This window comes from Novosphingobium sp. CECT 9465 (assembly GCF_920987055.1).
In the GTDB taxonomy this organism is placed as follows: domain Bacteria; phylum Pseudomonadota; class Alphaproteobacteria; order Sphingomonadales; family Sphingomonadaceae; genus Novosphingobium.
On sequence record NZ_CAKLBX010000001.1, the window covers coordinates 1 to 113,610 of the forward strand.

A 113,610-nucleotide genomic window follows, 5' to 3' on the forward strand; every position below is an offset into this window, starting at 1 on the left:
GATGCGATCGGTAGCGCCCCTGCCGTACTCCCCAGACACCAGCCTGACCCTGCTTCGCCCGCTGCTCACCTGGCGCAGGTCCGATCTGGCGCGAATCGTCGAACAAGCCGGGATTTGTGCGGCAGACGATCCCTCGAACCACGATCATGCTTATGAACGCGTCCGCATCCGCGCGGTCATGACGTCAACGAATTCCCTTGATGCCAAAGCCTTTACCACCAGTGCCAGCTACCTTGCCGATGCCGACGCGGCGCTGGAATGGGCTACCGATGTCATTTGGAAAGACGTTGCGCAGGGCAAAAAGGGTTTCACGTGGAACGCTTCTCCTGATCTTCCGTACACCCTGGCTCTGCGCGTTCTGGAGCGCATTCTCGCGGCATTTGGTGTGGCCTTTCCGCGTGGCCCGGAACTCGCCCGCTGGCTTGAAATCCTGCGGGCCGGTGGCGTTTCCACTTTGGGCGGAATCAAGGGCGATGCCCGCGCCGGGCCATGGCGTTTCACACGCGCGCCGGAACGACGCACGGTCCTGCGGGACAGGTCGCCCAAAAACGGATGATGCGTTATATTGCGATTCACCGGGCCGAACCTACATTGGTCCGTGCAGCGCCACACAAGGCGCGAATTCGGAAAGACTTTCGATGAACGACGATCAGCCGCAGGGTAACCCATGGATCAAGAGTCTCCTCGTATGGGGCGGCATTTTCCTTGCGCTGTTGCTGGTGGTCTCGATGTTTGGGCCGCGCGCGGACCAGGCGGCCACGACGATTCCTTATTCGGCCTTCCGCAGCCAGGTCAGCGAAGGTCTCGTCAGGTCGGTGGAGATCGCGCCGGACCGGATCAGTGGTACGCTCAAGAACGGCGGCCAGTTTGCCACCGTTCCGGTGCCGGGCGATTCGGATCTGCCCAAGCTGCTGCAGGACAATGGCGTTCAGTATGCGGGCAAGGCGGCCGAGCAGCCCAACATGCTGATGTATATCCTCGTCAATTCGCTGCCGTTCCTGCTGATTTTGGGTGTTGCGTTCTTCGCGTTGCGCCAGGTGCAGAAGGGTGGCGGTTCCGGCGCGATGGGCTTCGGCAAATCCAAGGCCAAGCTGCTGACCGAGCGTTCGGGCAAGGTCACGTTCGATGACGTTGCCGGAATTGACGAGGCACGCGAAGAGCTGGAGGAAATCGTCGAGTTCCTGCGCGATCCCACGCGCTTTTCGAAGCTTGGCGGCCAGATTCCCAAGGGCGCGCTGCTGGTCGGCAGCCCCGGCACCGGCAAGACCCTGCTCGCCCGCGCGATCGCGGGTGAAGCGGGTGTGCCGTTCTTTACCATCTCCGGTTCGGACTTTGTGGAAATGTTCGTCGGCGTCGGTGCCAGCCGTGTGCGCGATATGTTCGAACAGGCCAAGAAGAATGCGCCGTGCATTGTGTTCATCGACGAAATCGACGCGGTCGGCCGTCACCGTGGCCATGGCCTTGGAAATTCGAACGACGAACGCGAACAGACGCTCAACCAGTTGCTGGTCGAGATGGACGGATTCGAGGCCAATGAAGGCATCATCATCATCGCGGCGACCAACCGCCCCGACGTGCTCGATCCTGCGCTGCTGCGTCCCGGCCGTTTCGACCGTCAGGTGGTGGTGCCGATCCCGGACATCGAAGGCCGCGAAAAGATCCTTTCGGTCCACATGAAGAAGGTGCCGCTGGCGCCAGACGTCAACCCCCGCACCATCGCGCGCGGTACGCCGGGCTTTTCGGGCGCGGATCTTGCCAACCTCGTCAACGAAGCCGCCCTGCTGGCCGCGCGCCGCAACAAGCGTCTTGTCGCGATGCAGGAGTTCGAGGACGCCAAGGACAAGGTGATGATGGGTGCGGAGCGCCGCTCGATGGTGATGACCGACGACGAAAAGAAGATGACCGCCTATCACGAGGCTGGCCACGCGATCGTCTCGGTCAACGAACCGGCGTCCGACCCCATCCACAAGGCCACGATCATCCCGCGCGGTCGCGCGCTGGGCATGGTGATGCGCCTGCCGGAACGCGACAGCTATTCCTATCACCGCGACAAGATGCACGCGAACCTTTCGGTTTCGATGGGCGGGCGCGTGGCCGAAGAATTGATCTTCGGGCATGACAAGGTTTCGTCGGGTGCTTCGTCGGATATCCAGTACGCCACCAGCCTTGCGCGCAACATGGTCACCAAATGGGGCATGTCGGAAAAACTCGGCCCGCTCCAGTACGAAGAATCGCAGGAAGGCTACCTCGGCTACGGCGGTTCGCAGCGCACGATGAATTCGGCGGACACGAACAAGCTGATCGACAGCGAAATCCGCAATCTTGTCGAAGGCGCACACACGCGCGCCACGCAGATCCTCAGGGACAGTGAAGACAAGCTGCACTTGCTGGCACAAGCGCTGCTCGAATATGAAACGCTGACCGGGGACGAGATCAAGACCCTGATCGAAAGCGGCAAGATCGACCGTCCGCAGAATCCCGGCGGCCCGGCTCGCCCGGTCGCTGCGCAGGGTTCGGCAGTGCCGCGCGCTGGCAGGAAGTTCGGCGGATCGGCCAGTCCGCAACCCGCCTGACCGTGAGCCAGTGATGAATGTGCGAGAGGGCGGGGGGGAACTCCCGCCTTCCTGCTTTCCGGCTATCGGCGCGGTGCGGGCGCGAGGCAGCCTGCGTCGATGTCCGCGAGCGTCCGGCAGCCGGTAAGTGCCATCGCCAGCTCGAATTCGGCCATCAGCACTCTCAGGGCGTGGGCCACGCCCAATGCACCGGCGGTTGCCAGCGCGTGAAGGATCGGCCGTCCGATCAACACGGCGTCGGCCCCCAGTGCCTGCGCGCGCAGAACATCGATGCCGCGCCGGACACCGCCGTCCATCAGCACGGGCACCTGCCTTGCCACGGCGTTGGCCACATCAGGCAGCAGATCGATTGCAGCGGGGATGCCGTCCAGCGCCCGCCCGCCGTGATTGGAAACGATGATACCGTCCGCGCCGAAATCGATGGCGCGGCGCGCATCTTCGGGATCGACGATGCCCTTGAGGATGATCGGCAACCGGGTGCGTTCGCGCAGCCAGGCAATCGCCGACCAGTCGGGAATGCTTTCCAGCAATGGCGTGCCGAACAACAGCGTCCCCGGCGCTCCGGCGGCGGGCAGGCGCATCCCGTCGAGGTTCACCGCCCGCACATGCGGTGGCAAGGCAAAGCCTGCGCGCGCCTCGGCATTGCGTACGCCGTTGACCGGGGCGTCCACGGTAATCACCAGCGCGCGGTATCCGGCAGCCTCCGCCCGCGCGACAAGGCCTTCGGTAAAATCGCGGTCCGGCTGGATATAGAGTTGAAACCACAACGGGCCAGCGGCAGCGCTGGCAACGTCTTCCAGCAGCAGGCTCGCCTGTGTGCTGACGACCATGCAGGTTCCGGTTGCCCCGGCGGCCATGACGGTGGCCAGTTCGGCATCGGGATGAGCCAGCGCGTGAAAGGCCGTTGGCGCAATGAGGATCGGCGCGACAAGATCGCATCCGAACAGGTTGAGCGCGGTCGAGGCCCCTTGCATCGAACGCAGTAGGCGCGGGCGCAACGGCAGCCTGGCAAAGGCGGCGATATTTTCGCGCATGGTCCATTCATCGCCCGCGCCGCTATCAAGATAAGCCCAACTGGCAGGCGCGATCCGTTCGCGCGCAAACCGCTCGTAATCGCCAAGCGCCGCGATTTCGGGCGGAATTTGCGTTAGCGGCGGCAACATGGGGGGGTCCTTCCCGGACGGACATTGTGTGACAATTTGCGACCAACTTCCAAGTGAACCAAGCCGCGGCGGCGCCTAGGGATGCGTCGAACGATAATGATTTGCAACATCGGATGGCAAGGGCCGCCGACTTTGCCTGCCATGAATGAGGGAACCATGAAAACTGCGTTGCGGATGATCGCGTTGTGTTCGTCGGTCAGTCTGCCGCTTTCGTCCGCATGGGCGCAGGATCAGGCTGCGCCAACCGGGCAGGCCGATGAGGAAGAGATTGTCGTCGCGGGGCAGCGCCCGCACGGCAGCGTGATGGGCGATGCAGAGCCGGAACTGGCCTTCAACGGCGGTGATATCCGTTCGCTGGGACTCGGTTCGATCAGCGAACTCCTGTCCGAATTGTCGAGCTATCTCATCAGTACGCGCGGCGGCGAGCCAGTGGTCCTGCTCGAAGGGCGGCGCATTTCAAGCTTTCGCGAGATTGCATCGATCCCGGCCGAGGCGATCCAGCGCGCTGAAATCCTCTCCGAAGAAGTGGCTTTGCGCTATGGCTATTCCGCCAGCCAGAAGGTTCTCAACGTCGTGCTGCGCCAGCGGTTTCGCGCTGTCACAGTAGAAGGGCGGGACCGGATCACGACGCAGGGCGACGCCTTTTTCCGGACAGCCGTCAGAAAGTGACCGACGAAACCGGGGCGACACCGTTCGCCTATCTGCCGGCCTATCGCGATCCGCTGGGCCGCACGGTGACCCTCAGCTTGCGCAATCAGTTCTTCTGATCGGCGTGTGCCTTGCCGTAGAGTCGTGTCAGACCCACGGCAAGACGGGTGGCGGGGGGGGGGGGGGCGTGACGGTCATGCGGCCAGGCCGAGCATGAGCACACTGCCTGCCGCAAACGCACCATATAGTACCGACGGGTATCGGGCGCGATGCAGGGTCAGAGCATCGCCTGAAGTGCGGGGCTGAGCCATTCGGTGCCGTCACGCGTTACCAGCCGCGCAACCAGCGCATGCTCTTGCGCCATGGCCTGCGCCTGTGCCGGTGGCATGACGCTGAGCGCTGTGGCCCAGGCGTCGGCTTCCATGCAGGTGCGATGTATTACGGTCACCGAGGTCGTCTCGTGGATGGCAGGGTGCCCGCTTGCCGGATCGAGCGTGTGCGCGCCGCGCAGGTAATCGCCCGATGTGGCGATCGCCAGCTGGTGGAGGGCCACGCGCAAGGGCAATAGCACCAAACCCTGCGGTGCCTCGATGTCCACCCACCACGGATCACCATCGGGGCGCATGCCCCGCCCGACGCATTCGCCCCCCACTTCTACCAGTGCATGGAAAATCCCGCGCCCGGCCAGAGTGTCAGCGACGGCGTCGGCGGCAAACCCCTTGGCAATGCCGGACAGGTCGAGCCACAGCCCGCCCGGCTGGCGCAGCGCGCGACCTTGCGGATCGAAGGCGAGCTTTCGCCAGCCTGAACGGTGCATTGCCTCGGCCAGTTGCGCAGCATCGGGCGGACGGTGTGTCTTGCGCGGACCCAGGCCCCAGGCATCGGTAAGGCGGCCTTGCGCCGGATCGAAAGCGCCGCCCGACATTGCCGCGATGCGCAAAGCACAGGTCATGACATATGCGAAATCAGGGGGCAGGATGATGAGGCTGCCCGCCGCAGCACGATTGAAGCGGCACAAGTGCGAGGCAGGGTCCCAGTGGCTCATCTGGGCCACGATCCGGTCAAGCCTGGTCTGGACAAGGGCGGTCAATGCTGCGCGATCAAGCCCGGTTGTGGTGGGGATGGCAGCGGCGACCTGCCAGGTCGTGCCCATCGCATCGCCTGATGCGGTGACCACCGGCACTTCGGGATCCAAGCCCCGCAGCGCTTCGGCACCGATAATGTCCGGCACCGCAATGCGCGGTGCCGGAGCGGTCTGCTTCACGGAGCGAGCACTTCGAGCGTCGCGGTGTAGGACAGGCGGCGCTTGGTGGCTTTCGGGTGCGAGGGCTTGTCGTCATTCATGCTGGCGTTGAGCCAGTAGAAGCCCGCCCCTGTCCAGTTGACCGTGAGCAATCCCTGCGCATCGGTCCTGAGCTTCTGTGTCTGATCGGCTTCGCGATAGCGGCGGCCGCCGGGAATCACTTCCACTTCAAGCCCCGCTGCGGGCTTGCCATCGACAAGGAAGCGGAACTGCCCAGGTTCGTTCGAGACAAGATCGGTAGGCAGCGTAACCGGCACGAATTCCAGACCCTTGCCTGCGGGCTTGAACAGCGTACCGCCCGGTTCGCCCGCGGTGACGAAGAATTCGTTGCGTCCCATGGTCTCGGTCAGGTCAAGGTCGGTGGCTCCTGCCGGGATTTCATCGACCGTGGCGACGATATGTGCCGGATCGATCCGGGGGCGTCCGCCGGGGCCGCCAGCAGGACCGGCAGGCGGTGCACCGGCGGCGGCAGGAGGCGCGCCCTGCGGTGTTCCCGCAGCAGGCGCAGGACCGCGACGGCGGCCGACCATCCAGCTTTCGCCATTGACCTTGAAGGTTCCTGAAATACCGCTGTTTTCCATGCCGATGCGCCAGGTGCCTGGCTTGTCGATCTTCACGTCGAACGTGGAGCGATAGCGGCCACGGGCAGGGTTCTCGACCTTGCCCATCGTGCCATCGGGTGCCCAGATCCTGATGCTTTCCACCGGCAAAGGCTGATGATTCGCCTCGAAAGGAGCGGTAGACGCGCCCATGTCCACGGTCACGCTCTGGACGGTGTCGGACAGTACGGTGGTAGAGGGGAGCAGCCAGGCATTGTGTGCGCTGGCTGGCGCGGCAAGGCCGACGGCGGCGGCAAGCAGAAGGGACTTGCGGATCATGGTTTGACCTTTCGGTTGAAACTCAGCGGGTCGGTTGAAAATCAGCGGGCGGAAACAACGATGGCGCCCAGTTCGGTCTTGCCGCCGGCCCTGGCCGTGCCGTTGGGCAGGGTGAGCGGGACAGAGACCAGTTCGCGCCCGCCATCTTCGCGCGCTGCTTCAACGAACAGGGTGTAGCTCCCCGGCGCGACATTGGCGGGGATGGCGATGCGGTGTGCGCCGGGTGCGCGGGTGGCGCCGCTTACGCCATTGGCGGGCAGCTTCAGGCTGCGACCGCCCTTGCGCCACCATGTGCGCAGGTCCGCGAGCCATTTCGTGCCCGGTTCGTTGCCGACCTTGTCGACATCGTACCACACTGCCAGCGTGCGCGCCTGTCCGCCGCCCGCAGGTTCGATCCACGCGGCAAGGTAGGGCACGTGGTATTCGGCCACGTTGATGCGCGGGATCGTTACCGTGATCGTCCCGGCAGAGGCTGGTGCAGCGATGACGCTCGCCACCAGAACAAGGCTTTTCTTCATTGCGGAGGTCCTCAGGGTCGGAATTTCAGAAGTGCATGAACGCAAGGATGATGATGAGCGGTACGGCGGTGCCAAGGCCCACCAGTGGCCACGTGGAGGGGCGGTGTCTGGCATGAAGCTGGAGCAGCAACATGCCGGTGAAGGTGAAAACGACGCAGGCCACGGCGAGCACGTCGATCAGCCAGAACCATGCGGTGCCGGTGTTGCGGCCCTTGTGCAGGTCATTGAAAAATGAAACCCACCCGCGATCCGTGCGCTCTGACGTGATCGTCCCGCTGGCACGGTCAATGCTGACCCAGGCATCGCTGCCGGGTCCGGGCACGGCGACATAGACTTCGGTATCGGACCACTCTGCCGGGACGTTGCCCGCATCGACACCGACCAGCGAACGGACTTGCGTTGCCACTTGCAGGGGCAAGGGCGCGTTGTCCGCAGCAGGTGCCCGCGCCAGCAGGCCCCGCAGCGAAGGCGGAAGCGTTGCGCTGCCCGCCACCACTTTCGGGTCTGCCCCGATCGTGGCGGCGTGGTTCAGCGTGATCCCCGTAATGGAAAACACGAACATGCCCGCCAGCGATATCGCCGCGCTGATCCAGTGCCAGGAATGGAGCTGCTTCAGCCAGAACTGCTTTGCCGTGGGTTGGCGGGATCTGGATCTGCTGCGCGCCGGCTGTGCCGCCACAGCATCCGTGCCGTCGCCCGTTGCCGGTGCACTTCCTTGAGCCGTTTCGCGGGGCAGAATGGTTTCGACGATCTTCAATTTATATCCCGGACCACTTTGCGCAACCGCTGACAATGTCCACGCTATCACCTTATTGCGATTGAAAATCAAGAGTGATTAGCCTTGTCTTGGCGGTGGCGCATAAAATCAATGTAGATCAGTGGCATCCGATTGCTTGCTCCCTCCTTGTGCAATTGAATGTGTTTCGCAAAAGACGACGCGACGATTGACATTGCGAGTGACTCGCAATAGCTGACCATCATTACCGCGTCGCAGCGCCTTTCTGCAAATGGGGGAATACATGACAGTTTCGCGATCCATCCCGTCACTCCTGGCCTTGAGCTGCGTTGGCGCGATGAGCTTCACCGGCCCGGCACAGGCGCAGGACGCTGAAGGAAACCAGCGCCTTGGCGGCATGACGGTTACCGATACGGCAATCGAAGAGGGCCAGATCAAGGTCGAAACGGCCGAATCGCCCAAGTACACGCGTCCGCTGCTGGACACGCCCCAGACGATCACGGTCATCAGCAATACGACGATGCGTCAGCAGAACCTGCTGACCCTGCGCGACGCGCTGGCAACCATTCCCGGCATCACATTCGGTGCGGGCGAAGGCGGTGGCGGCTATGGCGACAGCATCAACCTGCGCGGCCAGAGCGCCAATACTGATATCCAGATCGACGGTGTGCGCGACAGCGCGCAATACAACCGTTCGGATACGTTCAACCTCGAACAACTCGAAGTCGTCAACGGCTCGAACTCGGTCTATGCGGGGTCCGGCTCGATCAGCGGCTCGATCAATCTGATCACCAAGCGCCCCAAGGCCGAAACGCTTACCGTGGTCAACGCCGGCATCGGCACCGACGAGTATTATCGCGGAACCATCGACAGCAATGTGCGCCTGTCAGACACTGTTGCCGTGCGTCTCAATGCCATGGTTCATCGCAACGACGTGCCGGCGCGCGATGTTGAAAAGGCCGAACGCTGGGGCGTTGCACCATCCGTCACCTTCGGCATCGGCCAGCCTACCCGCTTCACCGTGCAATACACGCATCAGGAAGATGAAAACACGCCCGTTTACGGCGTACCATACTACGCGGTCTATGGCGGCTTGCTGCCCGGCGCGGATTACAGCGCCTATTACGGTTATCAGGATGTCGACCGGCAGGACCAGACGATCGACATCGTCACCGGCATCTTCGAACACGAATTCAACGACAGGGTATCGGTCCGCAATCTTACCCGCTGGCAGAAGATTCAGGCCGATACGATCGTGAACCCGCCGCAGGGTGCATACTGCCTTGCCGATGGAACGCTCGCCAATGCCACCGGCGCAGCCACGGCCTGCGCGTCGAGCCAGAGCCCAAACACCTACTATCCCTCCGGTCCGCGGGGCACCACGCGCCTGACCGATACGCAGATGATGTATAACCAGCTCGATCTGCGCGCGGTGTTCAATACCGGCGGGATCGAACACACCATGACGCTGGGCGCTGCCTATTCGCAGGAGGATTACTTCCTTTCGAGCGGCAACTCGCTTCGCAACCCAGGCGGTGTCACGCCGAATCCAACGCTCCCGGCGATGAGCATTTCCAACCCGGCGGCCCTCTACGGCGGCCCGGTGAACTTCATCGAGACAGCGCGCCAGACCGGCGATACCCGCAACATCGCGCTGTACCTGTTCGATGCGATCAAGCTGTCGGACATGTTCGAACTGAACGGAGGCATCCGCTGGGAAAACAACCGGGCCAGGTTCCGCGCCGATACCGTTTCTGGCACGGCCGGGGCCACGTTCGGCCAGGTCACCACGGGCGCAGACCAGATCAGTGACGACAACCTGTTCAGCTACCGCATCGGCGCGGTATTCAAGCCTGCCGCCAATGCCAGCCTCTATGCTGCCTATGGCAACAGCAAGACGCCCACGTCCAGCACCGTCCGCACCGGCTGCGGCCTTGCCTCGGCGCAGAACCTGAATCTCGATCCGTGCTCGGTCGCGCCGCAGGAAGCGGTGAATTATGAAATCGGCGGCAAGGTCGATCTTTCAGGCGGCCGCCTGCAGCTTACCGCTGCGCTGTTCCGCAACGAACGCACCAATTACCCGGTCGCCAGCAACGATCCGCTGATCGGCACACTCAACGTGCTCGATGGTCGCAGCCGCGTGGATGGCGTGGCGCTGGGGGCATCGGGCAAGATCACCGACAACTGGACGATCTTCGCCAACTACACCTACCTCGACAGCGAAGTGCTCCAGTCGGTTTCGGACTATTGCCTTGCCAACCCCGGCGCGACGTTTACGCCCACCGGCGGCACGGCCATCACTTGCGCCACGTCCGACGTGCAGGCTGGCAACCCGCTGACGCAGACGCCCAGGCATTCGGGCAGCCTGTTCACCACCTATCAGTTCCCGTTCGGCTTGCAGGTGGGTTATGGCCTGACGTATCAGGGCAGCTTCCTGCTGACCAATGCGACGAACGCCGCCATCTACAAATCGGACGACTGGCTGACGCACCGCGCCTATGTGGCCTGGAACTTTGACAACGGCCTGACGGCGCAGGTCAATGTCCAGAACCTCACCAACAAGAAGTATTTCACCGGCATCCGCAACAATGGCTGGGCCACGCCCGGCGAAGGTCGCTCGGCCGTGTTCAGCCTGAGCTACAGCTTTTGATGGGCGCGTGATTGTCAGACCAGGCTGATCGAGGGGGCCGCGCCGCGCATGTGGCGCGGCCTTCCTGTTTGAGGCTGGCTCGCCTGAGGAGGGCCTGAATATGTCGAACGATGCGGTGGAATTGATGCCGGTCAATTTCGTATAATGCGAATACGTTGCAAATAGCACTTGCTTTTGCCATCGATTCGCAGTTGGAGTGCGGCATGTTTCTGGAACACGAAACCTTCGTTGCGGCCCACTGCCATGACGGAATGCCGGAAGAACCGGCGCGTTCCGCCGTGATTGCGCGGGGGCGCGCCCCTTCCGGCGGTCGTTACGGCGAAGGAAAGACGACCGGGTTCGGCGGGCTGGCCCTGGCCATCGGCGTTCACCTGCTGCTGGTGCCGGTGCTGCTCAGTCTGGGTTATCAGGCAGCGGCAAAGCAGGAAGACACGTTCGTTGCCGTCAACCTGACGCCGCCTGCCGCGCCGCCGCCAGCTTCGCAGCCCGAAACACCCCGCCAGCAACAGCTCGAAACGAAAATACAGCCGCCGCCGATCCAGCTTGCCGTACAAGTGCCGCAACCGCTGGTTCTCGCCATTGCCGACGCAGAACCGCAGATCCAGACGGCCTCCATCACGGCCCCCCCTGCTCCTCCTGCCCCGCCTGCGCCGCCCGCTCCGCCATCGATGGTCAGTTCCGATTCGCTGGGCACACGCATGGTGGCAGGCAGCCCGCCGCGCTATCCGGTGGAAAGCCGCCGCAACAAGGAACAGGGCACGGTCGAACTCCTGCTGATTCTGGGTATCGACGGCGCAGTGGAAACTATCTCTGTCGCCCGCAGCAGCGGTTTTGCACGGCTCGATCACGCGGCGCTTTCCGCCGTGCGGCGCTGGCGCTGGCAGCCGACGACCCGCGACGGCGCGCCGGTCAAGGTCAAGGGAATGGTCGAGATTCCGTTCGTGCTCAAATCCGCCTGACCGCTTCGGATGCTGTTGCAAATCCCTGCTTTGATGGACTTGCAAGAGGTCCGCTCCTTGCGCGCCATCATCGATGCCGGTGACTGGACCGATGGCAATGCCACGTCCGGTCATCAGGCCAGGCTGGTGAAGCACAACCTGCAATTGCCCGAAGATTGCGAAGCCGCGCGTCGGGGCGCGCAGATCGTGCTGGGCTGCCTGTCGCGCAACCCGCTGTTCATTGCCGCTGCCTTGCCGCACCGGATATATCCGCCGATGTTCAACAGCTATTCCGGCGGCCAGACTTATGGCCTGCATGTCGACAACGCCGTGCGCGTCCGGGCGGGCACGGACTGGCGCGTCCGGTCAGACCTGTCGATGACCGTATTCCTCGAAAACCCCGAAGATTACGACGGTGGCGAACTGACCGTGGAGACCCGCTTCGGGGTGCAGACGGTCAAGCTGGCGGCAGGTGATGCGGTGCTTTATCCGTCATCCTCGCTGCACATGGTGCAGCCGGTAACGCGCGGACGCCGCGTGGCGAGCTTCTTCTGGATCCAGTCGATGGTGCGCGACGAAGGGGCGCGGAACAGCCTGCTTGATCTGGACCAGTCGATCCAGACGCTGGCGTCCAGGGTCGGGCAGGACGATCCTTCGATCGTCCGCCTGACCGGGGTTTACCACAACCTGCTGCGCCACTGGACGGAATGCTGATGCAGGGGGATTTCACCGAACATTAACCTTGAACGTGCAGTCCGGTGCGCAACAGGGTACAGGACGGGACGTGTTCACACCTCAAGACCAGATGATGGCCTTTGCCGGTCCAGGCGGCGCGCAGCGCTTCGGCCTGCGAACAGCACCCCTGCGCGCGCCTGTTGCACCCTCACGGCCAGGCCTGCGCCTTCCCGGTATTGCACCGCGCTGGGCCGGTATCGCGCTACATTGGAATGCCGTCCGCACCGGGATCGAGCGCTGGTTTGCCAAACGCGATCTGGTGCCCGATCTGGCCGAGGACATCGGCAGCGCGCGATGGTTTCGCGGCTTCGGCACGATGCTCGCGCTTGGCGCGGCCGCGGTTCTCCTGTGGCCCAGCTTCGCGCCACTCAGCGCTGCGCCGACGACCGTGCTCGACGACGCCGCGCGCGATGAATTGCGTGTCCAGGGATTGCGCCCGCTGGCTTTCGGCGCCGACAACGGCCGCCACATGATTGCGACCGCAGCGGTGATTCCGCTCGCTACCGCGCCGGAGCGACCAAGTATCGATCTTGCCGCCACGCTTGGCACGGGCGACAGTTTCCCGCGCATGCTGCAGCGGGCGGGGCTTGCCAGTGCAGACATCGTCCGCGTGCTCGATCTGGTTACCACACAGGTAAAACCCGGCGCGATTGCAGCCGGCACACGCTTCGCGATCCGGCTTGGTGCGCGCACGTCGCCCGCCCAGCCACGCCCGCTGGAGCAGCTTTCGTTCCGTCCCCGCTTCGATCTTGCGCTGGATATCCGTCGCAGTGGCGGCGGACTGACGCTGGCTTCCAATGCCATCGCCGTCGCTACAGCACCCATGCGCGTTCGCGGCATCGTGGGTGGCAGCCTCTATCGCTCGGCCCGCGCGGCTGGCGCGCCACCTTCCACCGTGCAGGACTATCTGCGCGCAATCGACCAGCACATGGCGTTCGAGGAGATCGCGCCGGGCGATGAATTCGATCTCGTCTATTCCAACCGCCGCGCCACCACGGGCGAACAGCAACCGGGCGACCTTGTTTATGCGGGCATCGTGCGCGCGGGCAAGCCTGTGCTGCAATTGCTGCGCTGGGGCAGCGACGGCGCATTCTATTCGCCGCAGGGCATGGCGCAGGGCGCGCAGGAGACCAGCGGAGCCTTCGGCGCGCCGGTCAACGGGCGGATCACATCGAACTATGGCGCGCGCCGCCATCCGATCCTTGGCTATATGCGGATGCATGCGGGCGTCGATTTCGGCGCAGGCTGGGGCGCACCGATCTATGCGACCACGGATGGGCGCGTGTCATTTGCCGGATGGCATGGCGGCCATGGCAATTACGTGCGGCTGGATCATGGCGGCGGCATCGGCACCGGATACGGGCACATGAGCCGGATTGCGGTCAGCCCCGGCATGGCGGTGCGGCGCGGGCAGGTGATCGGCTATGTCGGCTCGACCGGGCTTTCGACCGGCCCGCATCTGCATTACGAGATGTATCGCAATGGCCAGACGGTGAACCCGCTGTCGATTGGGGCGATCACCCGCCGCGCTGAAGTCGATCCCGTACAACTGGCAGCGTTCCGTTCGAAGCTTGCGCAGATTACGGCACTCAAGGCCAATACCGCGATCCGGTGATTGCGAGTGCGGTTTGCAGGCGCTAGGCCATCGGTCATGTCCAGCTTTCCCCATACCCGCCTGCGCCGCACCCGTTCCACGTCGTGGAGCCGGGCGATGCACCGCGAAGTGCTCGTTACGCCCGCAGACCTGATCTGGCCGCTGTTCGTCACCGAAGGGCAAGGCGTCGAAGACCCCATCGCCTCGTTGCCGGGCGTCTCGCGCTGGTCGGTCGATGGCATCGTCGCCCGCGCGAAAGAAGCGGTATCGCTTGGCATTCCTTGCCTGGCGCTGTTTCCCAATACCCAGGCCGACCGTCGCAGTACGGATGGAGCCGAAGCGCTCAATCCCGATAACCTGATGTGCCGCGCCATCCGCGCGATCAAGCAGGCCTGCGGCGATGACATCGGGGTGCTGACCGATGTTGCGCTCGATCCCTATACCAGCCACGGGCAGGATGGGCTGATCGACGAAGCGGGCTATGTGCTGAACGATGCCACGGTCGAAGTGCTGGTCGGCCAGAGCCTGAATCAGGCCGCCGCCGGGGCGGACATCATCGCCCCGTCCGACATGATGGACGGTCGCATTGCGGCGATCCGCGAGGCGCTGGAGGGTGAGGGCCACGTCAACGTCCAGATCATGGCCTATGCCGCCAAATATGCCTCGGCATTCTATGGCCCGTTCCGCGACGCAGTGGGATCACGCGGGTTGCTGAAAGGCGACAAGAAGACCTACCAGATGGACCCTGCCAACGCCGAAGAAGCGCTGCGCGAGGTCGAGATGGACCTGGCCGAGGGCGCTGACAGCGTGATGGTCAAGCCGGGCCTGCCATACCTCGATATCGCGATACGGGTGAAGCAGGCGTTCGGGGTGCCGGTATTCGCCTATCAGGTAAGCGGCGAATACGCGATGATCGAAGCAGCGGTGGCGGCGGGTGCGGCGGATCGCGATGCCATGGTGCTGGAAACGCTGGTGGCATTCAAGCGCGCGGGCTGTTCGGGTGTGCTCACATACCATGCCGCGCATGCCGCCCGCCTGCTGGGCGCGTGAGGACGAATCGCATGCATCCTGATGTTTCGATCATCACGTTGAACGGCAAGGCTCCGCGCATTCACGAATCCGCGTTCATCGCGCCGGGGTGCCGGATCATCGGCGATGTCGAGATCGGGCCGGACGTTTCCATCTGGTATAACTGCGTGATCCGGGCTGATGTGAACTTCATCCGTATCGGCGCGCGCAGCAATGTGCAGGATGGGTCGGTCATTCATTGCGACAGCGCCAATCCAAAGCATCCGGCGGGCTTTCCCACGATTCTGGGTGAGGACGTGCTGGTGGGCCATCTGGCGATGGTGCACGGCTGCGTGATCGAGGATCGCGGCTTCATCGGTCTTGGTGCCATCGTGATGAGCGGCGCCGTGATCGAGAGCGACGGCATGCTGGCGGCGGGTGCAATGCTGACCAGCGGAAAGCGCATCGGCGCGCGCCAGTTGTGGGGCGGGCGCCCTGCGGCCTACATGCGGGACCTGACCGATGCTGCACTGGAAGACATGCAGCAAGGTGTGCAGCATTACGTGCACAACGGGCGCGCGCACAAGGCGGCGGTTCTTGGCGCGCCCGAAGCCTGATCTTCCTGCCGTGGCAGAATTGCGCGCGCTGATCGATCGCGATGGGCGGCTGGCGGTGCGGGTAACGCCCGGCGCGCGCAGCGAGGGTGTCGATATCGTCGATGGACGTGTGCTGGTGAAAGTGCGGTCGAAGCCGGAAGATGGCAAGGCAAGCGCTGCCGTTCTTGGGCTTCTGGCACAGGCGCTCGGCGTCGCGCCATCGAAAGTGGAAATGTTGCGCGGCGCAACTTCGCGCGAAAAGCTGTTCAGGATTCCGCCGGGAGCCTGAAGGCGACCGCGATCATTGCTGCACAATATGCCGCTGCCAGCCACAGGCAGCCCATGGGCAGGCGGTCTTGCAGGAACGCGCCCATTATCGCACCGGCCAACAATCCACCCCATAATCCCGCCCATGATGTCCAGCCGCTGTTGGGCTGGCCTGCCAATGCGTTGGCAAGACCCTGTCCCAGCTTGACCAGTGCGCCGGTCATATAAGTCAGCCCGACGGTTACTTCACCGCCACGCTGGAAGGTGTTGTTGAGCGCGCCCATCGCCACGACCATGCCGCCGAGCATCAGGATCGGCAGGCCAAGCAAGCGTCCGGTTGCTGCGGCCAGCAGCATCAGCGCCACCAATGCCAGAACCGCGGGCTTGCGCCAAGGACCGGCCCCGCGCGAAAGCAGCGCGCCGCCCGTAACGCCGCAAAGAAACCCTGCGATGAGCACCGCGGGCATCATCGCTCGGACAGGGTCGGTGCCGAGCGAGACGCCGAGCCGTGTCGAATTGCCCGACATGAACGACACGAAATAGCCGTCCGCTGACAGGAACCCGACCGCATCGACGAATCCGGCGAGCGCCGCCAGCGCGATGGCAAAGCGGCGGCGCTGGCGGTCGTAGTGGATCATGCGAAAAGGATTACCCGATGCAGATCAGATACCAAACGCAATATCCGTTCGTATCCGGCCAAGCGCAGGGACCGCGAAGGCGCAGTATCAATCCCGCGCCATGCCCCTGGCCATTTGCACCAGCACATCGGACAGCGCCTTGGCGATTTCTGCATCGGCCGGGGCCACATCGGCAATCGCGCGTTGCATGGCATCGGCCCACTGGCGGGCGGTTTCGCGCGTGATCGGGAAGGGCTTGTGCATCGACATCATGCACTTGCCAGGATTTGCATCGAACCACTGGCGCGGGCCGCCTGCCCATCCGGCAAGGAAATTCGGCAGCGATTCGCGCATCGGCGAAAGATCCGGCGCGTGCATCGCCCGCAATGCCGCATACGACGCGTCCTGATCCATCAGATCATAGAAACGGTCCGTGATCTGGCGCAGGATGGCAATCCCGCCAATGCGTTCATATGGCGAGGCAGCAGGCGCTTCGGCAGTATCGGTAGTCAAGGCATTGCTCCGGCGGTGGGATCGGGAGCCTTGTGCCTAGACGCGAATCAGGCGAGATGATTTGACCCCGGTCAATCCCGCCCCGGCACCGCCTTTGCAGCCAGTGCGGTCGCAATTCCGCCGCACACTGCGCCGATGGCGATATTGGTTACGACAGCATCCCACTGCCTGTAGCGCGTCCATTCGCTGCCCGTGCGGATCGATGTCCATGCCAGTTTGCCCAGTAACGCCGCGGGCAAGGCGAGGATGAGGTTGCCCATTGTCGTTCTCTCCCTGCAATTTACCGCATAACCTTTGCCATCGGCCAGCGGTTCCCGTCAGGGCACGACAAGCGCTTTCAATGTTTCAAGCCGGTCTGCCTCGTGCGCGGGTTTGTCTGCGCGAATGCGGCTGATCCGGGGAAAGCGCATGGCTACGCCAGATTTGTGGCGCTTGCTGGCATGGACCGAATCGAACGCGACTTCGAGCACCAGCGACTTGTCCGTCTCGCGCACCGGGCCAAACCTGGCCACGGTGTTCTGCCGAACGTGCCGGTCGAGCCATTTCAGTTCTTCGTCAGTGAAGCCGAAATAGGCCTTGCCCACCGGCAGCAGTTCCGCACCCTCATCGGGATCGCCGTTCCAGCAGCCGAAGGTGAAATCCGAATAGAACGACGAGCGTTTGCCTGACCCGCGTTGTGCATACATCAACACGCAATCGATCAGCAGCGGATCGCGCTTCCACTTGTACCACAGTCCGGTCCGTCTGCCCGCCACATAAGGACTGTCGCGCCGCTTCAGCATCACGCCCTCAATGGCATCGTCGCGCGCGCGGGCACGGATTTCGGCAAGCTGCTCGAAATCCCGCGCCTCGATCACCTGGGAAAGGTCGAACCGCTCTGGATCAAGCTGCGGCACCAGAGCTTCCAGCCGGGTGCGGCGCTGCTCCCACGCCCATTCGCGCACATCCTCGGCGCCATCGATCAGCACGTCGTAGAGGCGGACGAACGCCGGAAAATCGCGGAGCATGGCCTTTGATACGGTCTTGCGTCCCAGCCGCTGCTGCAATGCGTTGAAACTGGCTGCCCCACCCTCCTCGCCACCTTGATGCATGCCGCGTACCAGCAGTTCGCCATCGAGCACACCGGGCGCGGTCATCGCGGCGGTCACTTCCGGGAAGGTGGCGGAAATGTCGTCGCCGCTGCGGGAATAGACCCGCGTTTCGCCCGCCACATGGACGATCTGCACACGGATGCCGTCCCACTTCCATTCCGCAGCATAGTCGGCAAGATCCACACTTGCCGCCTCCAGCGGGTGCGCCAGCATGAACGGTCGGAACAGCGGCAGAAGATCGGTGCGCGGCGGCGGCGCATCATTTGCTGCCCATGCGAACAGCGGCAGGTAGGGCGGCGATTGCCCGTGCCAGTACTCCTCCACATCCTCCACGCGGACGCCAAACGCCTGTGCGAACGCCACTTTGGCAAGGCGCGCGGAAATGCCGATACGCATCGCTCCTGTCGCCAGCTTGAGCAACGCGTAACGGCCGTTGACGTCGAGCCGGTCGAGCAATTCGCCGAGAATGCCCGGTGCGGTGGCGCGAGTGGTGGCGTGCAGGGTTTCGACCACCTCGGCCACCGTGGGGGCTGGAAGCGTTGCGCCCAGCGGTTCCGGCCAGAGCAGGCTGGCGGTTTCGGCTGTATCGCCCACGTAATCGCGGCTCAACGTCCACAGCACCGGATCGACGCGCGCGGCCATCAGTGCGCGGATGGTGCCGGCCTTGACGGCGGGGAAGTCCAGTCCATCGGTCAGCGCCGCCAGTGCCCAGCCCCGGTCCGGGTCAGGCGTATCGCGCAGATAGGTGGCCAGCAGCGCGAGCTTGGCGTTGCGTGAAGGCGTGAGCACGAGCGCATCGAGCAGGGCGGCAAAGCGCTTCATCAGGCGGGCACCCGAAGCGCGCAGCCTTCGACAGGGGGGGTAGGAACCAGGGACAAGGCCCGCTCATGCCGGGCCTGTCGATGCACCCGCGCTGTCGTGGCCAAAGCCTCAATCATCCTCATCTTCATATCCCACCAGCGCCAGCGCCCTGGCCTTGCGCTGCGTGAGTTCGCACCAGCGCAGCAGGGCCTCCTCGCGGCCATGCGTGATCCACGTTTCGGCGGGTTTCACTTGCGCTATCGTCGCGGTCAATTCGTCCCAGTCGGCATGATCGGAAATGATCAGCGGCAGTTCGACATTGCGCTGGCGGGCGCGCTGCCGCACCCGCATCCAGCCCGATGCCATGGCGGTGACGGGGTCGGGCAGGCGACGGCTCCAGCGGTCATTGAGTGCGGACGGCGGGCACACCACGATAGCGTTTTCCAGTGCGCCTTTCGGCACACCCGCCACCGCTTTCAGATCGCCAAGGTCGACGCCATGATCTTCGTACAACCGGCACATCCGCTCCATTGCGCCGTGCAGCCAGATCGTGTCGGAGTATCCTGCGGCGCGCAGTTCAGCGATCACCCGCTGCGCCTTGCCCAGCGCATAGGCCCCTACCAGAACGCAGCGTCCCGCATCGTTCTCGCGCGCAGCAAGCAGTTTGGCCATTTCTTCGGCAATCGGCGGATGCCTGAATACGGGAAGGCCAAATGTCGCCTCGGTCACGAATACATCGCAGGGCGTCACTTCGAACGGCGGGCAGGTGGGGTCCGCTCGGCGCTTGTAATCGCCGGTCACGATCACGCGCTCACCGGCGTGTTCGAGCAGGATCTGCGCGGAGCCGAGGACGTGGCCTGCGGGGACATAGGTGGCGCACACCCCGCCTTTCAGCGTAACCGTCTCGCCATAGGCCACGGGCTGCGCGCCCGATTCCTGTACACCATAGCGCAGCGCCATGATCGCCAGCGTTTCGGGCGTGGCGACGGTGAGGCCGTGTCCACCGCGCGCGTGATCGGCGTGGCCGTGAGTGACCAGCGCGGTGTCCACCGGGCTCGCCGGATCGATCCACGCGTCGGCAGGGACAACGTGAAGCCCGAAGGGTTCGGGTTTCAGCCAGGAGAAGGGCGGTGCCATCGTTCGGACAATGGCCGGATGCCCTGCGCGGTTCCAGTGCCCTTCATGCCGTGAAGTTGCGCGGCGCAACTTTGGTCGCCACAATAAATAGGCGGTTGTGTCGCTTGCAACCACGGGCGCAGCACACCCTCCCCGCTGCGACTAATTTCGCCTGACGGCTCAATAAGTCTCGCTCCCCTCCGTAAAGGGAGGGGCGGGGGGTGGGTTTACGACCGCTGTATTTGCAAACAACATAATCACCAAGAAAAAGGCCCACCCTTGGGGCAGGCCTTGATCTTTTGCGGCTTGGCGGAAGCTTATTCGGCTTCGTCGGTGTTCGGCTCTTCCGTTGCGGCGGAACCGGCCTTGCCCTTCCTGGCCTTTTTCTTGACCAGCTTGGGCGCGGCCGGGGTCAGTTCGAAGGAGAGGGCATCTTCCTTCAGGCTGACGTGGACTTCGCCGCCATTGGCCAGCTTGCCGAACAGCAGTTCCTCGGCCAGCGGCTTCTTCACCTTGTCCTGAATCAGCCGGGCCATCGGCCTTGCGCCATAGAGCTTGTCATAGCCCTTGCGCGCCAGCCATGCCCGCGCATCCGCATCGAACTGGATGTGGACGTTCTGATCGGCCAGTTGCAGTTCGAGCTGGAGCACGAACTTGTCGACCACGCGGCTGACCACTTCGGGCACCAGATAGGCAAACGGCACGATCGCATCGAGGCGGTTGCGGAATTCGGGGGTGAACATCTTCTTCACCGCTTCATCGCCCGCATCGGCCTTCGAAACATCGCCAAAGCCGATGCCCTGCCGCGCCATGTCCGATGCGCCCGCATTCGTGGTCATGATCAGCACCACGTTGCGGAAATCGACCGTCTTGCCGTGGTGGTCGGTCAGCCGCCCGTTGTCCATCACCTGCAGCAGGATGTTGAACAGGTCGGGGTGCGCCTTTTCGATTTCATCAAGCAACAGCACGCAATGCGGCTGCTGATCGATGGCATCGGTGAGGAGGCCGCCCTGATCGAACCCGACATAGCCCGGAGGCGCACCGATCAGTCGGCTGACCGAGTGGCGCTCCATATATTCGGACATGTCGAAGCGTTGCAGCGGGATGCCCATGATCTGGGCAAGGCTGCGCGCGACTTCGGTCTTGCCGACGCCGGTCGGACCGCTGAACAGGAACGAGCCGATGGGCTTGTCGGCATCGCGAAGCCCTGCACGGCTGAGCTTCATCGCGCTGGACAGCACCTCGATGGCCTTGTCCTGCCCGAACACGAGCCGCTTGAGATCGCGCTCAAGATGTTCGAGCACCTTCTTGTCGTCGCTCGACACCGATTTGGGCGGGATTCGCGCCATCGTGGCGATCACCTGTTCGATCTCGCGCGCGGTGATCGTCTTCTTGCGCTTGTTCGGCGGCACCAGCATCTGCATCGCGCCCACTTCGTCGATCACGTCGATCGCCTTGTCGGGCAGCTTGCGGTCATTGATGTAGCGCGCCGAAAGCTCGACCGCTGTCTTGATCGCATCGGGGGTGTACTTGACCTTGTGATGGTCCTCGAATGCGGTGCGCAGACCTTTGAGGATCTTGATCGTATCCTCGATCGTCGGTTCATTCACGTCGATCTTCTGGAACCGGCGCAGCAGGGCGCGGTCCTTTTCGAAGTGATTGCGGAATTCCTTGTACGTGGTCGAACCGATGCAGCGAATCGTCCCGCCCGAAAGCGCGGGCTTGAGCAGGTTCGATGCATCCATCGCGCCGCCGCTGGTGGCGCCGGCCCCGATCACGGTGTGAATCTCGTCGATGAACAGCACCGCGTGCGGCATCTTTTCGAGTTCCGAGACGACCTGCTTGAGGCGTTCTTCGAAGTCACCGCGATAGCGCGTTCCGGCCAGGAGGCTGCCCATGTCGAGCGAATAGATCACCGCTTCGGACAGCACTTCGGGCACTTCGCCTTCGACGATCTTGCGCGCAAGACCTTCGGCGATAGCGGTCTTGCCCACGCCCGGATCGCCCACGTAGAGCGGGTTGTTCTTCGAACGGCGGCACAGGATCTGGATCGTGCGATCCACTTCTGGACCACGGCCGATCAGCGGATCGACCTTGCCGCTCAGCGCTTTCTCGTTGAGATTTACGCAAAACTGGTCAAGCGCGGTTTCCTTCTTCTGGCCCTTGGCATCAGTCTTTTCTTCCTGCTGCTTGGGCGCCTCTTCCTCCGCGCCCTTGGCAGTCCGGCCATCGGCCTGGCGACCGCCCTTGCCGATGCCGTGACTGATGAAGCTGACCGCATCCAGCCGACTCATGTCCTGCTGCTGGAGGAAATAGACCGCGTAGGAATCGCGTTCGGAAAACAGCGCGACCAGTACGTTGGCCCCGGTCACGGTGTCCTTGCCCGATGACTGCACGTGCAGGATGGCGCGCTGGATTACCCGCTGGAACCCGGCAGTCGGCTGTGGATCGGCCTTTTCCTGCGTCTTGAGCGACTGGTATTCCTGATCGAGGTACTGGCGCACCACATCGCCGAGGTCCCCCAGATCAACGCCGCAAGCCTGCATGACTTGCGCCGCATCGGCATCGTCGATCAGCGCCAGCAGCAGATGCTCCAGCGTCGCGTACTCGTGGCTGCGCTCGGACGCGTTGGCGAGCGCGGTATGCAGCGTTTTTTCGAGGCTCTGTGCGAAACTGGGCATAGGTCTACTTTCTGGCTTGCGCCGGTGGGTTCCCTCTGCAGGCCGGCGAGAACCCGCAAAGAGAGAGTGCACGAGCGTGATTAACCGGGGCTAAACCACGCCTGGGTGCGATAACAGATGCCTGCAAGAAACCGGATTCTGGCCGGACAGGGGCAATGATTGCAATATGGGATGGCCGCCCGGCAAAAGGAAGGGCGGCGCGCGTCAACTTGTGGTGCCTGAAGGGGAAGGCGTTCGAAAGAGGGCGTCGGCAGCCACGCGGTGCGCGCTGGCCTTGTCGCGATGGGCCACGGTCCGGGCGATTTCCAGTTCGAGCAGGCGGATGCGCTCGTTCAGTTCCTGATGCGAAAACGGGTCGAGCACCTCGCTTGCCAGCTGGCTGGCCAGATCGCCTTTCGGGCGGGGGCGCTCGTCGAAGTCCATTGACCCGTCTTTCTCCTTCGCAGTGCACAATGTGCCTGTCCGTGGCTTGCTGTCAACGCCTTGCGTAGGCTAGCGATGCTGAATTGGTATTCGATGAAACATGAGGCTGCCGTGATGACCGCCATTCCCGCGACGATGACGGCCATGGGCTGGGACGTGCCGGGAGGTCCAGAAGTGCTGCGGCCGCAGAGCGTGGCGGTGCCGCAACCGGGACCGGGACAGGTTCTGGTGAAGGTCGCCTATGCCGGGGTCAATCGCCCCGATGTGATCCAGCGGCAGGGGTTCTATCCGCCGCCCGCCGATGCCTCGCCACTGCCAGGTCTGGAGATTGCCGGGCAGGTGGTGGCGATGGGCGAGGGCGTGATCGTGCCCTTCATCGGGCAGAGCGTCTGCGCGCTGGTGGCGGGCGGGGGCTACGCCGAATATTGCCTTGCCGAAGCCGCGCAATGTTTCGACGCGGGCGATATTCCTTTGGCGGAAGCCGCGGCGATTCCCGAAACGCTGTTCACCGTTTGGCACAACGTGTTCGAGCGCGGCATGGTCGCTGGCGGGGAGACGATTCTCGTCCATGGCGGCACCAGCGGCATCGGTTCGATGGCGATTCTCCTGGGCAAGCTGTTCGACGTGACCGTCATCGCCACGTGTGGCGGGGCCGAGAAATGCGCGCAGGCGCTGGAAATCGGCGCGGCCCATGCGATCGATTACAAGACTGCCGATTTCGTCGAGGAAGTGGCCCGGATCACGGAAGGCAAGGGCGTGGAGATGGTGCTCGACATGGTCGCGGGAGATTATGTTGCGCGCAATCTCAAATGTCTGGCCGACGATGGCCGCCATGTGACGATCGCGGTGCAGGGCGGTGTGCGCGCGGAAATCAACATGGCCGAAGTCATGCGTCGCCGCCTGACGCTGACCGGATCGACGCTGCGCCCGCGCTCGAAAGCGTTCAAGGCCGCACTGGCGGAGGAAATCCGCGAAACCGTGTGGCCGATCATCGCTGCGGGAGAACTGCGCCCGGTCATGGACCAGTGCTTCCCCCTTGCCGAAGCTGCTGCCGCACACACCCGGATGGAGCAGGGTGCCCACGTCGGCAAGATCGTGCTGAAAGTGGGCTGATACGAAAAAGGCCGCCCGGTGTGGGGCGGCCATTTTCATTAGTAAGCATAAGACCCGCGAATCAGCTGTCTGACAGCCCTTCGGCGCGGCGGGCGGCGAGCCATGCCGCAGCTTCGGCTTCCTGCGCGGCTTCCGAAGCAGCCTTGGTGTGGGCCTGACGTTCGGCGCGCAGTTCCTCGATCAGGGCGTCGCGGTCAGTGCCGAGACGGATCGCGGCTTCGCCGTTGTCTTCAAAGCCTGCCTTCTTCGCGGCCTTGGCCACCAGCGCATCGAGTTCGCGCTGCGAACACAGACCCAGCGTGACCGGGTCTTTCGGATTGATGTTGCTGATGTTCCAGTGGCTGCGATCGCGGATCGCGGCGATGGTGGTGCGGGTGGTGCCGATCAGCTTGCCGATCTGTGCGTCCGACACTTCGGGGTGATTGCGCAGGATCCACGCGATGCCATCGGGCTTGTCCTGCCGCTTCGATACGGGGGTATAGCGCGGGCCTTTGGTGCGGCTGACCGAGATCGGCGCACGCTGCATCTTCAGCTTGTATTCGGGGTTGGCCTGGCCCTTGTCGATTTCGGCCTGGTTGAGTTCGCCCGAATGGAGCGGATCGCGCCCGGTATACTTCTGCCCGGCGAGATCGTCGGCCATGGCCTGCACTTCAAGGATGTGCAGTCCGCAGAATTCCGAAATCTGCTCGAAAGTCAGCGCGGTATTGTCGACGAGCCACGACGCGGTCGCATGCGGCATCAGCGGATACGTGGGCTGGGTGCTCACGGCGGTCTCCCGGAAAGGGCACACGCAAAGGCGTGCCGAAAAGGCGGATACAATAAGGGCCGCCCCTTGCGGAGCGGCCTTGCTTGTAGCCGATGTAGGACAGGACCGCCGAATCAGCAAGTCTTGAGTTTGCGCCGACAGCGGCGTTTCAGCTCACCAGAGTCAGTGCGGCTTCCCCGCCTGCATGGACACGGTGTGCGAATTTGCCATCCACTTGCGCGCCTTGCTCGATAGTCAGCGCATCGTAAGTCACGTCGCCATGAATGCGGGCCGATTTCAGTATCACCAGTTCGCCCGCTTCGATGGAGCCATGGACAGTGCCCGAAAGGCGCGCGCTCTGCGCCTTGATCGCGCCGGTGATGGTGCTCTTCTCGCCCTGCACCAGCGCGGCGCAGGTGATGTCGCCTTCGACCGTCCCGTCGATGTGCAGGTCGGCAGTGGCGGTCAGATCGCCCTTGATCGAAACATCGATGCCCAGAATCGAGAACGTGGCGGCCATTGGATTACCCCCGGTGTGCTGGCGCTGATCCGGCGCGGGCTTCTTGTTGAACATTGCTGGCTGCCTCAAGGAAGGGGCGCGGGTTGACCGGACGGTCATTGATCCGCACCTCGAAATGAAGATGGGGGCCGGTAGAGCGGCCGGTACTGCCGATCTTGCCGATTTCCGCGCCTGCGTCGACCTTTTCGCCAACGCGGGCGCCTGTCCGCGACATGTGCGCGTAGCGCGTCATCAAGCCGTTGCCGTGGCTGACTTCGACGCAATTGCCATAGCCCTGCTTGACCCCGACGAAGCTGACCGTACCGGCGGCGGCTGCATAGATCGGTGCGCCCATCGGCCCGCGAAAATCAAGCCCTGCGTGAAAAGCCGGGCCGCCGCTGAACGGATCGGAGCGATAGCCGAAGCCGCTGGAGATATATTCGAGGCTGGCAGGCAGCGTGTTGGGAATGCGGGCAAGGCCTTTCTGCATCGCGGCCATGCGCTCAAGGCTGGCACCAAGGCGGGCGAAGCGCGGATCGATGGTTTCGTCGCGCCCGGTAAACAGGCGGATCAACGGACCGCCCTGCCCCTCGCGCGATGCGGCCCGCAGCATCGCGGGGTTGAGGCCGACCCGGCGAATCGCGGTTTCAGCGGCGGCAGAGCGGGCATCGGCATAGCGCGTCAGGCGTTCGATGAATGCCAGCTGCCGCGCTTCGATGCGGGCGAGCCGACGTGCTTCGGGCAATTCCATGGAGATTTTGCGCACGGTCTTTTCCGCTTCGGCGCTGCTGTCCGATACGGTGCCCTGCGGCAGGTCTTTCGGCAGTTCGCCGATGGTGCCTTCAATCGCTTTCTCAATGAAATCCTGTCGGCGGGCGAGGTCATCGGCCACGCCGTCCAGCCCGCCGCGATACTTGTTCAACCGGCTTTCGCTCGAAGCCACCGCCGCTTCGCGCTGCAACAGCGCGGCATGATCCTGCGCCGAGGAGAACTGCGCGACCAGTGTCGCGGTCATCAGTCCCAGCCACAGCAGCACGGCGGCAGCGAAGCCGCCGGCAAGCGACATCTGCAGGCGTGGCGATATGCGGATGAAGCGCACCTGCCCGTGCGAGCGCATGAAGAACTCACGCTCCGGGAACCAGCTTCGTATTCGCGCCGCCACTTCGGACAGCTTCATCGTAGGCAAGACTTGGCGACCCCGTCGACATTTTTGTTCACGATCCCGTTGGCGGGCGCGTTAGCGACGGGAACTGGACGTGGCGAATCGGATTGTGTCCAACCGGGCTGAACCGTGTGAGTCCCCCGATGAGTCGTTCCCGAAGGTGTGATTTGTCGCATTCGCCGGATCTGCGACGCTGTTGAGTCGCGCCGTATGACGCTGCCGGATGACAGGGCGTTCCTGCGATGATAGGGCGCTGCCCATGTCCACGCAGCTTCAATCGCCCGTCGAATCCGTGACCGATATGGTCGAAGGCCTTGCCCGCGCCGCCCGCGCCGCCCGCGCCGCGCAGCGCCAGCTTGCACAGCTGGATGCCCCGGCAAAGGAGCATGCGCTCAAGCTTGCCGCCGAAGCCCTGCGCGGTGCCGAGGCTGAAATCCTTGCCGCCAATGCGCTGGACATGGCCAATGGTGCCGCCAACGGGTTGACGCCCGCGCTGCTCGACCGGCTCAAGCTGACGCCCGAACGCCTTGCCGGTGTTGCCGATGCGGTGGCGCAGGTTGCCGCGCTCGCCGATCCCGTGGGGCAGGTCATCGACGAAGCCGTCCGGCCCAACGGCATGGTGTTGCAGCGCGTGCGCGTGCCGGTTGGCGTGATCGGCATCATCTATGAAAGCCGCCCGAACGTGACCGCCGATGCCGCCGCGCTCTGCGTTCGATCGGGAAATGCCACGATCCTGCGCGGCGGCACGGAAGCGGTCCATTCCAACCGTGCAATCCATGCTGCGCTGGTCAGGGGCCTGACTCAGGGCGGCGTACCTGCCGATGCGGTGCAGCTCATGCCCACGCAGGACCGTGCCGCCGTCGGCGCGATGCTGGCTGCGGCGGGCCTGATCGACATGATCGTGCCGCGCGGGGGCAAAAGCCTTGTCGCGCGGGTACAGGCCGATGCGCGCGTTCCGGTGCTGGCTCACCTTGACGGGATCAATCACACTTTCGTCCATGCCGCCGCCGATGCCGCGATGGCCAGGGCCATCGCGCTCAACGCCAAGATGCGCCGCACCGGCATTTGCGGGGCGATGGAAACGCTGCTCATCGATGCGACCTATCCCGATCCTCACGGTCTGGTGGAACCGCTGATCGATGCCGGTTGCGAATTGCGCGGCGATGCGCGCGCCTGCGCCATCGATCCGCGCATAATGGCCGCCACGGATGACGACTGGGATACCGAATACCTCGAAGCGATTCTTGCGGTCGCCGTGGTCGACGGACTGGACGAGGCGCTTGCCCATATTGCCGCCCACGCATCGGGCCATACCGACGCCATCGTGACAGACGATCAGGCCGTGGCGGACCGCTTCCTGGGCGAAGTCGATAGCGCCATCGTCATGCACAATGCCTCAAGCCAGTTCGCCGATGGCGGCGAGTTCGGCCTTGGCGCGGAAATCGGCATTGCCACCGGGCGGCTCCACGCGCGCGGGCCGGTGGCGCTGGAAGGGTTGACCACGTACAAGTGGCTGGTGCGGGGTTCCGGGCAGGTGCGTCCCTGACCCTTACCGGACTTCTGGGCGGCAGCTTCAATCCCGCGCACGGCGGCCATCGCCGTATTTCGCTGTTTGCGCTCGATGCGCTGACGCTGGACGAAGTGTGGTGGCTGGTATCGCCCGGCAATGTGCTGAAGCCCGCCCAGGGCATGGCTCCGCTGCCCGCACGGCTGGCTTCGGCGCAGGCGCAAACCCGCCGGGCACCGATCCGCGCGACAGCCATCGAACGCGAATTGGGCACCCTCTATACGGTCGATACCCTGCGCGCCCTGAAGCGGCGCTATCCCAAAAGGCACTTCGTATGGCTGATGGGGGCTGACAATCTTGCGCAGTTCCATCGCTGGAAAAACTGGCGGCAGATCGCAAGGGCGATGCCGATTGCAGTGATCGCGCGTCCGGGGTATGATGCACCTGCCTTGGCAAGCCCTGCCATGGCCTGGCTGCGCCGCTGGCGCCAGCGGCCCGGACAGTTCGTCTCCGGCGCAAAGCAGGCCGCCCCCGCGCTGACCATTCTTCGCTTCGATCCCGATACCCGGTCGGCCAGCGCGATTCGCGCCGCCGTTCCTGACTGGTCTGCCAGCTTTGGCACTGCCAGCCTGCGCGATCCGCTTACGCATCGCGCCGTGAATCGAGGCAAAACCTGACCGCGCATCCCCCGAAAACCGCCGCGCGCGCAAGGCGTCGCGTCGAAACCCATGTGCAATTGAATCGTTATTCCTTGACTCTTGAGCCACGGAGGCCATTTCGCGCACCATGACCAGCGTTCAACCTGTTTCGGCAAGCGCCGACAAAGCCAATAAAGTGTCTGCAATGGCCGATACCGCCCCACGCACTGCCGCCTTGCTGCACGATCTCGTGCTGGCGTCGCTCGATGATGACCAGGCGATGGATGTCGTCAGCCTCGCGCTCGAAGGCAAAAGCTCGATCGCCGATTACATGGTGATCGCATCGGGCCGCTCGACCCGGCAAGTGGCCTCGATGGCGCAGAAGCTGTCCGAACGGATCAAGCACGGCGGCTACGGCCACGTCCGCATCGAAGGCCTTCCCGCAGCCGACTGGGTGCTGGTCGACGCCGGCGACGTGGTGATTCACCTGTTCCGCCCGGAAGTGCGTACGTTCTACAATCTCGAACGCATGTGGAACTTCGGAGACGCGGGCGCGGCCTGATAGAATTGTTGCCGCGGGCGTTTTGCATGGATTTGTTTCGCGCAGAGACGCTGAGGAAGCGGAGAGCGCAGAGAATTTGCAGGACGTGTTTGCGTCCTTCCTTTTTCCCGGCGCCTCTGCGCGAAGCCCGTACTATCCCTTCGGGGATTCTCACGGCGCCAGACCCGCGCTAGACCCCGCTCATGCTCCTCCACATCATCGCTCGCGGCAAGATTGGCCGTTCGCCCGAAGCGGAACTGGTGGATCGCTATGCCCGGCGCATTGCGTGGGGCTGGAAGGTTACCGAACTGCCCGATCGCGGCGGCCAGATTCCACCGCCGTCGCAAACCCCGTCGCGGACCGTGGCGATGGACGAGCGCGGCAAACAGCTTACCTCAAGCGAATTTGCCGCCATCCTTGGCCGCTGGCGCGATGATGGGGTGCGCGAAACGCGGTTCCTGATCGGCGCGGCGGACGGGCATGATGAGCCATTGCGCGATTCGGCCGATCTGTTGATCGCGTTCGGCAAGGCCACATGGCCGCACATGCTGGCCCGCGCGATGCTTGCCGAACAGTTGTGGCGCGCCACCAGCATTCTTGCTGGCCATCCCTATCATCGCGAAGGATAGTGGCGGCATGACGTCACGATTTGCGTTTGTGGGAATGGTGTTGCTGCTCGCGGGCGTTGCGGGCTGGCAGGCCGCGGCGCAGCAGGGCAGTGCCCTTGCCGATGCGGGCGAGGCGGGCGAAGCGCTGCGTCACGCCGGGCAATCGCTGGCGCAGACCCGCGCTCGCGCTGAAAAGCTGGAACGCTCCGCCCGCAGCGCCACCGCCGAAGCCGATCGCACCGCGCGCGAGGCCGCAGCCGTGGCAGCGCGCATCCAGCAGTCCGAGGCCGAGATCGAACTGGCGCAAGCGCGCATCGCAATGATTGACCGCCAGCGTGAGGCCTTGCGCGGACGCATGGCAGAGCGACAGGAGCCGGTCGTGCGCCTCACCGCCGCGTTGCAGATGATGGCGCGCCGACCGCTGGCCTTCAGCCTCGTCCGGGCCGATAGCTTGCGCGATACGGTCTATCTGCGCGCGGTGATGGAAACGATGCTGCCCGAAGTGCAGCGTCGCACGGCTGGCCTTCGTGCCGAGATTCAGCGTGGCCGCAAGTTGCAGGAGGATGCGCGCCTTGCCGCCACACAGCGTCGCGCCAGCGAACAGGCGCTTATCCAGCGCAAGACCGAACTGGCAGCGCTGGAAAGCCGCCAGCGCCTTGCCAGTCGGGTCGCCCAAGGGGTCGCCAGCCGCGAGGCGGACCGGGCGATGGCGCTGGCCGAACAGACGCGTGACCTTTCGGCACTGATGGGTCAGCTGGAAAGCGATGGCGCGGTGCGGGCGCGGCTTGCGGCATTGCCCGGCCCGATCCTGCCGCCGAACCGTCCGGGCGATGTGCTGGTAGTTTCCGATGCGCCCGCCGCTGCCGGTTCGGCTGCCCCTTCCGGGATTGCGTGGATCATGCCGGTGGCGGGGCGACTCGTTTCGGGCTTTGGCGAACGCGGCGATGTCGGCCTGACTACCGGAATCGCGCTTGCCACCAACGGCGGCGCGCAGGTCGTTTCGCCTGCCGATGGACGCATCGCTTTTGCCGGGGCCTATCGCGGTTATGGCCGGATCGTCATCGTCGAACATGACGGCGGCTGGACCACGCTGGTCACCAATCTTGGCCGGATCGGCGCAATCGTGGGTGAAAAGGTGGTGCAGGGATCGCCGCTGGGCAGCGCCGGACCGGGGCGTCCGGTGCTGACGGTCGAACTGCGGCGTGATGGCGCGCCGGTCAATCCGCTGGAGCAAGTGCGCGGCTGACCTTGATAGTCCTGCCCCAAAACCTCATCTGGCGTTAATTCACCGCCGGTTATACAATCGTCACATGCATGTCTCTTCGCGAAAGGCCCCAAGGGCAATGAGCTTCGCTCCTCTTATGCGAGCAACTGCGCTCGTCACCGCTGTTGCGCTGATCCCGGTTGCCACGGCAGGCCTTGCCGCGGTCGATGCCCGCTCCGGCCCTGAATTCGGCAAGCTCATCGCGGTCTACGAACGGGTGAAGGCGAATTACGTCGAAACGGTGGACGACGACAAGCTGCTCAAGGGCGCGATCGACGGCATGCTCGCCACGCTCGATCCGCACAGTTCCTACCTCGATGCCCGTGATTTCGAGAACCTGCGCACCCAGACTGAAGGGTCATATGGCGGCCTTGGCCTGTCGGTCACGCTCGATGATGGCGCGGTCAAGGTCATCGCGCCGACCAAGGGCAGCCCGGCCGATCAGGCCGGGGTCAAGGCGGGCGATTTCATCACGCATCTTGATGGCAAGCTGATTTACGGTGGCTCGCTTGATGAAGCGGTTGACCAGATGCGCGGTGTGCCCGGCTCGCAGATCCGCCTCAGCGTGTTCCGTCCGGGCCGGGACGAACCGTTCGACGTGACGATCACGCGCCAGATCATCGAATTGAAGCCGGTGGAATGGGAACTCCAGGGCAATGTCGGCGTGATTTCGGTCTCCAGCTTCAGCGCCGATGTTGGTGCATCGGTGCAGAAGGCATGGAGCGATATCAGGGCAAAGACCGGCGGCAGGGTCACCGGCCTCGTGCTCGACTTGCGCAGCAATCCGGGCGGCTTGCTCGATGAAGCCGTGGCACTGTCGGACCTGTTCCTCGACAAGGGCACGATCGTTTCGCAGCGCGGCCGCTATGCCCGCGACAACGAGGTCTATCCTGCCGAAATCGTGACGCGCGGGGATATCGCCAAGGGTGTGCCGATGATCGTGCTGATCGATGAAGGCTCGGCCTCTGCTTCGGAAATCGTGGCGGGCGCGTTGCAGGATCAGCATCGCGCCGTGGTGATGGGCCAGCGCAGTTTCGGCAAGGGCAGCGTCCAGACGCTGATCCCGCTGACGCGCGATACCGCGATCAAGCTGACCACCGCGCGCTATTACACGCCTTCGGGCAAGTCCGTGCAGGAAGGCGGCATCGATCCCGATATCGTCGTACCGCAGATTTCCGATCCCGACCTGCGCAAGCGTCAAGCGCGGTCCTATCGCGAGAGCGACTTGCGCGGCCATCTGATCAACGAGATCAAGCTGGATGACAAGGATCTCGAAAAGGACAAGATCGACGATCCGCGCTTCAAGATGACGCCTGAGGAACTGAAGGCGAAAAACATCAAGGACTTTCAGCTTTATTACGCCATCCAGACGCTTGGCCGCACCGCGCCCCGCAGTGCACTTGTGGCCAAGCTGAAGCGGTAATAGGGCAGGGGGCATGACACCGCTCCAGTCCAGAAACGCTGCCTATGCACTTGCGCTGATCGTGCCTGCCGCACTGATGGGCGGGGCACTGATTTCGCAATACGGCTTCGGGCTGTTTCCGTGCCAGATGTGCTGGTGGCAGCGCTATCCGCACATCGCCGCCATCGTCTTCGCGTTGCTCGCCTTCACGATGAAGGGCAGAGGCGCAAGCGATATGGCGGTGATTCTCGCGGCGATCTGCGTCGGTGCGTCAGGCCTGATCGGCGGCTTTCATGCGGGCGTCGAATATGGCTGGTGGGAAGGCGTCACGTCCTGCGCCACGGTGGCGGGCGGCGGCAATCCGCTCGATGCCATCATGAATGCGCCGGTCATCCGCTGTGATGTTGCGCCCTGGACTTTGTTTGGTATCAGCCTTGCCGGTTTCAATTTCCTCATCTCGCTTGGCGGCGCGGTGCTGATTTTCGCATTGCTCGGCAAGGGCCGAAAGGGAGCCTGACCATGGTGAAGAACGCCTCGATGCTGCGCGTGGACCAAGCCGGGGAATTTGGCGCGACCCGCATTTACGCAGGCCAGCTGGCTGTCATGGGGGACCGCGCGCCGCATTCGGCGGAAATCGCCGCGATGGCCGCACAGGAAGCCGATCACCGCAAGCGCTTCGATGATCTGATCGCCCGGCGCGGCGTACGGCCCACCGCGTTGCAGCCGGTATGGTCCGCCGCAGGCTTCGCACTGGGTGCCGCCACCGCGCTGATCGGCCCGGAAGCCGCAATGGCCTGCACCGCCGCGATCGAGACCGAAATCGACAAGCACTATACCGAACAGCTTGAGGAACTGGGCGAGGACGACCCGGAACTTTCTGCCATGATCCGCGAATTTCGCGATGATGAACGCGATCATCGCGATGCCGCGCTGGCGGCGGGGGCGGAAAAGGCGCCGGCCTATCCCGTGCTGTTCCACGCCATCCGCCTTGGCTGCCGCGCCGCGATTGCGATCAGCAAGCGGATTTGATTCCCCGCAAGGACCTGCCTTCATCTACCATTCACAGCCGGGACGCCCTATATCGGGGCAAGGTTACCGGAGACCATAGATGAAGCGCCTGATCCCTGCCGTCCTTCTCGCTGCCAGCGCCCTTGCAGCCGGTGCCATGGCGGCCCCGGCTCACGCGCAGGACGCAGGGCTGGTCGATCCGGCGGGGGAGCGCGTCAACCAGATCATCGTCTATGGCGATGATCCCTGCCCCGCTTCCAGCGATGGCACGATCACGGTCTGCGCGCGCAAGGAAGAGGAAGAGCGCTTCCGCATTCCCAAGCCGCTGCGCGACAATCCCAACGCCGCAGTCAATCAGGCATGGAGCCAGCGGGTGCGCGCTTATGAAACCGTGGGCGCATCGGGGGTAAATTCGTGCTCGGCGGTCGGCTCTGGCGGGGCATCGGGCTGTCTCACCCGCCTGATCGACCGTGCCTATGCCGAAAAGAAGCAATCGTCCGACGTTCAGTTCGGCAAGCTGATCGAAGAAGAGCGCGCCCGCCGCCTTCAGACCATCGATGCTGATGCCGCCGCCGAACAGGGCCGCGTCGAACAGATCGAAAAGGAATACGAAGCGCGGTTGAAGCGCGAGCGCGATGGCATCGCAGCGCCGGTCGTTGCGCCTGCCGAGCCTCCCGCCCAACCCTGATCGCGCGAAGCGCTTGAAAGTTTCTCGCGCAGAGGCCGCAAAGGACGCGGAGAGATTAAACTAAAATCTCTGCGTCCTTTGCGGTCTCTGCGCGAACAATCCCTTCTTCCCTTACGGGTACGGGCTGAACCTCGCAGCCCGACGTCACCCCAGCGCGATGTCGGGGGCGTCTTCCTGCTTCATGCCGATGGTGTGATAGCCCGCATCCACATGATGCGTTTCGCCGGTCACGCCAGAGGCGAGGTCTGACAGCAGGTAAAGCCCCGCGCCGCCGACATCCTCGATCGTCACGTTGCGGCGCAGCGGGCTGTTGAGTTCGTTCCACTTCAGGATGTAGCGGAAATCGCCGATCCCGCTGGCGGCCAGTGTCTTGATCGGCCCGGCCGAAATCGCGTTGACGCGGATGCCCATCGGGCCGCAGTCGTTGGCGAGATACTTCACGCTGGCTTCCAGCGCGGCCTTGGCAACGCCCATCACGTTGTAATGCGGCACGACCTTTTCCGCGCCGTAATAAGTCAGCGTCACGATGGAGCCGCCGTTGGGCATCATTTCGGCGGCGCGCTTGGTCACGGCAACCAGGCTGTAGGCCGAAATGTTCATCGTCATCAGGAAGTTATCGAGCGTGGTATCGTAGAACTTTCCGCGCAGCTGGGACTTGTCGGAATAACCGATGGCGTGGACGATGAAATCGATCGTCGGCCAGCGGGTCTTCAGCGTTTCGAACGTGGCATCGAGCGCGTCCATGTCGGACACGTCGCATTCGATCAGGAAATCGCTGCCAAGGCTTTCGGCCAGCGGGCGCACACGCTTTGCCAGCGCCTCACCCTGATAGGAAAACGCCAGTTCAGCGCCCTGTTCGTGCAGTTTCTGGGCAATGCCCCATGCGAGTGACTTGTCATTGGCAAGGCCCATGATCAGGCCCCGCTTTCCGTGCATCAGTCCGGTCATGCGCTTTCGTTCTCGCTTCTCGTCGTCTTTGCAACCGCGCGGACGCGATCGTCGGCCTGCCCCAGCATGTCGCGCTCTTCCGGTGTTTCGGCCAGCGCGGCATTCAGTTCGGCTCCTACTACCATCCCTAAGCCGACCAGCCAGAAAAAGAAAAGAGCGATCATCATTCCGGCAAGGCTGCCGTAAGTCAGATCATACGACAAAAATGTGCGCAGCGCAGTCGGAAGTACCGTCGTGACGCCGATCCACCAGATTGTGACGAACAGAGCGCCGGGCCACTTCGGGTAGTGCCGCCCGCGGAACGCACCGGGGGTGAGCGATGCGAACAGCAGCCACAACGCGCCATAGAGCACGAAAGCAGGGGCGATCCGGCTGAGCGCCAGCATTCCCAGAAGATCGTTGAATTGCGGAAGGAACGCCTCGATCACCTCTTGCGCGGTCCCGATGATCACTTGCGCGATGATCGACAGCAGGATCAGGACGACCGATGCCAAAATGATTCCGGTGGATGCCAGCCGATAGCGCCAGAATGCATGTTCCCATTTGGTGCCATAGGCACGGCGCAGGATATCGCGCATCGTCTCGATCAGGCTTCCCACCGTCCACAAGCCAAAAATTCCGCCGACCCACAGCAGCCAGCCGCTGCGTGCATCGATCACGCTGCGTGCGACAGGCTCGATCACATTGGCCACGACCGGGGGTAGCGCGATCAGCACGGTGTTGATCGCAGCCGCGCGCTGGCTCGGCTCACCGATTGCCGAAAACAGGGCGGCGGCGGTTATGAAGAACGGGAACAGGGAAATGACGAACATGTAGGCAAGATTGCCCGCATGGATCGAACCATCATTCCACACACCCAGAAAGACGCGCTTGATCACTTCCCACGCGCGACTGCCGGGGCCAAGCCGCTCGCGCGCCTCGGCCATGCCGGCACGCCAGCGTAGCGCCTCACGGCGCCGCGCCTCTGGCGACAGGTCGGGTACTTCGACGAGCGGACGAGCACCCGGCGGCAGGTTGCCGGGCTGCATCTGTCAGACGCCGAATTTGTCGCGAAGGTTTCTCATGTCCTGCCAACCATCGAGACGGGCTTTAAGGTCCTGATCTTCTGCAGGAAGATCGATTTGCAGGGTTACCAGCTGATCGCCCCGCGTACCATCCTTGCGGGTGAAGCCACGGCCCTTCAGCCGCAGCGTCCGCCCGCTGGACGTACCGGGTGCCACGGTCAGCATCACCGGGCCATCCACGGTCGGCACTTTAACCTTTGCGCCATGCACCGCTTCGCCAAGATTGATCGGCAGATCCATGCGGATATTGTCGCCGTCGCGCTCATAGAACGGGTGCTTGCCGATCTCGATCGTGATGATGGCATCGCCGTTGCCGCCGGGGCCGGGTTCGCCCTTGCCGCCCAGCCGCATCTGCTGGCCGCTTTCGACGCCCGCGGGAATCTTGAGATCGATGGTCTTGCCATCGGACAGCGTGATGCGCTGATTGGCGCGCGTGGCTGCGTCGGTAAACGACACTTGCAGGCGATAACTGACATTGGCGCCTTTTGGCGGCGGCCCGCGACGTGCGCCACCACCGCCGAAACCGCTGCCGCCCATTCCACCACGACCGCCGAACAGACCTTCGAAGATGTCGCCGATGTCGACACCTTCGGCCGCGCCGCCAAAGCCGCCTTCAAAGCCGCCGTCGTGCCGAAAACCGCCCTGGTTGCCGCCGAAGCCACCACCAAACGGACCTGTCGGATTGCCGTCGGCATCGATCTCGCCCCGGTCGAACCGGGCGCGCTTGTCCTTGTCGGACAGCAGGTCATAGGCGCGGGTCACTTCCGAAAAGCGCTCGGTCGCCTTCGGGTTGTCCTTGTTCTTGTCCGGGTGCAGTTCCTTGGCCAGCTTGCGATAGGCAGACTTGATGTCCTTTTCGCTCGCGCTGCGGGGAACTCCGAGAAGTGAATACGGGTCAGCCATGCGCCCTAGCTAGGATCAAGCACGTCTGCCCGCAAGGTTGGCTTTCCTCCTTGGGCGTGTCGGAGTAGGCAGCGATCCATGCAATTGATCCCGGTCATGGCAATGCCCGCCAATTTGGCGATGCATCCCCGCGCGGGCGGGAACCTCAGGCCGGATTGTGAAACCTTGGAAAAAGCCCCGGCAACGCCTTTCTGGACACTGTAATCCGTGTAACCTTGTCAGGAAATTCTCGTGAATTCTGAACAGAATGCCGATGCCATCCCCCATGCCGATCCCTTTGCGATCTTCGAATCGTGGTACGAACAGGCCCGGCAAAGTGAACCCAATGATCCCAACGCGATGGCACTCGCCACGGCAACGCCCGACGGGCTGCCCTCTGTCAGGATGGTGCTGCTGAAAGGGCATGGCCCTGACGGCTTCGTTTTCTACACCAACTTTCACAGCCGCAAGGGCGGCGAACTGGCCGCCAACCCGCATGTCGCGCTGCTGTTCCACTGGAAATCGCTGCGCCGACAGATTCGCATCGAAGGCGCGATTGCGGAGGTCACCCCGGCAGAAGCCGACGCCTATTTCGCCAGCCGTCACCCCGAATCGCGGCTGGGTTCGGCCGCATCCGACCAGTCGCGCCCCCTGGCTGACCGGCAGATTTATCTCGACAGGGTGGAAGCGCTGCGGGCGGCCTATCCCGACGGCAACGTCGCGCGTCCGGCGCACTGGTCAGGCTATCGCGTGACGCCAGCCGCCATCGAATTCTGGCAGGACCGCGATCACCGCCTGCACGAACGCCGCCGCTTCATGGCAGACGGTGCGGGCGGCTGGACCAGCACCCTGCTTTACCCCTAAAGCGCAAGACCATGGACCAGACTCACGCCAGCCTGAACCGCAAGGCCGCGCTTGCCAGCATTGTCGTGGCGACGATGCTGGTGGGCATGAAGCTGTGGGCCGTCCTCTCGACCGGCTCGACCGCGATGCTCGGATCGCTGGCAGATACCACGCTTGATCTGATCGCCAGCCTCGCCACGCTGCTGGGCGTGTGGGTTGCCGCGCAGCCCGCCGATCACAACCACCGTTTCGGCCACGGCAAGGCCGAAGCACTGGCAGCGATGTTCCAGGTTGTGCTTATTTCGATCTCGGCGGTGGGTCTTGCATTCCGCGCGGTCGAACAGTTGCTGGGCGGCGGGCAGGTGGCCGAACCCGAATCGGGGGTGATCGTTTCGATCATCGCGCTGGCCGCCACCTTCGCGCTGCTGGCCTATCAGCGTCATGTGATTCGCCAGACGAACAGCCTGGCGATCAGCACCGACAATGTTCACTACAAGTCCGACCTGTTCCTCAATGTCGCGGTGATCGCGGCGCTGCTGCTCGACACGTATGCCGGCATTCGCGGGGCGGATGCGGTGTTCGCGTTCGGCATTGCGCTGTGGCTGGGCTGGGGTGCATGGGGTGCCTCGCAGGAAGCCATCGAACAGCTGATGGATCACGAATGGCCGATTGAGAAGCGCGAGCGGTTCCTGCAACTTGCGGCCCAGCACCCGGAGTTGAAAGGTCTGCACGATCTGCGCACCCGCACCAGCGGCAATCGTGATTTCGTGCAGTTTCACGTCTGGGTCGATGGACGGATGACGGTGACGCAGGCGCACCGCGTGATGGACGAGATCGAGGCCAAGCTGATGGCGGCGTTTCCCGGTGTCGAGATACTGATTCATCCCGACCCCGAAGGACTGGTGGATGAAGGCACGATGGGCGCGGAAAACCTGCTTGCGCCCGGAGCAGAGGGAGCCAGCCCGGCGATTGCAGCGCAGGGGGCGCCCAGACCGTGACCGATAGCAGAGTTCCCTATTTCCACGTCGATGCCTTCACCGCCACACCGCTCAAAGGCAATCAGGCGGCGGTGATGATGCTTGAAGCCTGGCCGGACGACGCGACGTTGCAGGCCATCGGCGCGGAAAACATGTTTGCCGAAACCGCGTTTCTGGTGGCGGACCCCACCGGCGCCACCGATTTCGAGCTGCGCTGGTTCACGCCCGCTGTCGAAGTGGCGATGTGCGGCCACGCCACGCTCGCGTCCGGCCATGTCGTGTTGACGCAGGACCCGATGCGCGGCTGCGTCACGTTCTCCACGCGCAAGGCCGGTGTCCTTGAAGTTGTGCGCGATGGCAGTCGTTATGTGCTGTCACTGCCTGTTGTGCCAACCGCGCCGGGATCGTTCGATGAAGCCGCCGCCATGCTCGGCGCGGCGGTTCCGGCCGAGGTCTGGCAAGGCGATGGCTATAACCTGTTCATCTATGCCACTGTGGATGAGGTTCTGGCGCTTGCCCCCGATTTCAAGGCATTGCTGGCTTATGGCGATGTGCAGTTCATCGCCACCGCCCCCGGCGCGGGCCATGCTTCAGGGGCCGATGTGGTCAGCCGCGTGTTCGTGCCCGGTGGCGGGATTGACGAGGATGCGGCGACTGGCTCCGCTCATGCTGCGCTGACACCATATTGGGCGCAGCGATTGGCATGCAACGCTTTCGCGGCGCATCAGGCCTCGGCGCGGGGCGCGGACTTTGCGTGTCGGCTCGAAGGAAATCGCGTGCTGCTTGGCGGGGCCTGCGTGACCGTGGTCGAGGGCCTGTTCCAGATGCCTTAGCGGTAAAGTGCGACGATATCGGCGAGGCGGTCGACCACCGGCCACGACTTGTCGTCCGGCGTCTTGCCAAGGCGGACCACGACAAGGCCCCGGCTTGGGCTGACCAGCACGTATTGGCCAAGGTGGCCGATGCAGGCATAGAGGTCTTTGGGACCACGATCGGGGAAAAGCGCCGCTTCGCCATCGGTCGGTTTGCGGTTGAGCCAGACTTGCGCGCCATACTGAGCCTCACGCGGGGAAGGCGTGACCATGAAATCGATCCACTGGCGCGGAATGATCTGCGCGCCGCCGACCGAACCCTTGGTGCGCAGGAAATCGCCGAAGCGCGCCCAGTCGCGTGCGGTGCCGTGGATCAGCGAACCACCGATCAGTGTCCCGGCGCGATCAAATTCGGGGAGCATGGATTTCATCCGTGCCGGTTCGAACAACCGTGTGCGCAAGTAGTCCGACACCGCACGGCGGCGGCTTTCGGGATCGGGTGCGGGCGAAAGCACGCGCGCGGCAAGGTCGGCGAGAATCACGCTGCTGGCGCTGGAATATTCGAACTTGCGGCCCGGCTCCGCTTCAAGGGGCTGGTTTTCGGCATAGCGCGCCATATCGTCGCGCCCGTCGCGGAAAAGCATGCGCACTTCGTCCGATTCGTAGACCGGGTCGATGGCTTCGGAGTGGCGCAGGCCAGAGCGCATCTGGAGGAGCTGGCGCAGGGTAATCTCGCCACGCGGATCGCCGGGGCGCTGCCATGCCGGAACTGGCGCGGTTTCATCGAGGCGCAGGCGACCATCGGATACCAGCATGCCGATCATGACGCCGGTTACGGTCTTGGCCATCGACCAGCTGACCATCCGGGTGTTTTCGTGGAAACCTTCACCATAGCGTTCGGCCACGATCCGGCCGTTCTTCATCACGATCAATGCGCGGGTTTCTGCCGCTTCTTCGGCGAACAGCGCATCCACCGCGCGGGCAAGGCTTTCGCGGTCGACGCCGGGGTCCTTGGCCACCGCCTTCATCGCTTCGGCCGAGACCGGAATGGGGGCGTCTACCTCGTTCGTCCCCGGCGAACATGATGCCAGGGCTGGCAGCACGGCAAGGGTCAGGATAAGGGAGAGCGTGTGGCGGGCCATCGGGTTCGTCCTTCCACCAGAACGCATGGCAATGGCAACCGGCAACCACAGTTCCCCCACAGCTCCGTCGCTCACCATTGCGCCCCGTCGCAATGGGCGGCTGCGCTGGGCATTGGCTGGCCTTGCGCTGATCCTGGTTCTGTTTGCGGTTTTCCTTTCTCCGTTGCGCAGTTACGCCACCACCGGCGCCAGCTATGGCGCGCGGGTGGCGTGTTCGTGCCGTTTCGTCGGCGGGCGAGACCTTGCCGACTGTACGCGCGATTTCGAACCGGGCATGGAACTGGTCAGCCTGAGCGAGGACGTGCAGGAGCGCAGCGTCACCGCGCGATTCGCCTTGGTAGTCAGCGAAACGGCAACCTATCGCGAAGGCTGGGGCTGTGTGCTGGAGCCGTGGAAGTGATGCGTCAGGCGTCTGCACGCATGGTTGCATCGATCCAGCCACCGCCCACAACGCGTTCACCGGCATAGATCACTGCCGCCTGTCCCGGCGCGACGCCGAATTCGGGCTGGTGGAAGCGGATGATGCACGAGGTGCCCTGGCCGAACGGACCTTCGAGCGTGATCGGCACCGGCTTTGCCATCGAGCGGACTTTCGCGGTCAATGATCCTTCCGGCAGCGGTCCGATACGATTCGTCTCGATGATCGTAGCGGCGTTCACCGCCAGCATCCGCCGCGGGCCTGCCAGTACGCGGCGATGGGCGGCATCAAGCGAGACGACATAGAGCGGTTCGGGCTGGCCGCCGATTTCAAGGCCACGGCGCTGGCCGACGGTGTAGTGGATGATGCCGCGATGCGTACCGAGCACCTCGCCGGTGGCGGCATGGACGATCTCGCCCGGCGCATCGCCTTCGGGGCGAACGGCGCGCACGACCTTGGCGTAATCGCCATCGGGCACGAAACAGATGTCCTGGCTATCGGGCTTGGCCGCCACGACAAGGCCCAGTTCCTGCGCGATATGGCGTGTCTCGCTCTTGGGTAGCCCGCCCAGCGGGAAGCGCAGGAAATCGAGTTGAGCCTCGGTCGTGCCATAAAGGAAATATGACTGATCGCGCGCCGGATCTGCGGCGCGGTGCAGTTCGGGACCGGCGGAACCTGCCACGCGCTGGACATAGTGGCCGGTGGCAAGGCAGTCCGCGCCAAGATCACGCGCCATGGCGAACAGGTCGGTAAACTTTGGTCCCATGTTGCAGCGGACGCAGGGGATAGGGGTCCGTCCGGCGAGGTAATCGTCGGCAAAGCGTTCGACCACTTCCTCGCGGAAGCTCGATTCGTGGTCGAACACATAATGCGCGATGCCGAGCCGGTCGGCGACGGCGCGGGCATCGCGGATATCGTCGCCTGCGCAACATGCACCTTTCCGCCCGGTTGCGGCACCGTAATCGTAAAGTTGCAGGGTAACGCCGATCACTTCGGCACCGCTGGCGGCGGCGATTCCGGCCACGACCGAACTGTCGACCCCGCCGGACATGGCCACAACAATGCGCCGCGTGCTGAGCGGGCGGGCAAGGTCGAACAGTGCGGACAAGTCTGGAAGGGCGGAAATGGCGGACATTTCCCGCCCATAGGCGCATTTTGCGCCAAGGGCAAAAGCGGACCGTCTGACGGCTTAACCTTCGGCAGGGAACATCAACAAAAGTTAAATGGGCCATTTACCGGACCTTAGCGGTCTGGCCCCTACAACGGTTGGCGATGGATATGAGTTTCACCCAGCCTGGCGTTTTCGCGCCGACCGAAGCCGGGGCAGGCCTGCGCCCGATGACGTGGCACGAACTTTGTGCGCGCATTGCCGCGGTGCAGGATTTGCGCCGCGTGATGGCCTCTGCCGGACAATCCGACGACGCAATATTCAGCGGCAGTTTTCATGGGCAGGCGGCGCGACTCATTGCGTCGGGATTTTCGGGCGCTCCGGCGCAACGTATGGAGAGTGAAGGCATTGTTAACCCAACCTCTTCAGCGAATGGCAAAGCGAAATTCGGCACAGTTGCCCAGACAGAAGGCCGCCCTGCGGCCGGGCCTTGCTGAAGTACGAGACTGACATGATCGAAAACCAGAAAATGCGTCCGGCACAAGTTATCGGTCCCCTTGGGGAGCCGTTGACGCTGGACAGCCTCCCCCCTCCCAGCACGACGCGCTGGGTGGTTCGCCGCAAGGCCGAAGTGGTCGCGGCGGTCAATGGCGGCCTGCTGACCATTGATGAGGTCTGCGAGCGCTACAATCTTACGCTTGAGGAATTTGCCTCATGGCAGCGCGCGGTCGACCGCTCAGGCATGCAGGGCCTGCGCGTGACCCGCATCCAGCATTACCGGGACTTGTACGAGCGTCAGCTCAAGTACTGAGTTTCGGCAACCGGTCCATCCACGGCGGCCGTCTTCCTTCGGGAAGGCGGCCGTTTCATTTGGTGCGTACGGTATTTCGGGCAGCCGACGCTGCGCCACGCCCCTTTTGCTTCAAACGCAGGGTCCGGGCCGAAGTATTGCGAGTGCATCTATGCTTGCGCCATGTTCGCCAGACGTTACAAAAAGTTACAGGTGCAATAAAGACACGCCCGCCATTTCGGCTTAGGTCCTTCGTCGAGACGGAATTGCCACTGGTCGTAAGCAGGTCTATTGCCACCGCATGTTCTGTCAGAAAGGCAGCGTCGCGGTGCTTGCGGCGAGTGCGTTATGAAGATAACACACCTACTCGATCATGAAGGGGCCAGCCCTCGAACCGGCAAGGGACGAAGGCAGTGAAAAACATGAATTACGAAACCACCATCGACGCAGACAGCGCCACCGAATTCGGCAAGCTGGCCGAACAGGACGGCAAGACGCCATCATCGCGCCGCAAATGGGTGATCGGCGCGGTCGTGGCCATCCTTGTGCTGGGCGCCTGGTGGGCAATGCATGGTTCCGATTCCGCTGCCGATGGACAGGACACGGCGGCGCAGGCGCAAGTGGTTTCCGTCGTGGTGCCAGGCCAGGCGACGATTGCGGGCACGATCAATGTCAGTGGCACGATTGCCGCGCGCCGGGAAATGCCGGTCGGCGTTGCGGGCGAAGGTGGCCAGGTAGCCCAGGTCCTCGTCGATGCCGGAGACTGGGTCCGTGCGGGCCAGGTTCTCGCGGTGATCGATCGTTCGGTGCAGAGCCAGCAGATCGCCAGCCAATCGGCCAACATCGCCGTGGCGGATGCCGACGCACGGCTGGCGCAGGCGAATCTCGATCGTGCGCTGCGACTGGTTGAAAAGGGCTTCATCTCCAAAGCCGATATCGATCGCCTGACGGCCACCCGCGACGCCGCAAATGCACGGGTCCGTGTTGCGCGCGCAAGCCTGGGCGAACTTGGCGCACGTGCGGCACGGTTGAATATCGTCGCGCCCGCAGCGGGGCTTGTGCTGACCCGCGCGGTCGAGCCGGGCCAGGTGGTCAGTTCGGGCAGCGGGGTACTGTTCTCCCTGGCACGTGACGGCCAGATGGAAATGCAGGCGCGCTTGTCAGAAGCCGATATCGGCCGTTTGTCGGTAGGGAATGTTGCCGAAGTGACCCCGGTGGGCACGACGCGCGTGCTGACCGGGGAAATCTGGCAACTTTCGCCGACTATCGATCCGCAGACGCGCCAGGGCATTGCCCGGATCGCGCTGGCCTATGACGCGGCGTTGCGGCCGGGCGGCTTTGCCAGCGCCAGCCTGCGTTCAGGCACGATCGTTGCGCCGCTTCTGCCGGAATCGGCCATCCTGAGCGACGAGAAGGGCGCCTACGTCTTTGTCGTGGCGTCCGATAACAAGGTGCGGCGGCGTGATGTGACCACGGGTGAAGTGAGCGCGCGCGGCATTTCGGTGATCAAGGGGCTTTCCGGCAATGAACGGGTCGTGTTGCGCGCGGGCGGTTTCCTTAACGCCGGTGATCTGATTCAGCCGGTGCTGACCAAGGCTGCTTCATCCCAGTCGGCCTCTGCGAAGTAGCCCGTAAATGAACTTCCAGAACATCTCGGCCTGGTGCATCCGCAACCCTGTCGTACCGATTGTGCTGTTTATCGGCCTGACCCTGGCCGGCCTTCTCTCATTTTCGCAGATGAAGGTTCAGGACAATCCCGATATAGAATTTCCTGTGGTGATCGTCTCGATCTCGCAGCCCGGCGCCGCGCCGACCGAGATCGAGAACCAGATCACGCAGCGGGTGGAATCCGCGGTGCGTTCGATCGCCGGGGTCGATACGCTGACGTCCACGGCGTCCGAGGGCAACAGCCAGACGCTGGTCCAGTTCAAGATCGGCCACGACATCAATTCGGCCGTCAACGAGGTCAAGAATCAGGTAGATCAGATTCGCAGCGATCTTCCCGAAGGCATTCTTGAGCCGCAGGTGTTCAAGGTCGAGACATCGTCGGAGCCGATTGCCTACTTCGCGGTTGCCGCCGATGACATGACGCTTGAACAGTTGTCATGGTATGTCGACGATACCGTCGCCAAGCGCCTGCTCGCTGTCGAAGGCATGGCTGAAGTCAGCCGGTCTGGTGGGGTCAATCGCGAAATCGCGGTGACGATCGATCCGGTTCGCATGAGTTCGCTGGGGGTGACGGCCAGCCAGATCAACGCGGCATTGCGGCAGGTCAACATCAACGCGGCTGGCGGACGCACCGAAATTGCCGGATCGCGCCAGTCGGTCCGCGTGCTGGGCAATGCAGGCTCCGCCTACGATCTTTCGCAGACCGAGATCGCCCTGTCGAACGGACGCACCGTGCGGCTTGCCGAAGTGGCGGACGTGCGTGACAGCTACAGCGAGATCACCTCCATCGCGAAGTTCAACGGCAGGCCCGTGGTGACTTTCTCGATTTCGCGCGCGCGCGGCGAATCGGACGTGTCGGTGTTCGACACCGCCGTCGAGGAAATGGCCGCGCTCGAAAAGGAGCAGGGCGGCAAGGTCGAGTTCGTCGAACTGTTCACTTCGGTCACGTATACCAAGGAGCAATATCGCTCTTCGATGAACGCGATGGTCGAAGGCGCGCTGCTGGCCGTTGTGGTCGTGTTCTTCTTCCTGCGCGACTGGCGCGCCACGATGGTCTCGGCCGTCGCTATCCCGCTGTCTTCGATTCCGACATTCTGGGTGCTGGACCTGATGGGGTTCACGCTCAACCAGATGTCCCTGCTGGCACTGGGGCTTGTCGCAGGCGTGCTGGTGGACGATGCGATCGTGGAAATCGAGAACATCGTGCGCCACATGCGCATGGGCAAATCGGCCTATCAGGCCGCAATCGATGCAGCCGACGAAATCGGGCTGGCCGTTGTGGCCACGACATTCTCGATCGTCGCCGTGTTCTTCCCGGTGGCGCTCATGCCCGGCGTTTCAGGGCAGTTCTTCAAGAATTTCGGCCTGACCGTGGTTATCGCCGTGCTGTTCTCGCTGCTGGTCGCGCGCATGATCACGCCGATGATCGCGGCCTATTTCCTCAAGGCGCATGGTGAAGCCGAACATGGCGGCGGCGTCTGGATGGACCGCTACATGAAGGTGCTTGGCTGGTCGCTGAACACGGCAAAGGCGCGGGCTTATCGGGCCGAACACCCCCCGCGCAGGTTCCGTGCGCGGTTGCGCGATCACCGTGTGTGGATGATGGGCATCGGCTTTGTTGCCCTTCTGCTCACGCTTGTTCTGGGTGCGACCATACCCAGCCAGTTTTTCCCCGATGGCGATAGCGACTCAAGCCGCGTGAGCGTCGAGATGGTGCCCGGCACCACGCTGGAGCAGACCGAGCGCAAGGTGAGCGAGATCGTTGCGCTGCTCAGCAAGGAGCAGGAAGTACGCTCGACGCTGGCTTCGGTGCGCGAGGCCAAGGCGAACATCTACCTGAACCTGCGCGAGGACCGCGAGCGGACCAGTCTCGACTTCGAGCGGGAGATGACTCCGCGTCTGCAGCAGATTGCCGATGTGCGCGCCAATTTCATGTCGAACGGGCCAAGCGGTCCGGGCGGCGGTTCAGGCCGTCCGATCAGCATCATGCTGGCCGGGTCCAATCCTGATCTTCTGCAGAAGACGGCGCAGACCCTGGTCGAGCAGATGGCCAAGCTTCCGCAGGTCGTTGCCCCCCGCGTGAGCGCGGATTTGCGCCGACCGGAAATCATCATCACCCCCCGGCTCGATCTGGCTGCCAATCTTGGGGTCACGACCCAGGCGTTGAGCCAGGTCATCCGCATCGCCACGCAAGGCGAGATCGACCAGAACAGCGCAAAGTTCTCGTTGTCGGATCGTCAGGTGCCGATCCGCGTGAAGTTGCCGGTGGAATCGCGGCGCGACTTGTCGACGCTGGAAAACCTGCCGGTAACGACGGCTTCGGGTGGGTCGGTTCCCCTGTCGCGCGTGGCCGAAATCACGTTCGGTTCCGGGCCGACGCAGATCCAGCGCTACAACCAGAGCCGCCGCGTATTCGTGGGCGCCGATCTGCCGCCGGGCGTGATCAAGGGCGACGCCATGGCCGAGATCATGAAATTGCCGATCATGAAGAACCTGCCGCAGGGCGTATCGAACACCGCGGCAGGCGAAGACAAGTTCCAGGCCGAAATGATGAACAGCTTCCTGGTGGCGCTGGGGGCGGGGATCCTGCTGGTGTTTTCGGTGCTGGTGCTGCTGTATCACCGCTTCATTTCGCCGCTGGTCAACATGGGGTCGCTGTTCCTGGCACCGCTGGGCGGCCTCATGGCAATCGGATTGCTGGGGCAATCGCTTTCTCTGCCGGTGTTCATCGGCATCCTGATGCTGTTCGGTATCGTTGCGAAGAACTCTATCCTGCTGATCGACTTTGCCCTTGAAGAAATGGCGGCGGGCAAGGCCAAGCTCGAAGCCATTACCGAAGCGGGGCACAAGCGTGCACAGCCGATCGTCATGACGACGGTGGCCATGGTCGCCGGCATGATTCCCACTGCGGTATCCATCGGGGGAGACGGTGGATGGCGCGCGCCGATGGGCGTCGTGGTGATCGGTGGGTTGACCCTTTCGACCCTGCTGACCCTGCTGATCGTGCCGGCGGGCTTCAGCCTGGCCGATGGTCTGGAGAAGCGTATCGGGCCATGGCTGGCCCGCCATGTCCTGGGGCAAGAGCCGGAGCCTGCGCCCGTTATCGCTGCGCGAAGGAACGAACCGCCGCACGAGGCATTTCCCGCGGAGTGAACGCTCCATCACCACCGTCTGGCGTGGCAAATGCCGCGGCTCCGCACCCATCGGACCGTACCGGCCTGAAACGTACGCTTTCGGGGCGTCTTGCCGCCAGACCGGTTGATCGTGCGCGCAGGATGCGGATCGTGGCTACGTGCCTGCTGGTGGCGATGGCCGCAATCTATATCGCCACCCGTCAGTTTGAAGACCTGCACCCCGCAGTGGGCTTCATTCGCGCTTTTGCCGAAGCGGCGATGGTGGGCGGACTGGCGGACTGGTTTGCGGTGACCGCGCTGTTCCGCCATCCTCTGGGCCTGCCCATCCCGCACACCGCGATCATCCCGGAAAACAAGGACCGCATTGCCGATACGATGGCATCGTTCCTGCAAAGCAATTTCCTCACCCCGCAGGTCGTCGCGCGGCGGATGGGCGCTGTGAATACGGCCGCGGCGATGGGCGGGTTCCTTGCCGATCCGCGTACCGGCGAAAGCCGTTTGCGCGATGGGGCGGCCGGGCTGATCGCAGACATTCTGGAATCACTCGATCCAGAGGAACTGGGAGGGATCGCCAAAGGGGCGTTCCGGCGTCAGCTGGAAAAAATCGATCTTGCCCCCCTGCTGGGCCAGTTGATCGGCGCGGCGATTGCCGATGGGCGCCACATGGCCGTGATCGAAAGCGTGATCCGCAAGGCTGCGGAAACGATCGAGGCGAACGAGCCACTGATCAAGGCGATGATTCATGAGCGCGCCAATACGATCCTGCGCTGGACCGGGCTGGATGAGAAACTGGCCAATGCCGTGCTGGACGGGATTTACAAGCTGCTGGCCGAGACGCTGGTCGTTACCGATCATCCGCTGCGCCGCAAGATTGAAGAAGGCCTTGAAGCGCTGGCGCACGATCTTGTTCACGATTCGGCGATGCGCGACAAGGTTGAGCACATGAAGCGCGAAGTGCTGGCCAACCCCGCGTTTGCGCGCTGGCTGGACGGTTTGTGGGAGCGTGGACGCGCGCGCCTGCTGCAACTGGTGCGTAACCCGCAAGGGGCGCTGGGCGGACAGTTCGGCGCAAGCCTTTCCGAACTGGGCCTTGCCTTGCAAAGCGATGTGGCCCTGCAACGCGTGGTCAACCGTTTTGCCCGGCGTACCATGGTGGGCGTATCGACCCGCTACGGTGCGCAGATCGTGCGGCTGGTTTCGGAAACGGTAAAGCGGTGGGATGCGCGGACAGTGACAGACCGGATCGAGGGGGCGGTGGGGCGCGACCTGCAATTCATCCGTATCAACGGAACCCTGGTCGGCGGGCTTGTGGGGCTTGCGCTGCATGCTCTGGACATGGCGTTTTGACCATGCGCCTGGAAACCGAACGGCTGGTGCTGAGTGTAGCCGGACGGGGCGACTACATTCTGATGCGCGATCTGATGGCCGATGCCGAAGTGCACCGTTATCTGGGACCGCGGGCTGATGATCCGACCACCGACATGTTCTCGCGCGCGCTCAGGGCTGCCGGATCGTGGCAGCTATACGGCTATGGCATTTTCATGGTCCGCGAAAAGTCCACAGGCGATTTTGTAGGGCAGGCAGGCATGTTTCAAACCATGCGCGGGTTCGGCAAGGGCCTGGACGATGTGCCTGAAGCCGCGTGGATCTTCGCGCGCCCATATTGGGGCAGGGGCTATGCGGTTGAGGCAATGACGGCCGCGATCGACTGGTTTGACGGCGAATTTGCAGGAATTGCAGAGGTGAGATCCCGCATTGCCTGCATGATCGAGCGCGACAATATCGCATCTGCAAGGCTGGCTGAACGGCTGGGTTTTGCCCGATATGATGAACATGCCCTGCCGGACGGGGCGATCGTCGATCTATTCGAACGCTTCAGGCCGGTTTCGGGTTCTCAGGCTTGATCTGATCGAGCAATGCAATTGCCTGTTGCTGAAGGTCATCAATTGCAAAGGGTTTGGTGAGGACGGCGATTCCGGGATCGAACGCATTGTTTTGCAGGGCGACACGGTCGGCATATCCCGTGACGAACAGGACCGGCAGTCCGGGAATGCGTCGTCTTGCTTCGTCGGCGACCTGACGCCCATTCAGTCCGCCGGGCAGGCCGACATCGGTGACCATCAGGTCTATCTCATGATGCTGGTCGAGCATGGCAATGGCGGACGGGCCATCATGTGCTTCTACGCAGTCAAAATCCAGCAGGCCGAAAGCGTCGACCATCATCATCCTGACTGACGGTTCGTCATCGACCACCAGGATTTTCACTCCTTTGCGCGCGTATTGCACCCGATCGACCCGTTCGAACGTGCCACTTTCGGCAGGAGCATCATGCCGGGGAAGATAGATTCGCACCCGTGTCCCGCTGCCGGGCTGTGAGCGGACCCGGACAATGCCGTTGCTTTGGCGGGCAAAGCCATAGACCATCGACAAGCCCAGGCCAGTCCCTCGCCCGATCGGCTTTGTGGTGAAGAACGGTTCGAACACGCGGTCGATATCCTGCGGAGAGATGCCGACGCCGGTATCGCTTACCGTGATGGCCACATAGTCGCCGGGCTGCAGGCTGCGTTCGTGTGCATCGCCTTCGCCCAAGGAAATGTTGAGCGCATCGATCGTGAGCAATCCGCCCTCGGGCATTGCGTCACGCGCATTGATACAGAGATTGAGGAGGGCACTTTCAAGCTGGTTGGCATCGACGAGGGTTGGCCACAAGCCATTATCGCAGCACGTTGTGACGGAAATTTCTGGGCCGACGGTGCGCTGCACCAGTTCAAGAAAATCGGCCAGGAGGGAATCGATGGCGGTTGGCCGTGGCGAGAGTGTCTGGCGCCGCGAGAAAGAAAGCAGGCGATGAGTCAGGGATGCGGCGCGGCGGGCGGCACCAAGCCCTGCGGCAACATAGCGCCCGACATCTGAGAAACGTCCCTGATCGATCCGTCGCGCGATCATTTCGAAGGATCCAGTGATGCCAGCCAGCAAATTGTTGAAATCGTGGGCAAGGCCCCCGGTCAACTGGCCAACGGCCTCCATCTTCTGGGCCTGTCGCAGTGCTGCTTCTGCCTGTTCGCGCTGCAAGAGCGCATCGGCGACGCGCTGTTCGAGCGTCTCATTGAGCTGATGCAGCGCCACTTCGGCGCGTACCTTGTCCGTCACATCCTTGAACAGTACGGCGACAAGACGCTTCTCGAACGAACCAAGCCTGAACGACGACACTTCAAGATGGCGTCCTGTGGCAACGAGTTCATTGCGAAAGCGGATCGGCTCGCCACTTTGCAGGACCTTGCCGTAAAAGGCGATCCAGTCATCCGCTTCGTCGGGCACCATATCGCGCAGGCGCTGGCCCACGACATGCGGTATCCCGGTATGCCGTTCGTAGGCGTCATTCGCGATGACATGCAGGTAATCGCTCAACGGCCCGTGCGGGCCATCGAGAAACTCGATGACGCAAAAGCCGTCGTCCATGTTTTCAAAAAGGAGACGGTAAATTTCGCTGTCGGCCAGTGCCGGGTGAAGCTTTGAAGGGGCTATGGGCGCGTCAGGACTCATGGGCAAGAGTCTTTGATGCGCAAGAGGTGTGCGCAAAGCAGGCAGGCAGAATCAGGGCAGCCTCGACTCATCTTACGTGAAAAGCGGTTTGCCGCAAAAGGTTCCCGGCAAAAATTCATCGCAAACTGACGAAGGAAGGGGCCGGAAGATTTCCCTTCCGACCCCTTTTCCTGTTCGTCGTACTTGGCGCGGAACTTAGAAGTCCATACCGCCCATGCCGCCCATTCCGCCACCCATCGGCGGCATTGCGGGCTTGTCTTCAGGACGTTCGCTGATGGCAGCTTCCGTCGTGATGAGCAGGCCGGAGACCGATGCTGCATCCTGAAGCGCAGTACGGACGACCTTGGTAGGATCGATCACGCCGGCAGCCTTCAGGTTTTCGTAAACGTCGGTCGAGGCGTTGAAGCCCTGGTTTTCGTCGTTTTCGCGCAGCAGGTTGCCAGCGACAACCGCACCGTCATGGCCGGCGTTCGTGGCGATCTGGCGCAGCGGGGCCTGGATCGCGCGACGCACGATGTCGATGCCCTTGGTCTGATCGTCGTTCGCGCCCTTGAGACCTTCGAGAGCCTTGGTTGCGTAAAGGAGGGCCGTACCGCCACCGGGGACGATGCCTTCTTCGACCGCAGCGCGGGTCGCGTGGAGAGCGTCGTCGACGCGGTCCTTGCGTTCCTTCACTTCGACTTCGGTAGCACCGCCGACCTTGATCACGGCAACGCCGCCAGCAAGCTTGGCAAGGCGTTCCTGAAGCTTTTCACGGTCGTAGTCCGAAGTGGTCACTTCGATCTGCGCACGGATCTGCTCGACGCGGCCCTTGATCTCGTCAGCCGAACCGGCACCATCGACGATCGTGGTGTTGTCCTTGTCGATCGTGACCTTCTTGGCCTGACCGAGCATGCCGAGAGTGACGGTTTCGAGCTTGATGCCGAGGTCTTCGGAAATCATCTCGCCCGCGGTCAGCGTAGCGATATCGCCCAGCATCGCCTTACGGCGATCGCCAAAGCCCGGTGCCTTGACGGCAGCGATCTTGAGGCCGCCACGCAGCTTGTTGACGACGAGGGTAGCCAGCGCTTCGCCTTCGATGTCTTCGGCGATGATCAGCAGCGGACGGCCCGACTGCACAACCGCTTCGAGGATCGGCAGCATCGCCTGGAGCGAGGACAGCTTCTTCTCATGAATCAGGATGTACGGGTTTTCCAGCTCGACCGTCATCTTTTCCGGGTTGGTGATGAAGTAGGGCGAGAGGTAACCGCGATCGAACTGCATGCCTTCGACGACATCGAGTTCGAATTCGAGGCCCTTGGCCTCTTCAACGGTGATGACGCCTTCCTTGCCGACCTTTTCCATCGCTTCGGCAATCTTGTTGCCGACTTCGGCATCGCCATTGGCCGAGATGATGCCGACCTGTGCGATTTCCGAAGAACCGGTAACCGGGGTCGAACGCGCCTTGAGGTTTTCGACGACCTTGAGGACGGCGATATCGATGCCGCGCTTCAGGTCCATCGGGTTCATGCCGGCGGCGACCGAGGTCATGCCTTCGCGAACGATGGCCTGCGCGAGAACGGTGGCGGTGGTGGTGCCGTCACCAGCTGCGTCGTTGGCCTTCGACGCCACTTCGCGCAGCATCTGGGCGCCCATGTTCTCGAACTTGTCCTTGAGTTCGATTTCCTTGGCGACGGTGACGCCGTCCTTGGTGATGCGGGGTGCGCCGAAGCTCTTGTCGATCACCACGTTGCGGCCCTTGGGACCGAGCGTGACCTTTACGGCGTCAGCGAGAATGTCGACGCCGCGCAGAATGCGTTCGCGGGCGTCACGGCCGAACTTTACGTCCTTGGCTGCCATGTTGATTTCCTTTGAAGATTTGAATGGGTCAGGCGGAAAGTCTGGATGATCAGCCGATCACGCCGAGGACATCCGATTCCTTCATGATCAGCAGGTCTTCGCCGCCAACCTTGACTTCGGTGCCGGACCACTTGCCGAACAGGACGCGGTCACCGACCTTGACGTCCATCGGGGTGATCGTGCCGTTTTCAGCACGGGCACCGGTGCCAACGGCAACGATTTCGCCTTCAGCGGGCTTTTCCTTAGCGCTGTCGGGAATGATGATCCCGCCAGCGGTCTTTTCCTCGGCTTCGACGCGGCGTACCAGCACGCGATCGTGCAACGGACGGAATGACATGGGTTGCTCCCTCTTCCATGTTAAAAATGGGGCTTGGCACTCTCAGGCCGAGAGTGCCAGCGGGCGGGATATGGGCGTGGTGCCATGGGCCGTCAATGGGGGTGCACGAGAATCTTTTCACGCCGATGAACAATTCGGCAAGGCGCACTTTTCAAGCGGGGAGCAGTCCCAGACCGGCCCTGCGGCTCCAGCGCCAGTGCAGCAGACCCGCGACGAAAACCAGTCCGACCAGCAGCCCGATCCATACGCCAAGCCCGCCGATGGAGGTGTTGAGGCCAAGCACGAGGGCAGTCCCGACGCCGGGCACCCAGTAGCCGAAGATGGCGATCAGCATCGGCACCCGCGTATCCTGCAGCCCGCGCAGCATGCTGGCACCCACGGCCTGTGCCCCGTCGAACAGCTGGAAAGCGGCGGCCACGACCATGTATTGCAGGGCGAGAGTGACCATGCGCGCATTTTCCGGCGCGGCAGGATCGATGTAGAGGTGCAGCAACTGGTAGGGGAACGCCAGCATGAACGCGGCCGATATCGCCATGAAGCCGATGCCGAGTTGGGTAGCCACCTTTCCTGCCAGCGCAATCGCAGCATTGTCGCGCGCACCGAAAGCGAGTCCGACGCGGATCGTGGCGGCCTGGCCCACGCCGAACGGCACCTGAAACGCGATTGCAGCAAATTGCAGCGCCACGGTGTGGGCGGCGAGTTCAACCTCGCCGATGCGACCCATCACGAAGGCCGCACCGTTGAACATGCCGGCCTCGGCGATAATCGTGCCGCAGATCGGCAGGCCGATGCGCAGCACATCGGAAAAGCGCTTCCATTCGGGCTTCCACCAGCGCCCCAGCAGGCGATACCGGTGGAGGCGGCGGTCGAAGCGGATGACCAGCGCAAAGGCGAGAAGCATGGCCGTGCTGGTGATCACGCTCGAAATGGCCGAACCCTGGAGGCCGAGTTCGGGCGCACCAAGATTGCCGAACACGAACATCCAGTTGCCGAGCGAATTGACCGCTACGGCCATGCCGGTGATTGCGGTGCCGATGCCCGGACGGCCAAGCGTGGCGACGACCGTACGCAACAGCGCGGACATCACTGCCGGAATCGCCGCAAGGCTGAGCACGGCAAGGAAGGGCACAGCGCGGGCTATCACACCGGGATCCTGCCCGGTGAGCCGCATCAGGGGACCACCCATCAGGCAGATTCCCATAGCCACGAATGCCGCCAGCAGCCCGGCCCATCCTGCCATGCGAACGGTGCGCCGCACTTCGCGCACGGCGTGGGCACGACTTCCGAGTTCGGCGGCAATTAACGGGGATGCCGCACCGACCAGCCCCGTCATCGACCACATCAGCAGGCCGAACAGCGATACCGAGAGTGACGAGGCGGCCAGCGCCTCAGGCCCCAAGCGCGCGACGAACACCACATCGACTGCAAACACCGCCATCTGCAGCAGATTTGCACCAACCAGCGGTGCGGCGAGGCGGAGCATCGCGCGCAGTTCATCGGTATAACGCAAGGGCGGCTTTTCAAACATCGGAAGGGGCCATAGGGTGCTGGCGCGCGCGAGGAAAGCAGAGTTGCCGCAAATGCGACCATTCCGCCTTTCCGCAGGCCTGCACCATCACAAAACATGTCCACCGGGCGCAACAGGTTGACCGCCGGGCCAAGCGGTGACAGCGTTCGGCGATGGAAGGGATGCCCGAACCGGCTTCGCGCTCACGCTCGAAACGAGCGACGCGCCATGGCCCGAACCTGTCTCGGCTGGCGGTGCGCGCCGCTACGCTGCTGCTCTTGCTGGCGGCGGTGCAAGCCCTTGCAAGCCTGCTGTTTTACAACGCCATCGACAAGGAAACGCTGCGTGAAGATCACGCGCGCCGGGTTGCCGAGTTGCTGGTGGTGAGTCAACGCATGCACGACGTGGCCCCGGAAGCGCTTGCCCGGACCATGTCGACCAGTCACCTTGAGGTTGCGCTGGCTGATGCGCCACAGGTCGCGGCTGGCCCGCAGGACGAAGCCGTTGATGAAATCCGTCGGCACATCCTGCGATGGGAGCCATCGCTGGGCGCGCAGGCGCTGGTTCTGGGGATCGAGCCTTCACGCCGCGGCTATCGCGACCTGATCGGCGCCATGCGTCTTGCTGACGGGCGCTGGCTCAACTTCCGCTCGCGCGATATCAGTTCGGGGTGACCGATCGCCCTGCGCGCCACCGTGCTGACGCTGGTGACCGCCGCGCTGGGCCTTGGCCTTGCATTGTGGTCGCTACGGATCATGACGCGGCCCTTGCGTGAATTGACCGATGCGGCCGATGCGATCGGGCAGGGACAGATCGTGCCGGTGCAGGAACGCGGGCCTGACGATTTGCGCAGTCTTGCGCGTTCGATGAATGCCATGCAGGCGCGCATCGCCGCGATGCTGGAGGAACAGGCCCGGTCTTTCGAGGCGATCAGCCACGATCTGCGCACACCATTGTCGCGCGTAACCATCGCGGCGGACCTGATCGACGATGCCGAGATCGCGGGACTCGTGCGCGACAGCACCATGGAAATGGAAGCGATGCTCATGTCGCTCCAGCAATACCTGCGTGCGCAGCACCTTGCCGCCGAGCCGGAGACGGTCGACCTGGGGCTTGCGGTTGGCGATCTGCTGGGCGGTGTCTTTCCGGGGCAGGCCAGGCTGACGGTTGCGCCCGATGCCATTGTTCAGACCTATCGGGAGCCGCTGCTGCTGGTCGTGCGGGCGCTGGTAGAAAATGCCATTCACTATGCGGGGTTGGCCGATGTCGATGTCGTGCCGGACGCGGAAGGGTGCTGGACAATCACCGTCGAGGACACCGGTCCCGGTATTCCCGAAGACCAGTTCGAACGGATACTGGCACCATTCTATCGCATCGACGAAGCGCGGGCGCGTGATACGGCGGGATTTGGTCTGGGCATCCCGACCGCGCACCGGCTGTTGCAGCGGTTCGGTGGCGCGCTGTCGTTTGCCCGCGCTGAAAGCGGGGGTTTGCGGGTGACGGTATCCGTACCGATAGCGCCAGCGGCGGCATGATCAGGCGTCATGCCGCGGTGGCCGTGGCCAGTGCCTTGCGTCGGCGGGGCGGAACGTCGTTGCTGGTCGCGCGCAATTCGTGCAGCCGCGCCTCGGCCTTTTTCAGGGCATCGGCCACTTTCTCGTCAGCCACTGCGGAAATGCACTCGTAATCCTCGATGATGCTGCGCACCGCCTGCGTGGTGCGCTTGTAGGCGCTTTGATAGGCATCGCAGTTAAGGCCACGGTGGAGGGCGACTGCCGCCGCGCCGATGAAGCTGAACATCGGCACAAGCGCGGAATCGGCCGGCAGGTCAGCCAGCGAGAATGATCCGGCCGCCACCGGAAAGACGATGCTGATGATTTGCAGTGGCCAGCTGCCGATGCGGACCATGATCAGCCAGCGGCGCAGGCTGCGGTCCTCATGTTCGAGCTGTTCGACCCTGCTTGCGGCAAATTGGCGATAGCGTTCGATATCGGCTGGCACTGGTTCCCCCCTCTGGTTTCCCAAGCGGGACAATGTCGCAGCATGTACGTGCCGACAAACGAAAAAGGCGGAGCCGAAGCCCCGCCTTTCCCATCCGCGAATGCTTCAAGACACCCGCGAAACTTGTAAAGAAGATTACTGGATTTCGCCAGATTACTTGATTTCGACGGTGCCGCCGGCTTCTTCGATCTTCTTCTTGATGTCTTCGGCTTCAGCCTTCGACACGCCTTCCTTGACAGCCTTGGGAGCCGCTTCGACAAGCGCCTTGGCTTCGGTCAGGCCGAGCTGCGTGATCGCGCGGACTTCCTTGATGACCTGGATCTTCTTGCCACCGTCGCCGGTGAGGATCACGTCAAATTCGGTCTTTTCTTCAGCAGCTTCAGCGGGAGCTGCAGCAGGACCGGCAACGGCAACGGCAGCAGCGGCGGAAACGCCCCATGCTTCTTCGAGAGCCTTGGCAAGGTCAGCGGCTTCAAGAACGGTCAGCTTCGACAGTTCGGCAACGAGATTGGCGATGTCAGCCATGATATATCACTCCTGATTTGTTGGTGTCCGACGGCGTGGCCGTCGGCGGGAAATCGAACAGTCTTATGCGGCTTCCTTGGCGTAGGCGCCGAAGACGCGGGCCAGCTTGGCTGCCGGAGCAGTCGTGAGCTGGGCGATCTTCGTGGCCGGAGCTTGGATGAGGCCGATGAGCGTGCCGCGCAGTTCATCGAGGCTGGGCATGGAGGCGAGCGCCTTGACCCCGGCTTCGTTGAGAACCTGCGAACCCATTGCACCACCGACGATTTCGATCTTGTCGGTGGTCTTGGCGAACTCGACCACTGCCTTGGCGGCAGCAACCGGATCGACGGACGCCGCGATTGCGGTAGGCCCGGTGAAGAAATCACCCAGACCTTCGTAATCGGTGCCCGCGACGGCAAGCTTGGCAAGACTGTTCTTCGCAACCTTGTAGGTGGCACCCGCTTCACGGATCTTGTTGCGCAGGACGGTGGACTGGGCCACCGTCATGCCGAGATTGCGGGTGATGACCACCGCGCCGGCCTCGGAAAAGACGCCGTTAAGGAATGCGACCGATTCGGCTTTCTGCGAACGATCCATGCCTAACTCCTTCACAAATGACCGGGCAGGTTGCCCTGCACGGTCGGCTACGTTTGTCGGTGCTCCGAAAAGAGCACCGGCGAGTCCGTTGACAAGGGAAGGAGATGCGCCCGGAAACGAAAGTCCGTTAGCGCAAACGACACCACGGTCCATATCAGGAGCGAAGGGTCAGAAACTCTTTTCCCCGCCTAGGTTGGACATTAAGTGCAGGCAGTTCCCGCACGCCAACTGTCTCGGACGGATGAGCGGCAAGGCCATAAGGCCCACCGGTCGGGCGGGCCTTTCGGAGATTCGCGGCGCGAAGTCAAGCATTACCGGGCATCGGCGCCTTCTGCATCATATCCGAGCACGTCGCCGGGCTGGCAATCGAGTTCGCGACAGATCGCCTCAAGGGTAGAGAAGCGTATGGCCTTGGCCTTGCCGGTCTTGAGAATGGACACATTGGCGAGCGTGAGATCGATCCGCTCGGCCAGTTCGGTCAGCGTCATGCGGCGGGCGTGCAGCAGATCATCGAGCTTGACGACGATTCTGGACTGGGTTTCGGGCGGCATCACACGGTCCCTTCCAGGTCTTCGCGCATTTTCGCGCCAGTCTTGAACACGCGGGCAAGGATGAACAGGACGAGAGCGAGCAGCAGGCCGTTGGCCGAGCCGTCGACAGTGACTTGCATGTCGCCCGACTTCTCCATCGCGTTCTCGATCCATGATGCGTTGGCAGCGATCGGTATGGAGACAAGTTGCATGGCGAGCGCCAGCCATGCCATCGCCCTGAGGCGACCTGCGTTGTCGGGAATGAATGGATCACCCTGTTCAACGGTAAGCACGATGGCGCGCAGGTTTTCGGCGAAGCGGTAGGACAGCATCAGCAGCCCGGCGATCAGCGGCAACAGCAGCAGAATGGCCCAGAAGGCTTGTGCGGGGGCACCGTTTTCAAGCAGCTTGGCGGTGACCAGGCCGTTCATGACGATGATCGCGACGGTGCCGATGCCCAGCGAGATGATGCCAATGACGAAAACGATCATGGTGAACGTCAACAGCGCCTTGGCAATGCCGAGCAGCGGGTCTGTACGGAAATTGGACATGGCTGATCTTCCTTTCAGGCCGCGAGCGGGAGCGCATAGGAGGCTGCAACCGAACCTTGTGCAGAGGCGAGCGGACCGCGCGCCGCATCGACCACAGGCTGCCACACCGTTGCGGCCAGCAGCAGCGGCACAATCGCCACGGCAGTTCGATGGAAGGGGCGGGTCATTGATCGTTCTCCGATATGGGATATATTGAAATTCAATAATCTCGATTCGCCTTATCGTCAATCAATAATATCGAAAAACGATATGTGGCGGGTTGCCGACGATGTGTTCCTGCGCACATCATGCAAGTTTCGATTGACGAAGCATGGCGGTTGCTAATCTCCTCCTCCTGTCGGTTGACCGCTTTGGGAGGGGTGAGCACGTGGGGTGTTTCAAAAGCGCATTGGCGGGACTGGCCGTGGCCTGCCTGTCTGCCGGGCCTGCGCAGGCCCAGTCGGTCACCGCCGATGGCCCTGTTTCCGCAGATCGGGCGATGATCGATCTGTTGAAAGATCGCCTGCGCAAACTTCCATCTGCGCTGGATCGCCGCTTTGTTGAAGTGCCCGTCAGCGATGTGTTTTTCCCTGTCGATGCCTTGCCAGACCAGGCAGCCGAGCTGCGCAAGATGGGTTATGCGTCGATCAGGGATCACCCGCGTCTGGTGGCCAGGATTGAAGAAGGTTTCCTCAAGCAGATTCCAGACGATTATGACGATCTGCCCCGTGAAGAGACCGATCACCTGCGGGTCCTCTATCTGCGGACGTGCAGCCTTCGTGGCTTGATGGATGAAGCTGAGAACCAGTTCAGCGGCGATGCCGTGGCCTATGGCGATATCAAGGCATGGCAGATTGAACAGGCAAACTTTGAATTGGCGCTCGAAGCCGCCTTCAAGGCGCCTTTGGCCGAAGAGGATCAGGTAATGCTGGCGGGGGAGAGCAACAGATATCTTGACGGTGGTGTCGCTGATGAAGACCTGCGTAAAATCAATCGCGCCATCGTACGCGCGCTGACCGAGGAAGAGGCGACAGAGGATGGTGAATTGCCTGTCCTGATCCTGCGCGGTCCTTGTATCGATGATTTCGAGCAGGAAACTACGGCGTTTCCTGGGGTGTCCACACCATTGCTGCCGCCGCCTCCACCGCCTCCACCGCCTCCGCCGCCGGCTTACGCCCCACAAAAGTACTTTGCGGTCGCATGGCCGGCCGGCGCATCGCAAGTGCTTGTCGGGCGCGGCATGGAAGGCCTGCTGTGCAGCCGACGCAACCTTGCATGGGAAAGCACGGCTTGCGGTTTCAAGCCTGCGGGAAACAAGGCCGCGCTGGCGCTGAGGAGGCACGGGCGCCATGTCTATGTAGCCAAGATCGGATCGCAATGGGCGAAGGGGCAGTTTGATGTAAACAGCGCGGTGCTGTTCGAACTGCCGTTGACTCCGGGAGAATCGCCGCCCGTCGTGACATTGACTCCAGCCCCCTGAAAAGCCGAGGCACCCGATGGAAAACTTCAATGCATTCGTCGAGCGGATAGGATCGGTATGGGCGCTGGTCCTTGCGGGGGGCGCATTTGCGCCGGTGCTTGCAGCGCTGTCGGGCTTTGCCCCTACGTCTGAAAGCTATGCCGCCGTCAACATAGCGATGATCTGTGCACTGCTGGTGCTGGTCGTGCTGTGCAACGTGTGGGTGTTCGGTCAGCGGCTGAAAGCGCGCACCGCTCGCATGGTATTTGCCGCCCTGACTGTGGTCAGTCTGGTCCTTCTGGGCTTTTACACCATCGATCTGATGCAGTTCCAGATCGTTCACGGCGATCAGGCAATCATCGGTGGCTGTGGTTGGACCGACGAAGCGATCGCCATCGCAAATGACATGAAGCGGTCGGCGGCCGATCAGTGTCCGGGAGATGTGGAGTGGCTGCTGGAGCAAGCGGCCCTGCCAAAAGAGATATGGAAGCGGGCGGCGTTGCAGGCAAATGAAGTCCGGCTCCTGGCGTTATGGGCGGGCCTGACGCTGGCGTGGTCGGCCCTGGTCGCATTCTTCGCCCTGGCATTTCTCAAGCCCGCGCGCGCGGGCTTGAGTTTGACAGTTCGGCTTTTGACAACGCGAGGCATCGCCTCTATAGACACCCAACGCCCTCGCTTCGAGCAAGGCTTTCCCATGCGCAGGGGACGGCCACGGAAGGAAGCGATCGGGCAATTCATCTGACGCGAAAGGCTGCGGGCCATGGCTTCCGTTTTCGGAAAATCATGCGCTGGGCGGCCTTTTATCGTTTGATGGTGCCACTCGCTGCGCGTGGCAGATTTCCGCCGGTTTCCGGCCCGGTTGTTCCGGCAATTACTTGAAAGAGGCTCGTAACCTTCATGGCTACAAAAGCTCCCAGCCGTCCTGGTGTGAAGAAGCGCATCCGCAAGATCTTCGGCGACATCCACGAAGTCGTGCAGATGCCGAACCTGATCGAGGTTCAGCGCGAATCATACGAGCAGTTCCTGCGGTCAGACCCGGCGACGGGCTATGTGTCGGGACTGGAAAAGACGCTGCGCTCGGTTTTTCCGATCCAGGATTTCGCCGGCACCGCCAGCCTCGATATCAAGGAGCGTGATGGGTACGTCCTCGAAGCGCCAAAGTATGACGTGAACGAATGCCGTCAGCGCGGCATCACGTATGCCGCGCCGATGAAGGTCACGCTCAAGCTCGCCACGTTCGAAGTGGACGCCGAGACCGAGACGAAGAGCCTCATCGATATCAAGGAGCAGGACGTCTACATGGGCGATATCCCGCTCATGACCGAGAACGGCACCTTCTTCATCAACGGCACCGAACGCGTGATCGTTTCGCAGATGCACCGTTCGCCGGGCGTTCTGTTCGACCATGATCGCGGCAAGACGCACTCTTCGGGCAAGTATCTGTTTGCCGCCCGCGTGATTCCTTACCGCGGTTCGTGGCTCGATTTCGAGTTCGACGCCAAGGACATCGTCAACGTCCGCATCGACCGCAAGCGCAAGCTGCCGGTCACCGCGCTGCTCCACGCGCTGGGCCTTGCCGACGACCAGATCCTCGACTTCTTCTACGAAACCGTCACCTGGACCCGCGCTGAATCGGGCTGGAAGGTTCCGTTCGTGCTCGAACAATGGCGCGGCACCAAGCCGACCTTCGACATCGTCGACGGAAAGTCGGGCGAGATCATCTTCCCCGCCGGGCAGAAGATTTCTCCGCGCGCCGCCAACAAGGCGTTCAAGGACGGTCTTGAAGAACTGCTGATCCCGACCGAGGAAATCTTCGGCCGTTATGCCGCCAAGGACCTGATTGACGAATCGACCGGTCGCATCTGGATCGAAGCAGGCGATGAAGTCGGGCCTGAGAACCTCGAAGTTCTCGACCGCGTCGGTGTCGATCGCCTCGAACTGCTCGATATCGATCACATCACCACGGGTCCATGGATCCGCAATACGCTCAAGGCCGACAAATCACCCGATCGCGATCACGCGCTGGCCGACATCTATCGCGTGATGCGCCCCGGCGAACCGCCGACGCGCGAGACCGCCGAAGCACTGTTCGACGGCCTGTTCTTCGATCCTGACCGTTACGACCTTTCGGCCGTGGGTCGCGTGAAGCTGAACATGCGCCTGAGCCTCGATTGCGAGGATACGGTTACCACCCTGCGCACCGACGATATTCTCGCCGTGGTCAAGGAACTGGTCAGCCTGAAGGACGGCAAGGGCGAAGTCGATGACATCGACAACCTCGGCAACCGCCGTGTGCGTTCGGTGGGCGAACTGCTGGAAAACCAGTACCGTGTCGGCCTGCTGCGCATGGAGCGCGCGGTCAAGGAGCGCATGTCTTCGGTTGACGTCTCCACCGTCATGCCGAACGACCTGATCAACGCCAAGCCTGCGGTTGCTGCCGTTCGTGAATTCTTCGGCTCCTCGCAGCTGTCGCAGTTCATGGACCAGACCAACCCGCTGTCCGAAGTGACGCACAAGCGTCGCGTGTCGGCGTTGGGGCCTGGCGGTCTCACGCGTGAACGCGCAGGCTTCGAAGTACGCGACGTTCACCCCACGCATTATGGCCGCATCTGCCCGATTGAAACGCCGGAAGGCCCGAACATCGGCCTGATCAACTCGCTTTCGACTTTCGCCCGCGTCAATAAGTACGGCTTCATCGAAACGCCGTACCGCAAGGTGATCGACGGCAAGGTGACCAAGGACGTGGTCTATCTGTCCGCCATGGAAGAGCAGAAGCACACGGTTGCACAGGCTTCGGCTGAAACCAACACGGACGGCTCGTTCGTCGAGGAACTCGTCTCGGCGCGTCAGAACGGCGAATTCGTGATGGCGCCGCGCGATACGGTCACGCTGATGGACGTTTCGCCAAAGCAGCTCGTCTCGGTCGCTGCATCGCTCATTCCGTTCCTGGAAAACGATGACGCCAACCGCGCGCTCATGGGTTCGAACATGCAGCGCCAGGCCGTGCCATTGATCAAAGCGGATGCACCGTTCGTCGGCACCGGCATGGAAGAAACGGTTGCGCGCGATTCGGGCGCAGCGATTTCGGCGCTGCGCTCCGGCATTGTCGACCAGGTTGACGCCACGCGTATCGTTATCCGCGCTTCGGGCGATATCGAACCCGGCCAATCGGGCGTCGATATCTATCGCCTGCAGAAGTTCGAACGCTCGAACCAGTCGACCTGCATCAACCAGCGTCCGCTGGTGAAGGTGGGTGATCTGATCGAGAAGGGCGACATCATCGCCGACGGTCCCTCGACCGAGTTCGGCGAACTGGCGCTGGGCCGCAACGTGCTCGTCGCGTTCATGCCGTGGAATGGCTACAACTACGAAGACTCGATCCTGATCAGCGAACGCATCGTCAAGGAAGACGTCTTCACCTCGATCCACATCGAGGAGTTCGAAGTCATGGCCCGCGATACCAAGCTTGGGCCTGAAGACATCACCCGCGACATTCCGAACGTCGGCGAGGAAGCCCTGCGCAACCTCGACGAAGCGGGCATCGTCTATATCGGCGCGGAAGTTCACCCCGGTGACATCCTCGTCGGCAAGATCACCCCCAAGGGTGAATCGCCGATGACGCCGGAAGAAAAGCTGCTGCGCGCGATCTTCGGTGAAAAGGCCTCGGACGTTCGCGATACCTCGCTGCGCCTGCCGCCGGGCGTTGCAGGCACGATCGTCGATGTGCGCGTGTTCAACCGCCACGGCATCGAGATCGACGACCGTACCCGCGCGATCCAGAACGAGGAAATCGAACGCCTCGCCAAGGACCGCGAGGACGAGCGCGCGATTCTCAACCGCGCCACCTTCAACCGCCTCAACGAAATGCTGCTTGGCCAGACGATCGCTGCCGCGCCCAAGGGCATCAAGAAGGGCATCGAGATCGACGAGCAGGTGCTGGCCGATGTCGAGCGCTTCGAATGGTGGAAGTTCGCCGTTGCCGACGACGCGCGCCAGAGCCAGCTTGAAGCGGTCAAGGCGCAGTACGACGCGGCGGTCAAGGCGATCCAGGAGAAGTTCGAGGATCGCAAGGAAAAGCTTGAGCGTGGTGACGAACTCGCTCCGGGCGTGTTGAAGATGGTCAAGGTCTTCGTGGCGGTGAAGCGCAAGCTGCAGCCGGGCGACAAGATGGCCGGCCGCCACGGCAACAAGGGCATCATCAGCCGCATCCTGCCGCAGGAAGACATGCCGTTCCTCGAAGACGGTACGCCGGTCGATTTCGTGCTCAACCCGCTGGGTGTGCCTTCGCGCATGAATGTGGGGCAGATCTTCGAAACGCACCTTGGCTGGGCCGCGCGCGGTCTGGGCAAGCGTATCGGCGATGCGCTGGATGCGTGGCGCGAAGCCAACCCGAACCCCGAAGCAGGGCAACCGCCCGAAGCGGTGCGTGAACTGCTCACGGAAATCTACGGCAGCAACTATACCGCCGAGATTGCCGCGCGCAGTGACGACCAGATAATCGACTTCGCCCAGTCGGTCCGTCTCGGCGTACCGATGGGTTCGCCGGTGTTCGACGGCGCGGTGGAAAAGGACGTGACCGACATGCTGCGTCTGGCCGGGCTGGATGAATCGGGTCAGGTCACGCTGTTCGACGGTCGCACCGGGGAATCGTTCGATCGCAAGGTTACCGTGGGCATGAAGTACGTGCTCAAGCTGCACCACCTTGTGGACGACAAGATCCACGCACGTTCGATCGGGCCGTACTCCCTCGTCACGCAGCAGCCGCTGGGTGGCAAGGCGCAGTTCGGTGGCCAGCGCTTCGGGGAAATGGAAGTCTGGGCGCTTCAGGCCTATGGCGCGGCTTACACGCTGCAGGAAATGCTGACGGTGAAGTCGGACGATGTCGTCGGACGTACCAAGGTCTACGAAGCCATCGTCAAGGGCGACGACACCTTCGAGGCCGGCATTCCCGAAAGCTTCAACGTGCTCGTCAAGGAAATGCGCTCGCTCGGCCTTAACGTCGAATTGTCTTCGCTGGATAACACCGACGACGACGATTTCGCGCAGGCTGCGGAATGAGGGTGAGGGGCGGCGGTTCATCCGTCGCCCGTTCCTTCGATCAAAAATTCACGTCCAGCGCCTCTCAATGGGGCAAGGGAACGGCACAAAATGAACGAACTTTCCAAATTCACGAACCAGATTGCGAAGCCCGAAACCTTCGACCAGATCCAGATCGGTCTGGCGTCGCCTGAGCGCATTCGCAGCTGGTCCTTCGGCGAAATCAAGAAGCCGGAAACCATCAATTACCGCACGTTCAAGCCTGAGCGTGACGGGTTGTTCTGCGCCCGCATCTTCGGTCCGGTAAAGGACTACGAGTGCCTGTGCGGCAAGTACAAGCGCATGAAGTACAAGGGCGTCGTCTGCGAAAAGTGCGGCGTCGAAGTGACTGTGACCAAGGTGCGCCGCGAGCGCATGGGCCACATCGAACTGGCCGCGCCCGTCGCGCACATCTGGTTCCTCAAGTCGCTGCCTTCGCGCATCGGCCTGCTGCTCGACATGCAGCTCAAGATCCTTGAGCGCATCCTGTATTTCGAAAGCTACGTGGTCACCGAGCCGGGCCTGACCCCGCTCGAAAAGTACCAGACGCTGACGGAAGACGAACTGCTCGACGCGCAGGACGAGTACGGTGAAGACGCCTTCTCGGCCGGTATCGGCGCAGAAGCGGTCAAGCACATGCTGATGAACCTCGATCTGGTTCAGGAGCGTGACGATCTGATGGAAGAGCTGCGGACCACGAAGTCCGAACTCAAGCCCAAGAAGATCATCAAGCGCCTCAAGGTCGTGGAATCGTTCATCGATTCGGGCAACCGCCCCGAATGGATGATCCTCGATGTCGTGCCGGTCATCCCGCCCGAACTGCGCCCGCTGGTCCCGCTGGACGGTGGCCGCTTCGCCACGTCGGACCTCAACGACCTCTACCGCCGCGTCATCAACCGCAACAACCGCCTGAAGCGCCTGATCGAGCTGCGCGCGCCGGACATCATCGTCCGCAACGAAAAGCGCATGCTGCAGGAAGCCGTTGACGCATTGTTCGACAACGGCCGCCGTGGCCGTGTGATCACGGGCGCCAACAAGCGTCCGCTGAAGTCGCTGTCCGACATGCTCAAGGGCAAGCAGGGCCGCTTCCGCCAGAACCTTCTGGGCAAGCGCGTCGACTATTCGGGCCGTTCGGTCATCGTGACCGGGCCGGAATTGAAGCTGCACCAGTGCGGGTTGCCCAAGAAGATGGCGCTCGAACTGTTCAAGCCGTTCATCTACGCGCGGCTCGATGCCAAGGGTCTTTCGATGACCCTGAAGCAGGCCAAGAAGTGGGTCGAAAAGGAACGCAAGGAAGTCTGGGACATCCTGGACGAAGTGATCCGCGAACACCCGGTCATGCTCAACCGCGCGCCTACGCTGCACCGTCTCGGCATTCAGGCGTTCGAGCCTGTGCTGATCGAAGGCAAGGCGATCCAATTGCACCCGCTCGTCTGCTCGGCCTTCAACGCCGACTTCGACGGCGACCAGATGGCCGTCCACGTGCCGCTTTCGCTGGAAGCCCAGCTTGAAGCGCGCGTGCTGATGATGTCGACCAACAACATCCTGTCGCCCGCGAACGGCAAGCCGATCATCGTGCCTTCGCAGGACATGGTGCTGGGCATCTATTACCTTTCGATGGACCGCGCAGGTGAGCCGGGCGAGGGCATGATGCTGGCCGATATGGCCGAAGTGCATCAGGCGCTGGAAGTGAAGGCGGTAACGCTCCACTCGAAGATCATCGCCCGCGTTCCGCAGACCGATGAGAACGGCAAGCAGTACCTCAAGCGTTTCGAAACGACGCCGGGCCGCATGCTGATCGGCGAATGCCTGCCCAAGAGCCACAAGGTGCCGTTCGACGTCGTCAACCGTCTGCTGACGAAGAAGGACGTCGGCGACGTGATCGACGAAGTGTACCGTCACACCGGCCAGAAGGACACGGTGCTGTTCGCTGACGCGATCATGTCGCTCGGCTTCCGCCACGCGTTCAAGGCCGGCATCTCGTTCGGCAAGGATGACATGATCATCCCGGACAGCAAGGACGCGCTGGTTGCGGAAACCAAGGAACTGGTTGCCGATTACGAGCAGCAGTATCAGGACGGTCTGATCACCCAGCAGGAAAAGTACAACAAGGTGATCGACGCCTGGAGCCGTTGCGGCGATCAGGTGGCGAACGCCATGATGGAAGAGTTGAAGTCGTCGCCGATCGACCCCGAAACGGGCCGTCAGAAGCCGATCAACGCCATCTACATGATGAGCCACTCCGGCGCGCGTGGTTCGCCGGCGCAGATGAAGCAGCTGGCCGGTATGCGCGGTCTGATGGCCAAGCCTTCGGGCGAGATCATCGAAACGCCGATCATCTCGAACTTCAAGGAAGGCCTGACCGTCCTTGAATACTTCAACTCCACCCACGGCGCCCGCAAGGGTCTGGCCGACACCGCGCTCAAGACGGCAAACTCCGGTTACCTGACCCGCCGTCTGGTCGATGTGTCGCAGGATTGCGTCGTGATCGAGGAAGACTGCGGCACCGAACGCGCGCTGGAAATGCGCTCGATCGTGCAGGGCGGCGCGACAATCGCATCGCTGGGCGAACGCATCCTCGGCCGTACGCTGGCTGAAGACCTTGTCGAAGCCAAGACCGGCGACGTCGTGGCGTTCAAGGGCGATCTGCTCGACGAACCGGCGATCACCCGGATCGAAGCCGCTGGCTTCCAGTCGGCGCGCATCCGCTCGCCACTGGTCTGCGAAGCGACGCAGGGCGTTTGCGGCAAGTGCTACGGACGCGATCTGGCGCGTGGTACTCCGGTCAATATCGGTGAAGCTGTCGGCGTCATTGCCGCGCAGTCGATCGGTGAACCGGGTACGCAGCTGACTATGCGTACCTTCCACATCGGTGGTGCGGCGCAGGTCAACGAGCAGTCGCACCTTGAGGCGATCAGCGACGGGACCGTGATCTATCGCGATATCCCGACGATCACTGACAAGCGCAATCGCCGCCTGTCGCTGGCGCGCAACGGTGAAATCGTGTTGATGGATACCGATGGTCGTGAGCGCGCAATCCACCGTGTGCCTTACGGTACGCACCTTATCCATGAGAACGGCGCAACCGTTTCGCAGGGCGATCGTCTGGCCGAGTGGGATCCGTTCACCACGCCGGTTATTACTGAAAAGCCGGGTATTGTGCGTTATCAGGATCTTGTCGATGGCAAGACCCTGACCGAGCAGACCGACGAAGCCACCGGCATGACCAGCCGCGTCATCACCGAAAACCGTTCGATCAACCGCAGCAAGAAGGAGGACCTGCGTCCTCGCCTGACCCTGCTTGATGACGATTCAGGTGAAGCGGCGCGTTATCTTCTGGCCGTGGGCACCACGCTCTCGGTCGAAGATGGCCAGCGCGTTGAAGCGGGTGAAATCCTTGCCCGTGCATCGCGCGAAGCCGCCAAGACCCGCGACATCACGGGTGGTCTGCCGCGCGTTGCCGAACTGTTCGAAGCGCGCAAGCCCAAGGACAATTCGATCATCGCCAAGATTGCCGGGCGCATCGAATTCGTGCGTGACTACAAGGCCAAGCGCAAGATTGCGATCATCCCGGAAGAGGGTGATCCGGTCGAGTATCTGGTGCCGAAGAGCCGCGTGATCGACGTGCAGGAAGGCGACTATGTCAAGAAGGGCGACAACCTGATCTCTGGTTCGCCTGATCCGCATGACATTCTGGAAGTGATGGGCGTTGAGGCCTTGGCCGAATACCTCGTGGCAGAAATCCAGGAAGTCTACCGTCTGCAGGGCGTGAAGATCAACGACAAGCACATCGAGGTGATCGTTCGCCAGATGCTGCAGAAGGTTGAAATCACCAACGGGGGCGACACCACGCTGCTGGCGGGTGAACAGGTCGATCTGGAAGAAATGCTCGAAGTGAACGCCAAGCTTGAGGAAGGCTTCGCGCCTGCCGAAGGCAAGCCGGTGCTTTTGGGTATTACCAAGGCTTCGCTCCAGACGCGTTCGTTCATCTCGGCCGCATCGTTCCAGGAAACCACCCGCGTGCTGACGCAGGCGGCGGTCGAAGGAAAGACGGACTCGCTGATCGGTCTCAAGGAAAACGTGATCGTGGGCCGCCTGATTCCTGCGGGCACGGGTGCAGGCATGAACCGTATGCGCGTTGCCGCAACGTCGCGCGATGCGGCATTGCGCGCTTCGTATCGCAAGCTGCAGGAATCGCTGATTGCGCCGAAGACGGCTGCTGAAGAGCATGCCGCCGAACTGGCGCAAGGCCCGGAAGCAGCGATCGGTGATGATCCACTGGCAGCAGTCGAGGGGGAAACCCACGGCACCGATGCCGATGCGGGCGATTACCTGATCAAGGGTGATGACGAGGCCTGAGCCTTTTCGCCACCACACAAGGCAGATTGAATGGCCCCGCCGGAGTGATCCGGCGGGGCTTTTCGCATGGGGATTCTACGCAAGGGCCGGAAACGGCGAAATTAATCCTGCTGTCATAGTCTTCGCTGGCAAAGTTCAGCGCTTCAGGAACACAGCTTGCCATGATCGAGAACCAGACATCGCGAGGCGCCAAAGCCGTCATTTGCCTGATCGTGCTGGCTATCGTTTTGGCGTCGGCCGGGATTGGCTACATTCGGTTCGGCGGACCGTTGCATCGGCAGAACCTGCTGCAGGACGAACTGCTCGCCGACATCCTGCCCCCGCCCGCCTTCGTGGTGGAGCCTTACCTCCATGCCACATGGGCGATAGCGGATCCGGCCCATGGCGGCGATGCCATCACCGGACTGGAGGAGGAGCACAAGCTGTTCCTCCAGCGCAAGCGCTACTGGCAAGAGGCGCCGGTGCCTGAGGAACTGCGCGAACAGGTCGACACTACGATCGGGACGGCCGATGCCTTCTGGACCGCCGTCGATGCCCGCTTCATACCGGCGCTCAAGACTGGCGATCTTGAGGCGATGCGCCAGGTCCATGCCAGCGAACTTACCCCGGCCTATCTGGCTCAGCACAATGCGGTGACGAGCCTTGTCTCGCAATCGGGCACATATCGCGCAGGGCTTATGGACTTTGCCGAAACGACAGTGGTTGTGCTTGTTGGTGTGTTCGCGATCCTTGCGCTTGCCATCCTGGCGATGATTCACGGCGCGGCGCGAATGATCCGCCACCGCATCGTGGCTCCTTTGGCGGGTACGGCGGAAGCGATGCGGCGCATGGCGGGCGGCGACTATTCCGAAACAGTTGCCGGGACCGAACGCGATGACGAGATCGGGGTAATGGCGCGCGCCATTGCGGTGTTCCGCGATAACGGAATCGCGCGCGAGAATGCCGAGCGCGATCAACGGGCGGTGGTCCAGGCCTTGACGGCAGGGCTGGATCGCATGGCCAGCAAGGATCTGGAATTCAGGATAGAGCAGGAATTCCCGCAAGCTTACGAGGAACTTCGCCGCAACTACAATTCTGCCGTAGATGCTCTGGCCGGGGCATTGCGCACGGTTCGGGTCGGTTCGGCCAGCGTCACGTCTGCTATCGCCGAGATTCGCGCAGCCGCAGACGACCTTGCTTTCCGCAACGAACAGCAGGCATCAAGCCTTGCTCAGACCGCTCTATCGATGAACAGCGTCACGGCCAGCGTGCGCGAAACAGCGGCGGGCGCCCGAAGCGTACAGGACACGATCAATGCCACGCACCGCCAGGCGAGTGAAGGCGGCGAAGTCGTGCGGCGCTCGATTGCCGCAATGGCTGCGATCGAGACGTCCGCACGGGAAATCAGCCAGATCATAACCGTGATCGATGGCATCGCCTTCCAGACCAACCTGCTCGCCCTCAATGCGGGGGTGGAGGCTGCGCGAGCGGGCGAGGCAGGCAAAGGCTTTGCCGTGGTCGCGACCGAAGTTCGGGCGCTCGCCCAGCGCTCGGCAGAGGCAGCCCAGAATATCAAGGTGCTGATCGAAACAAGCAGCGCGCAAGTCGGCCAGGGCGTAAGCCTCGTCGGAGAGACCGGAGAGCGCCTCGTCGGTATCGTCGATCAGGTTGCACAAATCGATGACATGATGATGCGGATCGCACAGGCTGCCGGACTTCAGGCGGAAAGCCTGGAAGGTGTCAACCTGGCGGTGGCAGACATGGACCGCATGACTCAGGCCAATGCCGCCATGGTCGAGGAATCGTCTGCCGCCACGCACAGCCTTTCGGCCGAAGCCGAGCGCCTGACCAAGCTTGTTTCGGCATTCCGCACACGCGAAAATGCCAGTCGTCCGGCATACGTCGCCAGCCCCGAAGGCTTGCGTCGCGATTCTTCGCTTCAGGCCGAACGGACCCGTTCACGCATCGCGCTTGCCGCAGGCTGATGTGCAACGGCCCGGCTCCCTCAAAGGGGTGCCGGGCCGTCGGCAACAATGCGGCGAAAGATCAGCGGCCCTTGCGGTGTTCGCCCTTGACCCAGCGGACCGTGCCCGATGATGCACGCATGACGACGCTCTCGGTGGTCATCACGCCGTTCTTGTGCGTCTTCACGCCAGCCAGCAGCGATCCGTCGGTCACGCCGGTTGCGGCAAAGATGCAATCGCCCTTGGCCAGTTCGTTCAGGTCGTACTGCTTGTTGAGGTCTTCGATGCCCCACTTGTACGCACGGCTCTTCTCGTCTTCGTTGCGGAACAGCAGGCGGCCCTTGAATTGCCCGCCAACGCAGCGCAGCGCGGCTGCGGCCAGAACGCCTTCGGGTGCGCCGCCGGTGCCCATGTACATGTCGATGCCGGTATCTTCGTTGGTCACCGCGATCACGCCGGCAACGTCACCATCGGGGATCAAGGCGATGCCGCAGCCGATGCCGCGCAGTTCGGCGATCAGATCGGCATGGCGCGCGCGGTCGAGCACACATACGATGATGTCGCCCGGCTCGACGCCCTTGGCGGCGGCCACGGCCTTGACGTTCTCGGTCGGAGACTTGTCGAGGTCGATGATACCGGCGGGATAGCCCGGACCCACGGCCAGCTTGTCCATGTAGACGTCGGGCGCGTTGAGCAGGCCGCCCTCTTCGGCAACCGCCAGCACCGCCAGCGCGTTGGGACCAGCCTTGGCAGTGATCGTCGTGCCTTCCAGCGGATCGAGGGCAATGTCGATCTTTGGCCCGCGACCGGGCGCCGCGCCCACCTTCTCGCCGATGTAGAGCATCGGTGCCTCGTCGCGTTCACCTTCGCCGATCACGACGGTGCCGTCCATTTCCAGTTCGTTGAAAGCGGCGCGCATGGCTTCAACGGCGGCAGCGTCAGCCGCCTTCTCGTCGCCACGGCCGATCAGACGCGACGCGCCGATGGCGGCGGCTTCGGTAACGCGAACCATTTCGAGCACGAGAACACGGTCAAGGACTTGCGACGGGGCGGGGTTGGTTGGCTTGTCGGTCACGATGGCTCCCTATTGGTCAATGCGCGGATCAATCACGTATGTCATGTGTTCAGCCATTGTGCAGGGTCATCCCGGCAGGACCGGGTCGACGCAGGTTCATGACTGTGCAAACGTATGCGTAAACATCATTGTGTGGCTTGCCTGTAATTGCATGGCACAGGTGACGTTGGTGTGACTTAGGCACTAGACGCGAGGGACGGGTCTTGTCGAGACCGAGAGTGGCAGTTCTGGCAGGCATTGCGCTTCTTTTTGGGGCGATGCCCGTGATGGCGCAACAACAGGCCGGGACGAATGCAAATGTTCAGGGACCAGTGCTCCCGCGGGGCGAGGTGGCGCAGGACGATGCCACGATGTCGCAGCGCCTGCTGACCGGCGCGCAGGCCGAGCGGTGCCGACCGATGCAGCGGTCCGACGGGACGATCGTGGTTTGTGGCGGCAAGGAAGCCAGCGACAAGGAGCGCATTCCCTTGCGGGACGAAACCGACGGCGCGAAATCAACCGATGACGGGCTTCCGCGCGCGCCCAATGTTTCGGGTCTGCGCGATTGCAGCCGGGGCTGCATCGGCCTTGGCGGTGTGCCCGCGCCGATTTACTACTTCGATATCAAGGCGCTGCCTGCGCCACCGCCCGGATCGGACGCGGATCGTATCGCCAAGGGTGAAATTCCCGCGCCCTGATTCGGCGCGGAGGGGCAATCACTCGCCCAGAATGTGCATCACCAGTGGTGGCTCGGCGAGAGCAGGCGATCCATCGAGCAGCCGCAAGGCTTCGGTGATGGCGCTTTCGGGACCTTCATGGGTTACCATGGCCACCATCACTTGGGCGTTGTCCTTGTTGCCCTTCTGGATCAGGCTTTCGATCGAAACCCCCGCATCGCGCATCGCAGCGGTGATCTCGGCGAGCACACCGGGGCGGTCGGCCACGTTGAAGCGGATATAGGCCTTGCCGGTACGGTGGCCGACATCGGCGGGCGCGGCGTGATCGAGTTCTGCGACGGGGATCGAGAATGGCGCGCCAATATCACCGCGGGCAATGTCGATCAGGTCGGCAACGACCGCGCTGGCGGTTGGACCATCGCCTGCGCCGGCACCCTGAAACAGCAGCCGTCCGACGAAGTTCCCTTCGGCGACGACCGCATTTGTCGCCCCATCGACATGGGCGAGCGGATGGTCGCGGTGGACGAGGTGGGGATGCACCCGCTGGAACAGGCGGCGATTGCCCGCAGCGTCGATTTCGGTCTGCGCCATGCCGATCAGGCGAATGTAGTAACCCAGCGCATCGGCCTGCGCGATGTCGGCGGCCAGCACACGGCGGATGCCGGTGGCGGCCACGGGCTTGAAGTCCACCGCCGTGCCGAATGCGATGGAGGACAGGATCGCCAGTTTGTGCGCGGCATCGATGCCATCGATGTCGAAGCTGGGATCGGCCTCGGCATAACCCTTGGCCTGCGCCTCGGCGAGCACGTCGGCAAAGTCCCGGCCGGTGTCTTCCATCGTCGAGAGGATATAATTGCAGGTGCCGTTGAGAATGCCATAGACGCGCGCGATCTCGTTGGCGGCAACGCCTTCCTTCAGGCCCTTGATCACCGGAATGCCGCCTGCCACCGCTGCTTCGAACTTCAGTGCAACCTTCGCCGCTTCGGCCTTGGTTGCCAGTTCCACGCCGTGGTGCGCGATCATCGCCTTGTTTGCGGTGACCAGCGCCTTGCCCGCTTCGAACGTGGTGCGTGCCAGCGCCAGAGCCGGGCCATCGGCGCCGCCCACCAGTTCGACCACCACGTCGACATCGGCGCGTTCGCCCAGGATGACCATATCGTCTTCCCAGGCATAGCGCGATACATCGAACCCGCGATCCTTGTTGCGGTTGCGCGCGCTGACCGTGGTGATCACGATGGGGCGTCCGGCGCGGCGCTCGATCAGCTTGGCGTTCGCCTCGATCAGCCGGATCACCCCGCCGCCAACCGTGCCGAGGCCCGCAAGTGCGATGCGCAAAGGTTCGCTCATATCTGTCCCGTCACCGTAGAATAGTCGCGCGCGCCTTAGGCGACAGGCGCGCGCGGGGCAACAGCGGGAATCGTCAGCGCAGCACCGCCGGGCGGGTGCGGGTGCATTCGCCCAGTTCGGCAAGGACGAAGGCGTAATCCTCCTCCGCGGCGGCATGCTCTTCGGCATTGCCGGACAAGCCCGCGCTGGACGGGATCGTGCGCGGCAGGAAGCAGGCGAGGCGATACCAGGTCAGTGTATCGCGCTCCGGCGGCCGCGCGGCCTGATCGACAATCTCCGAAAGACTGACACCCCACGTCCGCGCCATGCCGGGACGGCGCACGACAGACAAGGATACCGGCGCCGCCGTTTCCGTCTGCAGGAACAATTGGGTTTCGCCTTCGCCCGCAAGGTTGCCGGGGACGAACAGGACCTCGCGCAAGGCCTTGATCCGTGGCGGTGCATCGGGCGAAAGCAGGTCGGTAAGGATATTGCGGGTTCGCGCCTCGACGCCTGTTGACCACAGGATTTGCGCGCCGCCATCCACCAATCGCAGTTCGCCGGGGCGCCCGGCCACCGTCCGCGCGAAGATCAGCACCTGCATCTTTGCCAGCTTCGGCAGCTTGCCCTTTGCATCGAGCGGCACGTCGGCAAGGTAACGAACGGTCTCGCCGATTGCCGGCCCGGCAAGCAGCGCCGTGGTCCGGGTTTCAACCAGCACCCGCGCCATGCCCGGTACCAGCCCCGGAGCCTGCTCTGGCTTTAGCCGACTGACTTTCCGAACCTGTCCGCGCACGACCACCTCGGCAGCATCGGCGAGTCCGGCAAGGTCGGCATAGGTCAGGTTGTCCGAAGCATTCGTCACTACCTTCGTGGCGGTTGTGGCAGTGCTGCGAATCGGGGTTTGCTGCGCCAACGCCGAAGTGGAGGCGGCAGTGACGAGCAGGCTGGCGAGCGCAATCGCAGCAGCGGTGGTCCAGGTGGCAGAACGGTTCATTCCAGAGTCTCCGGCGGTAGCGGCGGAAGCCGCCTTCCTTCGATTTCCGTCGATTTCAGCCAGTGCAACCATGAATCGACAGTTAACGGATAAAGCATTTGCGCCGCTTTGGCTTCGCCGTTAAAGATGCAACCCGTTCGGGCAATCCAAAAACAAGCAGCCCGACGCTTGCCGCCGCCAATCCTCCCGGATTGATGTCGGTGGACCGGGTTGCCGGCAGGGTGGATTGAAATTTGCTGGATTGGCTTTCGCGCAGGACGGTGATCTTGCGTGCGGGCTCCACTTTGGTCAGGGCCGTACACGCGTGCTCCGGGCTCAGGTGGGCGATCAGGAGTATTGGAGCTGAATGGCATACGCTGACCAACAGATGAGCGGTAACAAGATCACCGCGCTCATCATCGTTGCGATCCTTCATGTCGTCGTCGGCTATGCGCTGGTCTCAGGGCTGGCGTATTCGGCGATCCAGAAGGTGAAAGAGGTAACCTCGGCGGTCAACATCGAGGAAGAGAAGCCGCCGGAAGAACCGCCGCCTCCTCCTCCTCCGAAGGATGACCTGCCCCCACCGCCGATCGTCGCGCCTCCGCCGCCGATCAGCTTTAATGCGCCGGCACCACAGGTGCAGACGGTGAACCAGGCCCCACCGATTCCGGCTCCGCCGGCGCCGGTGGCTCTTCCTGCGCCGCCCGCTGCCCCGCCTGCCCCCAGGTTCCAGCCGAAAGGTGCGGCGCCAAAGGGCAATCCGGGCAACTGGGCAACGTCGAACGACTATCCCTCGCGTGCGCTTCGCGAAGAGCGTGAAGGCACCACGGGTTTCCGTGTCACTGTCGGGACCGACGGCAAGGTTACGGACTGCCAGATCACCAGATCATCGGGCAGCCCGGATCTTGACGAGGCAACATGTGCCAACGTCCGTCGCCGCGCGCGTTTCACGCCCGCGACCGATGGCGAAGGCAATCCTGCCACCGGCACGTATTCGAACTCGATTCGCTGGGTCATTCCAAAGGACTGATCCAGCCGGACGGACACGAAAGCCCGTTCGACTGGCTTTCACGCACTTTGATTTGATTTGAAGAGGAAGACTCGCATGTTCATCTACAACCTTGCCGCTGCGGCCGGGCAGGCTGCGCCGCAGAACAAGTTCGGTTTCGCCGAAGCACTCGAGCAGGGCGGCTTCATCGCTTATGCGACGGTCATCATTCTCGGCATCATGTCGTTTGGTTCGTTCTTCATCCTGTTCACCAAGTTCTTTGAACAGAACAAGATTCTCAGCCAGTACAAGAACGTGCGCAGCGGTTTCTGGCGTGCTGCCACGATCCGTGAAGGCGCTGCAAAGCTCGACAAGAACTCGGCCTGGCGCCAGCTCGTCGATGACGGCCTCGCTGCTGAAGACCAGCATGCCAAGATGACCGATGCGCTTGAAGCACACGACTGGCTGCACGGTTCGCTCGCCCGCTCGGAAGCTTCGATCAATTCTAAGCTGGCAGGCGGCCTGCCGTTCCTCGCAACCGTGGGTGCAACCTCGCCGTTCATCGGTCTGTTCGGCACCGTGGTCGGCATCTACCGCGCTCTGATCAACATCGGCCTCGCCGGTTCGGCTTCGATCGACAAGGTCGCAGGTCCGGTCGGTGAAGCTCTGATCATGACCGCGCTCGGCCTGCTCGTCGCCGTTCCGGCCGTGCTTGCCTACAACTGGCTGCAGGCTCGCAACAAGCGGATCGCTGAACTCCTTTCGGGCTTCTCGACCGACCTGCTTGCGAACATCAACTCGAAGGGTGCGGTCAAGCCGGCAGTTGTTGCTGCTCCCGCTACTCCGGCCGCACCGGTCAAGAAGTAAGATTGAAACCTCTGGTCGGCGCATAGTCGCCGACCTGTTCCGGATACGCGGGCTTCTGCCGGAGCCGCACCCCAAGGGGGCGCTCCGGCAACTTCCGCGGCTCAGAACGGATAGGATGTAACCCATGGCAATGTCTGTAGGCGGCGCTGGCGGTCAGGAACGCCCGATGTCGGAAATCAACACCACGCCGCTCGTGGACGTGATGCTGGTGCTGCTGATCATCTTCCTCATCGCGGTGCCAGTCGCGATCCAGACTGTCGAAAAGCTCAAGGTGCCGGTCCTTCCCAGCGAGGAATCGCAGGACAAGGTCGAAAACCTGATGCTTTCGGTCGTTTCGACAGATGCTGCTGGCCGCAGCCCGAGAGAACCCGGCTATGAGGGTTCTTCGCGCACCGGCCAATGCCGCGTCTATTTCAATAACCAGACTGCGGTCGACAACCAGGAGCTGTACCAGCAGGCTTTCAATCGCCTCGATGCGATCGTGAAGCGTGAAGGCGGCGCCGCCAACATGGATCCGGAAAAGATCCCCGAAGTGCAGATCCGCGGTGACGTGAACGTCCCCTGGAAGTGCATCGCCGGGGCCATCTACAACGTCCAGTCGGCTGGCTATCCCAAGGTCGGCTTCATCTCCACCCCGGTCGATCCGAACGGCTAAGTCCTTCGGGGCAATGCAGTACGCAACCGGGCCAGAGAACGAACAGGAGTACCTAAGATGGGAATGAGCGCAGGCGGTGATGACGGCCAGCCGATGATGGAAATGAACACGACGCCGTTGATCGACGTCATGCTCGTTCTGCTCATCATGTTCATCATCACCATCCCCGTGGCTACCCACGCGGTGAACATCGACCTTCCGCAGCCTTCGCCGCCGACGGACGATGTCAAGATCGACCCGATCAAGAACAAGCTGGTGCTGACGCAGACCAACCAGATCCTCTGGAACGGCGCACCGATCAACACGGGCCAACTCGTGTCGATCCTGCAATCGACCAAGGCGATCAATCCTGAGCCGGAACTGCAATTCCAGCCGGAGGAATATGCCAGCTACGAGATCGCGAACCAGATGATGAAGATCATCACGGATTCAAAGGTCACGAAGTTCGGCTTCGTCGGCAACGAGAACTTCGCGACATTCCAGAAGGCCCAGTAAGCCAGAAGGTTGACGCACGGCTCTCATCGCCTGCGGCAGTGAAACACGGAAAGGGAGCGGAGCAATCCGCTCCCTTTTTGTTTGGCGATCACGTCGTTTGCAAACACTGGGCGTAGAGCACCCTCCCCACTGCGACTAACTCTTCTTTCAGAAGCGCAAGTCTCGCTCCCCTCCCGCCTGCGGGAGGGGCTGGGGGTGGGTTTACGGCGACTGCGTTTGCAAACGACGCAATCGCTTTTTGTTGGCGATTATGTCTTTTGCAAACATCACTTCGTCATTGCGAGGAGGCGAAGCCGACGAAGCAATCCAGCGCCGCTACACACCGCTCTGGATTGCTTCTCCCCGCTTCGCGGCGCTCGCAATAACGAAGCCAAGGTGTGTATCTGCAAACGATACAACCACCTTTCGTTTACGCTCAATTCAGCCGCATCGCGGCGGCGGCCAGGCTCTCGGCCTCGACGAGCAATTCATCGTCCGCCGCCCCTGCCGGAAGCGTTTCACGACCGATCATCACCAGCACGGGCACGGCCAGCGGTGTAACGCGGTCCAAAGTCACATGGACCAGTTGACCGGCCGCCCGATCGAGCAGATCACCCAACCGTCCGACATCGGTCATCCGCGCGCGCGCATCGGCCCACGCGGCCTCGATCAGCAGGTGATCGGGTTCGTACTTGCGCAACACATCGTAGATCAGGTCGGTTGAAAAGGTCACTTGCCTGCCCGACTTCCGCTTGCCGGGATGCTGGCGTTCGACAAGGCCTGAAATGACTGCCACCTCGCGAAACGCGCGGCGCAGCAGATGCGATTCCTGCACCCATTCGACGAATTCGTGTGCGAGGATATCGGGCGAGAGCAGCGGGGCAGGATCGCCAACAGGCCGAGCGCCCCAGACGGCCAGTGCATAGTCGTTGGCGACAAAGCCGAGCGGCATCATTCCGCGCTCGTTCATGCGCCGGGTGATGAGCATGCCCAGCGACTGGTTCGCGTTCCAGCCCTCGAAGGTGTAGTACACCGTATAATGCCTGCCGTTGTGCGGAAAGCTCTCAGCCAGCAGATCGCCGGGGCCGGGCAGTCGGCTGCGCCAGTCCTGCATCTCAAGCCATTCGCGCAGATCGTCGGGAAAGCGCGACCATCCGGCACGGTCTACCATCAGCGCGCGTACGCGTTCCGAAAGGTGTGTGGTGAGCGGCATCCGCGCACCCATGTAGCTGGGGATCTGGCCCGGCTTCTTTGCCGCGCGCACAATCAGTTCAAGATCGCGCACGCCCTCTACCTCCAGGTCCATTCCGGCAAAGCGGATGGTGTCTCCGGGCGATAGCGTCGCGCCGAAACTCTCCTCGACCTTGCCCAGGTTGCGACCGTTGCGAAAGCGCACGTCGAGCATTTCGGAATCGACGATGATCCCGGCATTGAGGCGGTGGCGCGCTGCATGTTCTGGATGGACCAGCCGCCAGATTCCCTGCCGATCGCGCACGATTCGCTTGAACCGGTCATAAGCGCGCAGGGCATATCCGCCCGTGGCCACGAATTCGAGCACACGGGACCATTGTGCAGCATCGATCCAGCGATAGGCGCTGGCAGAGCGTACTTCCGCCAGCAGCGCCGCCTCTTCGAATGGACCCGCGCATGCGCAGGCCATCACATGCTGCGCGAGCACGTCGAGACCGCCCGGTCGGAACTCCTCGCCATCGCGCTGGCCTTCCTCCACCGCTTCCTGCGCGGCGAAGGCTTCAAGAAACTCGAAGCGGTTGCCCGGCACCAGCAGCGCACGGCTGGCACAATCGAGGCGATGATTGGCGCGGCCGATGCGTTGCAGCAGCCGCGACGAACCTTTGGGCGCGCCCATCTGCACGACCAGGTCGATGTCGCCCCAGTCCACGCCCAGATCGAGGCTGGCGGTGCAGACCAGAGCGCGCAACTCGCCGCGCGCCATGGCCCCTTCCACCTTGCGCCGCGCCTCCTTTGACAGCGAACCGTGGTGAATGCCGATCGGCAGCTTGTCGTCGTTCACGTCCCACAGGAGCTGGAAGATGTATTCGGCAAGGAAACGGGTGTTGGTGAAGATCAGGGTGGTCGTGTTGCGCCGTATCTCTTCGTAGAGCTGTGGTACGGCCCATGCCGCGGCGTGTCCGCCCCAGGGGACGCGCTGGTCTTCAGGATTGAGGATGGTGACTTCGGGTGCGGCACCCTCCTCGCCATGCACCAGCCGGACGACATCCGCCTCCCCCAGCGGGGCAAGCCAGGCGCGAAAGGCATCGGGATCGGCGACGGTGGCCGAAAGCGCGACCCGGCGCATCTGTGGCGCCATCGTCTGCAACCGGGCGAGCGACAGTGCGAGGAGGTCACCGCGCTTGCCGGTGGCGAAAGCGTGGATCTCGTCCACGATCACGCAACGCAGGTCCGCGAACATCGTGGCGGCTTCGGGGTAACTCAGCAGCAACGAAAGCGATTCAGGCGTGGTCAGCAAGACGTGGGGAGGACGCGCGCGCTGCCGTGCCTTGCGGTCCGAAGGAGTATCGCCGCTGCGCGTTTCGACGCGCAGCTTCAGTCCGATATCGTCGATGGGGGTCAGCAGGTTGCGCTGCACGTCATGCGCCAGCGCCTTCAATGGCGAGATGTAAAGCGTGTGCAATCCGTCGCCGGGCGGATCGTCACTCGCAAAATCGGCTAGCGTGGGCAGGAAGCCCGCCAGCGTCTTGCCGGCCCCTGTATCGGCCACGAGCAGGGCGTGATCGCCCGCGCGCGCCGCTTCCAGCATATCCCACTGGTGCCGCCGCACACGCCAGCCGCGGCTTTCGAACCAGTCTGCAATGGCGGGGGGAAGCGTCATTATCCCCTAGATAGGGAAAGGGTTACATAATCGAAAGGATTGCTTGCCGATCAGGTGCAGGCGCGGCGAGAGCGGCATCGATCAGCGCGATGGTGACCGCGCATTGATCGGCATCGGAACCTGCATTCCCCATGGCCTGCCGCACGCGTTCCTCGCCAATGCCGGTCGTATGCATCACCTTGCCCACGATGGCGCCCGATACACTCGCCTTGCCTGTTGCAATACGAGGAGGCGGCCCCAGTTGTCTTGCGTCCAGCATGGTCCTCGCCAGCTTGCGCTCGCGCTCGGCCACGGCATCGGGAAGCTGCAAATCGGCAGGCAGGCGGCGCGTACGGATGAACGCCATGCATTGTGCCGGGTTCACCTTGCGGGCCGCGCGCAGCAGGGCGACGCGGACGCGCTGCACGTCTTCCAGCAGCGGTCCCTTCACCATGCGCGCGGTCATGTACATCCGCTCGCGCACAAGATCGTGGACTTTGGCGATATAGGCTTCGTCGGTGTCGCCTTCGGACCGGGCTATTGTGCGATTGGCTGAAAACAGCGCGGCCAGATCGGGCTGCCTTGCGCGCACCTGATCGAGTGTCACCCCGGTGCCGAAGATCGTCGTGGCTGCACGATCCATGATGGCATTTTCGCGGCTCTGGTCGATGGCACCGATCGTCGGAGGCTCGACAACCGCTTGCGGATCGGCATCGTTCGACGACATGGCAAACCGGACGATCTGGATGAGGAAAATCAGGGCGATGGCAATCAGCCGCCCATTGCTGAGCCAGCCATGATTGCCGCTCGACGTGCCCTGCCGCTCCCACAGCGCCACGCGCCACGGATCGAAGTGATGTTCCAGTTCGGGGAAATGCCTGCGCACCCCGCCGAGCAGTTGCTCCACATCGCCGCGCTTGACGAACCAGCCCCGGCGGCTGCCCTGCTGGGCGGGCGTGGTCAGTTCCATCCAGGCCTTGTGCAGGGGGTGCTTGGCGTCGAGCACCTTTTCGCGGAAGCGCAGGCCCCGCAACCGGCCGTTGAGGAATGCGACAGACTCGCGCTCGCTCACTTGTCCGCGTTCGCCTTCCCATCCGAACACCTGCGCCGCCGGTTCCAGCAAGGGGGCAGAGCGGGGCCAACTGCGGCAGAGGATGTCTGCCAGCCAGTTGTCGATCTCGTCGAATGCGGTCACGTTCACGTTTTCGGCGTTGTGCAGCACGGATTTCAGGTGCCCGCGCGCCATTGCCTCTTCCCAACCTTCCAGCGGCGGCAGTTCATCCCCATCGCGATCGGGCAGCAGCAGGCGGTGGAGAGCCTGTTCGTGCGCCCATGCGGGCATGACCGCATCGGCGTTCTGTTCCAGCCCCAGCAGCACCGGGCGCGTGAAAGGATCGCGCGAGACGGCGATGGCCTGTTCGGCTGGCGCCTTGGCAGGTGTGAAGCCCGGTGTAACGTCAAGCGATTGCGCGCTCTCGCCCAGCCGCGTGGTCAGCGTTGGTTCGGACGTGCCATGGGCCTGCGGGGCGCTGTAAAGCCAGCTTGAGGTTTCGGTTTTCGGCTCTTCCGACGCCCCGCCATCGATGTTCGCAACGCCTGCAAAGGGATCGAACGAATCGTCTGCGGGTGATTCCTGCATCCGCGCCCAGCGCAGTGCGGAATCGCGCGCATCGCGCAACCTTGCATAACCATCGACATCACGGTCGACATCCATCGCTTTCAGCTTCTCGGCATAGGCGCGGCGGATCGCGGGGATATCACCGGTTTTGGCGATGCCGAGCGCACGAAAGGCTTGAACAGGTGTCACAGGCGCACGCTCATAGCGGCGGGTTTGCTTCGAGCATATCGAGCAGTTCGGCAAGGGTCGCGGCGGCATCGGCAATGCGGCGCGGGTCCTGGCTGTCGAGCGCCGCCGTGAACGCCAGTGTGCGGTCACCGATGATCGCGCGGGCATCGCCGAGGAATTCCTCGAAACAGCGCTCCGCCCGCGCCAGCAGGGCCTGATTGGCGGCTTCTTCGCGCGGGTGATGCTTGAGCGCGGACAGCGCCTTGCGCCGGGCGTCCAGATCGCGCGCCGCCTTGCGATCCTCCTCGTCGATGATCATCAGGTTGTGCTTCGCGCCGGTCAGCGGCACTTCGACATCGACTTCGAGCAGGCCGGAACTGTCGTAGGAAAAGCGAACCTCGATGTTTACTTCGCCTTCGGCGCGCGGAGGCACCGGTACTTTCAGTGTGCCCAGCTTGACGTTGCCCGAAACTTCGCGGGCTTCACCCTGATAGATGCTGACCTCGATCTGCTTCTGATTTTCCGCCATCGTGCTGTAGATGCCCATGCGACTGACAGGGACGGGGGTGTTGCGGTCGATGATCGGCGAAAACAAGCCTTGCTGAACCTGTCCGCGTGACGTTCGCTCTGCGGTTTCGATGCCGAGCGTGAACGGGCAGACGTCGGTGATCCGAATTTCCTCAAGCCCGCCGTCCCGCGCGATCAGCCCGCCCTGAATGGCCGCGCCCATCGCCACCGCATGATCGGGGTGGACCTGCGAATTGGGAAAGCGGCCGAACAGCCGGGTGATCGCCTTGCGCACCACGGGCATGCGGGTGCCGCCGCCGACCAGCACGATCTCGCTGAGCGATGCCGCATCGATCTGGCTGTCGCGCAGGGCACGCACCACCGGATCGCGCAGCCGCCGGATCAGGCCTTCGGCCTGTGCCTCGAATTCGGACGTGGAGACGGTCGTCGTCAGCCGCTCGCCATCCACGGTCACGGTAAACTCACCCTCGGCGGCATCGCTCAGCGCGCGTCTGGCGCGTTCGGCAGCTTGCAGCAGCAGCGCCTGCGCACGGGCCGGATCGATGGTGGCCAGCTTGCCACCGGGATCGAGACGGCCTTTGATGGCACTGGCGAGCGCGGTGTTGAAATCATCGCCGCCCAGCCGGTTATCGCCCGCCGATGCGCGGACTTCGACGATGCCTTCGAACATCTCGACGATGGACACGTCGAACGTGCCGCCGCCAAGGTCAAACACCAGAAACGGCTCGCGCTCGGCCTTGTCCTGCAGGCCGAAGGCCAGCGCCGCAGCGGTCGGTTCGTTGATCAGGCGGCGCACGGTCAGTCCCGCCAGTTCGCCCGCGCGCCGCGTGGCCTTGCGCTGGCGATCGTTGAAATAGGCGGGCACGGTAATCACGGCTTCGGTCGGGCGCTCACCCGTCAGCGCGGTTACGTCGTCGCGCAGGGCCATCAGCACCAGAGCGGACAAGTCCTCGGCCGAAAAATCCTTCCTGCCCAGCCGGACCTTGCGGTCGGTGCCCATGAAGCGCTTGAAGCTGGTGGCGGTCGCGCCATCCTTTGCGGCCATGCGTTCGAGCGCGGCAGCGCCGACCAGCGTCGTCCCATCGGGCAGGATCGATACGGCCGACGGCGTCAGCAATGCACCCAGCGCATTGGGCACAAGCTGTGCCGCGCCATTGTTCCACAGGGCCACCGCGCTGTTGGTGGTCCCCAGATCGATCCCGATGAGCATTCCTGTCCCCGTGCTTCGCCCGCCCTGATGCGTCAGCGCGAACGACATTGGCAAGCGCAAAGCTGCGAAGCGACGAAGTGCCTGTCCCGTGCGACCGATGCGCGAACCGTGGCCGTGTCCGTCCGTTCATGTTGCATGACAGACCTTGCAAGGAGAGAGGCAATGAACGACCGCCCCGAACGTCATGCGCGCGACTATTGGCGCGACGAAGAGCGCCGCGATCACGGTCATTCCGGCCGGAATGACCCAGGACAGGATTATTCAGGAGAATTCGGACGCGACACATGGGGCCGATCCGGTTCCACGGGTGCGCCACCGCCGCGTGGAGACGACTGGTCAAGCCGTGGGGCGAACTTGCGCGGCGACAGGCGAACGCACGATTGGGAAGTGGGTGATCGCAACTACACCGGGCAATCGTCTGGTGGCCCGTCGCGTTATGCGGGGCGCGGCTATGGCCCTGCAACGCCTGACACATTTACCGGCGACGATTACGGCGGCGGAACGCGAGCCTGGGCCGGAACCGGATCCAAGGGAAGCGGCCTTGGCGCTGCACCATCCTACACCGGATATTCGGGCCGTGGCAGCTATGGCGACGATGACGGACGCGGTTTCATGGACCGCGCGGTTGACGAAGTGCGCAGCTGGTTTGGTGATGAAGGCGCCGAGCGTCGTCGCGAGGAGGATCATCGCGGGCGTGGACCCAGCGATTACACGCGCTCGGATGAGCGCATTCGCGAAGATGCCAATGATCGGCTGACCGAAGATCCCCGGCTTGACGCGCGGCAGATATCCGTGGCGGTCACCGAAGGCGAAGTTACCCTGACAGGGACCGTATCCAGCCGCAGCGACAAACGCCGGGCCGAAGATTGCGTCGATGCGCTATCGGGCGTCAAGCATGTGCAAAACAACCTGCGGGTGCGTTCGGGCAGCGCGCTGGAAGGGCAAGGCGGGACGCTGGGCTGGGGCGACGGTGGCAGTTCAACCACACCTTCTGCCTGATCGTATCGCATCCATGCCGAGAAGGGCGCGGCACCCGCTGCGCCCTTTTTGCTAGGGAATTATAGCGTTTGCAAACAATGCTGTATTGAACCCACCCCCAGCACCTCCCTAAAGGGAGCGACTATCTGACAGGTCAAGTGTCACTGACCAATTTCAGCTCTTGTTTCGCGTGCTTTTGCGTTGAGTCGGACGAGCAGTTTTCGGGCGAGGGCGATGCGGACGACCATTTTGGGTTTACCTTGGTCGAGCAGGCGTTGGCGGAACTCTGCCATGGCCGGATCGAATTTTCGCACGATGTCGGCGACGAGGAAGAGGATCGAGCGGACAGAGCTTCTTCCACCACGGATAGATCGGGCACCGGATCGTTTGCCGCTGTCGTTCGCGATGGGCGCAAGGCCTGCAAGTTTGGCGATGGCCTTGTTCGACAGGGTTCCGATTTCGGGCAGTTCGGCCAGCAGGGTGGCAACGGTGCGATCTGCCACGCCCTTGACCGAGCGCAGTGTGCGATCAAGCGCGGTCCAGACGGGATCGTGTTCGATCAGGCCTGCGATTTCACGGGCCAGCGCTTTGGCTTGGGTATTGAAGAAGGCGATGGCCTCTTTCAGGCTGGCAAGGGCAAGCGGATCGCGGGTGGAATGCAGGCGCTGCTTTTGCACCGTGATATCGCCTGTCACTTGCCGCAACCGGGCAGAAAGCGCGCTAAGCCTTTGTTGTTCGTCGCAAGGTGGCGGCGTTGGCCGTAGCCGCCGTGCCGCAGCAAAGCAGGCGATGACCTCTGCATCGATACGGTCGGTCTTCTCCAGCCGCCCCATCGCCTCGGCAAAATGCCGTACCGCTCTGGGATTGGTCAGGGCACAGGGCATGCCTGCGCGCCACAGCGCCAGGAATGCGTCCTGTTCGAGCCCGCCACTGGATTCCATCACCACCAGCCCTGCGCCATGGCGACCGGCCCAGTCCACCAACGCAGCAATCCCCGCCTCATCATTGGCGAACCGGCGATAGCCGCCGGCCTCGATCCAGCCATCAAGCCAGGCCTTGCTAACATCCACTCCACAAATCGTTTCGATCACGGTAACCTGCCTTGTCCGTACGGTTGAGACACCTGCCGACTATTCGGTCGTGCGTGACAAGCGGTGCTGGTCCCAGGCTCCCTTACGGTTACTGCCTGAGGGGTGACGGGCGACAGCACCGCAGCGCCGGGGTGGGTGGCCACCCACCCCGGCGATCAGCCGATTACATCGCAATCAACCAACAACGTCCAGATACAAGGGGGGCGAGACTTATTGAGCCGTCAGGCGAAATTAGTCGCAGCGGGAAGGGTGTGCTGCGCAAGTGTTTGCAAACGACATATCGCCTTTTGTTAATGTCCGAATTGTTCGCCGCGCACGACGCCGGACGCAGCCAACTGCGTGTCGGCTTGATGCAGCAAGCGCGCCAGGCCGCTGTCGGTGCGGCTTTCTGCCCGCACCACCAGCACATCCTGCGTATTCGATGCGCGCAGCAGCCACCAGCCTTCGGGCGTATCGACGCGGACGCCGTCGATATCGTTCATTCGCGCGTTCGCGTTGCGCAGGCGCATGGCCACTTCGCCCACCACGGCGAACTTGCGGGCTTCGTCAACCTGGAAGCGCAATTCGGGCGTGTTGACCATGGCGGGCATGGCGCTGCGCATGGCTGTGACCGATGCGTCAAGGCGCACGGTTGCGGCGATGAGTCGGACCGCAGCATAAATGGCGTCGTCAAAGCCATAGTAGCGGTCGGCAAAACAGACATGGCCGCTCATTTCCCCACCCAGCAGTGCACCCGTTTCCTTCATTCTGGATTTTATCAGCGAATGTCCGGTCTTCCACATCTCAGGTTTGCCGCCGCGCTCTGAAATCCGTTCAAACAAGGCGCTGCTGCATTTCACATCGCCGATAATCCGGGCGTTTGGCGAGGTGGCCAGCACATCGTCTGCAAATATCGCCAGCAGTTGATCCCCCCAGATTGTCCGGCCCATGGCATCGATTGCTCCGATCCGGTCCCCATCGCCATCGAATGCCACTCCGAAGTCGAGGCTTCCCCGCGCGACAGCCTGCACGAGATCGGCAAGATTGGATTCCACAGTCGGATCAGGATGATGGTTGGGAAAATGGCCGTCCACGCTCGTAAACAAAAGGACATGGTTTCCCGGAAGGCGGGCGGTCAAAGCCTCGACCACGGGGCCGGCCGCACCGTTGCCGGTGTCCCAGGCGATGCGCAGGCCCTCCAGCGCAGCCTTGTCGATGCCATCCAGCCCCTGGATCAGCCGATCGACGTAAGCGTCCATGATGGCAAGGTCGGCGGTGTGGCCGGTGCCGGAAGCCCAACGGCCTTCATCGGCGATCCGCCGGAGATCGATTATGTCGGCCCCAAAGAACGGCCGCCCTTCAAGTACCATCTTGAAGCCATTGTGATTGGCGGGATTGTGGCTGCCGGTTACCTGAATGCCGCCCTGCACATCTGGAACTGAAGCTTCGGCATAGTAAAGCATCGGGGTTGGTCCCATGCCGATCCGCACCACGTCGATCCCGCTGGCGTTAAGCCCTTCGACCAGCGCATGTTCGAGGATCGGCGAACTCAGCCGTCCGTCATAGCCGACCACGACCCGCGTACCGCCGATCGCAGCAACCCGCGTTCCAAAGCTGCGCCCGATCGCGCGGGCATCGTCAGGTCCCAGCGTCTCACCGAAGACACCGCGAATGTCATATTCGCGCAGGATCGTCGGATCGAAAGTGTGCCGCATGTCCGCATTCCATCTGCAAAGGGGTGATCGGACAACGATGCCCCCGCACCAGCCGTTCCTTCGCTACCCGTTCCGCCGCTATCCGTTTCTGCGATCACCCAGCCGGGCAAGCAGCAGGTCGCGGGCGGCGTTGGCTTCGTGTACCGCTTCGCTCGATCCGCCGCGATCGGGGTGGACTTGCGTGATCAGGCGGCGATGCGCTTCGATCACCTCTTCATGGCCGGCGGTGGCCGATATGCCGAGCAGGTTGCGCGCCTTGGCCTCAGCGTTCATGCGGGGATCGCCTGCCAGCAATTCCCACGGCCAGCGCCCGGCCAGCAGCTTGCAGGCGATACTGACGAGCGCCGCAAGTGCCAGCAGCTTGATCATCAGGCCGCGCTCTCCAGCTTGGCGGGAGCGGCAGTGTCGGCGGTCTTCGCTGGGGTGGGCAGGTTAAGGCCCGAAACCAGCGTACGCAGCTCTTGCCGGGCAACAAGATGGCTGGTGCCAAGTTCCCCCAGATGCCCCTTGTCGAGCAGGGTCAGGCCGCTGGGGAACAGTTCGCGGTAGATCACACGTTCGGACAGGCCGCTGGCGATGCGGAAGCCGACGCGCTTTGACAGTTCGGTCAGCGCCGTATCGATGCGGCGCTGGTTGCGCGCTTCGGTATAGCCGGTACGGTTGCGCACGACGACCCAGTCCATCTCGCGTCTGGAATCCTTGATCGTCGCCATGGCCCGCTTCTTGCGCGCTTCCCAGATCAGTTCGGCGTAGAAAGACAGGCGGCGGACCTTGAACGTCTCGGCATCGACCTGTCCGATCAGATCGAAATCGACGAAGCTGTCATTCAGCGGGGTGACCAGCGTATCGGCGCGGGTGGCAACATGGCGCGCAAGCATATCATCACGGCCGGGCGTGTCGTAGACGATGAAATCGTGCGATTGCGAAAGCCGCTCGGTCATCGCGTCAAGCTCGTCGGCGCTCTGGCCGTCATAGACCTCGAATGTCGCGGTAGGCAGGGTGATCGAGCGGCGGCGCATGGTTTCCGCCCGGTTTTCCAGGTAGCGGTGCATCGTGCGCTGGCGGGCATCGAGATCGATCGCGGCCACGCGCGCGCCCTGATAGGCAAGCGCCACGGCAACGTGAACGGCCGTGGTGGACTTGCCGGTGCCGCCCTTTTCGTTGGCGAAGACAATGCGATGCGGGCCAATGGACAAGGGGGCGTACTCTCTGTTGGGTTGCGTTGCGCGGGCTTGCGAGAGGCCGCCTGCCCCCCTATCGCCCTTGCCATCGGACTTAGTGGAGAGGTGGCCCGCGTGCAAACCATCAATCAGCTTGTGAGCCTGCGCGAAGCGGTCGATGCGCTCAAAAACGGGGGAAAAAGCGTGGCGCTGGTCCCGACGATGGGCGCGCTGCACGAAGGCCATCTGACGCTGGTGCGCGAGGCGGCACGGCGCGCCGATCATGTGATCGTCTCGATCTTCGTCAACCCCCGCCAGTTCGGCCCCAACGAGGACCTCGACGCTTATCCGCGCCGCCTCGCCGCCGATGCCGCGCTGCTTGAGGCTGAGGGCGTGGCGCTGCTGTGGGCGCCGACCGTCGATCAGATGTATCCCCAGGGCTATGCCACCAACGTCTCGGTTTCAGGGGTGAGCGAAGTTGCCTGCGGTGCCGCGCGGCCGGGCCATTTCGATGGCGTGGCAACCGTGGTGTGCAAGCTGTTCAATCAGGTCCGCCCCGACATTGCGCTGTTCGGCGAGAAGGACTGGCAGCAACTGGCCGTGATCCGGCGCATGGCCCGCGATCTGGACCTGACCCTGCCCCATGCCGACGCCATCATCGGCGTGGAAACCGTGCGGGAGCCAAGCGGCCTCGCCATGAGCAGCCGCAACCAGTATCTGACCGCTGCGCAGCGCGAGCAGGCGGCGGGCCTTTCAGCCGGTATGCGTCGTGCGATAGCGGCAATTGAAGGCGGGGCCGATGTGGCGGAAAGCCTTGCAACGCTGAAGGCAAATGTGCTTGCGACAGGGTTCGACAGCATCGACTATGCCGACCTGCGCGATGCGGCGACGCTGGAGGAGGTGACCGTCTGGAACGGTCGCAAGGCCCGCCTGCTCGTTGCTGCCCGGATCGGCGGAACGCGGCTTATCGACAACATGGGGGTGGGACAATGACGATGACGAAGATTCAACCGGGCGCGGCGTTCAAGGAAAACCTTGCAGCGCTGCCGCCGATTGATGGGCTGGCTCACATGGATCTGATCGATGCAGGCGGCCATGTCGTGGCACGCATCCCCAATGAACCCGGCAAGCAAGGTTCGCTGGCGGTTTACCACTACCTCCAGCAATGCTTCGGCACGCTGGACGCCGCAGCGGCCACACATGGCCTTGATGTGTTTGCCGAGCATGTGGCCGATGCCAGGACGCGTCCGGGGGCGCATCCCAACATCGACAGGTTGCTGGACGTGGCGGCAAGCGGGCAAGCGTTGAGGATCGAGGTTTTCCGGGCCTGACCGATCAATATACCGGCGGATCGATCGTCGGCACGGCACGGACCGGGGCAACCGGTTCGCCCTCGGTGCGCGGTGGCAGAGCGTTTTCCGGCACATCTTCGATCTGCATGTCGCGGGTGGAGACATGTTCGAGGTTGCGCACACGTACCGTGATTTCGCCGCCTGCCAGCGTGAGTTCGTTAAAGCTGGGGGGGGTGGAGCGCACCCGCTGCGACAGTGTGCCAGCGCCGATCATCCGCACCGGGCCGTTGGGCGTCGGGTGAATCAGGTGGAACGGATCGTGGACATGCCCGGAAATCACGGCGCAGACATTGCGGCTTGCAAGCGCCGCCAGTGCGCGGCTGCCGCCACGGGTCAGCGCCTTGCCGCGCGTCCCGGCCTCGACCAGCGGATGATGGCATGCAACGACCGCGCGCGTTCCTGAGGGCAGGGCATCGATGGCCCGCAGGGTGTGGTTCAAGGCGGCCATGCCCACGGCGCCCTTGGACCAGTTGAGCCGCCACTGCGCGCGCGCGGTGGTCTTGAGCGGGACGATGGCGAGGCCCGGCAGATCGATTTCGCGCTCAAGCAGCGCTTCGATCGAGCGGAACCGGCGATAGGGATCGACGAACCGTTCAACCAGATTGAAGTAGGGCAGATCGTGATTGCCGACTTCAACCGTTACCGCCACGTCTAGCGACTTTATCCAGTGGCAGGCGGCGGTGAATTCACGATGGCGGGCGCGCATCGTCAGATCGCCGGTGATCGCTACGGCATCGGGCTTTTCGCGCGCGATGCACTGCGCCACCCAATCGAGCGCGCGACGATCTTCGAGTCCGAAATGAATGTCGCTGATATGGAACAGGCGGATCATGTCGGGCGCGGTGATCGTCGTTGTGGCATGGCGGGTCAATCCCCGGCAGGCTTCGTGGCGATGAAGTCCACCGGAAATACGATCCGTTCGAATCGTTCGCGCAGGTCGCCCTGCCGACGTTCGCCATCGATCATCAGCGCGATAGCGGAATCGCTTATGCAGTCGATCGCATCGAACTGGCCAAGGTCGTCGTGCGGTCCCTGGCGGAAATCACGTTTCACCAGCATGGCAAAGCCCTGCGCGGCAAAATCGGCAAGGTCGGCAAAGTCATAGCCATCGACATGGAGACCATTGCCGTGGGGGGCGATGCGCAGGGCGCGATAGCCGTCCGGCTTTCCAGCCGCTGGATCGGCGACCTTCACGCCGGGACCTTCGCGGGTTTCGCGCAGAGCCTTGGAAAACGTTTCGGCAATCGCCCCCAGATCAAGGTCGCGCACACCTTCGCGGACATCAGCCCACATCGCGCCCGGTCCCGCCAGCACTTCGACCAGCGCTGTCCCCTGGGAAGTGCGGACGGCTGGCTGACCGATGCGCCGGAAGCTGCCTGCGGCAAGATGTCCGGTAATCGTTTCAGGCGGCACATCGCCATGCAGCGCTTTGGACAGGAGGTTCATCGTGCCGCCGGGAAGGACGAGAATCGCACCATCCCAGCCCGTGGCGCTGGTTGCCGCAGCATTGATGGTTCCGTCGCCGGTGAATACCGCCAGGGTCCTGACTCCTGCCCTGGTCAAGTCTTCGCCAGTGGGCAGTTCCTCGTCGGGAAAGCAGATAATGCGAACAGGCGCGCACCCGATCGATTCGAGCGATGCGGCTATATCCTGCACGGCATCGTCGCTGTTGCTGCCGCTTGCCGCGTTGGTGACAAGCCAGAGTGGGGAAAGTTCCATGATGGCCGTGAAACCTGCAAAACCCGCGGTTGTTCCGCGGCGGAGGCTTGTCATACCCGATCGGTCAGGATCAGCCATGCCGAAAAGCTGTTGAGCACCGAATAGACCACATAGGCAATAGGTCCGCTGACATTGTCCTGTGCGGCGAACATCAGGGCGGCGACCAGCAACAGGAATTCCAGCACCATAGTGAAGCGCCCGCCCAGCGCGTGATAGAAGCGCGGCATGCGCCCGAGCAGGGGATGCCCGCTGTCCATGACCGCGCGGTGCAACGCGAAGTTGCCGATGCCCAGCAGGAACGTGATCAGAATCGCCATTGACCCTGACGATATGGCTTCGTCCGGCAAATGTCACACCTGCAGTTGGTGGACCTGTGCAAGCCGTTCGTCGGACAAGCCGCGCGTTTGTCGGACGCTACGGAAAGCTGGTCGAGGCGGGCGCGCTTCTGCCGGATCGTCGGCCTAGGGAAAATGCATGCGGTGGCTCACCAGACCCCCGACGACCCCCGAAGAGCCAAGGTTCGGTCACCGCAAACTTTCCCAGCCGGATGCGCTCCGGCCCTTGTTCAAAGGACGACGCCATGATCCGCAATTCCATGATCGCCGCAGGCCTCTTCGGTCTCGCTCTCTCTGTCAGCCAGCCCGCTTTCGCCAGCGAACGCAGCGTCGGCTATGCCGACCTCGACCTGACGACCGCTGCCGGCCAGGCCCAGCTCGATACGCGTCTCAAGCTGGCGGCCAAGGAAGTTTGCGGATTGACTCGCAAAGACGCCTCGTCCGCTGAAATGGAAGCATCGCGCCAGTGCTTTGCCAGATCCTTTGCCGATGCCCGGCGCGCCAAGCAGGACATCAAGCCGACGGCGCTGGCCGCGCGCTGAGCGAAGGCTTCACGGTTTGCCCGGCGGACCAGTCCCCCGTCCGGGCCAAACTCAAGGGGTCGCCGGTCAACCGGCGGCCCTTCTTTTGTCAGGACATCAGCCTGCTTCGTGCAGCTTGGCGGGGCGTTGTTCGGCTTCCAGTTCCGCACGGTCGCGCCACATCAGGCCATCGGGCTGAAGCATGCGGCCGTCCTGCGCACGAATGCCGATGGTGGCGATGGGCAGGCCATCGCGCGCATCGCAAAGCACCGGATTGGCCGGGACACCAAGCTGCCACTTCTCCCCCCATTGGCGCAGCGCCAGCATGGCGGGGAGCAGGTCGAGGCCCTTTGGCGTCAGGCGGTATTCGATCCGGCGGCGATCGTCTGCGCAATGTTCGCGCTTCAGGATGCCCACTTCGACGAGCCGTGACAGCCGGTTGGACAGGATGTTTCGCGCGATCCCAAGCGATTCGAGGAAATCCTCGAAATGGCGCACGCCGTTGAAGGCGGCGCGCAGGATCATGAACGACCAGCGTTCGCCCATCGCTTCGAGCGCGAGGGGCAGGCCGCAGAGGGCAATTTCGTTCAGAGGTTCGCGAAGTTTGTCCATGTCATCCCCGCCATAGCCCATCTGCGGCGTCCGGTTAAGTTTCTAGTTGCAACCTGCAACCTATATAGGTAAGTAGTGATTCGCAACGGAAATAGCATCCACCGGATGAACCACACCTGTTCCGTCGCCCAAAATCACTGTGTTCAGGGAAATCACCATGATCGTGTCAAACGGAAATGGCGCAGTGCGCCAGCTTCTCCCCGCGATTCTCGCACTGATCGGAACCACGGCCAGTTTCGCGCTGACAGCCGTCCCCACGCGGGCGGCCAATGGCCCGTTCTATTCGGCCAGGCTGACACGCCCGATGGATGGCCAGCAGAAGGTGATTCAGAAGGGCGTGCTGTGGAAATGCGTGGGCGCCGAATGCAGTGCTCCGCGCGATGCTTCGCGCCCGGTTATCGTTTGCGCCCGCCTGGCCCAGAAGGTTGGTCCGGTCGCGCGTTTCGCTACGCCGCAGGGTGATCTTGCCGCCGAAGATCTGGCCCGTTGCAACGCGGTCGCGGCCAACTGATCCGCTTTTCCAGCGCTCGCCGGGTTTCCCATACCTGACCCGGCAGGCCAACCGTGAGGGGGCGCGAACGGCATGTCTGTTCGCGGCCCTATTTTGCGCCTAAGCATGGCCGCCATGCGCTTCCTTGCTCCCGCCTTGCTCCTGTTCGCCCAGCCCGTCGCCGGTCTTGCCCAGACGGCCGATCAATCTGTTCCCGCGGCCTCCATGCTGACCGACGATCATCGCGCCGCATTGCGTTGCGCCGCCGCTTTCGCGATTGTCGCCACCGCCCAATCCAGTGGCGAAGCACTGCCCGGATGGCCGCCGCTGACCGTGCGGGGGAAGCGTTACTTTGCAGATACCGGGCTGGCAGTAATGAAAGACGCCGGCCTGGGCCGTGAAGCGGTGCGCGATCTGATCGCTGACGATGTGCGCGCCTTGCAGGTCGCGGCCGATCCTGACGCGGCGCTGGCTGCGCTGGCAAAGCCCTGCAGCGCGCGGCTGGACGCGACCGTTCCGCCACTTGCCTCGCCCGATCTCAAGCAATGCGCTGCAATCATGGCGCTGGCCTACGAGGATCTGTACGCCCGCGAAGGCCTGTCGCCTGCGGCGCGGGATATCAAGACACTGGCATCGGTGCTGGCATCGCGCGAGCGCGAGGCGTTGATTGCCCTTGGCCGCACCGGTGACGAGGCCGACCGGACTCTGGCGCAAGCGCGCGCGGCGATGGTGGCGGAAGCCGAAGACGGCAAGGGCGGCATCGACAAGTACGACATCGCCCACTGTTACGAACTGGCGAAGCCGACCGAGAAGACGCACTATTGAGGATGGGGCGGGACATCACCATATCTGCGCCCGAAGGAGATCCCCGCAATGTCCGACAAGCTCAACCTGACCGATGCCGAATGGCGTGAACGTCTTTCGCCGGAACAATACCACGTGCTGCGCCAGGGCGGCACCGAGCGCGCGTTTACCGGCGCGTACGAAAAGAACAAGGCGGCTGGCGATTACACTTGCGCCGGATGCGGCGCGCCGCTGTTCACGTCTGAAACCAAGTACGACAGCGGATCGGGCTGGCCCAGTTTCTACGCCCCGGTCGATGCCGATGTGGTGGACGAACATCGCGATACTGCGCATGGCATGGTCCGTACCGAAGTGCGGTGCGCGCGTTGCGACGGGCACCTTGGCCATGTCTTTCCCGATGGACCCAATCCCACGGGCCTGCGCTATTGCATGAACAGCGCATCGCTGGACTTTGTCCCGAAGGACTGAATGGCGTTCGTCGGGCGTCAGGCATGGCCCGACGATTTAGCGGTTAACCCTGCGTTACGATTGCCCTATGCATGGGGCCGCAATGCGCAGGGTGTCGCGCCTGACCCCGTCGGCGCCATTATGAGGGAAGCGGTACAAGACTGATGGCCAGACGGGACAATCCCCGCCGCCCCGATGGTGGCCGGTCTTCTCCGCCTGCACCCCGCCCATCGGCACTGCGCCGCTGGTTCGGGCGTCTGCTGGTATGGGGTGCAGGATTCACCCTGCTGGGTGTGGTTGCACTGGTTGTGGCGGTTGCCGTCACGGCCCGTTCGCTGCCCGGCTATCAGGAACTCAAGTCCAGCCAAACCGGCCAGATGATCGTGGTGCGCGCAGCGGACGGTTCGGAAATCGTCACGCTGGGGCCAAGTTATGGCAAGTGGGTTCCGTACGAACGCATCCCTCAGGTGATGAAGGATGCGATGATCTCGGTCGAGGACCGGCGCTATCGCAGCCATTGGGGCGTCGATCCCATCGGCATCGTGCGCTCCTTGATGGTGCGCGTGGAAAGCGGCACGTGGAAGCAGGGCGGGTCCACGATCACCCAGCAGCTGGCGCGCAACATCTTCCTCAACAACACCAAGACATTCGGGCGCAAGGCGCGCGAATGGGTGCTGGCGCTGGCGCTGGAACAGAAATTTTCCAAGGATCAGGTCCTCGAACTGTACCTGAACAAGGTCTACTTCGGCGGCGGCGCCTATGGCATCGATTCCGCCGCGCGCAAGTTCTTCGGCCATGCGGGCGAGGAGATCACCCTGCCCGAAGCGGCGATCATTGCCGGGCTGGTCAAGGCGCCTTCGCGCTATTCGCCCACCGCCGATGCCGATGCCGCCGTGGGGCGCGGCGGCGTGGTGTTGCAGACCATGGTCAGCAATGGCGTGGTGACCGCCAGCGAAGCGGCAGCGGTTGACCTCAAGAAGGTCAAGATGGTCGAGGACCGCGCGAGCCAGAATTCGGCGCGGTATTTCACCGACTGGGCCTTGCCCCAGCTTGATCTGTTCCTGCCCGAAAATGACCAGCCGATCGAGGTGTGGACCACGCTCGATCCGGTAATGCAGCGCGCCGCGACCAATGCCATCGCGGGGTTCGCACCCAAGGGTGCACAAGGTGCGCTGGTCTCGCTCGACCGCGACGGCGCAGTGCTGGCGATGGTCGGCGGCACTGATTACGTGACATCGAATTACAACCGCGCGGTCAATGCCGTGCGCCAGCCGGGTTCGGCGTGGAAGCTGTTCGTCTATCTCTCGGCGCTGGAAGCCGGGTACACGCCCGATGATCGGGTAGTGGACGAGCCGGTGACGATCGATGGCTGGACTCCACGCAACGATGGTGCGCGCTACGCCGGGGAAATCGATCTGCGCACCGCTTTCGCCTATTCGAAGAACACCGTGGCGGCGCAGCTTGGCAACGAGGTGGGCTTTGGCAGCGTGGCCAACATGGCGCGGCGGCTGGGCATCACCACGCCGATCAACACCCTGCCATCGATGGTCCTCGGATCGTCCGACGTGCGCGTGATCGACATGGTCAGGGCGTTTGCGGCGGTGCAGGCCAAGGGCATGTCAGTGGTGCCCTATGGTATCCGCAAGGTGACGACGACTGACGGCGAACTGCTTTACAGCCACCGGCCGGAATCCTCGCAGCAACTGATCCCCAACTATGTCGCGGCGGGAATGACCGACCTGATGCAGACCGCCGTCAACATCGGCACGGGCCGCGCCGCGCAGATCGGCCGACCGGTGGCGGGCAAGACCGGCACGACAACGTCCAACAAGGACGGCTGGTTTCTTGGCTTTTCCAGCGGGATCACCACAGGGGTGTGGATGGGCCGCGACGATGCCAAGGCTGTGCCCGGCCTGCAGGGCGGTGCCGCGCCCGCGCGCGCCTTTGCCGCCTATATGAAGGTTGCCACGGCCAAGCGCCCGGTCGAAAAGTTCGATACCGAACTGAAACTGCCGCAATGGCAGCTTGAGCCTGATGACGAGGCGATGCTGGGCAGCCCGGACGAATACTTCTATGTCGACGAGCAGGGCAATCTGGTCGATCCTTCGCGGCGGGAGCGTGTACCCGATCCGCAGATCATCGAAGATCCCGATGCGTCGGTCGAGGGCATGCCGCCCGACGTGCCGCAAGCGGCGAACGACGATTTCCTGAACCGGGCGACCGGACGGCAGCGTCCGCCACCACCTCTTCCGTCGCCGTGACAGCACGGCATGGCGCGGAATTATCGGGCGCCTGAACCTTTTGCGCAGTTGTTCGTTTGCTTATCCGATAGGAGGCTTTTGCCTCCTGCTGAGGAGACACGCACATGAGCCTGTTGCAATGGGCCGCCGTTGGCGCGGCCGGATACGCCATCTATCGTGCCGTTCAGGGCAAGAAGGCAGAAACCAGCCACGTCGCATTTGCCGATGGCGAACCTGCTGACAAGAACTTCGCGCAAGTCCGTTCTGCCGGGGTCGAGGGTATGCGCTCCGATCCCAAGCAGTGGGACAAGACCGATCAGGCGTCGGACGAAAGCTTCCCGGCGAGCGATCCCCCCGCAACCTATTGATTTGGGATCACCGCATAGCGAAAGGGCCGCCCCGATAAGGAGCGGCCCTTTCTGTTTGTCGGCAGCAAATTCACATCATCGCAGGCGGACCGGCAGGTATTGGGCGGGACCACCACGACGCTGAATGCGCAGCAGCACAGCCTCGCGGCCTTCGGTCTTTGCCGTCCGCACGATCCGTTCCAGATCGGCGAGGTTGGCCACGTTCACATAATTGGCGGACAGCACGATATCGCCCCGTTGCAGGCCCTTGGCTGCCGCATCCGACGATGCATCGACCGCAGTGATGACCACGCCCTTGGCATCTTCGCCCGCACCAAGCTGTCGGGCGATCTGCGGCGTCAGCGGAATGGCCACGACACCGAGTGATGATTGCAGCACACTGGGGCCTTGCTGAGGCTTGCCGGCAAAGCTGTCGTCATCCTGCTGCGCATCGGGATCGAAGCTCTGCTGCGCCAGCTCCTCTTCGGTGGGACGCTTGCCGACCACGGTCTGTACGGTCAGGCGCTGGCCATTGCGGATCAGTTCGATCGGAATGCGCTTGCCCGGCGTGGTGTTGGCAACGATGAACGACAGCGTCTGGTCGGGCGAAACCTCCTTGCCATCGACCTTGACCACAACGTCGCCCGCCTGGATTCCGGCCTTGGCTGCGGCCTGCGCAGGTTCCACCGCCTGAATGAACTCGCCGCGATTCTTGGGCAGGCCAAGTGAAGCGGCAAGGTCTTCGGAAAGGGGCTGAATCCGTACGCCAAGATAGCCGCGTTCGATCGCCTGCCCCGCGCGGAGCTTGTCCACGATGGGCGCGGCAACTTCTGCCGGGATGGCAAAGCCGATGCCGACCGACCCGCCGGTGGGCGAGAAGATGGCGTTGTTGATGCCGATCACGTTGCCCTGCATGTCGAACATCGGACCACCCGAATTGCCCCGGTTGATCGAAGCGTCGGTCTGAAGGTAGCGATCATAGGCCGAGCCGGAGCCGGTGTTGCGATAGACCGCCGAGACGATCCCCTGCGTCACCGTGCCGCCAAGGCCGAACGGGTTGCCGATGGCGATCACCCAGTCACCCACGCGCGCCTTGCGCGAATCGCCGAACTTCACGAATGGAAACGGCTTGGGCGCGCTGATCTTCAGCACGGCCAGGTCCGATGCGGCATCCTTCCCGACCAGCTTCGCCGGATATTCGGTGCCGTCGGGCGTGGTCACGGTGATCGATTCGACCTCGCCCTGCCCGTCCGCGGTGATCACGTGGTTGTTGGTGACAACATAGCCATCGGCCGAGATGATGAAGCCCGAACCCAGCGACTGCGCCTCACGCGTCTGCGGACCGTTGCCTTGTCCACCTCCGAACAGATCGCCGAACGGCGTGCCCGCGAACGGGTTGCTGTTCTGCACTTTCACCCGTTGACGGGTGGAGATGTTGACCACTGCCGGTTGCAACTGCTGTGTCAGGTCGGCAAAGCTCGATGGAGCGCCGGCGCGTGGAACCACTGTCCGCATCTCGGACTGGTCGTTCTGGGCAACCTGCGCGCCCGCCGGAAAGCCGGTGGCCAGGGTCAGTGCACTGCCAGCCAGAAGCAGCGCCGAAGTCACACCGTAAGCATATCGCACGTGGTCTGGTCCTCTTTATCTACATGGCCCACCCGATGGGGCGCCAAATCACTTTGCCGATTCACGCCGTTCTGCCTGAACGGATTTTGAATGGGCCGATTCGTTGACGTTCATCTGCCGCCCGTCACTTGCCCCGGAACTGCTTCAGGTATTCGTTATCGGGTGAAAGCACGACCGAGGTGCTCGATCCCTTCTGCGAGAACGTGGCATCATAGCTCTGCATCGCGCGATAGAAATCATAGAAAGCCGGGTCCTTGTTGAAAGCATCCGCATACGTCTTGGCAGCGGTTGCCTCGGCCGTGGCGCGGATGATCTGTGCGGTCTTCTGACCTTGCGCGCGAAGGGTTGCGGCTTCCTGCTGGCGCGCGGTGGCCATGCGGGTGAATGCCGATTCGAGCGGGCTGCCTTCGGGCAAGTCGGCACGCTTGATCCGCACATCGATGATCTGCGCGCCATATTCGCGCGCCTCACGGTCAAGCCCGGCGCGGATCTGCTCCATCGCCCTGCCACGGTCGGCCGTCAGCAGCGATCCGAAGCTGCGCTTGCCCAGTTCCTGCCGCAGTGCCGAATTGAGGATGGGCTGGAGCTGTTCGGTCACCCGCTCGGTTGTTCCCGCCGTCTGCACCATCCGCACCGGGTCGATGATGCGGAAGCGCGCAAAGGCGTCCACTTCAAGGCGGCGCTGGTCAGCCGATAGCACCTGCTGGCGCTCCATATCCAGATCGAGGATGCGGCGGTCGATCTCGACCACCTGTTCCATGAACGGGATGCGCCAGATCACGCCCGCGCCGGTCTGGCCGAATTCCACATCGGGACGGAAGCGGTTGATCACACGGTCGGGCTGACCCAGCCGCACGACCACGGCCTGCGTCTTTTCGTCCACGATCTTGAGGCAGCTTCCCGCCGCGACGAGCGCGACGGCGGCGGCGATGATCGGCAGCTTGTGGTCATTCCACAGCGTTTGCAGGAAGGTCATGTCAGTTGCCCCCTTCCGCTGGTTTGGGCTGCGTACGCTTCATTTCGGGCAGGGGCAGGTAGGACTGCACATTGTTAGATTCGAGGATGACCTTGTCGGTCTGGCTCAACACGCGCTCCATCGTTTCGTAATACATGCGGCGGCGGGTCACTTCCGGTGCCAGCTTGTACTGTTCATAGACCTTGTCGAATGCGGTCGCCTCACCCCCTGCGCGGGCAGTGAGCTGTTGCGCCCACGCCTGCGCGCGGTTGATCTCGCTCTGCGCGTCCTGCTGGGCGGCCAGCACTTCCTTGAACGCATCGACGACCTTGGCCGGCGGATCGGTCTTCTTGATGTCCACGCCCTGAATCATCACGCCGGAACGATAGGCATCCAGCACGCGCTGCATGCGGTCGCGCACGTTCTGTTCGATCTGCTGGCGGCCCGAACCCATCGCGTCGTTCAGCGTCACTTCGGCGATCGACTGGCGCATCGCGGCTTCGGCCACTTCGCGCACGGTCTGGTCGGGATCGGCCAGCTGGAAGGAATACTGCTTCAGGTCCTTGATGTTCCAGCGCACCAGATAGGTCAGATCGACGAGGTTCTGGTCCCCGGTCAGCATCAGCTTCTCGCCATCGCCTTCGGGAATGGAGGCGCGACGGATCGAGGTCACGTCGGTCACGCTCACCGACTGGATCGGCCAGGGCATGGTCAGCGCCATGCCGGAATCAAGTGTGCGGCTGTAGGAGCCGAAGGTGGTGACCACGCCCTTTTCCTGCGGTGCAATGCGGTGGACCATCGATGCGCCAAGCCACAGGGCCAGGATCACCGCGATGCCATAGGGCGCCCAGGATTTGCCATCGGGGCGCTGCGGCAGGCGCGGCATGGTCGGACCGCGACCGCCCCCGCCATTGCCGCCGCCGCCCTTGCGGGCGCGGAAGATGTCTTCGATATTGGGGCCACGCTTTTGCGGCTCACCGGACTGTGGCGGCAGCCATGGGTTGCGCGGGCCTTCAGTCGGCGGCGCATCGCCTTGCGGTGCAGAGCCTGCATCGCCGGGCGCAGCCGGTTCGCTGCCTTCAGATCCGCCTCCCGATCCCCAGGGGCTTTTCTTGCCAGCCATGAAAAATCCCCGTTCCCGGCCCAATCGCGCGATCCATCCAGCCTGTTCAGTCATGCAGACTGTTATAGGAACGGTTCGCGCGAAAAACAGTGTCCATTCCCCAAAATTCATCTGCTAGGAGGCTGGCTGCAAATGAGCAGGGAATTGGTGTGAGCATTAGCGAAGATGCGCTGCGCGAAGCGGTGCAGGGTGTGGCGGGTGACAGGCTGCAGACGTGCAAGCTGGCCGATGGCGTGGCGACGATCATGCTGGAAGTGGGCGGGCTGGAGCGGCTCGATCGTGACAAGCTGGAAATGGCGGTGCGCGATGCGGTGCGGCAGGCAGGCGTTGGCGAAGTACGGCTGGGGATGACCGCCGAACGCAAGGCGCGGGTGATCATCGCCGTGGGATCGGGCAAGGGCGGCGTGGGCAAGTCGACGCTTTCGGCCAACCTCGCCGTCGCCATGGCGCGGCTTGGGCGCAAGGTGGGCCTTGTCGATGCCGATATCTACGGCCCCTCGCAACCGCGCCTCCTGTCCACGGAAGGCCGCCGCCCTGAGGCTGAGGGCAACAAGATGATCCCGATTCCCAGCCCTTATGGCGTCCCGATGCTGTCGATGGGTCATCTGGTTCAGCCGGGGCAGGCCATTGCCTGGCGCGGGCCGATGGCGGGCAATGCTCTGGGCCAGTTGATCGACGCGCACTGGGGCGATGTCGAGATCATCGTGGTCGATCTGCCGCCGGGCACCGGCGATGTGCAATTGACCATGCTTGCCAAGCACAAGCCCGCGGGTGCGGTGATCGTCTCGACCCCGCAGGATCTGGCGCTGATGGATGCGACACGCGCCATCGGCCTGTTCGAGCAGGGGCAGGTGCCCCTCATCGGCATGGTCGAGAACATGGCGGGCTATATCTGTCCGCACTGCGGAGAGGAAAGCGATCCGTTCGGCCATGGCGGCGCGGAAGCAGCGGCCAGGACCATGGGCCTGCCGTTCCTTGGGCGCGTACCGCTCGACCTTGCGATCCGGCGCGAGAGCGACGCGGGCAATCCGCCCGCCGCCGGAGACAGCCCGCAGGCAGAAGCGTTCCTGTCCATCGCCAGCGGTGTTCTGGCCTGGCTTGACGCGAAGCGCTGACGCCGATGCGTCTTACCCGGCGAGGGCTGCTGGTGGGGGCGGGCGTGGGCGGGGCGCTGCTGATCGCCTTCCCGCTGATCCCGCGCCGCCACGCCGTGCCGCTGGTTGCGGGCAAGGACGAACACGTCGTCGATGCCTTCCTCAAGGTGGGCAAGGTCCGCACGGGCCGTGGCAGGACGGATTGCGTACTGACCGTCGCGGTGCCGTTTTGCGAGATGGGGCAGGGGATCACCACGCTGGTCGCGCAGGTGGTTGCGGATGAAGCAGGGGCGGACTGGCGCAAGGTTGCGGTGGAAGCTGCACCGATCAGCCCGGCTTATGCCGATCCGGTGCTGTCGGCGCGTTGGGCACCGCTGTGGATGCCCGCCTTTGCCGCGCTTGGCGATGATCCCACCGGCATTCTGCCGCGCCTTCATGCCGAGCGTGAGCCGCTTATGATGACGGCAGACGGCACCGCCCTGGCGGCGTTCGAAGCGCCCTTGCGTGAGGCGGGCGCGGCCCTGCGCGCGATGATGGCGCAGGCTGCGGCAGACAGATGGGGCGTCGGCTGGGAGGAGTGCGACACCAGGGACAACTTCGTCCTGCACCAGAACAAGCGCCTGTCCTTTGCCGACCTGCTCGACAGCGCGGTGGACTACGATCCGCCTTCGGTTCCGGTGCTGCGCGCCGAACCCCCGCACGAACGCCCCGGCCAGTTTCCCGAAGGCGCCCCCGCGCGCCACCCGCGGCTTGATCTTCCGGCCAAGGTCGATGGCAGCTTTACGTTCGCGGGCGATGTGCGCCTGCCGGGCATGGTCTTTGCCGCCATTGCGCACGGGCCGCAGGGCGCGAGCGTGCTCTCGACCTATGACAAGCAGGCCGCTGCCAGAGTGCGGGGCCTTGTCGGTGTCGTCCATGCCCGGCGCTGGCTCGCTGCTGCTGCCACCACCTGGCATGCCGCCGACAAGGCCGTGCGCGCGATGGAGCCGCGCTTCCGGGCCGATGGACCTGTTGCCGATAGCGAAAGGATGCTGGTCGCGCTCGACAAGGCGCTGACCAGGGGGGAGCCAGCGCGCCTGATGGCCGAGGGCGATCCCGACCCGCTACTGGCAAAGCCCACCTTGTCAGCCCGCTATGATGTCGAACCCGCATTCCATGCCCCGCTCGAAACCGCCAGCGCCACCGCGCGCATGCGGCAGGGCAAGCTGGAATTGTGGATTGCCACGCAAGCACCCGAACGCGCGCGGCGCGCTGCGGCAAGGATGGCGGGCCTCTCGCGCCACGATGTGATCGTCTACCCCATGCATGCCGGCGGCAGTTTCGATGCGCGGCTTGACGTTCGCATCGCCGCCGAAGTGACCGCGATTGCAGTCACTCTGAACAAGCCGGTACAACTGACCTATTCGCGCTGGCAGGAATCGCTGGCAGGCGTACCGCGCACCCCGTTGTCTGCACAACTCGATGGCGCGCTCAGCCCCGACAAGGCGCGCGTGCTGGGCTGGCGGGCGCGGCTGGCAGTGCCTGCCACAGCGCGCGAATCCGGCGCGCGATTGCTCGACGGCCGGGGCATTCGCGATGCGATGGAACTGCAGGACAGCACCGATCCGATGGCTTGCGCAGGGGCCATGCCGCTCTATCGTATCCCGGAGAAGGCGGTGGATCAGGTGCCGGTGGCCCTCGGCCTGCCCACCGCCCGGTTTCGCGGGCAGGCGCACGGCTATACCGCGTTCTTCACCGAAAGCTTCATCGACGAACTGGCACATCTGGCGGGCAAGGAGCCGCTGTCATTCCGCATCGGCATGCTGGAAGGCGAACAGCGGCTCGTCGATTGCCTGTCGGGCGTTGCCCGGCTGGCGCAATGGGGCGGGGGAATCGAGGCATCGGGGCAAGGGATTGCCTGCCACCGCATGGATATGACCACGGGCACCGACAGCCAGCGTTCGGGCTTCATCGCGGTCGTCGCCACGGCAAGGGCGGAAGCGGGCGTGGTGCGGGTTGAACGGCTCAGTGCCTATGCCGACATTGGCCGGATCATCAATATGGACATTGCCCGCCAGCAGATCGAAGGGGGGCTTATGTTCGGCCTTGCCCATGCCGTCGGCGGGGCGAGCGGCTATGCCAGGGGACGCCCACTGGCGGGCCATCTCTCCCAACTGGGGCTGCCCTTGCTGGCCGATTGCCCCAAGGTCGATATTGCCTTTGCTGACAGCAAGGCAGAGCCGTTCGATCCCGGCGAACTGGGCATGGTCGCGGTGGCACCCGCCGTCGCCAATGCCCTGTTCTCTGCCACAGGCGCGCGCTTCCGCCGCCTGCCCCTGATTTCCGAAGGCCTTTGATGGAACGCATGCAAAGCAAGATGCCGGGCGATCACCCGACCATTCTGACCGGCAAGGTTGGCGTTCTCGTCGTCAACCTTGGCACACCCGATGCGCCCGATGCGCGTTCGGTGAAGCGCTATCTCAAGCAGTTCCTTTCCGACAGGCGCGTGGTCGAGATTCCGGCGCTGCTGTGGCAGCCGATCCTGCGCGGGATCATCCTGAACACCCGGCCGAAGAAGTCCGCCCACGCCTATGCGCAAGTCTGGAGCGAGGATGGATCGCCCCTGGCTGCGATCACCAAGGCCCAGGCCCGCGCGCTGCAGGCGCGGCTGGGCGATGCGGCGATCGTGCGCCACGCCATGCGCTATCAGTCGCCAGCCATGGCGGACGAACTCGACGCGTTGCTGGCCGCAGGGTGCGAACGCATACTCGTCGCCCCGCTTTATCCGCACTATTCGGGGGCTACCACCGCTTCGGCGCTTGATGCCGTGGCCGACTGGATCAAGGCGCGTCGCCGCTTGCCCGCGCTCCGTACATTGCCGCCCTATCATGACGATCCGGCCTATATCGGCGCGCTTCACGCAGACCTTTCCCGGCAGATCGATACGCTCGATTTCGTGCCCGAACTGCTTCTGTTGAGCTATCACGGCATGCCCGAACGCACCTTGCATCTGGGCGATCCCTATCACTGCCATTGCCGCAAGACCTCGCGTCTGGTGGCGGAGCGGTTTGCGGCCAGTCATCCATCGCTGCGCATCGAGACCACGTTCCAGTCGCGCTTCGGCAGGGCCAAATGGCTGGAGCCGGCGACCGATGCCGTCCTGATTGCCGAGGGGCAGAAGGGCACCAGGGCCATCGCGATTGCCGCGCCGGGTTTTTCCGCCGATTGCCTCGAAACGCTGGAAGAACTGGCCATTCGCGGTCGCGACGATTTCATCGCGGCGGGCGGCACGCATTTTGCCGCGCTGGCCTGCCTCAACGCCGGTAACGAAGGCATGGCCATGATCGAAGCGCTGGTCCGGCGCGAATTGGCGGGATGGCTCTGATTGCGCCTGTGCTGTTCTTGCCGATGCATGATCGGCTTCGCAACGATCGACGCCGAATCTGTTGACGATTCGGACCACTACCGTTAAGGGCGCCGCTTTCCGGTGGTGTATCGCCACCAAACCATGAGATTTTCGCGGCCCGTTTCAAGCGGCCCGCCAGAGGACGAGAAACAGGAACACATGGCCAACACGCCGCAAGCCCGCAAGCGCATCCGCCGCAATGACCGTCGCGCCGAAATCAACGGCAACCGTCTCTCGCGCATCCGTACTTTCGTCAAGAAGGTCGAATCCGCGCTTGAAGGTGGTGATAAGACTGCCGCAGCGGAAGCTCTCATGGCGGCCCAGCCCGAACTGGCGCGTGGCGTTGCGCGTGGCGTGATGCACAAGAACACGGTTGCCCGCAAGCTGTCGCGCCTGACCAAGCGTGTAGCGGCACTCTGATTCGCCGTGGCGTGATTCGCGTCTGCTGTCGCATCAGGCGATAGGCAGACGGTGATCTGTCCCAGATTTGAAAAATGGCCGGCGTTTAGCGTCGGCCATTTTTGTTTGTGACGCATATTGCATGCAGCCTACGCGCACGATTGTTTCAATGTGACAGTGTGCAGACGCAGCAAGTCGCGGAAACTACGCGATTCGCTTGCTGAAATACTGAAAGCTGTTTATTTTCAAATACTTGATGCAAGTCTGCGGGCCACAGCGAGTCAAGGGCATTTATTTCAGTTTTTTTGCGGGCACCCCGCTTGCGTTACGGCCCCATGCGCCAATAGACAGGGCTTCACCGAAGACGGGAATCACTGTCATCCGGTGTCACGGAAATTGCATTGATCGGGGCCTGCTGCGCAACTGCGTGGTTGGGCAAGGGTAATTTGTGCCTGCGTGACCGACTGGTCAGCGCAAGCTTTGGCAGTCGGGGCGCGACGCGTGAAGATGGACGAATTTGCGGGAGGGTCCGCCGGCCTTGGGGCTGGCGTGGCGATCTCCGGGCCAACAAGCACCGGATCAACGAATACCGGCGCAACACATAACGGACGGGCGACCATCGCGGGCCATATGGCAGCCGAGCGTAACACGATAAACAGGAAAGGCCGGGACAGCACGATGATCGAAGACCAGGAAGCGCTGGATCTGGCAGCAGACTGGGCCGACATCAGCCAGGGCCTCAAGAAGGATCTCGGATCGCAGCTTCACGCCCAGTGGATCAAGCCGATCCAGCTTGGCGCTTTCTGCAAGGAGACCGGCACACTCGATCTGTTCCTGCCGACAGAATTCTCCGCCAACTGGGTTGCCGATCGTTTCGCCGACCGCTTGAGTCTGGCGTGGAAGATTGCCCGCTCCGAAGTGCGCCAGGTGCGGATCACGGTGCATCCGCGCCGCCGGTCGCTGCCTGAACTGCGTATCGGTGGTGAAACATCCGTTCAGCCGCGCGCCACGTCGCACATGGCGGCCTCGCCAGTCATGTCCGACACCGCGCTGTCGGGTCTTGATCCGTCGCTGACCTTTGCGGAATTCGTCTCAGGCTCGGCCAATGTGCTGGCGGTCAACGCGGCGCAACGCATGGCGGCCATCGAAACCCCGCAGTTCTCGCCGCTCTACCTCAAAGGGTCGACCGGGCAGGGCAAGACGCACCTGTTGCATGCCATCGGCCACACTTTTGCCGCCAACAAGCCGGGCGCGCGGATATTCTACTGTTCGGCTGAACGATTCATGATCGAATTCGTTCAGGCCATGCGCTCGAACGAGATGATCGAGTTCAAATCGCGGTTGCGCGGGTTTGACATGCTGCTGGTCGATGACATCCAGTTCATCATCGGCAAGGCCAGCACACAGGAGGAATTCCTCCACACGATCGATGCATTGATGAGCGCGGGCAAGCGTCTCGTCGTCGCCGCCGACCGCGCGCCACAAGCGCTCGACGGGGTGGAACAGCGCCTGCTCTCGCGCCTGTCGATGGGCCTTGTCGCCGATATCCAGCCTGCCGACATCGAACTGCGCCGCAAGATTCTCGAACACCGGCTCGTCCGCTTCGGCAGCACACAAGTGCCATCCGACGTGATCGAATTTCTGGCCCGCACGATCAACCGCAACGTGCGCGAACTGGTCGGCGGCCTGAACAAGCTGATCGCCTATGCCCAGCTTACCGGCCAGCCGGTATCGTTGCAGCTGGCCGAAGAACAGTTGACCGACATTCTTTCGGCCAATCGCCGCCGCATCACCATCGATGAGATCCAGCGCACGGTCTGCCAGTTCTACCGCGTTGACCGCACTGAAATGGCATCGAAGCGCCGCGCCCGCGCGGTGGTGCGTCCGCGTCAGGTGGCGATGTACCTCGCCAAGGTGCTGACCCCGCGTTCGTACCCGGAAATCGGGCGCAAGTTCGGCGGGCGCGATCACTCGACCGTGATCCACGCGGTGCGCCTGATCGAGGAACTGCGCACCCGCGATGCCGACATGGACGGCGATGTGCGAACGCTGCTGCGCCAGCTGGAAGACTGAGCCGGAAGAAGGGGTTTCGCGCAGAGACGCGGAGAATGACGTGGAGGCGCAGAGGAGTTGCGTCGGGCCGACAGGTCGCTTTGTCCATCAAGGCTCACGTCCGGGGCCGGGGGAATGATTTCTTCGCGGCTTTGCCGCAAGCGCAACATCTCTTCGTGTCTCGCTTCTTCTCTGCGCCTCTGCGAGAACCCTTTCGGTTTTGCGCCGCAGCCCCTACCTGCAAGACATGACACCCGACCGCCTGGACCGCTTCGCCCGCCACATCGTCCTGCCAGAAGTCGGCGCGGTCGGGCAGGCGCGATTGGCGTCGAGCCATGTCGTGCTGGTCGGCATGGGCGGCATCGGATCGCCCGCGTTGCAATATCTGGCAGGTGCGGGGATCGGCAAGCTGACGCTGATCGACGATGACCTGGTCGAGGCTTCGAACCTTCAGCGCCAGACGATCTACGCCGAGCCTGACATCGGCCAGCCCAAAGCGGCGGCGGCGGCGGCATGGGTCGCTGCGTTCGACCCTGCGCTGGTGGTGGTCAGCCATGTCACCCGCATCACCTGCGACAATGCTGCCCGCCTGATAGCAGGGGCCGACGTCGTGCTGGATGGCTGCGACAACTTCGCCACGCGGCTTGCCGTTTCCGACGCCTGCGTGGCGGCGGGCATTCCGCTGACGTCTGCCGCGCTGGGCCGTTTTCAGGGCCAGATCGCCAACTTCGCCGGGCACCGCACCGATCACGCCTGCTACCGCTGCTTCGTGGGCGATGCCTTCGATGCCGAGGACTGCGATTCCTGCGCCGATCTTGGTGTGCTGGGTGCAATGGTCGGCATGGTCGGCGCGTTCGGCGCGATGGCAGCGATGCGTGTGCTGCTGGAAGGCGTCAGCACACTGGGCGACCCGCAATGGGGCCAGTTGCACGTGCTCGACGGTCTGAAGCCATCGCTGCGTACCATGCGGATCGCGAAAGACCCGGAATGTGGAGGGTGCAACTCAATCGAGTAAGTCATCCACCCACGCAGGCACCACTTCGCTGGCAGGTCCCAGCCGCGTTTCGTGGAACCATGCCGATCCCTGGCTACGTTCGAGATTCAGCTCCAGCGTCCGTAGCCCAAGATCCCGCGCTGTCCGCACAAGGCCCGCCGCCGGATAGACCGCGCCTGATGTTCCGATCGATACGAACAGGTCGGCGGCGGACAAGGCCTCGTAAATCTCGTCCATGCGGTAGGGGATTTCACCGAACCACACGATGTCCGGGCGCAACGCGGGTTCGCTGCACGAAGGGCATGGCGGGCGGTGGATCAGCGGGCCGGTCCAGCGGTGGCGCCTGTCGCATGCGGTGCACCACGCGGTCAGATGTTCGCCATGCATGTGCAGCACGTTCAGCGCGCCGCCTCTCTCGTGCAGGTCATCGACATTCTGTGTCACGATCAGCACCTCGCCGCCTGCCTGTTTCGGCCACTCGCGGTCGAGCCGGGCCAGCGCGAGATGGGCCGGATTGGGCTGTCTGGTCTGGATCGCCTCGCGCCGCATGTCGTAGAAGCGCAGGACAAGGTCTGGATCGCTGGCGAAGGCTTCGGGCGTTGCCACGTCTTCGACCCGGTGCTGCTCCCACAGGCCTCCGCCGCCGCGAAACGTATCGATGCCCGATTCGGCGGATATTCCTGCGCCAGTGAGAATGACGATATTGCGTGGACGTTTCATCGCGACCATGAAGCACGCCTGCAAAGGGACAGGCAATGACCAGAATCGGAATTATCGGCAGCGCTGGACGAATGGGCAATGCGCTGCAGGCGGCTATCGCGGCGGCAGGGCATGACTATGCGGGTGGGATCGACAAGGACGGCGATCCGCTGGCGCTGGCCAAGGCTTGCGATGTGCTGGTCGATTTCTCCGCTCCCGGCGCGCTCGAATTCAACCTTGATGCTGCGATCCATGCAAGGGTCCCGATCGTGGTCGGCACCACCGGCCTGGAGGAGCGGCACCACTGGCTGGTCGATTCCGCAGCGGTCAGCATTCCGGTGCTGCAGACCGGCAATACCTCGCTGGGCGTTACCCTGCTTTCGCATCTGGTGCAGGAAGCGGCGCAGCGGCTGGGCGAGGACTGGGACATCGAGATCGTCGAGACGCATCATCGCATGAAGGTGGACGCGCCGTCGGGCACGGCGCTGCTGCTGGGTGAGGCCGCAGCCAAGGGGCGCGGCGTGGTTCTGGCGGATGAAGCCGTGCGCGGGCGCGATGGTATCACCGGCGCGCGAAAAGCCGGGACCATCGGTTTCGCATCGTTGCGTGGCGGCAGCGTGGCGGGCGACCATTCGGTGCATTTCCTTGCCGATAATGAACGCCTGACTTTCTCGCACCTTGCTGAAAATCGTGGGATCTTTGCCAAAGGCGCGATCCGGGCGGCCGAATGGCTGCTGGGCAGGAAACCGGGGCGCTATACGATGCCGGAAGTATTGGGGCTTTGACGTGAAGCGGGCGGATGTCTTCGAATTCTTCCGCCGGCTGGCCGAGGCCAATCCCGCACCCGAAACGGAGCTCGAATACGGCAATGTCTACCAGTTGCTGGTGGCGGTGACGCTTTCGGCGCAGGCGACCGACGTGGGCGTGAACAAGGCGACGCGGAAGCTCTTCGCGATCGTCAAGACCCCGCAGGACATGCTCGATCTGGGCGAAGAGGGCCTGAAAGCGCACATCAAGACCATCGGCCTGTTCAATGCCAAGGCGAAGAACGTGATGGCCATGGCCGAAATACTCGTGCGTGTGCATGGCGGCGAGGTTCCGGCGGACCGCGATTTGCTGACGCAATTGCCGGGGGTTGGCCGCAAGACCGCCAATGTCGTGATGAACTGCGCGTTCGGGGCGGAAACCTTTGCCGTGGATACGCATATCTTCCGTGTCGGCAATCGTACCGGCATGGCGAAGGGAAAGACGCCGCTGGCCGTTGAGAAGGAGCTGGAGAAGAAAGTCCCCCAGCCGTTCCGCGTGGGCGCACATCACTGGCTGATCCTGCACGGACGCTATGTGTGCAAGGCGCGGACGCCCGAATGCTGGCATTGTGGTGTGGTTGACCTTTGCGGGTACAAGGCCAAGGTGCTGGAGAAGGGGGCCAAACCGGCTGCGCCGAAGAAGCCTTCCGCAGCACGATAAAAGGAGAGCATGACATGAAGCGCATGACTTCGATTTTGCTGGCCGCCGCCGTGTTGAGCGGTTGCGCTGCGCAAGGCAGCAATCCGTCCGCGCGCGACGGACGCGGCAAGGATGTTCCTGCCGCAAGGATCGTGGGTGAACCGGTCGATTGCATACCGATCCGCACGATCCAGGAAAGCCGCGTTCGCGATGACTGGACCATCGATTTCCGGGTCGGCGGCAACCGCTGGTATCGCAACAGCCTGCCAAATCGTTGCAGCAGCCTGGGGCTGGAGCGGGCGTTCTCCTATTCCACGTCGCTCAGCCAGTTGTGCAATGTTGATATCATCACGGTGATTTCCAGCAGCGGCGGCCCCGGCCCGATCAATCGCGGATCGTGCGGGCTGGGTGAATTTACGCCGGTGGAGCTGGTCAAGTAGGCTTACCAAGGTTCGGGCGTTTGATCATGCTGGGTGCTCGGCGGCTCAGTCTTCGAAGTTTGCCGGATCGAGATTCAGTCCCGCGCGGCCGTCCGCCGCAGTGTGTGACGGGGCGTGGGGCGGTTCGGCATCGGGGTCCATCGTGGGTTGCAACATGCCTTCCCACTTGGTGATGACCGATGTGGCCACGGCATTGCCCAC

The 113,610-nt window shown here is 63.2% G+C and carries 110 protein-coding genes (1 of these 110 only partly in view); 60 read left to right on the forward strand and 50 right to left on the reverse strand.

Features of this window, described 5'->3' with window-relative positions:
- A partial coding sequence (locus tag LUA85_RS00005) for an ATP-binding protein (RefSeq protein WP_305799981.1) occupies positions 1–556 on the forward strand: 556 nt, incomplete at its 5' end.
- A gap of 82 nt (positions 557–638) precedes the next feature.
- Entirely contained in the window at positions 639–2,573 is a 1,935-nt protein-coding gene (ftsH, locus tag LUA85_RS00010) for an ATP-dependent zinc metalloprotease FtsH (protein ID WP_231466273.1), read from the forward strand.
- A 62-nt stretch (positions 2,574–2,635) separates the two neighbouring features.
- On the opposite strand, the gene LUA85_RS00015 is transcribed toward ftsH, so the two are convergent.
- Complete coding sequence (locus LUA85_RS00015) at positions 2,636–3,736, reverse strand: alpha-hydroxy acid oxidase (RefSeq protein ID WP_231466274.1); 1,101 nt, start codon at positions 3,734–3,736, stop codon at positions 2,636–2,638.
- Positions 3,737–3,892: 156 nt separating this feature from the next.
- Here LUA85_RS00015 and LUA85_RS00020 point away from each other — a divergent pair, with 156 nt between their 5' ends.
- Positions 3,893–4,405, forward strand: a complete 513-nt coding sequence (locus tag LUA85_RS00020) for a hypothetical protein (protein ID WP_231466275.1) — start codon at positions 3,893–3,895, stop codon at positions 4,403–4,405.
- A gap of 256 nt (positions 4,406–4,661) precedes the next feature.
- Here the strand turns inward: LUA85_RS00020 and LUA85_RS00025 are convergent, their stop codons facing one another.
- From LUA85_RS00025 to LUA85_RS00040, 4 genes are read right to left on the reverse strand one after another with little or no spacing between them, the layout of a single operon-like run.
- Positions 4,662–5,648, reverse strand: a complete 987-nt coding sequence (locus LUA85_RS00025; protein WP_231466276.1) for an FAD:protein FMN transferase — start codon at positions 5,646–5,648, stop codon at positions 4,662–4,664.
- Positions 5,645–6,565 carry a DUF4198 domain-containing protein gene (locus tag LUA85_RS00030; protein WP_231466277.1) on the reverse strand — a complete coding sequence of 307 codons (921 nt, stop codon included), beginning with the start codon at positions 6,563–6,565 and terminating at the stop codon, positions 5,645–5,647. Before LUA85_RS00030 ends, LUA85_RS00025 begins: the two co-directional genes overlap by 4 nt.
- Positions 6,566–6,606: 41 nt before the next feature.
- A complete protein-coding gene (locus tag LUA85_RS00035; protein ID WP_231466278.1) occupies positions 6,607–7,083 on the reverse strand; it encodes a DUF2271 domain-containing protein in 477 nt (158 codons plus the stop codon).
- Positions 7,084–7,108: 25 nt separating this feature from the next.
- Entirely contained in the window at positions 7,109–7,762 is a 654-nt protein-coding gene (locus LUA85_RS00040; protein WP_231471715.1) for a PepSY-associated TM helix domain-containing protein, read from the reverse strand.
- A 340-nt stretch (positions 7,763–8,102) separates the two neighbouring features.
- Here LUA85_RS00040 and LUA85_RS00045 point away from each other — a divergent pair, with 340 nt between their 5' ends.
- From LUA85_RS00045 to LUA85_RS00075, 7 genes are all read left to right on the forward strand, one after another.
- Complete coding sequence (locus LUA85_RS00045) at positions 8,103–10,469, forward strand: TonB-dependent siderophore receptor (protein ID WP_231466279.1); 2,367 nt, start codon at positions 8,103–8,105, stop codon at positions 10,467–10,469.
- A gap of 203 nt (positions 10,470–10,672) precedes the next feature.
- Positions 10,673–11,428: an energy transducer TonB gene (locus LUA85_RS00050; RefSeq protein WP_231466280.1), complete on the forward strand. Its 756-nt coding sequence runs from the start codon at positions 10,673–10,675 to the stop codon at positions 11,426–11,428.
- A 9-nt stretch (positions 11,429–11,437) separates the two neighbouring features.
- Positions 11,438–12,121 (forward strand): Fe2+-dependent dioxygenase, encoded by a 684-nt coding sequence (locus LUA85_RS00055; RefSeq protein WP_231466281.1) that lies wholly within the window; start codon positions 11,438–11,440, stop codon positions 12,119–12,121.
- A gap of 70 nt (positions 12,122–12,191) precedes the next feature.
- A complete protein-coding gene (locus LUA85_RS00060) occupies positions 12,192–13,757 on the forward strand; it encodes a M23 family metallopeptidase (RefSeq protein WP_231466282.1) in 1,566 nt (521 codons plus the stop codon).
- A gap of 36 nt (positions 13,758–13,793) precedes the next feature.
- Complete coding sequence (gene hemB, locus LUA85_RS00065) at positions 13,794–14,786, forward strand: porphobilinogen synthase (protein WP_231466283.1); 993 nt, start codon at positions 13,794–13,796, stop codon at positions 14,784–14,786.
- A gap of 11 nt (positions 14,787–14,797) precedes the next feature.
- Positions 14,798–15,361 (forward strand): gamma carbonic anhydrase family protein, encoded by a 564-nt coding sequence (locus LUA85_RS00070; protein ID WP_231466284.1) that lies wholly within the window; start codon positions 14,798–14,800, stop codon positions 15,359–15,361.
- A complete protein-coding gene (locus tag LUA85_RS00075) occupies positions 15,342–15,629 on the forward strand; it encodes a DUF167 domain-containing protein (protein WP_231466285.1) in 288 nt (95 codons plus the stop codon). Before LUA85_RS00070 ends, LUA85_RS00075 begins: the two co-directional genes overlap by 20 nt.
- Here the strand turns inward: LUA85_RS00075 and LUA85_RS00080 are convergent.
- From LUA85_RS00080 to LUA85_RS00110, 7 genes are all read right to left on the reverse strand, one after another.
- Complete coding sequence (locus LUA85_RS00080) at positions 15,607–16,245, reverse strand: YoaK family protein (RefSeq protein WP_231466286.1); 639 nt, start codon at positions 16,243–16,245, stop codon at positions 15,607–15,609. The two genes, LUA85_RS00075 and LUA85_RS00080, sit on opposite strands and share 23 nt — an antisense overlap.
- 87 nt (positions 16,246–16,332) lie before the next feature.
- A complete protein-coding gene (locus LUA85_RS00085) occupies positions 16,333–16,737 on the reverse strand; it encodes a group II truncated hemoglobin (protein ID WP_231466287.1) in 405 nt (134 codons plus the stop codon).
- Positions 16,738–16,808: 71 nt separating this feature from the next.
- A complete protein-coding gene (locus LUA85_RS00090; protein ID WP_231466288.1) occupies positions 16,809–16,997 on the reverse strand; it encodes a hypothetical protein in 189 nt (62 codons plus the stop codon).
- Between the two features lie 57 nt (positions 16,998–17,054).
- Complete coding sequence (locus LUA85_RS00095; RefSeq protein WP_231466289.1) at positions 17,055–18,650, reverse strand: cisplatin damage response ATP-dependent DNA ligase; 1,596 nt, start codon at positions 18,648–18,650, stop codon at positions 17,055–17,057.
- 108 nt (positions 18,651–18,758) lie between these two features.
- Positions 18,759–19,766: a ligase-associated DNA damage response exonuclease gene (locus LUA85_RS00100; protein ID WP_231466290.1), complete on the reverse strand. Its 1,008-nt coding sequence runs from the start codon at positions 19,764–19,766 to the stop codon at positions 18,759–18,761.
- A gap of 296 nt (positions 19,767–20,062) precedes the next feature.
- Complete coding sequence (clpA, locus tag LUA85_RS00105; protein ID WP_231466291.1) at positions 20,063–22,426, reverse strand: ATP-dependent Clp protease ATP-binding subunit ClpA; 2,364 nt, start codon at positions 22,424–22,426, stop codon at positions 20,063–20,065.
- Between the two features lie 204 nt (positions 22,427–22,630).
- The gene (locus tag LUA85_RS00110; protein WP_231466292.1) at positions 22,631–22,849 is read right to left on the reverse strand and encodes a DUF1192 domain-containing protein; all 219 of its coding nucleotides are present in this window, start codon (positions 22,847–22,849) and stop codon (positions 22,631–22,633) included.
- Positions 22,850–22,942: 93 nt separating this feature from the next.
- Between LUA85_RS00110 and LUA85_RS00115 the strand changes: the two genes are divergently transcribed.
- Positions 22,943–23,962 carry an NAD(P)H-quinone oxidoreductase gene (locus tag LUA85_RS00115; protein WP_231466293.1) on the forward strand — a complete coding sequence of 340 codons (1,020 nt, stop codon included), beginning with the start codon at positions 22,943–22,945 and terminating at the stop codon, positions 23,960–23,962.
- Positions 23,963–24,023: 61 nt separating this feature from the next.
- On the opposite strand, the gene LUA85_RS00120 is transcribed toward LUA85_RS00115, so the two are convergent.
- The 3 genes from LUA85_RS00120 to LUA85_RS00130 all read right to left on the reverse strand — a co-directional run bounded on the left by LUA85_RS00120 (position 24,024) and on the right by LUA85_RS00130 (position 26,383).
- Entirely contained in the window at positions 24,024–24,728 is a 705-nt protein-coding gene (locus LUA85_RS00120; protein WP_231466294.1) for a DUF1013 domain-containing protein, read from the reverse strand.
- Positions 24,729–24,876: 148 nt separating this feature from the next.
- Positions 24,877–25,281 carry a polymer-forming cytoskeletal protein gene (locus LUA85_RS00125; RefSeq protein WP_231466295.1) on the reverse strand — a complete coding sequence of 135 codons (405 nt, stop codon included), beginning with the start codon at positions 25,279–25,281 and terminating at the stop codon, positions 24,877–24,879.
- The gene (locus LUA85_RS00130) at positions 25,232–26,383 is read right to left on the reverse strand and encodes a M23 family metallopeptidase (protein WP_231466296.1); all 1,152 of its coding nucleotides are present in this window, start codon (positions 26,381–26,383) and stop codon (positions 25,232–25,234) included. The genes LUA85_RS00125 and LUA85_RS00130 overlap by 50 nt, the downstream gene beginning before the upstream one ends.
- Positions 26,384–26,627: 244 nt before the next feature.
- Here LUA85_RS00130 and LUA85_RS00135 point away from each other — a divergent pair, with 244 nt between their 5' ends.
- From LUA85_RS00135 to LUA85_RS00175, 9 genes are all read left to right on the forward strand, one after another.
- Positions 26,628–27,914 (forward strand): glutamate-5-semialdehyde dehydrogenase, encoded by a 1,287-nt coding sequence (locus LUA85_RS00135; RefSeq protein WP_231466297.1) that lies wholly within the window; start codon positions 26,628–26,630, stop codon positions 27,912–27,914.
- On the forward strand, positions 27,878–28,552 hold the full coding sequence (locus LUA85_RS00140) for a nicotinate-nucleotide adenylyltransferase (protein ID WP_231466298.1): 675 nt from the start codon (positions 27,878–27,880) through the stop codon (positions 28,550–28,552). Before LUA85_RS00135 ends, LUA85_RS00140 begins: the two co-directional genes overlap by 37 nt.
- Before the next feature lie 166 nt (positions 28,553–28,718).
- Entirely contained in the window at positions 28,719–29,075 is a 357-nt protein-coding gene (gene rsfS / locus LUA85_RS00145) for a ribosome silencing factor (protein ID WP_231466299.1), read from the forward strand.
- A gap of 182 nt (positions 29,076–29,257) precedes the next feature.
- Positions 29,258–29,683 (forward strand): 23S rRNA (pseudouridine(1915)-N(3))-methyltransferase RlmH, encoded by a 426-nt coding sequence (locus LUA85_RS00150; protein WP_231466300.1) that lies wholly within the window; start codon positions 29,258–29,260, stop codon positions 29,681–29,683.
- Between the two features lie 7 nt (positions 29,684–29,690).
- A complete protein-coding gene (locus tag LUA85_RS00155) occupies positions 29,691–30,908 on the forward strand; it encodes a murein hydrolase activator EnvC (RefSeq protein ID WP_231466301.1) in 1,218 nt (405 codons plus the stop codon).
- 97 nt (positions 30,909–31,005) lie between these two features.
- Positions 31,006–32,349 carry a S41 family peptidase gene (locus tag LUA85_RS00160; protein WP_231466302.1) on the forward strand — a complete coding sequence of 448 codons (1,344 nt, stop codon included), beginning with the start codon at positions 31,006–31,008 and terminating at the stop codon, positions 32,347–32,349.
- Between the two features lie 13 nt (positions 32,350–32,362).
- The gene (locus tag LUA85_RS00165; protein WP_231466303.1) at positions 32,363–32,845 is read left to right on the forward strand and encodes a disulfide bond formation protein B; all 483 of its coding nucleotides are present in this window, start codon (positions 32,363–32,365) and stop codon (positions 32,843–32,845) included.
- Positions 32,846–32,847: 2 nt separating this feature from the next.
- A complete protein-coding gene (locus LUA85_RS00170) occupies positions 32,848–33,357 on the forward strand; it encodes a demethoxyubiquinone hydroxylase family protein (protein WP_231466304.1) in 510 nt (169 codons plus the stop codon).
- 79 nt (positions 33,358–33,436) lie between these two features.
- Positions 33,437–34,024, forward strand: coding sequence for a hypothetical protein (locus tag LUA85_RS00175; RefSeq protein ID WP_231466305.1), 588 nt, complete (start codon positions 33,437–33,439; stop codon positions 34,022–34,024).
- 144 nt (positions 34,025–34,168) lie between these two features.
- Here LUA85_RS00175 and fabI read toward each other — a convergent pair whose 3' ends face one another.
- From fabI to LUA85_RS00190, 3 genes are read right to left on the reverse strand one after another with little or no spacing between them, the layout of a single operon-like run.
- Complete coding sequence (gene fabI / locus LUA85_RS00180; protein WP_231466306.1) at positions 34,169–34,972, reverse strand: enoyl-ACP reductase FabI; 804 nt, start codon at positions 34,970–34,972, stop codon at positions 34,169–34,171.
- On the reverse strand, positions 34,969–36,000 hold the full coding sequence (locus LUA85_RS00185; protein WP_231466307.1) for a YihY/virulence factor BrkB family protein: 1,032 nt from the start codon (positions 35,998–36,000) through the stop codon (positions 34,969–34,971). Before LUA85_RS00185 ends, fabI begins: the two co-directional genes overlap by 4 nt.
- A 3-nt stretch (positions 36,001–36,003) precedes the next feature.
- Positions 36,004–36,939 (reverse strand): DnaJ C-terminal domain-containing protein, encoded by a 936-nt coding sequence (locus LUA85_RS00190; RefSeq protein WP_231466308.1) that lies wholly within the window; start codon positions 36,937–36,939, stop codon positions 36,004–36,006.
- Positions 36,940–37,170: 231 nt separating this feature from the next.
- Between LUA85_RS00190 and pdxH the strand changes: the two genes are divergently transcribed.
- From pdxH to LUA85_RS00205, 3 genes are read left to right on the forward strand one after another with little or no spacing between them, the layout of a single operon-like run.
- Positions 37,171–37,782, forward strand: a complete 612-nt coding sequence (gene pdxH / locus LUA85_RS00195; RefSeq protein ID WP_231466309.1) for a pyridoxamine 5'-phosphate oxidase — start codon at positions 37,171–37,173, stop codon at positions 37,780–37,782.
- Positions 37,783–37,793: 11 nt separating this feature from the next.
- Positions 37,794–38,759, forward strand: a complete 966-nt coding sequence (locus LUA85_RS00200) for a cation diffusion facilitator family transporter (protein ID WP_231466310.1) — start codon at positions 37,794–37,796, stop codon at positions 38,757–38,759.
- On the forward strand, positions 38,756–39,571 hold the full coding sequence (locus tag LUA85_RS00205) for a PhzF family phenazine biosynthesis protein (RefSeq protein WP_231466311.1): 816 nt from the start codon (positions 38,756–38,758) through the stop codon (positions 39,569–39,571). The genes LUA85_RS00200 and LUA85_RS00205 overlap by 4 nt, the downstream gene beginning before the upstream one ends.
- On the opposite strand, the gene LUA85_RS00210 is transcribed toward LUA85_RS00205, so the two are convergent.
- The gene (locus LUA85_RS00210; protein ID WP_231466312.1) at positions 39,568–40,692 is read right to left on the reverse strand and encodes a serine hydrolase; all 1,125 of its coding nucleotides are present in this window, start codon (positions 40,690–40,692) and stop codon (positions 39,568–39,570) included. The two genes, LUA85_RS00205 and LUA85_RS00210, sit on opposite strands and share 4 nt — an antisense overlap.
- Positions 40,693–40,717: 25 nt before the next feature.
- Between LUA85_RS00210 and LUA85_RS00215 the strand changes: the two genes are divergently transcribed.
- Positions 40,718–41,092 (forward strand): hypothetical protein, encoded by a 375-nt coding sequence (locus LUA85_RS00215; RefSeq protein WP_231466313.1) that lies wholly within the window; start codon positions 40,718–40,720, stop codon positions 41,090–41,092.
- Positions 41,093–41,096: 4 nt separating this feature from the next.
- On the opposite strand, the gene mnmA is transcribed toward LUA85_RS00215, so the two are convergent.
- Positions 41,097–42,245 (reverse strand): tRNA 2-thiouridine(34) synthase MnmA, encoded by a 1,149-nt coding sequence (gene mnmA, locus LUA85_RS00220; protein WP_231466314.1) that lies wholly within the window; start codon positions 42,243–42,245, stop codon positions 41,097–41,099.
- 203 nt (positions 42,246–42,448) lie between these two features.
- On the opposite strand from mnmA, the gene LUA85_RS00225 reads away from it, so the two are divergent.
- The 6 genes from LUA85_RS00225 (at position 42,449) to LUA85_RS00250 (ending at position 49,714) form a co-directional block, all read left to right on the forward strand.
- Positions 42,449–42,715 carry a hypothetical protein gene (locus LUA85_RS00225; protein WP_231466315.1) on the forward strand — a complete coding sequence of 89 codons (267 nt, stop codon included), beginning with the start codon at positions 42,449–42,451 and terminating at the stop codon, positions 42,713–42,715.
- A 14-nt stretch (positions 42,716–42,729) separates the two neighbouring features.
- Positions 42,730–43,029, forward strand: a complete 300-nt coding sequence (locus tag LUA85_RS00230; RefSeq protein WP_231466316.1) for a DUF1153 domain-containing protein — start codon at positions 42,730–42,732, stop codon at positions 43,027–43,029.
- A 401-nt stretch (positions 43,030–43,430) separates the two neighbouring features.
- Positions 43,431–44,636 (forward strand): efflux RND transporter periplasmic adaptor subunit, encoded by a 1,206-nt coding sequence (locus LUA85_RS00235; RefSeq protein ID WP_231466317.1) that lies wholly within the window; start codon positions 43,431–43,433, stop codon positions 44,634–44,636.
- A gap of 7 nt (positions 44,637–44,643) precedes the next feature.
- The gene (locus LUA85_RS00240) at positions 44,644–47,829 is read left to right on the forward strand and encodes an efflux RND transporter permease subunit (protein ID WP_231466318.1); all 3,186 of its coding nucleotides are present in this window, start codon (positions 44,644–44,646) and stop codon (positions 47,827–47,829) included.
- Between the two features lie 122 nt (positions 47,830–47,951).
- Positions 47,952–49,157, forward strand: a complete 1,206-nt coding sequence (locus tag LUA85_RS00245; protein ID WP_231471716.1) for a DUF445 domain-containing protein — start codon at positions 47,952–47,954, stop codon at positions 49,155–49,157.
- Positions 49,158–49,159: 2 nt separating this feature from the next.
- The gene (locus LUA85_RS00250; RefSeq protein WP_231466319.1) at positions 49,160–49,714 is read left to right on the forward strand and encodes a GNAT family N-acetyltransferase; all 555 of its coding nucleotides are present in this window, start codon (positions 49,160–49,162) and stop codon (positions 49,712–49,714) included.
- On the opposite strand, the gene LUA85_RS00255 is transcribed toward LUA85_RS00250, so the two are convergent.
- From LUA85_RS00255 to LUA85_RS00270, 4 genes are all read right to left on the reverse strand, one after another.
- Complete coding sequence (locus tag LUA85_RS00255; protein ID WP_231466320.1) at positions 49,686–51,269, reverse strand: ATP-binding protein; 1,584 nt, start codon at positions 51,267–51,269, stop codon at positions 49,686–49,688. The two genes, LUA85_RS00250 and LUA85_RS00255, sit on opposite strands and share 29 nt — an antisense overlap.
- Positions 51,270–51,548: 279 nt before the next feature.
- Positions 51,549–53,192 (reverse strand): chaperonin GroEL, encoded by a 1,644-nt coding sequence (gene groL, locus LUA85_RS00260; RefSeq protein WP_231466321.1) that lies wholly within the window; start codon positions 53,190–53,192, stop codon positions 51,549–51,551.
- A gap of 49 nt (positions 53,193–53,241) precedes the next feature.
- The gene (groES, locus tag LUA85_RS00265) at positions 53,242–53,529 is read right to left on the reverse strand and encodes a co-chaperone GroES (RefSeq protein ID WP_231466322.1); all 288 of its coding nucleotides are present in this window, start codon (positions 53,527–53,529) and stop codon (positions 53,242–53,244) included.
- A 151-nt stretch (positions 53,530–53,680) separates the two neighbouring features.
- Entirely contained in the window at positions 53,681–55,057 is a 1,377-nt protein-coding gene (locus LUA85_RS00270; RefSeq protein ID WP_231466323.1) for an MATE family efflux transporter, read from the reverse strand.
- Positions 55,058–55,218: 161 nt separating this feature from the next.
- Here LUA85_RS00270 and LUA85_RS00275 point away from each other — a divergent pair, with 161 nt between their 5' ends.
- Both LUA85_RS00275 and LUA85_RS00280 read left to right on the forward strand, forming a co-directional pair.
- The gene (locus LUA85_RS00275) at positions 55,219–55,710 is read left to right on the forward strand and encodes a hypothetical protein (RefSeq protein WP_231466324.1); all 492 of its coding nucleotides are present in this window, start codon (positions 55,219–55,221) and stop codon (positions 55,708–55,710) included.
- Between the two features lie 21 nt (positions 55,711–55,731).
- Positions 55,732–56,571 (forward strand): ATP-binding protein, encoded by an 840-nt coding sequence (locus tag LUA85_RS00280; protein ID WP_231466325.1) that lies wholly within the window; start codon positions 55,732–55,734, stop codon positions 56,569–56,571.
- 7 nt (positions 56,572–56,578) lie between these two features.
- Here the strand turns inward: LUA85_RS00280 and LUA85_RS00285 are convergent, their stop codons facing one another.
- The 6 genes from LUA85_RS00285 to LUA85_RS00310 form a co-directional block, all read right to left on the reverse strand.
- Positions 56,579–57,037: a hypothetical protein gene (locus tag LUA85_RS00285; RefSeq protein WP_231466326.1), complete on the reverse strand. Its 459-nt coding sequence runs from the start codon at positions 57,035–57,037 to the stop codon at positions 56,579–56,581.
- Between the two features lie 153 nt (positions 57,038–57,190).
- A complete protein-coding gene (gene rplL / locus LUA85_RS00290) occupies positions 57,191–57,562 on the reverse strand; it encodes a 50S ribosomal protein L7/L12 (RefSeq protein WP_231466327.1) in 372 nt (123 codons plus the stop codon).
- Positions 57,563–57,625: 63 nt separating this feature from the next.
- Complete coding sequence (gene rplJ / locus LUA85_RS00295; protein ID WP_231466328.1) at positions 57,626–58,138, reverse strand: 50S ribosomal protein L10; 513 nt, start codon at positions 58,136–58,138, stop codon at positions 57,626–57,628.
- 311 nt (positions 58,139–58,449) lie between these two features.
- Positions 58,450–58,689: a helix-turn-helix transcriptional regulator gene (locus LUA85_RS00300; protein WP_231466329.1), complete on the reverse strand. Its 240-nt coding sequence runs from the start codon at positions 58,687–58,689 to the stop codon at positions 58,450–58,452.
- The gene (locus LUA85_RS00305; protein ID WP_231466330.1) at positions 58,689–59,219 is read right to left on the reverse strand and encodes a DUF2975 domain-containing protein; all 531 of its coding nucleotides are present in this window, start codon (positions 59,217–59,219) and stop codon (positions 58,689–58,691) included. Before LUA85_RS00305 ends, LUA85_RS00300 begins: the two co-directional genes overlap by 1 nt.
- 14 nt (positions 59,220–59,233) lie before the next feature.
- Positions 59,234–59,386, reverse strand: coding sequence for a hypothetical protein (locus tag LUA85_RS00310; protein WP_231466331.1), 153 nt, complete (start codon positions 59,384–59,386; stop codon positions 59,234–59,236).
- Positions 59,387–59,586: 200 nt separating this feature from the next.
- Between LUA85_RS00310 and LUA85_RS00315 the strand changes: the two genes are divergently transcribed.
- The 5 genes from LUA85_RS00315 (at position 59,587) to LUA85_RS00335 (ending at position 72,056) form a co-directional block, all read left to right on the forward strand.
- The gene (locus LUA85_RS00315; RefSeq protein WP_231466332.1) at positions 59,587–60,678 is read left to right on the forward strand and encodes a hypothetical protein; all 1,092 of its coding nucleotides are present in this window, start codon (positions 59,587–59,589) and stop codon (positions 60,676–60,678) included.
- A 94-nt stretch (positions 60,679–60,772) separates the two neighbouring features.
- Positions 60,773–61,399: a hypothetical protein gene (locus LUA85_RS00320; protein ID WP_231466333.1), complete on the forward strand. Its 627-nt coding sequence runs from the start codon at positions 60,773–60,775 to the stop codon at positions 61,397–61,399.
- 155 nt (positions 61,400–61,554) lie between these two features.
- Entirely contained in the window at positions 61,555–65,715 is a 4,161-nt protein-coding gene (rpoB, locus tag LUA85_RS00325; protein WP_231466334.1) for a DNA-directed RNA polymerase subunit beta, read from the forward strand.
- A 90-nt stretch (positions 65,716–65,805) separates the two neighbouring features.
- Entirely contained in the window at positions 65,806–70,092 is a 4,287-nt protein-coding gene (gene rpoC / locus LUA85_RS00330) for a DNA-directed RNA polymerase subunit beta' (protein WP_231466335.1), read from the forward strand.
- A gap of 161 nt (positions 70,093–70,253) precedes the next feature.
- Entirely contained in the window at positions 70,254–72,056 is a 1,803-nt protein-coding gene (locus LUA85_RS00335; RefSeq protein WP_231466336.1) for a methyl-accepting chemotaxis protein, read from the forward strand.
- A gap of 61 nt (positions 72,057–72,117) precedes the next feature.
- Here the strand turns inward: LUA85_RS00335 and glpX are convergent, their stop codons facing one another.
- The gene (gene glpX / locus LUA85_RS00340; protein ID WP_231466337.1) at positions 72,118–73,110 is read right to left on the reverse strand and encodes a class II fructose-bisphosphatase; all 993 of its coding nucleotides are present in this window, start codon (positions 73,108–73,110) and stop codon (positions 72,118–72,120) included.
- Between the two features lie 266 nt (positions 73,111–73,376).
- Between glpX and LUA85_RS00345 the strand changes: the two genes are divergently transcribed.
- Complete coding sequence (locus LUA85_RS00345) at positions 73,377–73,787, forward strand: hypothetical protein (RefSeq protein WP_231466338.1); 411 nt, start codon at positions 73,377–73,379, stop codon at positions 73,785–73,787.
- 18 nt (positions 73,788–73,805) lie between these two features.
- On the opposite strand, the gene LUA85_RS00350 is transcribed toward LUA85_RS00345, so the two are convergent.
- The 3 genes from LUA85_RS00350 to LUA85_RS00360 form a co-directional block, all read right to left on the reverse strand.
- Complete coding sequence (locus tag LUA85_RS00350) at positions 73,806–75,113, reverse strand: homoserine dehydrogenase (protein ID WP_231466339.1); 1,308 nt, start codon at positions 75,111–75,113, stop codon at positions 73,806–73,808.
- A 73-nt stretch (positions 75,114–75,186) separates the two neighbouring features.
- On the reverse strand, positions 75,187–76,089 hold the full coding sequence (locus tag LUA85_RS00355; protein ID WP_231466340.1) for a hypothetical protein: 903 nt from the start codon (positions 76,087–76,089) through the stop codon (positions 75,187–75,189).
- An 82-nt stretch (positions 76,090–76,171) separates the two neighbouring features.
- On the reverse strand, positions 76,172–76,504 hold the full coding sequence (locus LUA85_RS00360) for a hypothetical protein (protein ID WP_231471936.1): 333 nt from the start codon (positions 76,502–76,504) through the stop codon (positions 76,172–76,174).
- Here LUA85_RS00360 and LUA85_RS00365 point away from each other — a divergent pair.
- The 4 genes from LUA85_RS00365 to LUA85_RS00380 all read left to right on the forward strand — a co-directional run bounded on the left by LUA85_RS00365 (position 76,436) and on the right by LUA85_RS00380 (position 79,073).
- Positions 76,436–77,098: an energy transducer TonB gene (locus LUA85_RS00365; protein ID WP_231466341.1), complete on the forward strand. Its 663-nt coding sequence runs from the start codon at positions 76,436–76,438 to the stop codon at positions 77,096–77,098. The genes LUA85_RS00360 and LUA85_RS00365 overlap by 69 nt on opposite strands.
- Positions 77,099–77,173: 75 nt before the next feature.
- Positions 77,174–77,923: a MotA/TolQ/ExbB proton channel family protein gene (locus tag LUA85_RS00370; RefSeq protein ID WP_231466342.1), complete on the forward strand. Its 750-nt coding sequence runs from the start codon at positions 77,174–77,176 to the stop codon at positions 77,921–77,923.
- 124 nt (positions 77,924–78,047) lie between these two features.
- Positions 78,048–78,578, forward strand: coding sequence for a biopolymer transporter ExbD (locus LUA85_RS00375; RefSeq protein WP_231466343.1), 531 nt, complete (start codon positions 78,048–78,050; stop codon positions 78,576–78,578).
- 57 nt (positions 78,579–78,635) lie between these two features.
- Entirely contained in the window at positions 78,636–79,073 is a 438-nt protein-coding gene (locus LUA85_RS00380; RefSeq protein WP_231466344.1) for a biopolymer transporter ExbD, read from the forward strand.
- A gap of 415 nt (positions 79,074–79,488) precedes the next feature.
- Here the strand turns inward: LUA85_RS00380 and LUA85_RS00385 are convergent, their stop codons facing one another.
- From LUA85_RS00385 to LUA85_RS00395, 3 genes are read right to left on the reverse strand one after another with little or no spacing between them, the layout of a single operon-like run.
- Positions 79,489–81,903: a ligase-associated DNA damage response DEXH box helicase gene (locus LUA85_RS00385; RefSeq protein WP_231466345.1), complete on the reverse strand. Its 2,415-nt coding sequence runs from the start codon at positions 81,901–81,903 to the stop codon at positions 79,489–79,491.
- A gap of 22 nt (positions 81,904–81,925) precedes the next feature.
- Entirely contained in the window at positions 81,926–83,689 is a 1,764-nt protein-coding gene (locus LUA85_RS00390; protein ID WP_231466346.1) for a hypothetical protein, read from the reverse strand.
- Between the two features lie 10 nt (positions 83,690–83,699).
- Entirely contained in the window at positions 83,700–85,406 is a 1,707-nt protein-coding gene (locus tag LUA85_RS00395) for an Hsp70 family protein (protein WP_231466347.1), read from the reverse strand.
- 162 nt (positions 85,407–85,568) lie between these two features.
- On the opposite strand from LUA85_RS00395, the gene LUA85_RS00400 reads away from it, so the two are divergent.
- Positions 85,569–86,405, forward strand: a complete 837-nt coding sequence (locus LUA85_RS00400) for a BON domain-containing protein (protein ID WP_231466348.1) — start codon at positions 85,569–85,571, stop codon at positions 86,403–86,405.
- A gap of 140 nt (positions 86,406–86,545) precedes the next feature.
- On the opposite strand, the gene LUA85_RS00405 is transcribed toward LUA85_RS00400, so the two are convergent.
- The 4 genes from LUA85_RS00405 to LUA85_RS00420 all read right to left on the reverse strand — a co-directional run bounded on the left by LUA85_RS00405 (position 86,546) and on the right by LUA85_RS00420 (position 90,359).
- Positions 86,546–87,475, reverse strand: coding sequence for an IS110 family transposase (locus LUA85_RS00405; protein WP_231466349.1), 930 nt, complete (start codon positions 87,473–87,475; stop codon positions 86,546–86,548).
- Between the two features lie 290 nt (positions 87,476–87,765).
- Positions 87,766–89,169, reverse strand: coding sequence for a phosphoglucomutase/phosphomannomutase PgmG (gene pgmG / locus LUA85_RS00410; RefSeq protein ID WP_231466350.1), 1,404 nt, complete (start codon positions 89,167–89,169; stop codon positions 87,766–87,768).
- A gap of 78 nt (positions 89,170–89,247) precedes the next feature.
- Positions 89,248–89,538: a molecular chaperone DnaJ gene (locus tag LUA85_RS00415; RefSeq protein ID WP_231466351.1), complete on the reverse strand. Its 291-nt coding sequence runs from the start codon at positions 89,536–89,538 to the stop codon at positions 89,248–89,250.
- The gene (locus tag LUA85_RS00420; protein ID WP_231471717.1) at positions 89,538–90,359 is read right to left on the reverse strand and encodes a division plane positioning ATPase MipZ; all 822 of its coding nucleotides are present in this window, start codon (positions 90,357–90,359) and stop codon (positions 89,538–89,540) included. The genes LUA85_RS00415 and LUA85_RS00420 overlap by 1 nt, the downstream gene beginning before the upstream one ends.
- Before the next feature lie 105 nt (positions 90,360–90,464).
- Here LUA85_RS00420 and panC point away from each other — a divergent pair, with 105 nt between their 5' ends.
- Both panC and LUA85_RS00430 read left to right on the forward strand, forming a co-directional pair.
- Complete coding sequence (gene panC, locus LUA85_RS00425; RefSeq protein WP_231466352.1) at positions 90,465–91,322, forward strand: pantoate--beta-alanine ligase; 858 nt, start codon at positions 90,465–90,467, stop codon at positions 91,320–91,322.
- Entirely contained in the window at positions 91,319–91,660 is a 342-nt protein-coding gene (locus LUA85_RS00430; protein ID WP_231466353.1) for a DUF2322 family protein, read from the forward strand. Before panC ends, LUA85_RS00430 begins: the two co-directional genes overlap by 4 nt.
- A 4-nt stretch (positions 91,661–91,664) precedes the next feature.
- Here LUA85_RS00430 and LUA85_RS00435 read toward each other — a convergent pair whose 3' ends face one another.
- The 3 genes from LUA85_RS00435 to LUA85_RS00445 are packed head-to-tail and all read right to left on the reverse strand — an operon-like array spanning position 91,665 to position 93,717.
- On the reverse strand, positions 91,665–92,513 hold the full coding sequence (locus tag LUA85_RS00435) for a metallophosphoesterase (RefSeq protein WP_231471718.1): 849 nt from the start codon (positions 92,511–92,513) through the stop codon (positions 91,665–91,667).
- Between the two features lie 35 nt (positions 92,514–92,548).
- Positions 92,549–93,400 carry a diacylglycerol kinase family protein gene (locus LUA85_RS00440; RefSeq protein ID WP_231466354.1) on the reverse strand — a complete coding sequence of 284 codons (852 nt, stop codon included), beginning with the start codon at positions 93,398–93,400 and terminating at the stop codon, positions 92,549–92,551.
- A 50-nt stretch (positions 93,401–93,450) separates the two neighbouring features.
- On the reverse strand, positions 93,451–93,717 hold the full coding sequence (locus LUA85_RS00445) for a hypothetical protein (RefSeq protein ID WP_231466355.1): 267 nt from the start codon (positions 93,715–93,717) through the stop codon (positions 93,451–93,453).
- A 263-nt stretch (positions 93,718–93,980) separates the two neighbouring features.
- On the opposite strand from LUA85_RS00445, the gene LUA85_RS00450 reads away from it, so the two are divergent.
- Positions 93,981–94,277, forward strand: coding sequence for a UrcA family protein (locus LUA85_RS00450; RefSeq protein WP_231466356.1), 297 nt, complete (start codon positions 93,981–93,983; stop codon positions 94,275–94,277).
- 96 nt (positions 94,278–94,373) lie between these two features.
- Here LUA85_RS00450 and LUA85_RS00455 read toward each other — a convergent pair whose 3' ends face one another.
- Positions 94,374–94,868, reverse strand: coding sequence for a helix-turn-helix domain-containing protein (locus LUA85_RS00455; protein WP_231466357.1), 495 nt, complete (start codon positions 94,866–94,868; stop codon positions 94,374–94,376).
- A 157-nt stretch (positions 94,869–95,025) separates the two neighbouring features.
- Between LUA85_RS00455 and LUA85_RS00460 the strand changes: the two genes are divergently transcribed.
- The 5 genes from LUA85_RS00460 to LUA85_RS00480 all read left to right on the forward strand — a co-directional run bounded on the left by LUA85_RS00460 (position 95,026) and on the right by LUA85_RS00480 (position 99,217).
- Positions 95,026–95,379 (forward strand): hypothetical protein, encoded by a 354-nt coding sequence (locus LUA85_RS00460; RefSeq protein ID WP_231466358.1) that lies wholly within the window; start codon positions 95,026–95,028, stop codon positions 95,377–95,379.
- Positions 95,380–95,484: 105 nt separating this feature from the next.
- Entirely contained in the window at positions 95,485–96,183 is a 699-nt protein-coding gene (locus LUA85_RS00465; protein ID WP_231466359.1) for a hypothetical protein, read from the forward strand.
- A gap of 48 nt (positions 96,184–96,231) precedes the next feature.
- Positions 96,232–96,630: a peptide-methionine (R)-S-oxide reductase MsrB gene (gene msrB / locus LUA85_RS00470; protein ID WP_231466360.1), complete on the forward strand. Its 399-nt coding sequence runs from the start codon at positions 96,232–96,234 to the stop codon at positions 96,628–96,630.
- A 143-nt stretch (positions 96,631–96,773) separates the two neighbouring features.
- On the forward strand, positions 96,774–98,870 hold the full coding sequence (locus LUA85_RS00475) for a transglycosylase domain-containing protein (RefSeq protein ID WP_231466361.1): 2,097 nt from the start codon (positions 96,774–96,776) through the stop codon (positions 98,868–98,870).
- Between the two features lie 104 nt (positions 98,871–98,974).
- Positions 98,975–99,217, forward strand: coding sequence for a hypothetical protein (locus tag LUA85_RS00480; protein WP_231466362.1), 243 nt, complete (start codon positions 98,975–98,977; stop codon positions 99,215–99,217).
- A 75-nt stretch (positions 99,218–99,292) separates the two neighbouring features.
- Here LUA85_RS00480 and LUA85_RS00485 read toward each other — a convergent pair whose 3' ends face one another.
- From LUA85_RS00485 to hflK, 3 genes are all read right to left on the reverse strand, one after another.
- Entirely contained in the window at positions 99,293–100,822 is a 1,530-nt protein-coding gene (locus LUA85_RS00485; RefSeq protein WP_231466363.1) for a Do family serine endopeptidase, read from the reverse strand.
- A gap of 124 nt (positions 100,823–100,946) precedes the next feature.
- Complete coding sequence (gene hflC / locus LUA85_RS00490) at positions 100,947–101,798, reverse strand: protease modulator HflC (RefSeq protein WP_371823629.1); 852 nt, start codon at positions 101,796–101,798, stop codon at positions 100,947–100,949.
- A gap of 1 nt (position 101,799) precedes the next feature.
- The gene (gene hflK, locus LUA85_RS00495; RefSeq protein WP_231471720.1) at positions 101,800–102,900 is read right to left on the reverse strand and encodes an FtsH protease activity modulator HflK; all 1,101 of its coding nucleotides are present in this window, start codon (positions 102,898–102,900) and stop codon (positions 101,800–101,802) included.
- 347 nt (positions 102,901–103,247) lie between these two features.
- Here hflK and LUA85_RS00500 point away from each other — a divergent pair, with 347 nt between their 5' ends.
- From LUA85_RS00500 to LUA85_RS00525, 6 genes are all read left to right on the forward strand, one after another.
- Positions 103,248–104,015, forward strand: coding sequence for an Mrp/NBP35 family ATP-binding protein (locus tag LUA85_RS00500; protein WP_231471721.1), 768 nt, complete (start codon positions 103,248–103,250; stop codon positions 104,013–104,015).
- A 5-nt stretch (positions 104,016–104,020) separates the two neighbouring features.
- On the forward strand, positions 104,021–106,330 hold the full coding sequence (locus LUA85_RS00505; protein ID WP_231466364.1) for a molybdopterin cofactor-binding domain-containing protein: 2,310 nt from the start codon (positions 104,021–104,023) through the stop codon (positions 106,328–106,330).
- A complete protein-coding gene (gene hemH, locus LUA85_RS00510; RefSeq protein WP_371823630.1) occupies positions 106,330–107,358 on the forward strand; it encodes a ferrochelatase in 1,029 nt (342 codons plus the stop codon). Before LUA85_RS00505 ends, hemH begins: the two co-directional genes overlap by 1 nt.
- 180 nt (positions 107,359–107,538) lie before the next feature.
- The gene (rpsT, locus tag LUA85_RS00515; protein ID WP_231466366.1) at positions 107,539–107,799 is read left to right on the forward strand and encodes a 30S ribosomal protein S20; all 261 of its coding nucleotides are present in this window, start codon (positions 107,539–107,541) and stop codon (positions 107,797–107,799) included.
- 657 nt (positions 107,800–108,456) lie between these two features.
- Positions 108,457–109,851 carry a chromosomal replication initiator protein DnaA gene (gene dnaA / locus LUA85_RS00520; protein WP_231471722.1) on the forward strand — a complete coding sequence of 465 codons (1,395 nt, stop codon included), beginning with the start codon at positions 108,457–108,459 and terminating at the stop codon, positions 109,849–109,851.
- A 226-nt stretch (positions 109,852–110,077) separates the two neighbouring features.
- A complete protein-coding gene (locus LUA85_RS00525; protein WP_231466367.1) occupies positions 110,078–110,845 on the forward strand; it encodes a HesA/MoeB/ThiF family protein in 768 nt (255 codons plus the stop codon).
- On the opposite strand, the gene LUA85_RS00530 is transcribed toward LUA85_RS00525, so the two are convergent.
- A complete protein-coding gene (locus tag LUA85_RS00530; protein WP_231466368.1) occupies positions 110,834–111,544 on the reverse strand; it encodes an NAD-dependent deacylase in 711 nt (236 codons plus the stop codon). The two genes, LUA85_RS00525 and LUA85_RS00530, sit on opposite strands and share 12 nt — an antisense overlap.
- Before the next feature lie 35 nt (positions 111,545–111,579).
- On the opposite strand from LUA85_RS00530, the gene dapB reads away from it, so the two are divergent.
- The 3 genes from dapB to LUA85_RS00545 are packed head-to-tail and all read left to right on the forward strand — an operon-like array spanning position 111,580 to position 113,409.
- Positions 111,580–112,308 (forward strand): 4-hydroxy-tetrahydrodipicolinate reductase, encoded by a 729-nt coding sequence (gene dapB / locus LUA85_RS00535; RefSeq protein WP_231466369.1) that lies wholly within the window; start codon positions 111,580–111,582, stop codon positions 112,306–112,308.
- A gap of 1 nt (position 112,309) precedes the next feature.
- Positions 112,310–112,990: an endonuclease III gene (nth, locus tag LUA85_RS00540; RefSeq protein WP_231466370.1), complete on the forward strand. Its 681-nt coding sequence runs from the start codon at positions 112,310–112,312 to the stop codon at positions 112,988–112,990.
- Positions 112,991–113,004: 14 nt separating this feature from the next.
- Positions 113,005–113,409: a lipoprotein gene (locus LUA85_RS00545; protein ID WP_231466371.1), complete on the forward strand. Its 405-nt coding sequence runs from the start codon at positions 113,005–113,007 to the stop codon at positions 113,407–113,409.
- Between the two features lie 45 nt (positions 113,410–113,454).
- On the opposite strand, the gene LUA85_RS00550 is transcribed toward LUA85_RS00545, so the two are convergent.
- Positions 113,455–113,610 carry the 3' portion of a dicarboxylate/amino acid:cation symporter gene (locus LUA85_RS00550; protein WP_231466372.1) on the reverse strand. Its footprint extends 1,164 nt past the window's final position, so 156 of the gene's 1,320 nt are visible here — the last part of the coding sequence; its start codon lies off the right edge, out of view; the stop codon is at positions 113,455–113,457.

What these genes read in the sequence shown, in the direction of transcription:
- rpoB (WP_231466334.1), top strand. Translation starts at nt 61,555, where the DNA reads ATGGCTACAAAAGCTCCCAGCCGTCCTGGTGTGAAGAAGCGCATCCGC.
- LUA85_RS00305 (WP_231466330.1), bottom strand. Translation starts at nt 59,219, where the DNA reads ATGTCCAATTTCCGTACAGACCCGCTGCTCGGCATTGCCAAGGCGCTG.
- rplJ (WP_231466328.1), bottom strand. Translation starts at nt 58,138, where the DNA reads ATGGATCGTTCGCAGAAAGCCGAATCGGTCGCATTCCTTAACGGCGTC.
- dapB (WP_231466369.1), top strand. Translation starts at nt 111,580, where the DNA reads ATGACCAGAATCGGAATTATCGGCAGCGCTGGACGAATGGGCAATGCG.
- LUA85_RS00035 (WP_231466278.1), bottom strand. Translation starts at nt 7,083, where the DNA reads ATGAAGAAAAGCCTTGTTCTGGTGGCGAGCGTCATCGCTGCACCAGCC.
- LUA85_RS00365 (WP_231466341.1), top strand. Translation starts at nt 76,436, where the DNA reads ATGGCATACGCTGACCAACAGATGAGCGGTAACAAGATCACCGCGCTC.
- LUA85_RS00545 (WP_231466371.1), top strand. Translation starts at nt 113,005, where the DNA reads ATGAAGCGCATGACTTCGATTTTGCTGGCCGCCGCCGTGTTGAGCGGT.
- LUA85_RS00505 (WP_231466364.1), top strand. Translation starts at nt 104,021, where the DNA reads ATGCGTCTTACCCGGCGAGGGCTGCTGGTGGGGGCGGGCGTGGGCGGG.
- dnaA (WP_231471722.1), top strand. Translation starts at nt 108,457, where the DNA reads ATGATCGAAGACCAGGAAGCGCTGGATCTGGCAGCAGACTGGGCCGAC.
- LUA85_RS00190 (WP_231466308.1), bottom strand. Translation starts at nt 36,939, where the DNA reads ATGGCTGACCCGTATTCACTTCTCGGAGTTCCCCGCAGCGCGAGCGAA.
- LUA85_RS00335 (WP_231466336.1), top strand. Translation starts at nt 70,254, where the DNA reads ATGATCGAGAACCAGACATCGCGAGGCGCCAAAGCCGTCATTTGCCTG.
- LUA85_RS00300 (WP_231466329.1), bottom strand. Translation starts at nt 58,689, where the DNA reads ATGCCGCCCGAAACCCAGTCCAGAATCGTCGTCAAGCTCGATGATCTG.
- LUA85_RS00055 (WP_231466281.1), top strand. Translation starts at nt 11,438, where the DNA reads ATGCTGTTGCAAATCCCTGCTTTGATGGACTTGCAAGAGGTCCGCTCC.
- LUA85_RS00385 (WP_231466345.1), bottom strand. Translation starts at nt 81,903, where the DNA reads ATGACGCTTCCCCCCGCCATTGCAGACTGGTTCGAAAGCCGCGGCTGG.
- LUA85_RS00440 (WP_231466354.1), bottom strand. Translation starts at nt 93,400, where the DNA reads ATGGAACTTTCCCCACTCTGGCTTGTCACCAACGCGGCAAGCGGCAGC.
- LUA85_RS00380 (WP_231466344.1), top strand. Translation starts at nt 78,636, where the DNA reads ATGGGAATGAGCGCAGGCGGTGATGACGGCCAGCCGATGATGGAAATG.
- LUA85_RS00185 (WP_231466307.1), bottom strand. Translation starts at nt 36,000, where the DNA reads ATGCAGCCCGGCAACCTGCCGCCGGGTGCTCGTCCGCTCGTCGAAGTA.
- LUA85_RS00460 (WP_231466358.1), top strand. Translation starts at nt 95,026, where the DNA reads ATGATCGTGTCAAACGGAAATGGCGCAGTGCGCCAGCTTCTCCCCGCG.
- LUA85_RS00430 (WP_231466353.1), top strand. Translation starts at nt 91,319, where the DNA reads ATGACGATGACGAAGATTCAACCGGGCGCGGCGTTCAAGGAAAACCTT.
- LUA85_RS00355 (WP_231466340.1), bottom strand. Translation starts at nt 76,089, where the DNA reads ATGAACCGTTCTGCCACCTGGACCACCGCTGCTGCGATTGCGCTCGCC.
- msrB (WP_231466360.1), top strand. Translation starts at nt 96,232, where the DNA reads ATGTCCGACAAGCTCAACCTGACCGATGCCGAATGGCGTGAACGTCTT.
- rsfS (WP_231466299.1), top strand. Translation starts at nt 28,719, where the DNA reads ATGGCCGATACCGCCCCACGCACTGCCGCCTTGCTGCACGATCTCGTG.
- LUA85_RS00165 (WP_231466303.1), top strand. Translation starts at nt 32,363, where the DNA reads ATGACACCGCTCCAGTCCAGAAACGCTGCCTATGCACTTGCGCTGATC.
- LUA85_RS00455 (WP_231466357.1), bottom strand. Translation starts at nt 94,868, where the DNA reads ATGGACAAACTTCGCGAACCTCTGAACGAAATTGCCCTCTGCGGCCTG.
- groL (WP_231466321.1), bottom strand. Translation starts at nt 53,192, where the DNA reads ATGGCAGCCAAGGACGTAAAGTTCGGCCGTGACGCCCGCGAACGCATT.
- LUA85_RS00350 (WP_231466339.1), bottom strand. Translation starts at nt 75,113, where the DNA reads ATGAGCGAACCTTTGCGCATCGCACTTGCGGGCCTCGGCACGGTTGGC.
- LUA85_RS00475 (WP_231466361.1), top strand. Translation starts at nt 96,774, where the DNA reads ATGGCCAGACGGGACAATCCCCGCCGCCCCGATGGTGGCCGGTCTTCT.
- LUA85_RS00395 (WP_231466347.1), bottom strand. Translation starts at nt 85,406, where the DNA reads ATGCTCATCGGGATCGATCTGGGGACCACCAACAGCGCGGTGGCCCTG.
- LUA85_RS00095 (WP_231466289.1), bottom strand. Translation starts at nt 18,650, where the DNA reads ATGAAGCGCTTTGCCGCCCTGCTCGATGCGCTCGTGCTCACGCCTTCA.
- LUA85_RS00030 (WP_231466277.1), bottom strand. Translation starts at nt 6,565, where the DNA reads ATGATCCGCAAGTCCCTTCTGCTTGCCGCCGCCGTCGGCCTTGCCGCG.
- LUA85_RS00375 (WP_231466343.1), top strand. Translation starts at nt 78,048, where the DNA reads ATGGCAATGTCTGTAGGCGGCGCTGGCGGTCAGGAACGCCCGATGTCG.
- LUA85_RS00100 (WP_231466290.1), bottom strand. Translation starts at nt 19,766, where the DNA reads ATGGCACCGCCCTTCTCCTGGCTGAAACCCGAACCCTTCGGGCTTCAC.
- LUA85_RS00310 (WP_231466331.1), bottom strand. Translation starts at nt 59,386, where the DNA reads ATGACCCGCCCCTTCCATCGAACTGCCGTGGCGATTGTGCCGCTGCTG.
- LUA85_RS00240 (WP_231466318.1), top strand. Translation starts at nt 44,644, where the DNA reads ATGAACTTCCAGAACATCTCGGCCTGGTGCATCCGCAACCCTGTCGTA.
- LUA85_RS00170 (WP_231466304.1), top strand. Translation starts at nt 32,848, where the DNA reads ATGGTGAAGAACGCCTCGATGCTGCGCGTGGACCAAGCCGGGGAATTT.
- pgmG (WP_231466350.1), bottom strand. Translation starts at nt 89,169, where the DNA reads ATGCGGCACACTTTCGATCCGACGATCCTGCGCGAATATGACATTCGC.
- LUA85_RS00345 (WP_231466338.1), top strand. Translation starts at nt 73,377, where the DNA reads ATGGCGCAACAACAGGCCGGGACGAATGCAAATGTTCAGGGACCAGTG.
- LUA85_RS00175 (WP_231466305.1), top strand. Translation starts at nt 33,437, where the DNA reads ATGAAGCGCCTGATCCCTGCCGTCCTTCTCGCTGCCAGCGCCCTTGCA.
- LUA85_RS00070 (WP_231466284.1), top strand. Translation starts at nt 14,798, where the DNA reads ATGCATCCTGATGTTTCGATCATCACGTTGAACGGCAAGGCTCCGCGC.
- mnmA (WP_231466314.1), bottom strand. Translation starts at nt 42,245, where the DNA reads ATGTCCGCCATTTCCGCCCTTCCAGACTTGTCCGCACTGTTCGACCTT.
- LUA85_RS00125 (WP_231466295.1), bottom strand. Translation starts at nt 25,281, where the DNA reads ATGTTCAACAAGAAGCCCGCGCCGGATCAGCGCCAGCACACCGGGGGT.
- LUA85_RS00150 (WP_231466300.1), top strand. Translation starts at nt 29,258, where the DNA reads ATGCTCCTCCACATCATCGCTCGCGGCAAGATTGGCCGTTCGCCCGAA.
- LUA85_RS00400 (WP_231466348.1), top strand. Translation starts at nt 85,569, where the DNA reads ATGAACGACCGCCCCGAACGTCATGCGCGCGACTATTGGCGCGACGAA.
- LUA85_RS00360 (WP_231471936.1), bottom strand. Translation starts at nt 76,504, where the DNA reads ATGAAGGATCGCAACGATGATGAGCGCGGTGATCTTGTTACCGCTCAT.
- hemH (WP_371823630.1), top strand. Translation starts at nt 106,330, where the DNA reads ATGGAACGCATGCAAAGCAAGATGCCGGGCGATCACCCGACCATTCTG.
- LUA85_RS00135 (WP_231466297.1), top strand. Translation starts at nt 26,628, where the DNA reads ATGTCCACGCAGCTTCAATCGCCCGTCGAATCCGTGACCGATATGGTC.
- LUA85_RS00235 (WP_231466317.1), top strand. Translation starts at nt 43,431, where the DNA reads ATGAATTACGAAACCACCATCGACGCAGACAGCGCCACCGAATTCGGC.
- LUA85_RS00045 (WP_231466279.1), top strand. Translation starts at nt 8,103, where the DNA reads ATGACAGTTTCGCGATCCATCCCGTCACTCCTGGCCTTGAGCTGCGTT.
- LUA85_RS00160 (WP_231466302.1), top strand. Translation starts at nt 31,006, where the DNA reads ATGAGCTTCGCTCCTCTTATGCGAGCAACTGCGCTCGTCACCGCTGTT.
- LUA85_RS00530 (WP_231466368.1), bottom strand. Translation starts at nt 111,544, where the DNA reads ATGAAACGTCCACGCAATATCGTCATTCTCACTGGCGCAGGAATATCC.
- LUA85_RS00115 (WP_231466293.1), top strand. Translation starts at nt 22,943, where the DNA reads ATGAAACATGAGGCTGCCGTGATGACCGCCATTCCCGCGACGATGACG.
- LUA85_RS00200 (WP_231466310.1), top strand. Translation starts at nt 37,794, where the DNA reads ATGGACCAGACTCACGCCAGCCTGAACCGCAAGGCCGCGCTTGCCAGC.
- LUA85_RS00480 (WP_231466362.1), top strand. Translation starts at nt 98,975, where the DNA reads ATGAGCCTGTTGCAATGGGCCGCCGTTGGCGCGGCCGGATACGCCATC.
- LUA85_RS00090 (WP_231466288.1), bottom strand. Translation starts at nt 16,997, where the DNA reads ATGGGCAACCTCATCCTCGCCTTGCCCGCGGCGTTACTGGGCAAACTG.
- rpsT (WP_231466366.1), top strand. Translation starts at nt 107,539, where the DNA reads ATGGCCAACACGCCGCAAGCCCGCAAGCGCATCCGCCGCAATGACCGT.
- LUA85_RS00230 (WP_231466316.1), top strand. Translation starts at nt 42,730, where the DNA reads ATGATCGAAAACCAGAAAATGCGTCCGGCACAAGTTATCGGTCCCCTT.
- groES (WP_231466322.1), bottom strand. Translation starts at nt 53,529, where the DNA reads ATGTCATTCCGTCCGTTGCACGATCGCGTGCTGGTACGCCGCGTCGAA.
- LUA85_RS00245 (WP_231471716.1), top strand. Translation starts at nt 47,952, where the DNA reads ATGCGGATCGTGGCTACGTGCCTGCTGGTGGCGATGGCCGCAATCTAT.
- LUA85_RS00210 (WP_231466312.1), bottom strand. Translation starts at nt 40,692, where the DNA reads ATGGCCCGCCACACGCTCTCCCTTATCCTGACCCTTGCCGTGCTGCCA.
- LUA85_RS00525 (WP_231466367.1), top strand. Translation starts at nt 110,078, where the DNA reads ATGACACCCGACCGCCTGGACCGCTTCGCCCGCCACATCGTCCTGCCA.
- rpoC (WP_231466335.1), top strand. Translation starts at nt 65,806, where the DNA reads ATGAACGAACTTTCCAAATTCACGAACCAGATTGCGAAGCCCGAAACC.
- LUA85_RS00130 (WP_231466296.1), bottom strand. Translation starts at nt 26,383, where the DNA reads ATGAAGCTGTCCGAAGTGGCGGCGCGAATACGAAGCTGGTTCCCGGAG.
- ftsH (WP_231466273.1), top strand. Translation starts at nt 639, where the DNA reads ATGAACGACGATCAGCCGCAGGGTAACCCATGGATCAAGAGTCTCCTC.
- LUA85_RS00250 (WP_231466319.1), top strand. Translation starts at nt 49,160, where the DNA reads ATGCGCCTGGAAACCGAACGGCTGGTGCTGAGTGTAGCCGGACGGGGC.
- LUA85_RS00155 (WP_231466301.1), top strand. Translation starts at nt 29,691, where the DNA reads ATGACGTCACGATTTGCGTTTGTGGGAATGGTGTTGCTGCTCGCGGGC.
- hflK (WP_231471720.1), bottom strand. Translation starts at nt 102,900, where the DNA reads ATGGCTGGCAAGAAAAGCCCCTGGGGATCGGGAGGCGGATCTGAAGGC.
- LUA85_RS00415 (WP_231466351.1), bottom strand. Translation starts at nt 89,538, where the DNA reads ATGATCAAGCTGCTGGCACTTGCGGCGCTCGTCAGTATCGCCTGCAAG.
- LUA85_RS00015 (WP_231466274.1), bottom strand. Translation starts at nt 3,736, where the DNA reads ATGTTGCCGCCGCTAACGCAAATTCCGCCCGAAATCGCGGCGCTTGGC.
- LUA85_RS00435 (WP_231471718.1), bottom strand. Translation starts at nt 92,513, where the DNA reads ATGATCCGCCTGTTCCATATCAGCGACATTCATTTCGGACTCGAAGAT.
- LUA85_RS00110 (WP_231466292.1), bottom strand. Translation starts at nt 22,849, where the DNA reads ATGGACTTCGACGAGCGCCCCCGCCCGAAAGGCGATCTGGCCAGCCAG.
- hflC (WP_371823629.1), bottom strand. Translation starts at nt 101,798, where the DNA reads ATGACCTTCCTGCAAACGCTGTGGAATGACCACAAGCTGCCGATCATC.
- LUA85_RS00450 (WP_231466356.1), top strand. Translation starts at nt 93,981, where the DNA reads ATGATCCGCAATTCCATGATCGCCGCAGGCCTCTTCGGTCTCGCTCTC.
- LUA85_RS00370 (WP_231466342.1), top strand. Translation starts at nt 77,174, where the DNA reads ATGTTCATCTACAACCTTGCCGCTGCGGCCGGGCAGGCTGCGCCGCAG.
- LUA85_RS00050 (WP_231466280.1), top strand. Translation starts at nt 10,673, where the DNA reads ATGTTTCTGGAACACGAAACCTTCGTTGCGGCCCACTGCCATGACGGA.
- rplL (WP_231466327.1), bottom strand. Translation starts at nt 57,562, where the DNA reads ATGGCTGACATCGCCAATCTCGTTGCCGAACTGTCGAAGCTGACCGTT.
- LUA85_RS00270 (WP_231466323.1), bottom strand. Translation starts at nt 55,057, where the DNA reads ATGTTTGAAAAGCCGCCCTTGCGTTATACCGATGAACTGCGCGCGATG.
- clpA (WP_231466291.1), bottom strand. Translation starts at nt 22,426, where the DNA reads ATGCCCAGTTTCGCACAGAGCCTCGAAAAAACGCTGCATACCGCGCTC.
- LUA85_RS00255 (WP_231466320.1), bottom strand. Translation starts at nt 51,269, where the DNA reads ATGGACGACGGCTTTTGCGTCATCGAGTTTCTCGATGGCCCGCACGGG.
- LUA85_RS00445 (WP_231466355.1), bottom strand. Translation starts at nt 93,717, where the DNA reads ATGGCGATTCTGATCACGTTCCTGCTGGGCATCGGCAACTTCGCGTTG.
- LUA85_RS00465 (WP_231466359.1), top strand. Translation starts at nt 95,485, where the DNA reads ATGGCCGCCATGCGCTTCCTTGCTCCCGCCTTGCTCCTGTTCGCCCAG.
- LUA85_RS00080 (WP_231466286.1), bottom strand. Translation starts at nt 16,245, where the DNA reads ATGATCCACTACGACCGCCAGCGCCGCCGCTTTGCCATCGCGCTGGCG.
- LUA85_RS00275 (WP_231466324.1), top strand. Translation starts at nt 55,219, where the DNA reads ATGCCCGAACCGGCTTCGCGCTCACGCTCGAAACGAGCGACGCGCCAT.
- hemB (WP_231466283.1), top strand. Translation starts at nt 13,794, where the DNA reads ATGTCCAGCTTTCCCCATACCCGCCTGCGCCGCACCCGTTCCACGTCG.
- LUA85_RS00500 (WP_231471721.1), top strand. Translation starts at nt 103,248, where the DNA reads ATGACCGCCGAACGCAAGGCGCGGGTGATCATCGCCGTGGGATCGGGC.
- LUA85_RS00215 (WP_231466313.1), top strand. Translation starts at nt 40,718, where the DNA reads ATGGCAATGGCAACCGGCAACCACAGTTCCCCCACAGCTCCGTCGCTC.
- LUA85_RS00020 (WP_231466275.1), top strand. Translation starts at nt 3,893, where the DNA reads ATGAAAACTGCGTTGCGGATGATCGCGTTGTGTTCGTCGGTCAGTCTG.
- LUA85_RS00225 (WP_231466315.1), top strand. Translation starts at nt 42,449, where the DNA reads ATGACGTGGCACGAACTTTGTGCGCGCATTGCCGCGGTGCAGGATTTG.
- fabI (WP_231466306.1), bottom strand. Translation starts at nt 34,972, where the DNA reads ATGACCGGACTGATGCACGGAAAGCGGGGCCTGATCATGGGCCTTGCC.